Genomic DNA, 108,958 nt, shown 5'->3' on the forward strand with positions numbered 1-108,958 from the left:
TGGTGAGCGTTTCCCTGTCGATCTCGACGGCATCGCAGCCGTCGACGAGATCGATGCTGCGGCGGTGTTTCATCGGCGGTCAGGGGCGGGACGGTCGAAGGACGGCCGCCAGCCGCGCACCATGCCCCGGCTGATCGCGCCCTCGGCCAGCGCAAGCTGGCAGCGCAGGTGCCGGCAGTCCTGCAGCAGCGTGGCGATGGCGGCCCTGGCATCCTCGTCGTGCCAGGAAAGTACTGCCTCGACCTCCCAGCTCAGGTCTTCGTTTGCAGTCAGGTCGGTCTCGGTCCTGGGGGCCAATTGCGGACGCATGTTCTCATTCTCCTTGCAGAGCATTTCAGTTCCAGATTGTCGGGATGGCGGCCGCAGCGCCACGAATGTTCCTATTATGTTCTCATTTTGACGGGAGTCAAGGGCGCTCGTCCGGCTTGCCGCGGCAAGGGCGGAACGGGAGGGGATTTGCCGGTCGTGGTTTGCAGGCGGCGGGCGAAAGGGGCAGGATGGGTTGCGGCGAAAGACGGGGAGAGGCGGTGCGCGGATGCTGATCGGCACATGTCATTGCGGCAGGGCGGGCTGGACGCTGGAGGGCGATCCGGGCTCGATCACCGCGTGCAACTGCACGCTCTGCCGGCGCTACGGGACGCTCTGGGCCTATGATTACGAGGGCGAGCGCATCTCCATGCGCGGGGAGACCGCTTCCTATACGCGCAGCGGCCGGGAGACCTCGTCGCTGGAAATCCTGTTCTGCCCGACCTGCGCCTGCGTCGTGAGCTGGCGGGGGCTGAGGCTCGACAGGAACGGGCGCCGGCGCATGGCGGTCAATGTGCGGCTGGCGCCGCCGGACGAGGTCTGCGACCTGCCGATCGACCATTTCGACGGGCTGGAGACGTTCGACGACCTGCCCTCCAGGGGGCGGTGCGTGCGCGACCTCTGGTTCTGACCGGAAAACCCGCAAGGCGGGCGCCTGCGCGGCAGCGGAAAGGCGGCGCCTTTCGCGGGGCGGGCCTCAAGTATAATTCCTTTTATAGCCCGAAATTTCACCCGTTCGGGCTATTATATCATCTTTTATGCTGTGACGGCTGTAATAGTAAACCCGACATGTTTGCGATAAAGGTGGAATCCTGAAATTGAATTCAGGATGTATGTGAAAGGTTACTTTCGAGTTCCTTGCGTATCAAAGCCGAAGGGAAACCATGAGGATTTATTCCCTGTTCATCGCGTTTCAGCTCAGCCTGCTGATGTGGGGCGGCGCCTATATCAGCGCCCGGGAAATCTATCAGAGCCTGCATGCCTCCCGGCCGTTCGACATTTCCTCGATTCCGCAGGAGGTTCGCAGCGACCCGCAATGACGCCCGACCGCAACAAGCCGGTTCAGGTGCGGCGACCTGGACCGAAACCGCTCCACCATCGTCAAAATCCGAAAACACCGCCACTGTGAGATCGCTGAATTCCCTCCTGCTCGTCTATCTTGGTCCGCCGCTGTTTACGGCCGCGATGCTGCTCGTCTTCGTCTCGTGGTTCAGCCACGGGCCGGCCGATCCGGGCGCGGATTTGACGAGCGGCGTGCGAAAGGGCGGCAGGCTCGGCGGCCACAGCGAAATGTTCCGGTGATCGGGATGTCTTGCCGCGCTTGCCGGCGGCAAAATTGAGAAGGGCCACCAAGTGGGGCCCGGCGACCCTTCTCCTGCTGGTAGGTGCAGCATCCAGCGAGGGCAAAATACAAGCAGTAGCTGTTTTCGATAGTGACCGCGGTCACAAGCCGGCAATATTTTCTAGCGGAAGCTGAACCGGGCCGGTGCTGCTATCGCGTGAGCGAGCCGTTGCGCAGTTTTGCGCGAGAGGGTTTTGTCTGGCGCATGTCGTTGCCGCAAAACCGCTGCACACTTTTGCGCGACATGCTTTTGTCTGACGCATGTCGTTGTCGCAAAACCGTTTCACACTTTTGCGCGACATGCTTTTGTCTGACGCATGTCGTTGTCGCAAAACCGCTGCACACTTTTGCGCGACATGCTTTTGTTCGCGCATGTCGTTGTCGCAAAACCGCTGCACACTTTTGCGCGACATGCTTTTGTTCGCGCATGTCGTTGTCGCAAAACCGTTTCACACTTTTGCGCGACATGCGTTACGGACGCTCGGCCATGACGAGCAGGAGGAATGCGGCAAGGTCGCGCCAGCGGGCGAAACGAGGGGTCTTGCCGGCTTCGGCGTCCGGCTGCGGTTCGCCGATCCGGCTGATGCGGAATCCGGCGGCGATTATGGCGTTCAGGTAATCGCTCAAGGTGCGCGGAAAACGGGGGACGGCGAAGGGCCTGATCTCTTCGTCGGCCGGCCGGCTGCCGAAACGCCATTCTTCGGTGAAGCTCGTGCGGTCGAAATAGCGCGAGACGCAAAGGGCGGTCGCAAGGCCGGCCTCGTTCTTCTGCCAGGCGAGGCCCGGCGTGATGAAGCAGGGGTGCAGCACGCTGAAAGCGAGGAAACCGCCGGGACGCACGAGGCGATAGGCTTCCCGCATGGCGGCGCCGAAATCCGGGCCGTCCATCAGCGCCATGGTGGAGACGACGGCATCGAAAGACGCGTCGGGAAAGCCGGTATCGGTGCTGTAGGAGGCGACCTTGTAGGCTATGCCGAGAGGATGGGCTTCTTCGGCGGCCCGCGCATGGCCGATCATGCGCTCGGAAAGGTCGATGCCGGTCATGCGCGCGCCCATCTGCGCGAAACGGCGGGTATTGGTTCCTTCGCCGCAGCCGAAATCGATTACGTCGAGCCCGGCAAGCGGGGGCAGGAAATCGACGAAAGCGGGAAAGGTGAAGATCTCGCGATAGGTGTCGTAGCCCTGCCGCACGTCATGCGTCCACTGGTCGGCATTGCCGTTCCATCGCGCCGCCACGTCCTGCAACATTTCGTCGGTCATCCTTATTCCTCCGCTCCGATTCACGCAGCGGGAGGATAGGGCGCTTTGCCGCCGGCGCAATGGCGGGTTCGAACCAGGCTCCAGAAGCTTTCGGCAATGGCGCTCATGCGCGCCCGCGGGCGGACGAGCACGATCGCGACCTCGACGGCCCAATCGGCCGATCCCGCCGCGGCCAGCCTTCCGGCCGGCCCCATCTCGTCGGCCGCCAGGCTTTCCGGTATCCAGGCGATGCCCTTTCCCTCCACGGCGAGCGCTTTCAGCGCCATTGCCAGATGCGAGGTGAAGGCGGTCGCAAGGTGCAGTTCGCCCCTGCGGGCGGAGAGGGCCGACGACAGGATGCGGCCCATTCCGGACGTTTCCTCGAAGGCGAGATGCGGGACGGGGCGGCCGGCGGCCTGCGAGAGCGTGTGGAGGGGCTGGCCCTGCCTGTCCCTGCCGCTGACGGGGATCAGGCGGTCGCTCGCAAGCGCCACCTGCTCGAATCCGTTCCTGTCGAGACGGATGCTGCTGTCGCGGTGGTCGTGGCAGAGCAGGAACTGGGCGCGGCCTTCCGTCATGATGCGCTCGCACTCGTTCATATTGTCCGAGAGCAGGCGGATCGGCATCGTCGACGCCTCATGGCCGAGCGCCTGAATCCAGCCGGGGAAGAAGATGAAGGAGAGCGCGTGGGTGGCGGCGAAGGTGACGGTCGAGCCTGCCGTTCGCATCTGCGCGAGATCGCGGCCGACGCGCTCCAGCCGCGCGGTGATATCGTTGGCCGCCTCCAGCATGGCCTCGCCCGCCGGCGTCAGCTTCAGCCTGTGCGTCGAGCGGTCGACGAGTTCCAGGCCGCACCAGTCTTCCAGCGATTTGATGCGGCGCCCGAAGGCCGGCTGGGTGATGTGGCGCTTTTGCGCGGCCCTGGAAAAATTCAGCGTTTCGGCGAGAGCCTTGATATCGGCGAGCCAGGCGGTATCCACGATGGTCTGTTCCGTTTCCGTCATGCTTGAAGAGCATTGATTGAACGGCATTGTGGCCCGGATTTCAAGGCTGTTGGCGGCCATGAGCCGGAAATCGGCTGTGCCGATCCGGCACTGAAGGAACCCGGATCGGCATTGGACGGCAAGGGCGGGATTCGCCTAGAATCCTGCCATGTGAATGCAGCGGGAGACAGCAATGCGCATCATCGATATCCGCGAAGTGACGAAGCCGATCGCTTCGCCGATCCGCAACGCCTATATCGACTTCAGCAAGATGACGGCGAGCCTGGTGGCCGTCGTCACCGATGTCGTCAGGGACGGGCGGCGCGTGGTCGGCTACGGTTTCAATTCCAACGGCCGTTACGGGCAGGGCGGGCTCATCCGCGAGCGGTTCAGGGACCGCATTCTGGAAGCGGCGCCGGAAAGCCTTGTCAACGATGCCGGCACCAATCTCGACCCGCACAGGATCTGGGCGGCGATGATGAAAAACGAAAAGCCCGGCGGGCACGGCGAACGCTCGGTCGCCGTCGGCACGATCGACATGGCGGTGTGGGATGCGGTTGCCAAGATCGAGGGCAAGCCGCTCTTCCGGCTGCTGGCCGAGATGAAGGGCAGGGAGGCGAACCCGAAGGTCTTTGTCTATGCGGCCGGCGGCTACTACTATCCCGGCAAGGACAATAGCGCGCTGCGCAAGGAGATGCGCAGCTATCTCGACCGCGGTTATACGGTCGTCAAGATGAAGATCGGCGGGGCCTCGATCGAGGAGGATCGCGGCCGCATCGAATCCGTGCTGGCGGAGATCGGCTCGGCGGCGCAGCTTGCCGTCGATGCGAACGGCCGCTTCGATCTGGAGACGGGCATTGCCTATGCCAAGATGCTGCGCGACTACCCGCTCTTCTGGTACGAGGAAATCGGCGATCCGCTGGATTACGCGCTGCAGGCGGCGATCTCGGAATTCTACGACGCGCCGATGGCAACCGGCGAGAACCTGTTCTCGCATCAGGATGCGCGCAACCTGTTGCGCTATGGCGGCATGCACGCCGACCGCGACTACCTGCAATTCGACTGCGCGCTCTCCTACGGGCTTGTCGAATATCTGCGCACGCTCGATGTGCTGCGCCAGTTCGGCTGGTCGCCCGCCCGCTGCATTCCGCATGGCGGCCACCAGATGTCGCTCAACATCGCCGCCGGCCTCGGCCTCGGCGGCAACGAAAGCTATCCGGATCTCTTCCAGCCCTATGGCGGCTTTCCCGACGGCGTCGCGGTCATCGACGGGCACATCACCATGCCGGAACTGCCGGGCATCGGCTTCGAGGGCAAGTCCGACCTCATCAAGGTGATGCGAGAACTGGCGGAGTAACGGAGGCGATTGACGGGGCGCAAAATTGCGGTTAGCTCTTGCCCCATGAAAATCGCAATGGTTCTCGTCGTGGTGATATCGCGCATGGGCAGGACGGTGTAACCGTCCGGCATCAGCCACCCATGCGCCGAACACAAGGTCCCTGACGGGGCCTTTTTTTGTGCCCCGTCGCAACCCGATCACCCCATCAACGACGGAACAATTGCCATGACCGGCGATAAGGCCAACTATACCCGAAATTCCTCCAATCCTTCTTCTTCCACCGCTTTGATGAGCGGCGGCGAGATCGTTCTGCGGTCGCTCCGCGACAATGGCGTCGAGCACATTTTCGGCTATCCCGGCGCCGCCGTGCTGCCGATCTATGACGAGATCTTCCAGCAGGATCAGATCAAGCATCTGCTGGTGCGCCACGAGCAGGGGGCGGGACATGCCGCCGAAGGTTATGCGCGCTCGACCGGCAAGGTCGGCGTCATGCTGGTTACCTCCGGGCCGGGCGTCACCAACGCGGTGACGGCGCTGCAGGATGCGCTGATGGATTCCATTCCGCTCGTCTGCCTGACGGGGCAGGTGCCGACCACGCTGATCGGCACGGATGCGTTTCAGGAATGCGATACGGTCGGCATCACGCGGGCCTGCACCAAGCATAATTTCCTCGTCAGCCATATCGACGATCTGGCGAGGACGATCCATCTCGCCTTCAGGATCGCGACGTCCGGCCGGCCGGGGCCGGTTCTGGTCGATATGCCGAAGGACGTGCTGTTTGCGAGCGGGCTCTATGTCGGGCCTGAGACGGTTTGCCTGCCGGCGCGCTATCGGGCGGGGGCGGAGCGCAACCGCGAGGCGATCGCGGCCGCGGTTGCGCTGATGGCGCAGGCCAGGCGGCCGCTCCTCTATACCGGCGGCGGCATCATCAATTCCGGGCCGGAGGCCTCGCGCCTGCTGCGGGAACTGGCGGAGCTGACGGGCTTTCCCGTCACCTCGACGCTGATGGGGCTCGGCGCCTATCCGGCATCCGGGCCGAACTGGCTGAAGATGCCGGGCATGCACGGCTCCTGCGAGGCCAATATGGCGATGCACGATTGCGACGTGATGGTGGCGATCGGGGCGCGGTTCGACGACCGCGTGACCTCGCGCACCGACAGGTTCTCGCCGGGGTCGCGCAAGATCCATGTCGATATCGATCCGTCCTCGATCAACAAGAACGTGCCGGCCGATATCGGGATTGCGGGCGACGCGGCCGACGTGCTTGCCGGGATGATCGAGGCCTGGCGGGCGCTTGCAGAGCCGCCGCGGCGGGAGCGGCTGGAGGCGTGGTGGGCGCAGATCGAGGGCTGGCGGGCGCGACAATCCTTTGCCTACGAGATGCGCCGTGACGAGATCATGCCGCAATATGCGCTGGAGCGGCTGCATGCGCTGACGACGGGCCATGACCCTGTCGTCACGACCGATGTCGGCCAGCACCAGATGTGGGCGGCACAGCTCTTCGGCATCGAGGGGCCGAACCGGTGGCTGACCTCGGGCGGGCTCGGCACGATGGGATACGGGCTGCCGGCGGCGATCGGGGCGCAGATCGCCCATCCGGGGCGGCTCGTCCTCGGCATTGTCGGCGACGGCTCGGTGCAGATGACGCTGAAGGAGCTTTCGGCGGCGATGCAGCATCAGGCGCCGGTGAAGATCTTCATTCTCAACAATGCCCAGCTCGGCATGATCCGGCAATGGCAGCAGATCCTGCACGGCAACCGGCGGGACCGGTCCTATAGCGCCTCGCTGCCTGACTTCGTCAAGCTGGCGGAAGCCTATGGCGCGGTCGGCCTGCGCTGCGAGCGGCCGGACGAGCTGGATGACAAGATCCGGGAGATGATCGCCATCGACCGGCCCGTCCTCTTCGACTGCCGGGTGGCGGCGCTCGAAAACGTCTATCCGATGGTGCGCAGCGGCCGGCCGCATAATGACATGCTGTTTGGCGAGGATGTGCGCGCGGCGGAAGCGGAAGGCGAATTCGGCTTCGGCCAGGGGCTGGTCTGATCGCATCGGCGGATCGGCCGGTGCCTTCAGGCGCCGGCCGGTCAATCCCGGCCGATGGGGGCGCCGAGCGGGTAGAGATGGCGGTAGGGGCGGGCCTCGTCGAGGGCGCGGGCATAACTCGGGCGCTGCAGCAGACGGGCGCGATAGGCGCGGGCATGTTCGAAATGTTGCGCCATCGGATGCGCCCAGTCGGCATAGAGCAGGGCGGGGGCTGCCGAGCAGTCGGCAAGGCTGAAGCTCTCGCCCGCCGCCCAGCGGCGGCCCTTCATATGCCTGTCGAGAATGGCATAGGCGGTTTCCAGCGCCTGGCGCCAGCGGACATAACCGTCATCCGGCTCCATTTCCCGGCCGAGCGCGGCGTTGACCATGCGCTGCTGCGGATATTGGGTATAGTTGTCGAAGAACCGGTCCCACATGCGCACCCTGATGGCGGTTGGCCCATCGCGCGGGATGAGCGGCTGCTCGCCGGGATGCAGCATATCGATATATTCGATGATGCTGGTGGCTTCGAAGATGAAGTCGCCGCCATGTTCGAGGACCGGGAACCGCCGGATCGGCCATTTTGCCGCAAATTCCGAGGCGACCGGCTCGCTGCCGTCAAGAAGCTTTACCTCGAAGGGCAGGTTCTTCTCGTAAAAGGCGGTCTTCGCCTTCTGGCAATAGGAGGAGAGCGGGTGCAGGTAAAGGACGAAGGGCATTCCTGATCCTCATCTGGCGAGCACGACATGCATGGCCTGCTGCGTCGTTTCGTGGGATTTGACGGAAAAACCGAGCGCCGGCAGATCTATGCCTTCGAACATGGCTTCGCCCCGGCCGAGGACAACCGGGGAGATGGCGAAATGCATCTCGTCGATCAGGCCGGCCTTGAGATATTGGCGCACGGTGCTGACGCCGCCGCCGATCTTCACATCCTTGTCGCCGGCGGCACGCTTGGCCTTTTCCAGCGCTTCCTCGATGCCGCCGGTGACGAAATGGAAGGTCGTGCCGCCTTCCATGACGATGGGCGCGCGGGCGTAATGGGTGAGGATGAAAGTCGGCGCATGATAGGGCGGGTTCGGCCCCCACCAGCCCTTCCATTCCTCGTCAGGCCATTCGCCCCGGATCGGGCCGAACATGTTGCGGCCGAGGATGAAGGCGCCGAAGCCCGCCATGCCGGCCGCCCCATATCTGTCATCGGTATCGGTCGTGCCGTCGTCCTTGCCGATCATGGCGCGGAAGGTGCGGGTGGGGAAGAACCATTGATGCACCGCCATGCCGCCCTTGCCGAGCGGATTTTCAAGGCTCTGGTCGGGGCCGGCGCCGAAGCCATCAATGGAAAGGGAAAATGCAGCCACGCGTACACGGGTCATGTCAGCCTCCATCTGATTGCATTTTGAAATTGGTTGAAGCCTCTCACAACTGATCCTATAATGCAACTGGTTTTTCTGGCGGTTCTTCCTGCGGGGGCGGATATGGATATCGAAATACGGTCGGGCTGCCCGATCAACCTGACGATGGAGGTGCTGGGCGACCGGTGGAGCCTCGTCATCATCAGGGATATCATGTTCGGCAACCGCCGGCACTTTCGCGAGCTTCTGACGCAATCGGAGGAGGGGATCGCCTCCAATATTCTGGCCGCACGGCTGAAACGGCTGATGGGCTACGGGCTCATCACCAGGCTCGACGACCCCTCCCATAGCCAGAAGGCGATCTACAGCCTGACGGAAGCCTCCATCCAGCTCGTGCCGATGTTTGCGATGATCGGCGCCTGGGGGCGGCGGCATCTGCCTGTGAGCGAGGATCTGAGCATCCGCGCGGAACTCCTGGAAGAGGGCGGGCAGGCGCTGTGGGACGAGTTCATGGCCGACCTGCGGCGCATCCATCTCGACGATCCGATCGGCGGGGCGAACGGAACTGTCAAATCGCCGGTTCTGGCGCGGCTGACGGCGGCGTATCTCGCGGTGCGGGCGAGGATGGATGCGGCGGCAGGCTAATTCAGGCCACCACGGCCAAGCCCGGTGAAGCGCGCAGGCGGGCTATGTCGCGGGCCGGCGGTTCTCCAAAGTGGCGGCGATATTCGCGGCTGAACTGCGAAGGGCTTTCGTAACCCACAAGGAAGGCCGCAGTCGCGGTGTCGATATCCTGGGCCAGCATCAGGCTGCGCGCATCCTGCAGACGGAGCTGCTTCTGGAATTGCAGCGGCGTCATCGCCGTTACGGCGCGAAAATGCTCGTGCAGGCTCGACGGGCTCATCCCTGCTTCCGCGGCAAGCTGCTCAATGCTGAACCGTTCCCGGAAATTCTGCCCGATCCAGGCGATGGCGCGGCCGACCTGGGCCATGCGACCTTGGCTGGAGGTGATGTGGCGCATCCTGGCGCCGTCCGGGCCGGCAAGCAGGTGATAAAGAATCTCCTGCTCGGCAAGCGGCCCGAGCACCGGCAGCGCTGCCGGATCGTCGAGCAGGCGCAGCAGGCGCAGCGCCGCGTCGAGCAGACGGGCACCGGCGTCGGACACCGTCTTGCCGAGCGGCTGGCGGGGCGCTTCCGGCGGCGGCACGCGCAACGCCAGCTGCCCCAGCATGAGCGGATCGAAATCAAGGAACAGGCAGAGATAGGGCTTGTCAGGCGTCGCCTCGACAACCTGGCCGGTCGCCGGCAAGTCGTAGGTCACGATGCCGTAGCGGCCCGGTGCATATCTGAACGTGCGATCGCCCAGCGTGACCTCCTTCTGCCCCTGCGCGACGAGGCACATTTGCGGCCGGTAAACATTCGGCATCGGCATCGTCACCGTGGAGGATCGAGCAAGCGTCACCCGCTCGATGGGGGTGGCGTGGAAGCCATCCTTCGAGACGTGCCGGGCAATCACGGCAGCAATTTCGGTCAGTGTCTCCATGCGGCGACCATCGCATATGGGTGGACGGGCGGCAATGCGAAAGGCTGCATCTGGAGGATCGGGCATTAATTCCGGCGCATCAGGCTAACGGCTCGGCCTGGCTGCGCATCATCATGTCGGCACCGCCGGGTCACAGCACACCCGGCGGCAGAACAAGCAAGGAGCGATTATGACAATGGATAGTCTGAAGATCCCCCCGGTCGCACTGGGGACCTGGGCCTGGGGCGACAGCGGCAGGACCGGCGACGGCTATTTCGGCAGTCCCATGACACGGGCCGACCTGGAAGAGGTTGCCGACAAGGCGCATGCGGCCGGCTTCACCCTGTGGGACACCGCCATGGTGTACGGCATGGGCCGCTCGGAAACCGTGCTCGGGGAGGTGCTGAAGCGCTACGCCCGCAGCGACTACCAGCTCTCGACGAAGTTCACCCCGCAGGCTGCCGGAGCCGGCGACGATCCGGTGGCGGACATGCTGGAGCAGAGCCTGGCACGCCTCGGCACCGACTATATCGACCTCTACTGGATTCACAATCCGGCAGATGTGGCGCGGTGGACTCCTTGCCTGATCCCGTTGCTCAAGAGCGGGAAGGTCTTGCATGTCGGCGTCTCGAATCACAACCTGCGCGAAATCGAGCTGGCCGACCGGATTCTCGGAGAAGCCGGATTCCGGGTCGAGGCCGTGCAGAACCACTACAGTCTCGTCTATCGCGGCTCAGAGGATGCGGGCATCCTGGACTATTGCCGCAAACAGGGCATCCCCTTCTTCGCCTATATGGTGCTCGAACAGGGCGCCCTGAGCGGCAGATACAATCCGGAGAATGCGCTGCCGGAAGGCAGCAACCGGGCGGAGGCCTACAATGGCATGCTGCCCCGGCTGAAGGCGCTGACGGACAGGCTCGCCTCGATCGGCAGCAAGCACGGTGCGGCAGCTCCCGATGTCGCGACGGCCTGGGCCGTCGCCAAAGGCGCGACGCCGATCATCGGCATCACCAGGCCCGGCTACATCGATGGTCTGGTCCGGGCCGGCACCATGACGCTTGCCGGCAGCGATATTGCGGAACTGGAAGCCCTCGCTGACGCTGCCGGCGTGAACACCCGTGGCTGGTGGGAGCGGGAAATGTAAGCCTGAAGAGGGCGACGCTGCCGGAGCTTTGGCCGGCAGCGGCTCAGGCCGCAAGCGCGCTATAGTCCATCGCGTCGAGATCGGCGATCAGGCCGGGGCCGACGGGGTTCCAGCCGAGGATGCGGCGGGTCTTTTGGCTGGAGGCGGGGAAGTCGAGGCCGGCGAATATCGACATCCAGCCGAAATGTTCGGCGGCCTTTTCCGGCGCGACCGAGACGACGGGCAGGTTCAGGCCGCGGGCGAGGGCTTCGGCGATCTCGCGGGTGGCAATGCCTTCTTCGGCGACGGCATTGTAGCGGGCGCCGGGTTCGGCCCGCTCGATGGCAAGCCGGTAGAGCAGGGCGACATCGAGCAGGTGGCCGGCGGGGAAGCGGTTGCGGCCTTCGCCGACATAGGCGGATACGCCCTTTGCCCTTGCGATCTCGATCAGCGGCGAGACGAGGCCCTGCTTGAAGGTGTCGTGGACCTGGGGCAGGCGCATGACGGAGACGTTGATGCCGGCGTCGAGCAGCGCGTTGCCGGCGAGTTCCGAGGCGATGCGCGGGTTGGGATGTTCGAGATTGAAGACGTCTTCGCTTGCCAGTTCGCCGAAATGCGCATTGCCCATGCCGGTGCCGGAAGTGATGAGCAGCGGGCGGCTGGAGCCCTTCAGGGCCTCGCCCATGGCGGCGATGACGCGGCTGTCCTTCTGGCAATTTTCCGCGAAGCGGGAGAAATCATGGTCGAAGGCGGTGTGGATGACGGCATCGGCCTTTTCGACGCCGGCCCGCACGCTGTCGGGCTCCTCCAGCACGCCGCGGTGAACCTCGACGCCGGCTGCTTCGAGCGCCCTGGCGCCGGCATCCGAGCGGGTCATGCCGATGACATGATGGCCGGCCTTCAGGAGTTCCGGCACGATGGCCGAGCCGATGAAGCCGGTGGCGCCGGTGAGGAATATGCGCATAGGGTTTCTCCTTGTTGCTGATGACCCTGTTATTGCGCTATGCTTTATGCTGTTAAAGTAGTGACGTTATCCTATTATAATAGCTAACAGGCACGGCATGACGACCGACAGCAGCAACGCCCTTGGCACCTTCCTTCGCGACCGCCGCTCGCGCCTCGATCCGGCCGTGTTCGGCTTTTCCGGGCGGCGGCGCACGCCGGGGCTGCGGCGGGAGGAGGTGGCGCAGCGCGCCAATATCAGCCCGACCTGGTACACCTGGCTGGAGCAGGGGCGCGGCGGGGCGCCCTCGGCCGATGTGCTGAACCGGATCGCGAACGGGCTGATGCTGACCGAGCCGGAGCGCGAACATCTCTTCATCCTCGGCCTCGGCCGGCCGCCGGAGGTGCGCTACCGCGCCGTCGAGGGCATCAGCCCGCGCCTGCAGCGGCTTCTCGACACGCTGGAAGCAAGCCCGGCGCTGGTGCGCACGGCCGCCTGGGACATCGTGGCCTGGAACCGGGCGGCGACCGTCGTCATGACCGATTACGGCAAGCTCGCGCCTGACGACCGCAACGTCCTGCGGCTGCTCTTCTTCAATCCCGATGTGCGCAACATCCAGCACGACTGGGAGGCGATGGCGCGTTTCGTCGTCGGCGCCTTCCGGGCGGATGCGGCGCGGGCCGGCGCCACGTCGGAAGTGGCTGAACTGGTGGACGAGCTTTGCCGCTCCAGCGCCGAGTTCAAGCGCATCTGGGAGGAAAACGAGGTGATCGCCCATGGCGAGGGAACCAAGCGGCTGAGGCATCCCGATCTCGGCGATATCGAGCTGGAATATTCCGGCTTTGCCATCGACGGCAGGCCGGACCTCAACATGGTCGTCTACAATCCCGTCGATCCCGCCGTGGCCGAGCGCATCCGCCGGCTGGTGGCGCAGAGGAGCGGCAGCGTACCCGCCTGATGCGCCGTCAGGAGGGCCTGCGCAGGGTAAACACCGTCAGTTCCGAGGGCCTGCCGAGCCTCAGCGCAAAACCCGGCCAGAGCGCGGTGCCGTTGTTGACATAGAGCTGCATGCCGCCGACCTGGTAATGGCCGGAGACGAAGCCGCCGTTGGCGCGGGCCACCAGACGATCGAGGCCGAGCACCATGCCGCCGTGGGTGTGGCCCGAGAGCTGCAGGGCGACGCCCGCCTTGGCGGTTTCGGCCGCCATGCGCGGCTGGTGGTCGAGAAGGATGACCGGGGCTCTGGCGGGGGCGTCCTTCAGGGCCGCGGCAAGATCGGGATCGGGCATCGGCCTGCCGAAGGCCGAAAGATCGGTCACGCCGGCAATGACGATGCGGCCGGCCTCGCGCTCGATGACGGCGTGCGCGTTCATCAGCATGCGGATGCCGAGACTGGCGTCGTGCCGCATCCAGTCGTCGTAGCCGAAATAATATTCGTGATTGCCGGGGATGGCGAAGACGCCGTCGGGAGCCTGGAGCTTTGCCAGCGGGGCGACATCGGCGCGGCGCCTGTCGAGCCGGCCGTCGATGAAATCGCCGGTGACGACGATCAGGTCGGTTTTCAGGCCGTTGGCCTTCTGCACGAGGGTTTCGGCCCAGGAGGCCGGGAAGAGCCGGCTCAGATGCAGGTCGGTCAATTGCAGCAGGCGGTAGCCGTCGAAGGCTTCGGGAAGGTCGCGGATCGCGATCTCGACATTCTTGACGGGCGGGATGCGGATGGCGCCCGCGACGCCGAAGGCGGCAAGGCCGAGGGCCGCAAGCCCGATGGCATAGCGGATCTCTGCCGGCACGGCCAGAAACTGCCCCTGCACGAGGGTCAGCACAGCCAAGACGGCATCGAGCGCGATCTGGAAGACGGCGAGCAGCAGCGTCGCGCCGAAGAGGAAATTCAGCACGATGATGAGCGGGCGCGGATATTCGGGCGCGAAGACGGAACCCGAGGAGATGCGGTTGAGCAGCACCTGCTGGGAGGCGAGGAGAAGCAGGCCGGCAAGCAGCGCCTTGGCAGGCCAGATCCAGGGCAGGGGCAGGATGAACCTGACGAGCACGACCAGCCAGGGGAACCCGAGTATGAGATGAAACATCAATAGGCCTGTGATTATCGCCGGTTAGGGGCGGGAGCGGAGAAAGCGAATCCGGTTTTCGAAATGTGGTGTTTCCCGCCGCCGGCGCAAGGCGGCTTCGGGCAAAACTTGGCGCGGCCGCCGCATGGCCCTGTCCTTCTTCGTCGGGACGCTTCAATCCGGCCGGGAAAGGCTCTAGAGCATTTCCGGCGAAAACGGAGTCGCCTTCAATGCTCCAGCTTATTGTTTTCCCCGCAATTCCGGACGCAAAACCGGTTCCCACTTTTGCTGGAATTGTTCTAGTCTCGCCGCAGAGTCGATCGACAACATGAAAACAGGAGGGCACCGGCATGTCGGTGGAAAAAGTGGCTGTGATTACGGCGGGCGGCAGCGGCATGGGGGCCGAGAGCGCAAGACGCCTTGCGGCCGATGGCTACAAGGTCGCGATCCTGTCTTCCTCCGGCAAGGGCGAGGCGCTTGCCGGGGAACTCGGCGGCGTCGGCGTGACCGGCTCCAACCAGTCGAACGAGGACCTGAAGCGGCTGGTCGATGCGGCGATGGGCGCCTGGGGGCGCATCGACGTTCTCGTCAACAGCGCCGGCCACGGGCCGCGCGCGCCGCTCAACGAGATTACCGACGAGCAATGGCACAAGGGCATGGACGTCTACCTGATGAACGTCATCCGCGCGGTGCGGCTGGTGACGCCGATCATGCAGGCGCAGAAGAAGGGCGCGATCGTCAATATCTCGACGGCCTGGGTGTTCGAGCCATCGGCAATGTTCCCGACCTCGGCCGTCTTCCGCGCCGGGCTCGCCGCCTATACGAAGCTCTTTGCCGACACCTATGCGGCCGAGAATATCCGCATGAACAACGTGCTGCCGGGCTGGATCGACAGCCTGCCGGCAACCGAGGAGCGGCGCGACAGCGTGCCGATGCAGCGCTACGGCACGAGTGCGGAAGTGGCCGCGACGATCGCGTTTCTGGTGTCGGACGGGGCGGGCTACATTACCGGCCAGAGCCTGAAGGTGGATGGCGGGCTGATGCGGTCCGTTTGAGGCGGGGTGAAAACCCCTCCCACCTGTGGGGAAGGGTTTCTTACCGCCCGGCGTCACCTCTGCGATAGTCCATCGTCAGCTCGTCGAGCTTCGCCTTCACCTCGGGATCGAGCCCGTAATCGGCAGCCGCCAGCGTGTCGGCCAGCTGTTCCGTGCGGCTGGCGCCGAGGATGACCGAGGTGACGGCGGGGTTGGCGAGGATCCAGGCGACTGCGAGTTTGGGCAGGGGCTCGCCGATCTCTTCGGCGATGGCGCCGAGGCGGGTGATCGTGTCGAATTCGCGCTCGTGCCAGTAGCGCGCCTTGTACATGGCGCCGAAGGAGCCGACTTCGGCGGAGAAGCGGCCCTTGTCGGGAGATTGCGACTGGCGGTACTTGCCGGTCAGCAGGCCGCCGGCCAGCGGATTGAAGGGGATGACGGCCAGGTTTTCCTCCTGCGCGAGCGGCAGCAGGTCGCGCTCGATTTCGCGGAAGAGCAGGTTGTAGCGCGGCTGGGCCGAGACATAGCGGGCAAGCCGCAGCGTCTCCTGCCGGCCGATGGCGCGGGCGAGCCGGTAAGCCAGGAAATTCGACACGCCGATGTAGCGCGCCTTGCCGGAACGAACGATCGCATCCAGCGCCTCGGCGGTCTCGTCGAGCGGGGTTTCGGTATCGTCCGTGTGGACCTGGTAGAGATCGACATAATCGGTATCGAGGCGCTTCAGCGAGGCGTCGATCGCATCCATCAGGTGCTTGCGGGAGGTGCCGCGGTCCCATTGCTGCGGCCCCATCGGGAAGCCGGCCTTGGTGCCGACGATGAAATTGCTGCGCTTGCCCTTCAGCCAGCGGCCGGTGAATTCTTCCGCGCGGCCGACCTCCGTCAGATCGGCGCCGCCGGGATAGATATCGGCCGTATCGATGATGTTGACGCCGGCATCCGCGACCCGGTCGAGCATGCGGAAGGATTCCGCCTCGTCGGTCTGTTTGCCGAACGTGCCGGTGCCGATGATGAGGCGGGACACCGTCAGGCCGGTGCGGCCGAACTTCTTGTACTGCATGGGAACTCCTGGGGGCAAACCGCGTCAAGGGCGGCGGCGTTGAAATATAACGATCGCTATAATTGACGGTTTGCGGAGCCTGTCAAGTCTGTTATATAGCGGTCGCTATAGAAAATGTGCGATGGGGCAGGGCATGGCGCGACCTCGGGTTCTCGATATCGACAGGGCGATGGAGACGGCGACGAACTTCTTCTGGAAGAACGGCTACGAGCGCACCTCCGTCTCCGATCTCACGCAGGCGATGGGCATCACGCCGCCGAGCTTCTACTTCGCCTTCGGCAGCAAGGACGGGCTGTTTCTGAAGGTCTTCGAAAACTATCTGCGAACCCGCATGGGCCATGTCGAGGAGGCGCTGAAGGAGCCGACGGCGCGGGGCGTGGCCGAGCTGATGCTGACGCGCATGGCCGATCTCTATACGGGCGAGGGCCATCCGCCGGGCTGCCTTGCGGTCAATTGTTCGCTTGCCGGCGGCAGCGATCCGGGGCCGCTGCGCGAGGAGATGATGAAATATCGCGGCGGCCGGCGGGCAAGGCTGCGCGACCGGCTGCAGGCGGCGCGCAACGAGGGGGATCTGCCTGATGATGCCGATGTGGACGAGCTTGCGGGCTTCGTCATGAGCGTCGGCTGGGGCATGGCGCTCGACGCGCAGGGCGGGGCGAGCCGCGAGCAGCTTTACCGGACGGTGGCGCGGGCGATGAAGGCCTGGCCGGGATAGGCCGCATGGCTGGGCCATCCGCCTTCGGCCTTTGCGGCGGGGCCGCTTGAACTCTTCGGGTCCCGGCCTATTGTCTGGCAATGTGCGTTCCCATGCCCGCGCGACGATCAGGAAGGCCAGACGCCATGCGCAAGTTCACCGTGACCATCACGCGGGAGATCGAGGCCGATACGGCCGAGGAAGCCGCGCTTCTGCTCTATCAGGAACTCGCCAGGGAGGCGGCGCCGCTTCGCTATCTGGTGGCGGACGAGACGAAGCGGACGCGGACGGTGACGCTCGATCGGGACAAGGCGGACGAGTTTGCCGCCGTCGATCACACGGCCGATCCGGGGAACTGGTAGGCGCGGGGCCGGCGGCGGATATCCGGCGATGATCGGCGTTGGACTGCGGCGCGCGGCGGCCAGCGCGGCGCAGCCGATTGCTGAATCCCGCTCACAAGCCTTTCCCGTATTGCGCCGCTAATCCGGATAATCGGCCCGCGCTATATCCCGTCAGGCGTCTGGAGGCGCCTCCGTTTCCAACAGATTTGCAAGGGACAAGCCATTGAGAACATCAGGATTTGCCGCAACGGATGCGAACACGCCGTTGCAACCTTTCTCCTTCGATCGCCGCGCGTTGCGTCCGGAAGACGTGGCGATCGATATTCTCTATTGCGGGGTCTGCCACACGGACCTGCACATGGCCCGCAACGACTGGGGCTTTTCGGCCTATCCCGTCGTGCCGGGTCACGAGATCGTCGGGCGGGTGTCGGCCGTCGGCAGCGCCGTGTCGCGCTTCAGGGCGGGCGACAAGGTTGCCGTCGGCACGATCGTCGACAGCTGCATGGAATGCCCCAACTGCCGGCGCAACGAAGAGCAGATGTGCTACAAGGGCGTGACCGTCACCTATAACGGGCAGGACCGCATTACCGGCGAGACCACCTATGGCGGCTATTCCGACCATATCGTCGTGCGCGAGGAATTCGTTCTCAGCGTGCCTGACGGCCTGGATCTTGCGCGGGTCGGGCCGCTGCTCTGCGCCGGGATCACCACCTATTCGCCGCTGCGCACCTGGAATGTCGGCCCCGGCAGCCGGGTGGGCGTGATCGGGCTTGGCGGGCTCGGGCATCTGGCCGTGAAATTCGCCGCCGCGCTCGGGGCCGAGGTCACGGTGCTGACGCGCTCGCCGGGCAAGATCGGCACGGCGCGCGAACTCGGCGCCGACAAGGTGCTGCTGTCGACCGATGCGGCGCAGATGGAGGCGGCCGCCTTCGCCTTCGACCTGATTATCGATACCGTGCCCTACGAGCACGATCTCGGCCCCTATCTCAATACGCTCGATTCCGACGGCACGCTGGTCATTGCCGGTTCGCTGGTCGATACGCCGAAATTCTCCAACCTGCCGCTGATCATGGGGCGGCGGCGCATTGCCGGCACGCCGAGCGGCGGCATCCGGCAGACGCAGGAGATGCTGGATTTCTGCGGCCGCAAGAACATCCTGCCGGAATGCGAGACGATCGCCATGGGCGATATCGCCAAGGCATTCGAGCGGCTGGAGCGCGGCGACGTGCGCTACCGTTTCGTCATCGACATGGCGACGATGCCGGCCGCGCAGGCTGCCTGACGTTCCTGTTTTCGCATGTCGTTACCACAAAACCGCTGCACGCTTTTGTGCGACATGCGCTAGCGCCTGGGGATGGCGCGCAGCGCCTCGATGAAGACCGAAAGGGCCGGCGGCATCTGTCGCCGGCTCGGATAGTAGAGGGAATAGCCGGTGAAGGGCGTGCAGTAATCCTCCAGCACGCGGACCAGCCGGCCGCTCCTGATATGTTCGGCGGCGAATTCCTCGAAGACATAGACGAGGCCGGAGCCCGACAGCGCCGCCTCGACCATCATGTCGGAATCGTTGACCATGAAACTGCCCGATACTTTCACCTCGATATCGCGGCCGTTCTCCTCGAATTCCCAGGCATAGGGGCCGCCCATCGAGGCCATGTAATAGGTCACGCAATCGTGGCCGGCGAGATCGGCCGGGGTCAGCGGCACCGGATAGCGGGCGAAATAATCCGGCGAGCCGACGACGGCGGCGCGGATATCCGGGCCGATGCGCAGGCCGACCATATCCTTGTCGATACGCTCGCCGAAACGGATGCCGGCATCGAAGCGCGAGGCGACGATATCCTCGAACCGGTCGCCGACGATGAGTTCCACGCGGATATCCGGATAGGTACGGTGAAACTGCGGCAGGATGGGCATGACAAGCGATGTCGCGGCATGTTTGCCGGCGGTGATGCGCACGGTGCCGGAGGGCTTTTCCCTGAGACTGCCAAGCTCCTGCAGGCCGCGGTTGATCTCGGCAAAGGCGGGCTGGAGGGTGAGGAGCAGGCGCTCGCCGGCCTCTGTGGTCGCCACGCTGCGGGTGGTGCGGGCAAGAAGCCGCATGCCGAGCCGCTCCTCCAGCTGGCGCATCATGTGGCTGAGGCCCGAGGAGGAAATGCCGAGCCGGGCGGCGGCGCGGGTGAAGCTGCGCTCCTCGGCGACGATGACGAAGGCGGCGAGATCATCGAAATCGTGGCGTTTCATTATTGGCCCGGATTCAGAAGCGGAGCGGGATTGCTGGGACTTGCTCATCTATCTAGGGCGGCGGCGAGGGGGTGCGCAAGGCCGTGGAGCCTTGCGACACGGCGCTGAAATCCGGCAGCTGACGGGCGGGCGGCAGGTCTGCGGCCGGCGGCTATAGCGGCGCGGCCTCCGCCATCTCTTCGCGCTCCTGCAGGATGCGGTCGATCAGGCCCCATTCGAGGGCCTCTTCGGCCGTCAGGAAGCGGTCGCGGTCCATGGCGGTCTCGAACTCGTCATAGGATCGCCCGCAATGGTGCGCGTAGAGGCCGGTCATGCGCTGCTTGATCTTGCGGATCTCCTCGGCATGAATGAGAATGTCGGACGCCTGCCCCTGGAAGCCGCCGAGGGGCTGGTGGATGAGAATGCTGGCATTGGGCAGCGCCGCCCTTTCTCCCGGCTGGCCGGCCATCAGCAGGAACGAGCCCATGGAGCGGGCCGTTCCCATGCAGAGCGTGTGGACCGGCGCGCGGATGAAGCGCATCGTGTCGTACATGGCAAAACCGCTGGTGACGACGCCGCCCGGCGAGTTGATGTAGAGATTGATCGGCTTCTTCGGATTTTCGGCTTCGAGAAACAGAAGCTGGGCGCAGACGAGGGCGGAAACCGCATCGTTGATCTCGCCGTTCAGAAAGATGATCCGCTCGCGCAGGAGGCGGGAATAGATGTCGAAGGACCGTTCCCCTCTCGAGGACTGTTCTACGACCATGGGGACGAGCTGCATCGCTTCGCGCATCGGCGAACTCCTTTGTTGGACGCATGTCGGCACCGCAAAACCGCTTCACACTTTTGCGCGACATGCTTTGTTGGACGCATGTCGCCATCGCAAGACCGCTGCACGGTCCTGCGCGACATGCTTTTGTCTGACGCATGTCGTTGCCGCAAAACCGCTTTACACTTTTGCGCGACATGCTTTGGAAAATCGGTTCGGGCAGGCCTGCCGCGTCAGGCGGCGAGCATGAGCATCGGGCTGTTGCCGTTGGCGACGGTTTTTGCCAGCCGCTCGAAAGTCGCGCCGGTCAGCTCGTGGACGATCCGCAGGCTGGTTCCGCCCGAAGCGTTCGGGGCGATCGTGAAGGTGACGGTGCTTTCGAGATGGGGCGGGGCATCGTCGCGCAACCTGTAGCGGATTTCCCGGCCCGGCGTTTCGCAGACGGATTGCGGATCGGCAAGGGCTTCCTTCGGCAGCCATTTCTCGCGGAATTCCGCAATGCTGATCGCCCGCCAGACCTTTTCCGGCGGCGCATCCAGCTCATATTGCTGGACGATGCCGCTTTCCCGAGCCCGCGCCCTGGCCTTCACGTCGTTCATTGGTCCATATCCTTCAGCAAGAGCCTGAGAGCATCGATGCGGGCCGGCCAGTAGGCGCGGTATTTCGCCAGCCATTGGGCGATGAGGGCGAGGCCGTCCGGATCGACTTCGTAATTCACGAAACGGCCCTCCTTCTGTTCGCGCACCAGCCTTGCCTCCCGAAGCACGGCAAGATGCTGGGACATTGCCGGCTGGCTGATCTCCATGCCCTGGCGCAGCGCGCTGGCATTCATGCGGCCGGCCGCCAGCTTCTCGAAGATCGAGCGGCGGGTCGGGTCGGCGAGCGCGCGGAAAATCTCATGTTCCATCATGGACAACACATAAGCACGTACTTATGCGATTCGCAAGAGGCGTCGATGGTGCGCGAATGCCGCATTGAGCTTTGCCGCGGATGCCGCTATCAGGGGGGCGACGCCTGCGGGGATAGGGGAAAGATGCAAGGTCGGCTGGACAGGATCGAGCAATGGCTGGTGCGCGCTCTGTGCGCCATCGCGCTCGTTTTCGTCGGCTTTGCGCATCAGCTTCCCGCCGCCGCCGCGAACGACCTCAGCCCCGCCGCCCTTGCCCAATATGTGCTGCCCGACGGCACGCTGCCGACGCTCTGCGTGACCGTGACCGACGACAGCGGCAAGGAACACGGCAAGATCGCCCATCTCAATCCGTGCGAAGCCTGCCGCATCGGCGCTTCCGTGCTGCTGCCGCAGCCGGCCGACATTACCGGCGCGCCCATGGGCTTCGTGCTGACGGTAGAGCTGCCGCGCCGCGCGGAAGCCTTCCGTCGCGCGCTTTTCCCGCCGAATACCGGGCCGCGCGCCCCGCCTGCAAATCCGATCCTTGCCTGAACCCGCATTGCGGCCCAGGCCGTGATGCGTCCTGCAATCATGGCCGGGCCGCATTGATGCCGCCGGCCGGGGATCCGGATCCATTTCCATGTCTACAATCGCTGCCGCCGAGGCAGAAGACGCCGTATCGGGCGTTTCGCTCTATCGCGCCATCTGGCGCTGGCATTTCTTTGCCGGCCTGCTCGTCATTCCCTTCCTGCTGAACCTTGCCGTTACCGGCTCGCTCTACCTGTTCAAGGACGAGATCAACGATACGGTCTTTGCCTATCGCTATATCGTCGCGCCGGGCGGCGAGCGGCTTTCGCCGCAGAAGATCGCCGAGATCGCCGCGGCCGCCGTTCCCGGCTCGGTCGCGAGTTCCTACAAGGACCCGGCCGGCCGCGACCGCTCGGCCATCGTCACCGTCTCGACCGATGCCGGCGCGAGCCTGGTCTTCGTCAATCCCTATGACGGCGCGGTGCTGGACAAGGTGGGCACGACGGAGGAGTTCAACTATGTCGTCAAGCGCATCCACAGCCTGGCGCTTTTCGGCGAGACGGCGAACAAGCTGATCGAAATCACCGGCGGCTTCGCCATGGTGCTGGTCGTGACCGGCATCTATCTGTGGTGGCCGCGGCGGCAGGCCGGCGGGGTTGTCACGGTGCGCGGCAGGCCGTCGCGGCGGGTCTTCTGGCGGGACCTGCATGCGGTGACGGGCGCCTTTGCCGGCATCCTGATCTTCTTCCTGGCGATGACCGGCATGCCCTGGTCGGGCTATTGGGGCGCCAATGCCAATGCCTGGCTGACGAACCACGGCCTCGGCTATCCGGTGCAGCTGTGGGATGCCGTGCCGAAATCGCAGAAGGTGACGGAAGACATCCTGCCCAAGGCCGGCTGGATCGTCGAGAAGGCGCCGGTGCCGCTGTCGGAGATTGCCGCCGCGCAGTCGAAGAAGCCGATCGGGCTTGACCGGGCGGTGGAGATCGCGCGCGGCCTCGGCATGGCGCCGGGCTTCGATCTTGCCGTTCCCGGCAGCGAGACCGGCGTCTATACGGCGGCGATCTATCCCGACGACCTGAGCAACGAGCGCACCGTTCATATCGACCAGTATTCCGGCAGGCCGCTCGTCGATCTCTCCTTCGGCCAGTATCCGTTCCTCGGCCGGGCGATCGAATGGGGCATCAACGTGCATCAGGGGCAGGAATTCGGGCTCGTGAACCAGCTGCTGATGCTGGCGACCTGCCTTGCCATCATCCTTTCCTGCGTGACCGGCATCGTCATGTGGTGGAAGCGGCGGCCGGCGGGGCGGGTCGGCGTGCCGCCCATGCCGCCGCGGCGCTCGGTCTATTTCGGGCTGTGGACCATCGTGCTCGCCTTCGCCGTCGCCTTTCCGATGAGCGGCCTGATGATCCTGCTGATGATCGCCTTCGACCAGATGGTGATCCGCTTCGTGCCGCCGCTGAAGCGCGCCTTTGCCTGAGGAGGAGGGGATGATGAAGACGACGGTTTCTCTTCTTGCCGGTCTGCTGATCGCAACGGCGGCGGCCGCACAGGATACGATCCGCATCGACCATGCGGCCTCGCATTCCATGGTGCCGGGCGCCAGGGTCGGCGACGGCTATCTTGTCATCACCAATGGCGGCAGCGCGCCGGACCGGCTGGTTGGCGCACGTTCCGAGCGCGCCGGCAGCGTGCAGCTGCACCAGATGACGATGGCGAACGGCATCATGACCATGCGCGAGCTGAAGGGCGGGCTTGCCATTCCGGCCGGCCAGACGGTGACGCTCGAACCCAACTACCACCTGATGTTCCAGGACGTGGCAAAGCCCTTCAAACAGGGCGAGACGATCCGGGCGGTGCTGCGCTTCGAGAAGGCCGGCGAGATCGCGGTCGATTTTGCCGTCGGCCGGATTGCCGGGCCGCTCGACGATGTCGGCGGTACCGGTGCGGGCATGGATCACGGCAGCATGCCCGGCATGGATGGCATGGACATGGACGGGCCGCCGCCGCAGGAAGCGATCCCGGCGGTGCTGAAGACGATGTTCGAGCGGCCGGACAAGCCGCTGACCGTGCTGCCGGTGGTCGTGCGCAACGGCTTTGCGATTGCCGGCTGGCAGCAGGACGGGCGCGGCGGGCGGGCGCTTATGAAACAGGGCCATCACGGCTGGAGCCTCGTTCTGTGCAGCGGCGACGCCATCAGGCAGGCGGCGGCGCTGGAGAAGGCGGGGCTTTCGGCCGAGGATGCCGCGGCGCTCTCGGCCGATCTGGCGGCGGCGGAAGCAGGGCTCGATCCCGAAGTGCTGGCGCTGTTTGCGAGCTTCGAGGGCACCGTGACGATGGCGGCCGCCGCGGACGGGGCCGGCCAGGGCGGGCATGAGGGGCACGGCCAATGAGCGCGCGCACCCTTGCCGTTTCCGGCCTTGCCGCAAGTGCGGCCTTTGTCGGCGCGCTGGTTGCGCTCGTGCTGTCGCTCTATCTTTCTGAGCCGCGCACGGGGCCGTTCGACGCGCGGTTTTCGCTGGTCGACGACCGGGGCAACGCGGTCGACCAGTCGATCTTCAGGGGCCATCCGGCGCTCGTCTATTTCGGCTATACCCATTGCCCGCAAGCCTGCCCGACGACGCTTTACGAGGTGGCGGACTGGCTGGCGACGCTCGGCGAGCGGGGCCGGGCGCTGAGGGCCTATTTCTTCTCCATCGATCCGGAGCGCGACACGCAGGCGGTGATGCACGATTACGTCACCGCCTTTTCCAGCCGCATCACCGGCATTACCGGCACGCCGCAGGAGATGAAGAAGGTTTCCGACGGCTGGTTCATCCATGCGGAGAAACTGCCGGCCGAGGACGGCAACTATCACATGAGCCATACGGTCTCGCTGCTGCTGATCGGCGCCGACGGGCGGCTGAAAGGGCTGATCCCCTACGGGGCCGATCGCGACGAGGCGCTGAGGAAGATCCGCGACGTGCTCCTCGGCGAGGGGACGTGAGATGGTGAACGGGTTCGTCGCTCGCAGATGCCAGCCTTATGCGGCGCGTTCCTCGGGCCTGTCCCGAGGGATCTGCCGCGGGCCGATGCCGATCCTCGGGACGGGCCCGGCGATGACGTCGCGCAAAAGGGGAGGTTCCCGGAAAATGGCGGCACGATGCGGAATAAATCCGCTCCCCGACTGTCTAATCTCGAAAGGGCCATGCGCCGTCGCCTGTCCCACCCAAACGAAAGGCATGATCTGATGTCCAGACTGACCCGCATCCTCTCCGTCGCCGCCCTTGCAAGCATCGCCTTTGCCGGCCAGGCGCTTGCGCACGCGCATCTGCAGGGCTCCGAGCCAGCCGACAAGGCCGCCGTCGCCTCTCCCGGCGAACTCGACCTGACCTTCAGCGAAGCGCTCGACCTCAAATTCAGCGGTGTGACCGTGACCGGCCCGGATAAGGGCGAGGTCAAGCTCGGCGAGCCCATGCTGATGGAGGGCGACAAGGTGCTGATGGTGCCGGTATCCGGCAAGCTCGCGCCCGGCAGCTACAGCGTCGACTGGCACGTGCTTTCGGCCGACGGGCACAAGACCAACGGTTCGTTCAGCTTCACCGTAAAGCCCTGATGACACCGGATACGGCCAATATCGCCTGCCGTTTCGCCTTCGACGCGGCGAGCCTGTTCCTCTGGGGCAGCGCGGCCTATCTGTGGCTGCTCGTGCCCGAGGGGCTGCGCGGCAGCCTCTGGGCCAGGCTCGGGCCGTGGCGCATCGCGGCGGTGGCGCTTGCTGTCACCGCCACGCTGGCGCTGCTGCCGGTGCGCTGCGCCATGCTGGGCAACGGCTGGGCGGACGGGCTGGACCGGGCCATCATGGCGGCGGTGCTGACGGGGACTTCCATCGGCGCCGCCTGGGCCTGGCAGGCGGGATCTGCCGCTCTTCTCCTTGCGGTGACATTGCTGCCGTTACGGCAAAAGCCTGCCGCAACGGCAATTGCCGGCGCGCTCATGCTCTGCGGCCTGGCGCTGACCGGCCATGCGGCCATGAACGACGGCTGGCTGCGGCTGCTGCAGGGGGGCAACGACGTGCTGCATGTGCTTGCGGGCGGCGCCTGGGTCGGGGCGCTGGTTCCCGTCGCGCTCGTGCTTGCCCGGCTTGGCGATGCGGCGGTGGCGGGCGAGGCGCGCACGGCGCTGATCCGTTTTTCGGCGGCGGGGCATGTGGCCGTGGCGCTGGTCATTCTCTCCGGCGCGGCAAACGGCCTCCTCATCATCGGCGGGTTGCCGCTCGACTGGAGCGTTGCCTATCAGCGGCTGCTCTGCCTGAAGATGGCGCTCGCCCTGCTGATGGTGCTGATTGCGCTGTCCAACCGCTACGGGCTGGTGGCGCGCATCGGCCGCTCGCGCCGGGCCGCGAGCGCGCTTCTTGCCGGAACCGTGGCGGAGATCGTGCTTGCCCTCGGCATTGTCGCGCTCGTTGCCTGGTTCGGCACGCTGGAGCCGGTTGCCGGCTGAACGCGCCCCCACGGGCCGGTTCTAGAACCTATGTTTGGATTACCGGCGCGCAGGCGCGGCTGTACCTTTCGCGTGCCGTCACCAGAGAACGGAAACACGAGGTTCGAGCGCCGGTCTCACGACGGTATGCAGCGTCAGCGCATGACCGGACGGAGGGTGACAGGCTGGTGTCCACACAATAGAGGAGCGCATCATGTCGCAGTCAGAAACAAAAGCCCGTAGCACGGAGCCGCAACGGGCGCCTTCCGTCGTAGCCAGGCCCGGCGATCCGGTTCCGTCGCGTTATGCGCTTAATATCGGCGATATCGAGGTGATGGTGGTCAGCGACGGGGTGCTGCCGCTGCCGACCACCATGCTGGGGCACAATGTCGACGCCGCCGTGCGCGCCGGCTGGCTGGGCGACATGTTCCTGCCGCCCGACGCTTTCGACTGGTCGCTGAACGTGGTCGTGGTGCGCAGCGGCGCCCAGACCATTCTCGTCGATGCCGGGCTGGGCATCGACCCGGACCTGAACCTGCCGCGGGCCGGGCAGCTGATCAAGCGACTGGAGGCCGCAGGCATCGATCTCGGCTCCGTGACCGACGTCGTGCTGACCCATATGCATATGGATCATGTCGGCGGGCTGCTGGTCGAAGGGGTGAAGCAACGCCTGCGCAAGGACCTGCGGATCCACGTCGCGGCCGCCGAGGTCAAGTTCTGGGAAGCGCCCGATTTCTCCCATGTTGCCATGCCGCCGGGCTTCCCGGATGCGCTTCGGGCCGCCGCCAAGCGCTTCCGCGCGGAATATGAGGGCCAGCTGCGGACGTTCGACGAGGAGCACGAAGTGGCGCCGGGCGTCGTCGTCTCCCGCACCGGCGGACATACGCCCGGCCATAGCGTGGTCCGCGTGGCCTCCGGCGGCGACAAGCTGATGTTTGCCGGCGACGCCATATTCGCCGTCGGGTTCGAGCATCCCGACTGGTTCAACGGTTTCGAGCACGACCCGGAAGAGGCGGCCCGAGTCCGCGTCCGGCTTCTGCGCGAGCTGGCGGCGACGGGCGAACTGCTGGTGGCGACCCACCTGCCGTTTCCCTCCATCGGCCATGTGGCCGTCGACGGCGACGCCTTTCGCTGGGTGCCGATCTTCTGGGATTACTGACCGCTGTCGGGCCGCCGCAGCAGGCCGTCATGGCGGGGTGCGGCGCCTATGCTTCTCGACCTGCGAGGTCCGGCAAATGCCGGGCCTCGTTCCGCTTCGGGAATCCGTTGCGGTTTCCGGCCGATGCCGCAGCTCAGGCCCAGCGCTCGCAGAAGGCCTCGATATCGCTGGACTGAAACTCGGCAAGCCGCTCCATGATGGTCTCGAACGGCCAGTCCCACCAGGCGATGGCGGCAAGTTTTTCCGCAACCTTGCGCGAGAAGCGCTCGCGGATGAATTTGGCGGGAACGCCGCCGACGATCGTATAGGGTTCGACATCCCTGGTGACGACGGCACCGGCCGCCAGAACCGCGCCGTCCCCGACCGTGACGCCGGGCAGCACGATGACGCCGTGGCCGATCCAGACATCGTTGCCGATGACGGCGCGGGCGGCCTTCCGCCCGGCGAAGAAGGCATGGTCGCGCACGGCATCGGCCGAATAATATTCCGGGCAATAGGTGAAGCGGTGCATCGAGGGGCGGTCCATCGGGTGGTTGGGCGCGCCGATCCTGACTTCGGCGGCAATGGCGCAGAACCTGCCGACCGTCGCGTCGGCGAGAATGCAGCGCTGGCCGAGATAGGAATAATCCCCGAGGTCGACCGTGTGCAGGGCGGTATCTTGCAGGATCTCGCAGCATCTGCCGATGCTGGAATCGCGGATGCTGGCCGTCGGGTGGATGACGGTTTCGGCAATCTTGGGGCGGTTTGGCTGGGCGGACTTATCCATGGGCAATCTCCGGATTCCGGCCTGCCTAGCCGGGGAGGATGAAGGATATGTGACGCGGACTTGACCGCCGCAGCTTCGAAGGTTTCACCGGCTTTCGACACCCTTTGAGGCCAGCCAGTCGTGAAAGGCGGCCACTTCGGATCGGCGCAGGGTCTTGGCGGATGCGGCGGCGAAATAGGCCCATTTCACGGGCCAGCGGATCTCGGGCAGGAGATGGACGAGGCGGCCGCCTTCCAGTTCCCGCGCCACCAGCGCCTTCCTGACGAGGGCGATGCCGCGCGCGGCGATGGCGGCCTGAATGACGGCCGCGGTCGAGTTGATCTTCAGGCCGCCGTCTTCCGGCGGCTGGTTTGCCCCGGCGCGGGCGAGCCAGTCGCGCCATGCCGGGAAATCGCCGTCGGGGTGGGGCGTGCCGTCGTGGATCAGGGTCTGTTCGGACATCCAGCCGGCCGTTGCCGGGCGATCCCGCGGCAGCAGCGACCTGTTGCAGACCGCGATGATTTCCTCGCCCATCAGGAAGGTGGATTTCACGCCCTTCCAGTTGCCGAGGCCGCAGCGGATGCCGATATCGGCCTCGCCCTGCGCGAGATCGATGATCCGGTCCGAGACGTCGAGCCGGACGTCGATATTGGGGTGGCGGGCGGCAAAATCGTCGAGACGGCCAAGCACCCAGTTGGCAACCAGCGCCTGCGACGCGGTGACGACGACGACCGAGCGGGCCTTGCGGCCGCGCAGCTTGTTGAGGCCGGATTCCAGGAGATCGAGGCCCTGCGCGATATCCTCCAGCGCGTCGGAGGCTTCGTCGACCGGGGTCAGGCGTTCGGCGCCCGCGCGCGCCCGGCGAAAGAGCGGGTAGCCCACCCAGTCCTCCAGCGAGCGGACAAGCTGGCCGACGGCGGGCGGGGTGACGTCAAGCTCGCCTGCCGCGCCGACAAAGCTGCCGTGCCTGGCCGAAGCTTCGAGCGCCTGCAGGGATTTGAGCCTTGTAAGGTTCCTCATGCGCAACCCGTCTCCCGATCTTGCCTGACAAAGATTTTCTTTCTTTCCGGTATCGTCCGTTTGCCTGGCCCTTGCAACCGAAAACCTTCATCCGTGGTCTTCCGGAAAGAGGTGCGGATATGACATTTGACGGCAGGACAGCGCTGGTGACGGGCGGATCGAGCGGGATCGGCCTGGCGACGGCAAGGATGCTCAGGGACCAGGGCGCGCGGGTCGCGATCACGGGCCGGTCGGTGCAGCGGCTTGCTGCCGCCCGGCGCGAACTCGGCGAGGAGGTCCTGGCGATCCGGGCCGACGTATCGTCGCTCGCCGACCTGGCGAGGATGCGGGCCGCTCTCGAAGGCGCTTTTGCGCCGATCGACATCGTATTTGCCAATGCCGGCGTGGCGTTGGGCACGCCGCTCGCCACCGCCGACGAGGCGACCTACAATGCGATCATGGACACGAATGTGAAAGGCGTGTTCTTCACCGTGCAGGCGGTGCTGCCGCTCATGCGCGACGGCGGCTCGATCATCCTCAACACGTCCTGGCTCAACCAGGTCGGCACGCCCGGACGCGCCATCCTGTCCGCCTCGAAGGCGGCCGTGCGATCCTTCGCGAGGACCATGTCGGCAGAGCTGCTCGACCGGAGGATCAGGGTCAATGCCGTCAGCCCCGGCGCGATCGAAACGCCGATCCACCGCGGGAAAGGCCAGACGGAGGAAGACTTCAGGGCCTATGCGGCGCGGGTCGGCAGCCAGGTGCCGGCCGGGCGCATGGGCCGGCCCGAGGAGGTGGCGGCCGCCGTGCTCTTCCTCGCAAGCGATGCTTCCGCCTACATGCTGGGCGCGGAAATCGTCATCGACGGCGGCAGATCGGAGCTGTGAGATGTTGATCAACGGAGACTTCAGCCGGCGTGCGCTTGTCCATGCCGAGCGCATCGACTGGATAGCGAGCCCCGCCAGGGGCGTGGACCGGCGCATGCTGTTTCGCATCGGCGCGGAGAAGGCGCGCGCCACATCGATCGTGCGTTATGCCGCCGGCAGCCGTTTTGCCCGTCACGAACATCCGGGCGGCGAGGAGTTCCTGGTTCTCGACGGCACGTTCCAGGACGAGAGCGGCGACTTTCCGGCAGGAAGCTACGTGCGCAATCCTCCCGGAACCGGCCATGCGCCGGGCAGCGACGGCGGCTGCGTCATCTTTGTGAAACTGTGGCAGTTCAGGCAGGGCGACGGCGAGAGGATCGTAAGGCTTCCGGGAGAGGGAGGGTCTTGGCGCCTTCGCCCCGGCGCGGCGTCATCGAAAGTGCTGTTTGACGGAGACGGCGAGCGCGTGCTGCTGGAGGACTGGCAGGCCGGCGGGACGGTCGAAGTGGAAAATCCCGACGGCCTCGAACTGCTGGTCCTGTCCGGCGATTTCACGGAGAGCGGCGATGTGCTCGACCGGTGGACATGGCTGCGCCTGCCGGCCGGCCAACCGCTTCATGCGACGGCCGGAGAGGGCGGCGCCCGCGTCTGGATGAAGGCCGGCAAGCTGCTGCACGACGATGTCTGCCCCTTCGAGAGCGCGGCGGAGGCGGAGGAGAAATCCCGATGAAGTTCCATGAGGTTGTCGTCGTCGGTGCGGGGCTTGCGGGCCTCTACGCGGCAAGGGGCCTGCACGCTGCCGGGATCGACGTCCTCGTCATCGAGGCGCGCGAGCGCATCGGCGGGCGTATCCTGACGGCGGACGGCTCGGGACTGCCGAGCGAGGACGGTTTCGATCTCGGCCCGTCCTGGTACTGGCCGCAGATGCAGCCGGCCATGGCCGAGCTGGTATCGGAAGCCGGTCTTGCCGCCTTTGCGCAAAACAGCGAGGGCGACGTCGTCTTCGAGCGGATGTCGCGGGAGAGGCCGCAGCGATACCGGCCGACGGCGCAGGAGCAGCAATCCATGCGGATCTCCGGCGGGACGGCCGCCGGCCTGCGCGCCATTGCCCGCGAGCTGCCGCCGGAGCGGGTGCTGCTGGGGCGCGGGGCGACAGCGATGGAACTGACGGAGCGCGGCGTGCGGATCACCATCCGGGGCGGGGAGGCGGCGCAGCAGGCGATCGAGGCCGGCCATGTCATCGCCGCCCTGCCGCCGCGACTGCTGGAGGCTTCCGTATCCTTCACGCCGGCGCAGGACAGCGCGACCGCGAAGCGCTGGCGGGATACGCCGACCTGGATGGCGCCGCACGCCAAGTTCTTCGCGATCTACGATCAGCCGTTCTGGCGGCGTGCCGGTCTTTCCGGGACCGCCCAGAGCATGGTCGGGCCGATGGTGGAAATCCACGATGCCACGACGGCTTCCGGCAAGGCGGCCCTGTTCGGCTTTCTCGGCGTGGCGGCGCAGCAGCGCGCCGAAATCGGCGAGGAGGCGTTGAAGGCCGCCTGCCTTGCGCAGCTCGAACGCTTGTTCGGGGCTGCGGCTCGACATGCGCGGGCGACTCTGCTCAAGGATTGGGCGGCCGATCCGCTGACCGCGACACGGCAGGACCTCGTGGCCGCCGGCCATCCCGTCGTCCGGGACGGGGCCTGGGTGACGGGGCCGTGGCGGCAGCGCCTTAGCCTGGCCGGCAGCGAAACGAGCGATTCCGAGCCCGGCTACCTGTCGGGTGCGGTGACGGCGGCCAGGCGGGCGATCGCCGACTATCTTTCGCAACAGGTCAGGACTTCCGAATGACAGCCGAATATTCCTTCCGCCAGCCGGTCCTCGACGACGCGGCGCGGTGCTTCGAGATCGAAACCTCCGCCTATGAAGGGGAGGAGGCCGCGACCCTGGACAAGATCCGGACCCGGATCGCGGAATATCCGCAGGGCTTTCTTCTGCTTGAGGCGGGCGGGAGGATCGCAGGCTTCATCAACAGCGGCTGCGCCCACGATGTCGTCATGTCGGACGAGGCGTTCAAGGAACTGGTCGGGCACGATCCGCAGGCCCTGAATGTCGTCATCATGTCGGTCGTGGTCGATCCGGCCGAACAGGGCAAGGGATATGCGAAACTGCTGATGAACCGCTTCGTCGCGCAGATGAAGGACATGGGCAAGGCGCGCATCCATCTCATGTGCAAGGGGCAGCACGTGCCGCTCTACGAGAAGATGGGCTATCGCTATGTCAGGCCTTCCGCATCGGAACACGGCGGCATGGCCTGGCACGAGATGGTGATGGACCTCTAGCAGGCTGCCGCCGCAAGCGCGGCGTTCACCAGTTCCCGCATCGCCGGCAGCGGATGCCGCTCGGGAACACGCGCCTCCAGATCCACATACGAAAACAATGATCCCGTCCGATCGTCCCCACCGCGCATCCAAATCAATCCCTTCTCTTGCTGCCCGAAGGGAATCATGTCTTCAGGCCAAAAGCCGGGGGGGCAGCAGCCTTCTAGTGCAGTTTTAAACCTACGAGAAATATTGATGACAAGAATTCTTACAGCGATGGATGTGGCAGAGAAAGTTTATGGTGAATGGAAAGAGACATCCATACATTGAGAATTGATAGAGAGACTTGTGAACTCGCCATCGCGGACCTGGCACGAGGTCGCACGCTCAGCCCGGATTGCTCGGCAGATAAAGTTTTGGATACGGTGCGAAGAGCGATCGCATCAGGCGGTGCCAATTTTTTGCGCTTGAGAGCATTGCCGACAGCGGCCGGCGGAGCAAAAGCGCCGGCCTAAGCCGTCTACGGGTATTGTCGGCATGTCTTCCGGAATTTTCGTATCGTGGATCCGTCCTCCCATTTGGTCCGTGCATTTCTCGTCGCAAATATCCGCCACTTAACTTCCAATCTGCCGGCTATTGACTTCCAAATAGCCGAATACGACAGTCCCGATCAGCGGAGATTCGGAGTGCTGAATGTTTGGTCGGTTTGTAGAGCGGCGGGCAGATGAGGCGCTGTCCGACACGCCCGTCGTTTTGATAATTGGACCACGCCGGGCAGGCAAAACAACGCTCGTCAAAAAGATGGGCACTTCGGAGCGCGCCTACATAACGCTCGACGATCAGACGGTACTGGAAGCCGCCAGGAATGATCCAGTCGGTTTTATCCGAGGTCTCGATCAAGCCATCATCGATGAGGTGCAGCGAGCACCGGACCTTCTATTGGCTATCAAGAAGTCTGTTGATGAAGACTACCGTCCCGGTCGGTTTCTCCTGACCGGTTCGGCCAATGTGCTGACGCTGCCGAAAGTCGCTGATAGCTTGGCAGGACGCATGGAAACTATTCAAATGCTTCCTTTGGCAAGGGCCGAGATCGCCGGGAATTCCCCGAGCTTTCTTGAAGGATTGTTTGAAGGAAAGCTGAAAAATCAGCCGAATGCAGTTGTTGGCGACGATCTGGTTCAGTTGGTTTTGCTCGGCGGGTTCCCCGAAGCTCTTAGCCGCGAGAGTGAGCGCCGGCGCCAGGATTGGGCGCGATCTTATCTCACCTCGATCCTGACACGCGACTTGCGGGATATTGCTGACGTCGAGAAATTGACTGAGCTTCCGAAGTTTGTTCGGCTGCTAGCGGAACATTCCGGGCAGCTGGTCAACTATTCCCAGTTCGGGGCCAGCATCAATGTGAGCCATAAGACCGGCCAGCGATATGTGGGCCTGTTGGAGCAGGTATTCCTGATAACAACTGTGCAGCCGTGGTTTACCAATGCCCTGAAGAGGATGGTGAAGACACCGAAGCTGCATTTCGTCGATTCAGGGCTACTCGGCACGATCCGCGGGCTAACGTTCGATCGGGTTAAGGCCGATCGCGCGATGTTCGGAGCATTGCTGGAAAGCTTTGTTTTTTCGGAAGTCCGGAAGCTCATGACGGCGTCAGACCTTAGGGTCGCTGCCCATCATTTTCGTGATCGAGACGGTCGGGAGGTGGACGTCGTCTTGGAGCGTGACGACGGGATGATCGTCGGCATCGAGGTCAAGGCCAGTGCCACGGTCAAGACTGGCGATTTTTCTGGTTTGAAGGCTTTGGCGGAAGCTGCCGGCGATCGTTTTGCTTATGGCGTGGTCCTGTATGACAGCGCCGACATTGTTCCTTTCGGCGATCGATTGGCGGCTGCACCGCTGTCCTGTTTGTGGGGTTGATATGAGAATTATAGACAGCACCTCGCAATTGCTGGGAGCGGTTCAGTAATTGTTCAGCTCTAGAGCATTTCCGGCGAAAACGGAGTCGCCTTCGATGCTCTAGCTTATTGTTTTTGCTGCAATTCCTGACGCAAGACCGGTTCCCGCCCTTGCTGGAATCGCTTTAAGGCCGCGCCGCGGCGCCGGCAGGGCGGCTCAGGCGACGAGGGCGGAGCTTCCGGCTTCGAAGACCGACTGGTCCTCCAGGATGTTGGCCGTCAGCATCGCCCCTTCCAGCGCGGCGAGAACCCTGATCGCAGCTTCCCGTTCCAGCCCGCCTTGCCGCAGCGTCTCGATGCCAAGCTCGAAGAAACGCTTCACCTCGGCCCTGATTTCCTCGGCAAGTTCGTGAGACGCGGCGGCCAGGGCGCCGCAGAGGCACATGCGCCCGTCGTGCTGCAGGGCCTCGCGAAAGACGCGGCGCCACGCCTCCACGACATCGGTCCCTTCTGCGACCTGCGCATTCACGGCCTCGACGAGACGGTCGGTGTAACGGCGCGCGACGGCGGCGGCGAGCTTTTCCTTGGCGGGGAAATGGTAGTGGACGGAGGATGCCTTCACGCCGACATCGGCGGCGATATCGCGGAAACTGAAGCCGTGATAGCCGGCGCCGCGAATTCGCTCTTCGGCGGCATCCAGGATTGCCGTGACGGTATCGGTCATGATCCTTCCTCTCTATCTAATGTTAGATAGGTCTTGCCATTCAAAAACGCAATCCCTATGTTCCCTCAATCTATCTAACGTTAGATAGACAAAAGGAGATCGAACATGCGTTTTGAAGGTAAGGTCGTTGCGGTGACAGGCGGAGGCTCCGGCATCGGAAAGGAAGCGGCAGCCCGCTTCGTCGCCGAGGGAGCGAAGGTCGCGATCAACGGGCGCGACCGGGCAAAGCTGGAGGCGGCGGCCAGGGAGATCGATCCGGGCGGCAGGAACGTCGTCGTCTCGGCCGGCGATATTGCCAGCCCGCAGACCGGGGCCGCTCTGGTCGAGGCGGCGGTGAAACATTTCGGCGGTCTGGATATTCTCGTCAACAATGCCGGGGTCTTCAACCCCAAGCCGTTCATCGAGCTGACGGAGGCCGATTACGACTGGTATCTGGATACGATCCTCAAGGGCAAGTTCTTCACCGCGCAGGCGGCTGCCAAGGCGATGAAGGACAAGGGCGGCGCAATCGTCCAGACCGGCTCGATGTGGGCGATCCAGGCAATCGGGGCAACGCCGTCGGCGGCCTATTCGGCGGCCAATGCAGGCGTCCATGCCATGGTGCGCAACCTGGCGATCGAACTTGCGCCCTACAATATCCGCATCAACGCGGTCGCGCCGGCCGTCGTCGAAACGCCCGTCTACAACACCTTCCTCTCCGACGAGCAGGTGCGGGACGTTCTCCCGACCTTCAACGCCTTCCACCCGCTCGGCCGCAACGGCCAGCCGCGCGATGTCGCCGAAGCGATCCTCTTCCTGGCATCCGAACAGGCCTCGTGGATCACCGGCACGATCCTTCCCGTCGATGGCGGCGTGACCGCCGGCCGCCAGTAGGGGGCGGCATGAAAACCATGCAGGACTGGAACGCCTGCCGCGACGCGCTGCTGGCGGGCTGAGGCCGGCGGGCCGGCGGGACCACCACGTCCCGCCGGCCGTTTTCGGGAGCGGGTGTTCTGGAGGCGGGAGGGCGTGCTTCGGGCCTGGAGCCGTCAAGCGCCCTGTGCGTTGGCGCCTGGCGCCATGCCATCGCCTCTCGTGCTCACCAGAACCAGCGGCACCGCGACCGCGTAAAGCGCGATCACCGAAAGCCAGATGCCGCCCGGCCAGTTTTCCCGCACCACGAAATAGAGCGAGGAGAAGCCGAGCGGAGCGATGACGGAGGCGAGGCTGATGGTGGAGGCGATGAGGCCCTGCAGCTCGCCCTGCCGGCCGGCTTCCACCTTTTTCGTGGCAAGCGCCTGGAAGGCGGGGTTGCCGATGCCGACAAGGGTGAAGACCGGCATGATGGCGAAGATCATCCAGCCCCGGTTCGCGAAGGCCATGACGAGGAGGGCGAGGCAGGCAGAAGCGATGCCTGTCAGCACCGACCAGCGCTCGCCGAGCAGGCGGGTGGCGGGGCCGGGCAGGAGGGCCTGGCAGAGGGTCTGGCAGATGCCGAAGGCGCCGAGCGACAGGCCGATCCGCAGGCCGTTCCAGCCGAACGTATCGAAGCCCCAGAGCGCCCAGCAGGTGCCGTAGGATTCGCCGGCGGCGCTGAAGACGAAATAGACGAGTACGACGGGCAGGAGCGCCTTCATCGAGACGAGCCGCTTGAAGGGGCCGAGCGGATTGAGGGCGGAAAGTTCGATCCTCCGGCGGGAGGGCGCGCGGGATTCGGGAAGGAGGAAGAGGGCGAGCAGCAGGTTGGCGCCGTTCAGCACGGCCGCGGCGATGAAGGGCAGGCGCAGCCAGTGATCGCCGAGCAGGCCGCCGAGGACGGGGCCGACGATGAAGCCGGCGCCGAACATGGCGTTGAACAGGCCGAAGCGGCGGGCGCGCCGATCTTCCGGCGAAATATCGGTGATATAGGCCGCGGCGACCGACATGTTGGCGCTGGTGAGGCCGGCGATGGCGCGGCCGGCGAGCAGCAGCGGGAGGGAGGGCGCAAAGGCCATGATCGCATAATTGACGGCGGCACCGGCAAGCGAAAGCAGCAGGACCGGGCGCCGGCCGATACTGTCGCTCAGTGCCCCGAGCACGGGCGCGAAGACGAATTGCATGGCGGCATAGAGCGCCGTCATGATGCCGACGGCAAAGGCGATATCCGGCGTGCGCATCACCTCCTGAAGAAGGCGCGGCAGGATGGGAAAGATCAGCCCGATGCCGACGGCATCGAGGCAGATGGCGGTGAAGATGACGAGCAGGGGCTTGTTGACGGCAGGAGCCATTGGCTTCTCCTTAACTGGGAGGGGGCGGACGGGGCAAAGCCATCCCGTTCGCGGCCGGTGCGCAGGCAGCCCGGTTCCGCGATGGCGATGTCGGTTTTGATATCGGGTATTAATATGTACTGAGTACAGAAATAGGCGGACGGAGGCCGCCTGTCAATATCGATGTACTCAGTACATGAATCCTGCTATTGAGAGCGCCATGTCGAAGCCGTCAGACGAAACAGCCGCGAAGGAAACGTCCCTGCATGCCGCTCCTTCGGAAGCGGAAGGCCCGGATTCGGGGCTGCTCGACAGGCGCGCCCGCAAGCGCCTCGCCACACGGCGCGCCATTGCGCTTGCCGCCGACCGGCTGTTTTTCGAGCGGGGTTTCGAGAATGTGACGGTGGACGAAATCGCGGCCGCCGCCGATGTCGGGCGCATGACGGTGTTCAACCATTTTCCGCGCAAGGAAGACATGTTCTTCGACCGCGACGAGGAGGCGCGCGAGAGGCTGCGCGCGGCGCTGCGGCAGCGCGATGCCGGGGTTTCGCCGATCGAGGCGCTGCGGCTGCTGGCCCATCGGCTGGCTGGCGAGCCGGCGCCTTACCTGCAGTTTTCGCCGGCGAGCCAGGGTTTCATCGAGACGGTGGAAAACAGCGAGACGCTGAAGGCGAGGGCTCGCGCGATCCGCGACGAGATTGCCGGCGAACTGGCGGCGGCCCTTGCCGGAAGCGCCGGCCGGCCGGCGGACGATCCCCTTGCGAAACTTGCCGGCGCCATGCTGCTTGCCACCTGGAGCGTCGCCTTCATCGAGGCGCACCGGACTTTCCGGCAGGAGCGGGATGGCGAGAAGGCGAAGGCCGCCTTTCTCGCGCTTGTCGATCAGGGCAGCCTCGGCGTGACGGCGGCGATGGCGGGCACGGCTTACGCGTGACCGTGCCGGAATCAAAAGGGCGCTCGACCCTTGCGGGGAGCGCCCTTTACCTGTGAACTCGAACGCGGCTCGACCAACGTCGATACCAAGCGCAAGTCCGTTTTCAGGTGAAGCCGCGATATGATGTGTGCCGGGCCGGATTGCAAGAGGCGGGGGCGGAGATTCTTCCATATTCTTGCATCCGTGCCCGCAATCGGCGGTCGGGCTCAGGGCCAGAGGCTTTCGCGCAGCCAGCCGGGCTTTTCCCGCCTGTACAGGAGCCGGTGATGCAGCCGGTTTTCGGCGCCCTGCCAGAACTCCACCTCATGCGGCATGACGATGAAGAGCTGCCAGTTCGGCGCGACGAGATCGGGCTCGGCTTCGAGGCGCCGGGCCTGTGTGGCGATTGCCGCATGGAGGTCGGGGCGCGCGCAGAGCGGCTGGCTCTGCGGGCCGGCAAGGGCTGCGGCGCGTGCGGCCGGCGAGCGGGCGCGGAAATCGTATGATCGACGATGTTCAGAAAACGCACATGGCTGGCGGTTTAGCCGCAGCAGGCGGCGGCCGGGGCGCAGCAGGGGGCCGGCTCGCTCCGTTGCGTGAGCCACCGGTCGCGCGGCTTGCAGCTGGCAGCGCGCGGCGCAAGCTCGACATGGACGGCACCGCCGCGCAATGTCGGCATCGATGCGCAATAAAGCTGCATCGGGCGCACGCCGTCGCTGACTTCGAATGTAAGTTTGGCGGTATCGTCCAGCTGCACATGCTCGGTCACCTTGCGGATGATCGCATGGAACTTGCCGGCCGGCATATGGGTGCGGTCGTCCTCGTCGATATCCCAAAGCTGAATGAAGATTTCGCTCCAGGCCTCCGGGTTGGCGCCGCAGTCCAGCGCCGAAAACTGCCCGGCCTTGACTTCGGTGACGTGATAGCCGGGGCGAACCGGGTTGCCGTCATAATAAAACACCAGCGGCGAATCCTTGGCGCCGGAAAGAATGCTCATCAATTCGCCGAGGGCGATATCTTCCTTCTGCATTTTGCTGTTGTCGATTGCGTTCATCTGAGTTATTCCTCGCTTCAATGATTCAAGGATTATTGAAATATGGACGAACGTCAAGCCCTCGCTTCATTCGGAGCGCTTTCTCAGGAAACCCGCCTGCAGGTCGTGCGAATGCTTGTCGTCGCCGGCCCTGACGGCATGGCCGCCGGTACCATCGCCGAAAAGCTGGAGGTCTCTCCGTCGAACGTATCCTTCCACCTGAAGGAACTGGATCGCGCCGGCCTTATCAGCCAGCAGCGCGAATCCCGGTCGATCATCTACACCGCCAATTTCGAGGCGCTGCGCGGCCTCGTGCTCTTCCTGATGGAAGATTGCTGCTCCGGTCATCCGGAAATCTGCGCGCCGGCCGCGGAGGTCGCGGCCTGCTGCGCCCCTGAAATGGAGGAGAAACTGCAATGACCACCGATCGCGTTTACAACGTGCTCTTTCTCTGCACCGGCAATTCTGCCCGGTCGATCCTCGCGGAATCGATCCTGAACACGGAAGGCAAGGGCCGCTTTAAAGCCTATTCCGCCGGCAGCCAGCCGAAGGGCGAGGTCAATCCGCACGCGTTGAAAGAGCTTGCGGCACTCGGCTATCCGACCGAGGGTTTCCGCTCGAAAAGCTGGGATGAATTCGCGCTTCCCGGCGCACCGGAAATGGATTTCATCTTTACCGTCTGCGACAGCGCTGCCGGCGAAGCCTGCCCGGTCTGGATCGGCCATCCGATGACGGCCCATTGGGGCATCGAAGACCCCGCCGCCGTCATCGGCAGCGAAGTGGAAATCGGCCGCGCTTTCGCACAAGCGGCCCGGTTCCTCAAAAACCGCATCATGTCCTTCATCAGTCTGCCGATCACGTCGATCGACAAGCTGGCGCTCGAAGCGCATCTTCGCCAGATCGGCACGATGGAGGGCGCCAGCATCAAGCAGCCCAAGGCAAGCTGATGGATTTCGACCTTCATCAACAGGCCGTGGAAGGCCATGACGAGGGCTTGCGCGCAGCGCTTGCCGGCGCCGGCCTTCCAGTCGATGACCTTGCAGATGCCGGCCGCAGCTTCTACCGCTTCTCGCGCGATGGCGAGACGGTCGGTTTCGGCGGGCTGGAACTATACGGCGAGGCCGCCCTTCTGCGCTCCATCGTCGTTCTCTCCGATCGGCGGGGTTTCGGCTTCGGCCATGCCATTACATCGGGCCTGCTCGATCAGGCGCACCGAAAGGGTGCGGGCGCCGCCTATCTGCTGACGGAATCTGCCGCCCCTTTCTTTCTGTCGCTCGGCTTTCGCCCTGTTGCCCGCGAGGAAGCGCCGGCCGAAATCCGGATGACGCGGCAGGCAGCAAGTCTTTGCCCGGCTTCTGCCGCCCTGATGGTGCGGAGCCTGCCGGCATGAGCGCTGAATTCCCAATGTCGCGCCGCGTCGTGGCCGAAGCATTCGGCACATTGCTTTTGGTCGCAACCGTCGTCGGTTCCGGCATCATGGCCGACAAGCTGACGGACGATACCGCGCTCGCCCTGCTCGGCAACACGGTGGCGACGGGCGCCATGCTGGTCGTGCTGATTACCACGCTCGGCCCGATATCGGGCGCGCATTTCAATCCCGTCGTCTCGATGGTCTTTGCCGTCAGGCGGCAATTGCCCGGCTCTTGTTTGGCGCCCTACATTGCCGCGCAGATCATCGGCGGCACTGCCGGCACTGTACTTGCCCACGGCATGTTCGCTGTTCCCTTGCTGCAGGCTTCGGAAACAGTGCGATCGGGCGGGGCGCAATGGCTGTCGGAAGTGACGGCGACCTTTGGCCTCGTCTTCGTCATCCTCTCCGGTATCCGCTTCCGCGCCGATGCCGTCGCGTGGCTCGTCGGCCTCTATATCACCGCTGCCTACTGGTTCACCGCGTCAACGTCATTTGCCAATCCCGCCGTGGCGATTGCCCGCTCGCTCACCAATACATTTTCCGGCATCCGGCCGGCTGATCTGCCGGGCTTCATCATCGCCGAAATCATCGGTGCCCTGCTGGCGGCGATGCTGGCCGGCTGGCTGCTGATGGAAGCCCGCAATCCCGAAACTCTCACAGAAACGGAAACCGCCCCATGAACGTGACGATCTATCACAACCCCGGTTGCGGCACCTCGCGCAACGCGCTGGCGATGATCCGCAACGCCGGCATCGAGCCCGAGGTCGTCGAATACCTGAAGAACCCGCCGTCGCGCGAACAGCTGGCGAAGATGATCGCCGATGCCGGGCTGACGGTGCGCGGCGCGATCCGGGAAAAGGGCACGCCCTATGCTGAACTCGGCCTCGACAATCCCGATCTCTCCGACGAAGAGCTGCTGGAGGCGATGCTGAAGGACCCGATCCTGATCAACCGGCCGTTCGTCGTCACGCCGATGGGCACGCGCCTTGCGCGGCCTTCCGAGGTCGTGCTCGATATCCTGCCGGATACGCATAAAGGCCCGTTCGCCAAGGAAGACGGCGAACAGGTTCTGGACAGCGACGGCAAGCGCCTTGTCTGAGCGCATTCCGCTTGCGGCCGTCGCCGCGCTCGGGCTCACCCAGGTCATCGGTTACGGCACGCTCTATTACAGTTTCAGCATTCTCGCGCCGGCCATGGCGCGGGACCTGAACTGGCCGTCGGAATGGATATTCGGGGCGCTGTCGCTCGCCCTGCTGATCGGCGGCCTGGCCGCCCCGGCGATGGGAAAATGGATCGATCGCTTCGGCGCCGGCCGGGTGATGGCGGCGGGCTCGGCAATCGCATCGGCAGCGCTTGCCGCCTGTGCGCTCTCGTCGGGCAAGATCGCCTTGGTCGTCGCCCTGATCGCCATCGAGACGGCATCCAATCTGGTGCAATATGGCGCGGCCTTCGCCCTGCTGGTCCAGATCCGGCCGAAGGTGGCACAGCGCAGCATCACCTATCTGACGCTGATCGCCGGCTTTGCCTCCACGATCTTCTGGCCGGTCACCACGGCGCTGCACGCGCATATGCCGTGGCAATCCGTCTACCTCTGCTTTGCCGCCCTCAACCTCTGTGTCTGCCTGCCCATCCATGCATGGCTGGCCTTCAATGCCTGCAGGAGCCGAAAGGAGGCTTCCGGCGGCGCGGCCAGGCATGTCGAGCCCGGCCTTGCGCCGTCGATCCGCACGCCCGCCTTCGCGCTGATGGTCACAGGCTTTGCGCTGGAAAGCTTCGTCAACGCCGCGCTGCTGGTGCATATGGTGCCGGTACTGTCGGGACTCGGGCTCGGCGCAATGGCGGTGATGGTCGGCACGCTCTTCGGCCCCTCGCAGGTCTTGAGCCGCTTTGCCAACATGATTTTCGGCGGCGGCCTTTCGCAACTGACACTGGCGCTCGTTTCGGCCGCGCTTCTGCCGTCCGCGCTGGTCGTCCTGATTGCCACCGCGCCGGCAGTGCCGGGCGCCCTGGTCTTCGCCGTCGTGTTCGGTCTCGGCTCGGGCTTGAGCAGCATCGTGCAGGGGACCTTGCCGCTGGCGCTCTTCGGCAGCGAAGGCTACGGGAAACGGCAGGGTCAGATATTGGCGATCCGGCTTGTCGTCACATCGACGGCCCCCTTTGTCCTGGCTTTCCTGATGGCAGGGATCGGCGTGCAGTGGTCGCTGGCCGTCGCTGCGGGCGTGGGGGTCGCCGGCGCCCTTGCCTTCATCGCGATCGGCCGGCTGGCGGGGATGCGCGATCGGCCGCGTGGCGCCCTCGGCCGTGCCGAGACCTGACCGGCAGAGGCCTTCGGCATCAACAGCGGCCGGCGCCGGGCTGCCGCTTTTGTGAGCGGCGAAAGCCCGGTTCTGCCGCTATGTTTTGGCATGGGGCGCGATGGCCTGCTATTGTCGCCTGCCATGCGCCGACCGGCCATCCGGGCCGGCATCCGACCGACGGGACCATTGCATGACCGAACGGACCGCAACTGTTCCACCCGTGCGCCGATGGATCGGCTTTCTGGCCATGTGCCTCGGCATGTTCATGGCCATTCTCGACGTCCAGGTCGTGGCGACCTCGCTGCCGACCATCCAGTCGGCGCTCGATATCCATCCGGACCAGATGAGCTGGGTGCAGACCGCCTATCTGATCGCCGAGGTGGTGGCGATACCGCTGACGGGGTTCTTCACCCGGCTCCTGACGATGCGCTGGCTGTTTGCGGCCTCGCTGTCGCTGTTCGTGATCGCCTCGGCCGGCTGTGCGGCGAGCGATACGTTCGGCGGGCTGGTCTTCTTTCGGGTCGTGCAGGGTTTTTCCGGCGGCACGCTGATCCCTTCGGTGTTTTCGGCCGTCTTCATCCTGTTTGCCGACGAGCGGCAGGCGCTGGCGACGACGATTGCCGGCGTTCTTGCGGTTCTGGCACCCACGATCGGGCCGGTCGTCGGCGGCTGGCTGACGGAGACCTATTCCTGGCACTGGCTGTTCCTGATCAACATCCTGCCGGGCATCGTGGCCGCGCTCGTCGCCATGCGCGCGCTGCCGCGCGAGGACCTCGACATGGCCGAGCTGCGGCATCTCGACGTCCTTTCGCTGATCCTGATGGCGGCGAGCCTTTCGGCGCTGGAACTCGGGCTGAAGGAGGCGCCGACGAGCGGCTGGACCTCGCTCTACGTTTCCGGCCTCATCGGCCTTTCGGTGGTTTCGGGATGGGTCTTTGCGTGGCGCACGCTCGGCAGGCGCATGCCGGTGGTCGAGCTCGGCAATTTCGGCGACCGGAATTTTCTGGCGGGCTCGGCCATGAGCTTCATTCTCGGCATCGGCCTGTTCGGCTCGGTCTATCTCATGCCGGTCTTTCTTGCCTTCGTGCGCGGGCATAACGCGCTCGAAATCGGCATGACGATGCTGGTGACGGGCATTGCCCAGCTGATAACGGCGCCGATTGCGGTGGCGCTTGAAAAACGCATGGATGCGCGGCTGCTCTCCGCGCTCGGTTTTGCGCTCTTTGCCGTCGGCATCGGCATGAGCGCCTTTCAGGACCCGCAGACCGATTTCGACGCGATGTTCTGGCCGCAGGTCGTGCGCGGCGTCGCCATCATGTTCTGCCTGCTGCCGCCGACGCGGCTCGCCCTCGGCACGCTGCCGCCGGAGCGCATTCCCGATGCCAGCGGCCTGTTCAACCTGATGCGCAATCTCGGCGGCGCGATCGGCATCGCGCTGATCGACACGATCGTCTACACCCGCTCAGGCCCGCTCGGCGACGGCATCTGGGACCGGCTGCAGGCGGGGGACGCGGATGTCGCGGCCTTCGTCGGCGCGCCGCTTGCGGCGATTGCCGGGCACAGGGGAGCGTTCGATGCCGACACGGCCTCCATGCTCGACCCGCTGGTGCAGACGGCTGCGACCGTTCAGGCGCTCAACGAGGCGTGGATGGTGGTCGCGGTCCTGACGGCCGGCGCGCTGCTGTGGGTGCCGTTCGCGCGGAAGGTGGCGGTGGCGGCGGGGTGAGAGAAGACCGTCATTTGGCTGGTTAGTCGATGCTGATCGACGCCGAGGTATTTCCGCCGGGCCTCAAGCTCACACATTGTTTCAATGTTACTCGACAACCAACGCTGCAAAGCAACCGAAGTAGAGTTTGATCTTGCGCGGGGTATGGGGGCTGTGACAAATCCCCGAAGCGACGCGCTCGAAAACTTCCGTTCTTACCGGTTGTCGTGGCACGAATATTCCTTGCCGTACGCCGTTATCCAAGGCCGCGGCTTCTTCCAGTCGAGCTCTCCGATACATTATCCAGGATCGGTGCCGGATAAAGTCGTGATCACCAACATCCAAGATGCAGGTCCCATCGCAGAGATTGTTCGTCCATGATGTGACCGAGACGATAAGCTGCAATCCCCGGGCGCAAGGATCGGTGCACACGATGTGCAGATGTTTGAGCTCGGCGTTATTCGTCGGCCCGGACGGAATAAGAAGCGTGCCTGCCCGAGCGACCAATCAGCGTACCCTTGCAGCCTCGAAAGCGCGATCAATCGCTTTCAACGTGTTCGACGTCTCCACAAATTCCTCTGCGTTATCCACGCCGACTGCATTCAGGATACGTTGCAATGGGATTATCACAGATCCACCATCAGGATCCTCCCATTCCGGCACGTTGCGCGGATCGTGTGTCCAGTCAACCAGTTGCCACTGGGTCATAGCGCCGAACCGTTCCCAGACGGCGTCCACACATTCCAGGTCTGCTTCACTCAATTCATCAAGATCCTCGACACTGATGTTGTTGTTCACCAGCGCAATTCCATGGTTCGCTCGATCCTCGAGAAAATCGGACCAACCGCAATCGTCTTGATACTCGCCTTGAATATGTCTGTAGGTGGTAGAGTTCACTGGTCCATGCGGCATGGAGTAGCGATTCTCGTCCAATATGGGAAAGCCGAACCTTCTGATGCTTTCGCGATCGACTAAGTAAACGAGCTTTACCACCTTAAGGACGTTAAGAGACCGGCCGCCTGACTTAAGGATAAGTGACGCAATCAACTGCGCGGCTTTTCTTGGCTCGTAGCTCATAATTTCCTCATCGCGCAAAACGCGTATTGCGGCGAACTTTTACTCGAAACCGAGTAGAACACAATATTGCGGGTACAATATGAAACGTTGAGATTAAAACTTGCTTGTTATCTTTCGTGAGCCTTTCGCGGGGCTGGCCAATCCAGGGGCACCAGAAGCGGCAAGCGTTGCCGTCTGGCCGGCAAGGTCGGCGCGCAGCCGGTTGAGCTGGTCGAGGCTTGCCGTGGTTTGTGCCGGCGCCAGCGTGCCGAGGCCGACGAGAAGGGTTTCGAGGAAGGCGAGCGTGGCGCTGTGCATGCTGAAGGCGTCGGCGCGGCCCCTGGGCACGGTGACGATGCGGGTGACGCGCGCCTCCAGCGCCTCGCGCAGGCTGTCGGTGACGAGCACGGTTTCGGCGCCGATGCCCCTGCAATGGTCGAGCAGAACCGAAAGCTCGGTATAGACGCGGCCATAGGCCATGACGACGACGAGGCTGGCCGATTTCAACTGCAGCAGGTCGTCGGCGAAGAGCAGGCCGGTTCTGGTCAGCGGCCGCGCGGCAAAGCCCAGCCTGCGCAGCTGGATGCAGAAATAATCCGCCATCGAAGCGGAGGGGCCGATGCCGAAGACGGCGATCTCGCCGGCTCCGGCCAGCGCCTGCACGATGGCCCGGTAGTTTTCGGCATCGATGCTGTCGCGAAGCGTGGCGATCGCTTCGGCCTGGGCGGCCAGCGTCTTTTCCAGGGCAAGCTCCAGGCTGCCGGCGTTTTCGGCTGCCGTCCGCGACATCCTGCCCGCCGGCGTCGGGCCGGCATCGAATTCCCCGGCAATCGCCCGGCGCAGGCCGTCCAGCCCGTCAAAACCCAGCGCGCGGGCCGTGCGGATGATCGTGGCGTCGCTGGTGCCGGTCGACTGGGCGAGCTCGATTGCGGACTGAACGAGCACCTGATGCCGGTTGTCGGCGAAATAGCGGGCGACGCGATGTTCTGTGCGGCTGAGACCGGGGCTCTTTTCGGTCACGAGGTCGGCGAAGTGCGACGACATTTCACGGTTTCCTGTGTTGACTTGTTGTGTTTACTACACGATTAATCCAGATGTTGTCATCACAACGGAGACACGAAATGGACGGCGTTACCTGGAATGTCGCCGCATCGGCCATCGGCGCGGCCTTCCTGGCTTCCGTCGTGGAAGTCGTCGAAGCCTTCACGATCATCCTTGCGGTCGGCACGCTGCGCGGCTGGCGCCCGGCTGCGGCCGGCACGGCGGCGGGCCTGGCGGTGCTTGCCCTTGTCGTCACCGCGCTCGGGCCGCTGCTCGACCGGGTGCCGCTGCATGCGCTGCAGCTCGTCATCGGCGTGCTGCTGCTGCTGTTCGGGCTCGGCTGGCTGCGCAAGGCGATCCTGCGCTCGGCGGGCGTCATTGCGCTGCATGACGAGATCGCCGCCTTCGCCAGGGAGCGCCTGAGCCTCGAAGAGGCGGCCCGGCGCCATGCGGCTTCGGCCAACTGGCTTGCCGGCATGGCGGCCTTCAAGGCGATGCTGCTGGAAGGGCTCGAAGTCATCTTCATCGTCATTGCCGTCGGTTCCGGCCGGGGGCTGGTGGGGGCGGCCTCCATCGGGGCGGCGGCAGCCTGCGTGCTCGTGCTGCTGATCGGCGCGGCCCTCCACAAGCCGCTTTCGCGCGTGCCCGAGAATATACTGAAATTCGCCGTCGCGATCATGCTTTCGAGCTTCGGCGTGTTCTGGACGGGCGAGGGGCTCGGCATCGACTGGGCCGGCGAAGACCTGATGCTCTTCGTCTTTGCCGCGCTCTTCCTGCTCACCGGGCTTGCGATGGCGCAGATCCTCGCTGTCAGGCCGAAGGGGCGCACGCAATGACCGTCCTTTCGGATGTCCTGAAAGAACTGTTTGGCATGTTCGTTTCCGATGCGCGGCTGAGCGTGGCGGTGCTGGCGCTGGTCGGCCTTGTCGCGCTCTGGCTGAAGGCCGCGCCCGGCATCGATCCCCAGATACCCGGTGTTGCGCTGCTTCTGGGCTGCATCGCAATCATCGTCACCATCACCAGCCTGCATGCGAGGCGAATGAAATGAAGCGTTCGGCAGTGTTGACCGGGCTGAAACGAAGCGGCGCCGGCCTTGGCGTCGCGCTTCTGCTGGCCGGCGCCTTTCTCGGCTACCGGCAGCTTTCGGGCAATTTCCACCCGGTCGTTCCCGGCGTCGTCTACCGCTCGGCCCAGCCTTCGGCCGACCAGCTTACCGCCTATGTGCGCGAGCACGGCATCCGCTCGATCATCGACCTGCGCGGCGCGCCGAAGCCGGGCTCGCCCCGCTACGAGGCCGAATATGTGACGGCGCAGAAGCTCGACGTCGTCCATTACGAATTCCGCATGTCGGCCAGTACCGAACTCAACCGGCAGGAGGCGGCGCAGCTGATCGACCTGATGCGCCGCGCCGAAAAACCCGTGCTCATCCATTGCCAGGCTGGCGCCGACCGCAGCGGGCTCGCTTCGGCCCTCTATCTGGCGGCCATTGCCGACAAGGGCGAGGAGGCGGCAGAAAGGCAGATATCCTTCTGGTACGGCCATATTTCCCTGCCGGTCTCGGCCGCCTTTGCGATGGACCGGACATGGGAAAAGCTGGAGCCGTGGCTGGGTTTTCCCAGTTCGTGACGGTCAGGGCGGCCGGCCGATCTAGCGGTGAATGTTAGTCGATCCCGCGGTCGATGTTAATCGATCCGCCTCAGATCCCGCGCGAAACGCTGCCAGTTGCCGACATATTTCCTGGCGGATTCGGTGATCCCTGCGGCGGCCGCCTCGTCGAGCACGCGGATCGCCTTGGCGGGGGCGCCGACGATCAGGGAATTGTCGGGGAATTCCTTGCCTTCGGTGACGAGCGCATTGGCGCCGACGAGGCAATTGTTGCCGATCCTTGCGCCGTTGAGGATGGTGGCGCCCATGCCGACGAGCGAATTGTTGCCGATCGTGCAGCCGTGAATGATGGCGTGGTGGCCGATGGTGCAGTTTTCGCCGATCGTGGCGGGAAAGCCGGGGTCGGTGTGGACCATGACGCCTTCCTGCAGGTTGGTGGCCCTGCCGATGACAACGGGTTCGTTGTCGCCGCGCAGCACGGCGCCGAACCAGATGCCGACCTCTTCGGCAAGTTCGACACGGCCGATCACATGCGCGTCGGGAGCGATCCAGAAAGTGCCTGATGGCGGCAGTTTCGGCCGCAGGCCGCCGAGCGCATAGAGTGCCATTCTCGCCTCCTCAGACCACCTTGAGCGACAGCGTCGAAATGCCGTCCACGCCGCAGGAGATGCTGTCGCCTCTCGTAATGGCGGCGACGCCGGCCGGGGTGCCGGTCATGATGACATCGCCCGGCGCGAGCACGAAGAGTTTCGAAAGCTCCGCAATGATTTCCGGCACTTTCCAGATCATCTGGTTCAAGTCGCCATCCTGCTTTTTGACGCCATTGACCTCCAGCCAGACGCGGCCGGCGGCGGGGTGGCCGATGCGGCTCGCCGGGACGATGGGCGAGACGGGCGCGGAATGTTCGAAGGCCTTGGCGATTTCCCACGGGCGGCCGAGCTTCTTGGCTTCGGCCTGCAGGTCGCGGCGGGTGAAATCGATGCCGACGCCGTAGCCATAGATGCAGTCGAGCGCCTTTTCGGCCGCAATATCGGCGCCGCCGGCCTTCAGCGCCAGCACGCATTCGACCTCGAAATGCACGTCCGACGACAGCGGCGGATAGGGGAAATCCCGCCCGGAAAACAGGTTGTCGGCATTCTTCTGGAAGAAGAAGGGCGGCTCGCGGTTCGGGTCATGGCCCATTTCGATGGCGTGGTCGGCATAGTTGCGGCCGACGCAATAGACGCGGCGCACCGGAAAGGCCTCGGCGCTGCCTTCGACGGGCAGGAGAACGGGCTGCGGCAGCGGGATGACGGTGGCGGGAAGGGACATGGCGGGGCTTCTTGGCTGATTGATCTGGCGAGTCTGGTTTCCATCCTAGACGCAAAAGGAGGCGGGGGGAAAGTGCGCCGTCCCTCCGTTCGGTACGATCGGGCGGCACACCGCCGCGCGTCAAGGGGCGGCTTTGTCCTGCGCCAGGGCCGCGCGCATGAGGGCATAATAGGGGGCGAGTTCCGGGATGGCCTTCGGCAGGGCCTCGAAGGCCGGGTCGGAGATCGTCAGCCGGCCGGCATATCTGGCTTCCAGGAAGGCGTTGTGGTCCGGCAGGGCGGCGCGGTGCGAGCCGTAGAGCACGGTGAAGACGGGCGAGGGCACGGTGCGGCCCTTGACGACGATGCGGTCGAGTTCGACCACGGCGTAACGCTCGGAGACGAGCCGGGCGGTCTCTTCGCCGAGGAGGAGGGCGACGCCGTAATTCTTCGAGGCGCCTTCGAGGCGGGAGGCGAGGTTGACGCTGTCGCCGAGGCAGGAATAGTCGAAGCGGCGGGTGGAGCCCATGTTGCCGACGATGCATTCGCCCGTGTTGATGCCGACGCCCATTTTCAGGACATGCAGCGGCCGGCCCGAGGCGGCGGCCTCGCGCTCCAGCTCGCGGTTCAGCGTGCCGATCGCATCCTGCATGGCGATGGAGGCCTTGACCGCATGCAGCGCGTGATCGGGGTCGTCGAGCGGCGCGTTCCAGAAGGCCATGATGCAATCGCCCATATATTTGTCGATCGTGCCGCCGTGATCCATGACCACGTCGGAAAGCGGCGTCAGCAGCCGGTTGATGAGCGTCGTCAGCTGCTCGGGATCGTCCTTCATCGTTTCGGCGATGGTGGTGAAGCCGCGCACGTCCGAAAACAGGACGGTGAGCATGCGCCGCTCGCCGCCGAGCTTCAGCTGCGAGGGATCGTTGGAGAGGCGGCGCACGAGATCGGGCGAGATATATTGGGCGAAGGCGCGGGTGATCTGGCGTTTCTGGTGGCGTTCCTGGGCATAGTCGAAGGCCGCCTGGCCGAAGGCGACGGCGACGAAGGCGACCGTCGGCCCGAGCGGCGAGACGAAGACGTGGCTGACGCGAATGCCGGCATAACTTGCCGCGGCAAAGGCGGCGACGGCCGCGGCAGTGGCGACCAGCGTGCGCCAGCTCGTGGCCTTCCACACGGTGGCGGCGGCGAGGACGACGGCGACGAGGATCGAAAGCGCCACGGCCGGCAGGCCGGCTTCCGTAATGGCAAGGCCGTGGACGATATTGTCGTAGATGGTGGCCTGCACCTCCACGCCCGAGATCAGCTTGCCGGTATGGACGGTATAGGGCGTGGCATAGGCATCGACGCCGCCCTGATCGATCTCCGGCGCGTTCTGCAGGCTCAGGCCCACCAGCACGACGCGATCCTTGAACATGTCGGGCGGCAGGAAATTCTTCGGGTCGAGCGCCTGATAGTAGGAGACGGTCGGGTAGGAGCGGGCCGGGCCGAAGGACTGGATGAGGGCGCCTGCCGGCGGATGCTGCGGCTTGTGGCCGGCCGCGCGCGCCAGCTCCATGGCAAAACCGTCGTCATAGGCCGGGACGTTGCGGAAGATGCCGTCGCCGTTCAGCGTGATGGAGGCGATGCCGGTGCGCGCGCCGGCCTCGCTCATCTGCGGCAGCGGCGTGGTGCGCACCAGCTGGTCGGCCTGCGGCGTCTTGATCAGCGTTTCGTCGCCGGCAAGCACGATATCCGGGCCGACGGCGGCGGTGATCGCCTCGTCGTTTTCGGCCGTGGAAGGCTCGGCCATGATGATGTCGAGCGCGATCGCTTTGGCGCCGGCGGCGCGCAACTGCTTGACCAGCTCGGCATGGAGGCTGCGCGGCCAGGGCCATTGCGCGTTGATATCGGCCAGCGCCGGCTCGTCGATCGCCACGATGATCGGCCCGCCCTCCGGCGGCGTGGGGTCGTCGACGGTGGAGAGGTAGTCGAAGGTGCGCAGCTCCGTCAGCGTCCAGGCCGGCAGGCGCGAGAGGAAGGAAATGGTAATCAGCGTGACCAGCGCCAGCACGAGAAGGCGGATGCCGCGGCTGGAAAAGGGCCAGCCCGGCAGGCGCGGCCCTTCGCGGCGCGTATCGATGGCGCGCTCTGCCTGAAGCCGTTGCAGGGCGGCCGGGCGCGCCATCGTCAGAAACGGATCTTCAGGCTGCCCTTGAAGGCGCGGCCCCAGCCGGGCGTGCCGGTCGCGACTTCGAAATCTTCGTCGAGAAGATTGTAGGCGGCGGCTTCGAGGGCGATGCGCTTGTCGAAGGGCTCCCAGATCATGCTGGCATCGAGGGTCCAATAGTCGTCGAGCCTGGTGCCGATCGGATCGCCGGCGCGCTCGCCGATATAGTTGGCGGCGACGGTGGCCTTGACCTTGGCCTCGTTGACCCAGGTGAGCGCGATCTGGCCGGAATTCTTCGGGATATAGGGCAGGTCGTCGCCATAGGTGATGGTCGTCGGGTCCTTGTTTTCGGAATCCGTATAGGCGTAGGTCGCCGAGAGGCCGAAACCGTTGCCGAGCGCGACGTTTGCGGTGACGGCGGCGCGGTCGATGCTGCCGCGCGTGTAGTCCTGGCTGTCATCCGAGGGAAGGCCCGTCAACGGCAGGCCGATCGAGAAGTCGTGCAGTTCCTGATGCTGGTATTCGACCGAGGTGAAGAAGCGGTCGGTCCATTCCGCATCCCACTGGAAGGCTGCCGTATCGGCATAGCCTTCGAAACCGACCGAAAACTGGTTTGCCTGAATGCCGAGGATGCCGATCGGGGCAAGCGTGGGAACGCCCACTTCCAGGCCCTGCCGCATGAAGGCGGCGCGCAGCCAATGATTCTCGATGGGCGCCCAGGCGAGGCCGAAGCGCGGCTCCAGCCGGCTGACATCGAGGCCTTCGGCTTCCATGCGCGTGGCGAACAGCGCATATTCGCCCTTCAGCATTGGGGTGATGTCATGCAGCACATCGACGTAGGCGCGGCCGATATCGATCGTGTTGCTGGAGGAATTCGGCCCGTCCGTCGTCTCGGGGACAAGCGGAAAGCGAGGCACGAGTTCGTGGAGACGGAAAAATGTGGTCGTGCTCGCATCGATCCAACCACCCTCGACGCCGTAGCGCCAGGTAAGCGGCCCGCTGCCGATGGAATGGCTGAGAGCGCCGATATAGGTTTGCGAGGACGTGTCCTCGGTAGCGTCGATGAACGGGATGATATCGGGATCCGGCAAGGGCAGCGCCGGAGCGTCATCCACCTGAAGCGATGTGGACTGTCGCGATTTGGTCTCCGAATAGAGGAGTGCACCGTTCAATATGTTTTCGTAGCCGAACGTATGGCTCCAGCCGAGGCCAGCATTGGTCACGGTGCTCTCGTCGCGCCGGTAGGTGAATTCCGGCGTGACCGTCGTCGCCACCGGAAAGCCGAAAAGATTGAGGAAATCCGTCAGCGACGTACCCTGCGACTGGGCATCCAGCGTCGCGTCCTTCTTGTTGTGATTGACGAAGGCCACCACACGGTCGTCAGGTGTGACGGTTGCCGTCAGGTAGCCGTTGGCGTTCAGCAGGTTTCTCTCCGTCTGGAAACCGCCGAAATCGCGATAGTCGCCATCGAGGGCCAGCTCTTCCCAGGTCAGGTTGCCGAAGAAGCTGACCGGGATCGTCTCGTTCGAGAAGCCCTGGATCTCCGCTTCGCCGGTGCGGCGCGTGTGGCCGTCGACGCTGTTGATGCCGCCGCCGAACGAGCCTTCGAGAAAGGGCGTGCGCAGGATCGTCGCCGAGCGCGAGCGGCCGGACAGCATGTGCGGATCGAGCAGCAGGCCCTGGAAGAGCGAGGAGAAGCTAGACGTATCGGCCGTGTACTGGACCACGTTTTCATCGCTGAACGTCGTCGCGTTGACGTAGGGGAAGATGCTGCCCTTGATCGCCTGGTCGGTATAACCCGAGCCTTCGAACGGGTTGAAGACGACATCGCCGTAATAGCGGCCCCAGGCATCCAGCCCCTGCAGGCGGAAGGCGTTGTTCAGCGTCGAACCGGCGTCCTGATTGGCGCCGAGCACGCTGTAATCGCCACCGCGGGCGCGTGAGCGGCGCAGGAACTCCTGGGCGTTCCTGATGGCGCCATCGGCATTGTAATCGTCGATATCCACGGCGGTTTGAAACGCGGAGATGACAGGGTCGTTCTTGTCCAGCCGGTCGGCATTCTCGATCGCCTGCTCGAAGGGAAGGCGGTCGCCCTTTTCGTAATGGGCGGCTGCGAGCATGAGCTGCGATTGCGAATGGGCCGGATTGGCCGTGCTGGCCGCAAGCAGGTCTTCCAGCGCCTTGTCGCGCTCGCCGGTCTGCAGATAGTAGCGGCCGCGGGCCAGCAGCGCGACGTCGAAGGAAGGATCGACTTCGAGGGCCGTGTCGATCTCGCGCTTGGCTTCCTTCATGCGCGACTGGTCGAGATAGAGGATCGCCAGATTGGCGTGCGGGACGGGGTCCTGCGGATCAAGCTCGATCGCTTTCAGGAAAGCCTTTTCCGCTTCGCCATTGGCATCGCGGGCGCTCTGCAGCAGGCCCATTGTATTGAGCGATCCCGATGCGCCGGGCGCAAGCTCTATCGCGCGGTCGAGATCGGCAAGCGCGTCCTTCATGTCGCCCTCATAGCTTGCCCGATAGGCGGCGCGGGCGGCGAGCGCCGTCGGGTGATCGGGGTCGAGCGCCAGCGAGCGATTGACCGCTTCTTTCATCTGCTCGCGGTCATCGACCAGCAGCGCCAGCTGGGCGCGCATGGCGGGCAAGGTCGCATCGTCGGGGTAACGCTTTTCCGCTTTCGTGATGATATCGAGGGCGGCGCGCGGGTTTTGCAGGAAGCCTGCCGTATAGGCCTGCATGATCGCGCCATAGGGGCCGACGGTGTCTGCCGGCGGCTGTTCGACATGGGCGGGGTCGGCTAGCGAGCGGGCGAAGTAACCGCCGTATTGGGCCATGTTGCGGCGCTGCGGGTCGAGATGCGGCAGCGCTTTCTGGAAGAGCCGGGCGGCGTCGCCGTAGCGCTTTTCGGAACCGGCGATGGTGGCGTCGATCAGGTCCACACGCGCCTGCTGGGCTGTTGTCAGTTTGCGGCCGCGAATATTCTGCAACGTTGCAGCTGCAACCTGGCGTCCGTCGAAGGCGCTCTGGATTTCGGCGAGCGTCAGCCAGTCTTCCGTGCTGCGGCGTTCCGGCGGCAGGGCGAGCAGCCGGCGGCGCTCGGATGCCATGCGGTTTGCCGGCAGCGGCGTGGTCGGCATCAGGCCGAAACCGTCGCGCAGATTGAGATAGAAGAGCATCTGCTCGCGGTCGTCAGGGTTGACGCTGATGAGCTTCTGCGGCGCCTGGCCGATGGTGGCGACGGCCCCTTCGCCCTGGTTGACATCGACGCTGCCCTGCGCGTTGGAGAGCGAGACGCGGCCTTCGAGCACGATCATCGAGGTCTTGGCGCCGTCGACCGTCATCGTCCAGTCCGTGCCGCGGATGGCGGCTGCGGCGGCGGGCGTTTCGACCGTCAGGCCCTGGCCGCCGCGCTGGGCGCGCGCCCAGATCGTGCCGGACTGCAGGTTGAGGACCGTGTCGCCGGTCGCGGACATCTTCTTGACCTGCAGGGCGGAGTTGCGGCCGAGGCGGATCTGCGTGTGGTCGGAAAAGAGGATGGCGAGCTGGCCGGTGGCGTTGGTGCGCAGCACGTCGCCATCCAGCAGGTCCTGGTTGAGATCGACGACGCGCCAGTTGCTGACATCGACGAAACGCACTTCCTCGCCAGTCTTGCGGGCAATGACGGAACCTGCAACCGGGGTCGGGCGCTGAACAGGCTCGGCTGCAACCGGTAGTGCGAGTATAAAAGATGTGAGCGCCAGAGATGTACCCGCGCACAGATAAGATTTAAGCCCCGACATTCCAGACACCCCCGCATCTTTTTCCCCTTTGGCCAAGCGCAGTGTAAAAGTCAAGCTGGATGCACACGTGTTCTTGCTTTAAGGCCCAAGTGTAATATTGGGGAAACACTATTTCAGCAGGGGGTATTTTAGTGAGTGAATTCGAAAGTTATGCGGAACTGCCTTCCGCTTCTCCATCGGGCGAGGACATTGGCGCGGAGTATTTCGACCATATCAAGAAAATCAACGACGTATTCTACGACCAGATCAAGATATCGGACCAGAAGGCCGCCTATATCTTTACCTTCATGCTCGCCTTTCTTGTCAGCTCCAGCGAGGTGAGGGCGGTCTTCACCTTCGCGCGCTACGCGCAGGGCACGCCGCAGGCCATTCTCTTTTCCGGGCTGCTGGCGGCAGCCTCGGTGTTTTCGATTCTTTCGGCCATTCTCGTGGTGCTGCCGCGCCGGCTCGACCGGTCCACATCCATGTTCTGGGGCGCGTGGCCGAAGCATCGCGAGACGTTTTTCGAGGCGGCCGTTCGCCGCGACGAGCGCTATCTCTTCGACCAATATGTGGAGAATGCCGATATTCTCTCGCTTATCGCGCGCAGCAAATACCGCTTCGTGACGATCGCCTTTCGCGGGCTGATGGTGACGGTCGTGGCTTACGTGCTGCTGCTCGTGGCGGCGTGAGGGGCGGGACGCCGCCGCATGTGCGGTCAGCCCTTGGCGAAATCCGCCGCGGTGAGGGGAACGGGCCGGTAGCCGTTGACATCGGCAATGTCGTATTGGCGGGCGAGTTCGGCCGCGACCAGGACCTGCCCGGATTTCGACATCAGCGCCGGATCGCGCCAGAGGCCGGCGATGACATGGCCGATGAAGCGGGGCGATTCGGAATTGGAGAGGTCGAAATAGCCGGCATTCTGCATGACGGCTTCGGTGCGCACGAGGCCGGGATAGAGCGCGACGGCGGCGACATCGTGCGGGCGCAGGTCATGGGCGAAATCGGCGGCCATCTTGTCGGCGGCGGCCTTGGCCATGCCGTAGATCGCGTTGCCGTCGTAAAATTGCGCCGCCCAGAAGGAAATGTTGACGATCAGGCCGCGCCTTGCCGAAACCATCACCGGCGCCAGAGCGCGCGAGGTCAGGAAGGCCGCGCGCAGCGCCGTGCCCATCATGGCCTCCCAGCGCCAGACGGGCTGTTCCCAGAAGGGCCGGGGCCAGGTGAAATCGCCGTCCTCGACCATGTTTTCATAGCCGGGCCAGGCATTGTTCACCAGAATGTCCAGCCTGTTGCCGGCCTTGACCGTTTCGGCGACACGCGCGGTTTCGGCATCGTCGCTGTGGTCGCAGGGGTGGACGACAAGCCGGCCGGGCAGTGCTGCGGCCTCCTGCTCCAGCCCCTCCAGCGAGCCCCGGCTGGCGCCTTCCAGCCCGGCCTGCGCTTCCGAACGCGTCCTGCCGGTCACATGCACCGTGGCGCCCTCGGCAAGCAGGGCGAGCGCAATGCCGCGGCCGACACCGCGGCTTGCGCCTGTCACCAAAGCGACGACATCTTTCATGCTGGTTGCCTCCCCCATAAAGGCCGCCCCCAGCGGCCGGCGAGCCTGGCTTCAGGCCGCGGCAGGGAAAGTAGAGCGCCGCCTCCCGCTTGTGAAGGGCGGCGGGCGTTCGACGTGCCGACGATCGGGCGCGCGAACCGCCATTGCCGCTCTCCCGGCCCGCTTCGTCAGAGGGCGAGAGCCATGGCGACGCGCCTTTCGGGCTCGAGGCCCTTGTCCGCCTCGGACGTGAGGATCGCCTGCAGGCGCGGGGCGCAATCCCGCCTTTCGAGGAGGCGGAAGCCGAGCGACGCATAGAAAGGCGCGTTGAAGGGGGCGAAACGATCCGTCGTCAGCGTCGCCTCGGCGAGCTTTCTGCGGCGGCCCTCGTCCAGCAGCGTCAGCATGAGGCGCCGGCCGAGGCCCTTTCTCTGCCAGCGCGGATGCACGTCCATCTCGCCGATATGGAGCGCGCCGTCTTCGACTGAGGCGCCGGCATAACCGACGGGGGCGCCGGCCGCATCGCAGGCGGCGTAGAGGAGCGCGTGGTCGAGATAGCGTTGCAGCTCTTCATCCGTGCTGGCCGCCGGATCGCCGCTGACGGCGCCTGCGGCGCGCAGCGTTTCGAAGGAGGCAAGCTCAATGGCGCGCAGCGCGGCGAAATCGTCTTTCGTGCCGCGCCTGATCGAAATGCCCGTATCGCCCGGTTGCGCCATTGCGCGCGCCCGGCTTCAGGCGCTGACGGCCTGCGCGGCGCCGGAGAAATCGACGGCGGCGAAGGCTGCGGCGATCACGTCCGGGCCGGCATTCGGCTTTGCGGCGTCGGTGGAGAGGATCTGGCGGTAGCGGCGCGCGCCCGGCAGGCCGGTGAAGAGGCCGACCATGTGGCGGGCAATATGCTGCAGGCGGCCGCCGGCGGCGATATGGCCGGCGGCATAGGCCATCATGCGGTCGCGCAGCCCGTTCCAGTCCGGCTCGGATGCCGGGGCGCCGTAGAAGCGGTGATCGACCTCGGCGAGGATCGCCGCATTCTGATAGGCGGCGCGGCCGAGCATGACGCCATCGACATGGGCGAGGTGGGCCTCTGCCTCGTCGAGCGTCTGCACGCCGCCGTTGATGCCGATGAAGACATCGGGGAAACGCGCCTTCATGCGGTAGACGATCTCGTAATCGAGCGGCGGGATCTCGCGGTTTTCCTTGGGGCTGAGGCCCTTCAGCCAGGCCTTGCGGGCGTGGATCCAGAGCGCGTCGGCGCCGGCATCGAGCACGCGGGCCATCAGCGCGGGCAGGGCCGTTTCCGGGTCCTGCTCGTCGACGCCGATGCGGCATTTGACGGTGACGGGAACGGTGGCGACCTTCTTCATGGCGGCCACGCAGTCCGCCACCGTGTCCGGCGTCAGCATCAGGCAGGCGCCGAAGGTGCCCGACTGGACGCGATCGGAGGGGCAGCCGACATTGAGGTTGATCTCGTCGTAACCGTAGGGTTGCGCAATGCGCACGGCCTCGGCAAGCTTGGCCGGATCGGAACCGCCGAGCTGCAGGGCGACGGGGTGTTCCTCGCCGTTAAAGGAGAGCAGGCGCTGGCGCGGGCCGTGGATGATGGCGTCGGCGACGACCATTTCCGTATAGAGCACGGCGTTGCGGCTGATCTGGCGGTGGAAATAGCGGCAATGGGTATCGGTCCAGTCGATCATCGGCGCGACCGCAAAGACCGGCGCCTTGAAATAGCGCTGGTCTGCCTCTGTCGCTGCCGTCTTTGCCGTGGTCATGATCTCAAATCTTCTTTCGTCCGGTCCCGTCGTCTCATGTCGTGGCCGAGGCCCGATCCTGCAAGGCCCGATCCTGCAAGGCCCGGCGGGACGAGGGCTTATACATGAGGCCCGGCGAGAAAGCGAGACGGGCTCGCGCGGGCGGCGGCTCCTGCCTGCCGGGGCGATCTCGCGCCCTTGACCCGCAGGCGCTTTTGCCCGATGGCAGCGGCGGACGATCCCGGGCATTCTGCGGCCGGGCGCGAAGGAGTATCCGCTTCATGGCCGAGGACGGCGCAGGCATCAAGGCGTTGCTGGCAATGCCCCGGCGCGACAACAGCGCCTATCTGGAAACGCTGCGGCTGGTGAAGGATGCCTTCGCCGAGGCCGAGGCGGAATTCGACGGCAAGGTGATCGCCACGACGGACAGCGCCCGCGACGAGGCCGGCAACATCGTCATCATGACGGTGATCCGGCCGGCATAGAAGAAACGGCTGCCCGGACGATGCCGGAACCGAACCAAAATCCTTCTGCCGCGTTTCTGCCGCAAATAGGAGGATTTCGATGGACAAGCTGCTTCTGATCGCCACGCTGTGCGGCCTCATGTCTTTCGCCATGATCTGGCTGCAGACGAAAGAATAGTTTTATCGCGCCAGAGACCTGGCGCTTTTTCACTTCGCCGGCGGCAGCGTTCTTTTCGCGCCGGATCTCCCCACGTGCATCGCCCAGAAACGACCGCTCTTGACTTCGCCGAAAATGAGAACAAAATAAGAACAAATAAACGTTCTCATGTTCTGATGGAGAGTTCGATGGCAGCCAGCCCGAGTTATTCAGGAGCAGCAGACAAGGCCATGGCCTTTGACGCGCAGCTGCGCGCAGACCGCGAGCGCCACGAGGCGCGCCGGCGGGAAGAACAGCGCCGTATCGAGGCGATGCGGCCGATCAACAAACATGTGCTGAAGGTGTTCGGCGGGCAGCAGCTGGCGCTGAAGCTGGATAGCTGACGGGCCGACAGGGCCGCGGCAACTGCCGGGCGGGCGCAACCGGTTTGCCGCCCGGCACATGAGGGGCGGGGCGCGCGTTCCACCGATTTTTTTTACCGTCTATCCTGACGGTCGTGGACAGCCTGAAAGTTCACACCTAGAGCAATTCCAGCAAAAGTGGGAACCGGTTTTGCGCCCGGAATTGCGGGGAAAACAATAAGCTAGAGCATTGAAGGCGACTCCGTTTTCGCCGGAAATGCTCTAGAAGAATTGCAATCGTTCGGGGTGTATGCGTGAGAAAAAGCGTTTAGATTGCGACTGCTGTCGCGGTTGCCATATATTGGGGGTAGGTTTCGTGAAAAGATTATTGTCGCTGCTGGCTGCCGTCTCGTTTCTCGCATCCGGCGCAATCGCGCAGGATGCCGAGGAAGATACTCTGGATACGGTCATCCGGTTGACCGGACGGGTAGACCCTTATCTGCAGGCCATCTATCAGGATCACAGGGATGTCGCACTGTACGTCTATCAGCAATCGTCGCGTCAGAAATCGCCCGAACAGAGGAAAACCATTGCGGCGGTCATCGCCACCTATGGCACTCCCGCCCTTACGCGCGCGGGCGACAGCGCCATCATCGCCGTCATGAACGAGACGGCCGCGCTTGCCGAGATCGTGGCCGACAAATATCCCGAGGGTTGCGAGTATTTTTTCACCGGCAATATGCCGGATTGGTATTCCATTGTCGAAGTCCGCAACGGTCGCATGGATGACCGGCGTGCGAAAGCCAATGCCTATCACGACGGGAAATTGCGCAGCCCGGTACCCTTGATGTCCGACGACGCCGCATACGCCCTCATGACGCAATATCTGGGGATAACGTCGGAGGACCTGCGAAAGGCGCTAGCAGCGCCCAATGGCGTGAGCGACGAAGACATGTGCTCGATCGCAAAGAAACTCTATAACGTCGGCGCTGTGCCGACGAATCTGCAGGGCGATTGGGGCAGGACATTGCTCTCGCTCGGTCCTGTTCCGGAGAGGCAAAGGCCTGCCGCGGCTGCGAAGGCCGCATCGGGCGCGGCCGCCCAGCAAGCGCAGGCCGACGGCTTCGAACAGGAGATGCGGATTCTCGCCGGCATCAATCCCTTTGTTCATGCGATCTTCATGGATCACGAGGATGAAGCGCGGCAGTTGTTTGCCTCAAGAGATAAGGTCGATCCGCGCCAACAGACGGCTGCGATCGTGGCGAAATACGGCAATGCCGCCTTGGCGCGGGCAAGCGATGCCGCGGCGATCGACGTCCAGATGAAGATGGCTGCGCTCGTCGAGGCTGTTGCGCGCTACTATCCGCAGGGCTGCAAGGATCTTGTCGCTATGCAGTCGCCGAAGGCACAGGCCATTCCGCAGGTCAAGGAGCGCGTGTGGCAATATCTGGAAAGCAAGCGCCTGGCCTATGAGGACGGGAAGGCGCGCGCGCCTCAGACCGTCAGGCTGACCGCCGAGGACATCGTGCAGATCGCCACGCAGCGTCTGGGTGTGACCCTGGAGGAGATGCGCAAGGTTTCGAACCCCGCCCAGCTTAGCGATGAAGAGGCCTGCTCGATAACGATGAAGCTGAACAGGATCGATCTCATACCGGAGGCGCAGCGCGGCATGTGGGCGAGAGCCGCCATGGGGGGCAGTTGAGGCGGCCCGGGTTTTACGGGTTGTCTGCGCAGGCGGGCGCTGCAGGCTGTCAACGCGGCCGCGTGCCGGTCCTGCCGGCCGGGTGCGGGCGTTCCACCGAAAGCTGAAAGGTTTTTACGGTCCCGTTCGGGTTGTCGTACTGCAAACGGGTGATGCGCGCCGCATAGAGATCGATAAGGATTTCCCCGCAATCGAAGATTGAGGGGGGAGTTTATGCAGACATACGTGAATTCTATTGGAAAGACCGGACTGGCGGCCTGTGCCGCCATGCTGGTTTTTGTCGCCGGGGCTGCTGCGCAGGAGGGCAAGGAGGAGGTCGACATAGAGATCGACAAGATGTCGATCCCGATCCACACCAAGGATCCGGCGAGCGGAACGTGGCGAATTCCGACCATCCTGACATCGGGCACATGCAACGGAAACGGCACCAACGTTATCGTGCCGCAAAGCGCAAAGCCCGTGAACATCGTGATGTGCCGCATCACGAAGTCTCCGGGCGGAGAGACCCGGGAGTTTCTCAACCGGACCATTCCTGGCGGCGACGGCTTCTTCACCGTTGGCTGCTCGCGCGACGGGGCCAATATCTACGGCTACGAGGTTCACTGGTGGGATACGGATACCAACTATTTCCCGAAGCCGATTACCGAGGGATCGACGGCCCTGACCTGGTCCTCGCACGTTCTGGAAAACGGCAACCAGTTCAAGGCGGTGATGGTCGAGGTCGCAAAGCCCAACGGGCAGATGGAGACCATCAGGATCGATCCGAAGGATGCCGAGCCGGTGCCGAAAAGCTGGTCGATCATGAAGGCCTGGTACAGCTACCCTTACGAGCCGACCATGTGCAATGACGGCAGGGGATGAGTTGGAGGCAAGACCTGCTCCCGCCTGAAGGGAGCAGGCATATTGCCGGAATGCGCGCAGCTTGCGCAGGATCGGCCGCTTTGGCGGAGCCCTGGCGGAAGGGCGCGAAACGAAGGCAGCGGCGACAGGCGAAGGCGCCGGCTGCGACAGGACCGGATATCCGCTCGGTATTATCGCGCTTTCATTGTTGCGCGGAAACGATCCGGTACGCCTCGGCCCGCTGCTTCTGGCGCAGCGCCTTGACCGCCAGAAGGGCGGCCAGCGCGAGCCCGGCCAGCGTCAGCCCGCCCAGCACCACCAGATTGGGCTGCGCCGGCAGAACCGCACCCGTTCCCGCGCCGCCCGAGGCCGAGACCGCAATCGCCGCGCCGGCCTTGCGCAGCGTGCCGGCCGTCTTTTCCGCCTTGCCGGCCTCGTCCGCCAGCGCGGCCTTCACATCCGTTCCCGGCCGGGCGCGCAGCGCCATCGCCACGGCCTTGGCCTCGACCTTCGCCACGCGCGCCGACCAGCCCTTGCCGTAGGTCTTCCAGATCGCGAGGCTGCGCATGAAGCTCAGGCGTTTTGCACAAAGGGCCTTGATCTCCCCGACGCCGGCGCCTGCCGCCTTCGCGCGGGTGGCCGGGCCGAATTTGCCGTCGGCCGGGGTGCCGATCACGGTCTGGGCGTCGCGCAGCGCCCGGACGGGGCCGGAATTGACGGCGTAGTCGAAGACGGCGAGGTCGAAGCCCGAGGGCAGGGTGTCGCCGCCGGTTTCGTCCCAGTATCTGGCCTTGTAGATCGGCCTGACGTCGTCAAGCGTCAGGTTGGCGATGTCGAGTGCGGGGAAGGCGGCGGCGGAGATGCCGTATTTCGTGCCTTTCAGCGCGCCCTTGCCGACTTTGCCGCCGGTCCAGTTGCCGGGGTCGGTGCGCTCCAGCGAGAGGCCGCCTTCGGAGGCGAGGGTGATTGCGAGGCATTCGGGGAAATTGGCGCTGGTCATGCCGCGGTCCTTTGTCGATGGCGTGGCGGCCAGTTTTCGGCGGCAAAGGTTGTGGCCGTGGCATGGCGGGCCTGGGGACAATCAGAACACGTCGGCATAGGTCGCGGCGGCAGCCGCGCTGTCCTTCAGCACCACGCCCTGGGCCACCATGCCCTCGGAAAGGCGCACCAGATGCACGTTGGGCATGGATTTCAGGCGCTGGGAGAAGGTGTTGACGGGCGGCAGGAAGCTTTCGCGGTAGCCCTGGTCGATTGCCCAGCGGCGGAAATCCTCGAAGAGTTTTGCCGTGCGCAGCCAGCCGCCGGCCGGCCTTTCCGGGGCGGGCTCGACGCGGATATCGAACCATTCGTTGACCGGGTCGAGCAGCAGCCAGGCGTTCAGCGCCTCCCTGGAGCTTTCGGGAATGGTGTAGCCGCCGTTGCGCTTCAGCCGCTGGGCGCCGGATACGGCAAGGCCGAGCAGCAGTTCCAGCTCCTCTCTGGCGATGCGCTCGGCAATATCGGGGATGACCTCGTTTTCGGGAATGCTGCGGTTGAACTGGACGACGACGAGGCGGCGGCGCAGGCCCCGGTCTATGCCGCCGTTGAAGCGCGGCAGGGTGTTGGTGGTGAAGCAGTGCAGCGCCCGGGGAACGAAGCTTTCGACATCCTTGTAGAGGCTGCGGCCCTCGATCGGGTTGCCGGTCACGGCCGCCTTGAACTCCTCGCCGGCAATGGCGCCGGCGCTCAGCTCGTCGGCGACGTTTGCCGCCTTGCCGGCGAGATTGATGATGCGCTTCTCGTCGCTGAAGAAGGCCGGCGAGATGGAGGAGACGGCGCCTTCCGGCAGCAGCGCGCGAAAGAGCGCGGCGATGGTGGATTTGCCGTTGCTGGCGCTTTCGCCGAGCAGGATGAAGGCCTTCGGCTGGCGCAGGCGCGTGGCAAGGCCGAAGGCGGCCGCGCCCAGCATTTCGGCCACGAGATTGATCTTGTCCCTGGCGTCGGGATCGTCCTGGAAGGCGCCGTAGAGCAGTCTGCGCAGCAGCGAGCCCTCGGGCGGGCGGCTTTCGGTGTGCAGGTTGTATTCGGCCGATATGGTGAAGCGGAAGCGGTCGGCCGGGTCGTGCGGGCGGCAGATCACCCGGCCGAACTCGTCAAGCGTGATCGTGCAGTTCAGCGCGTTGACGCCGATGGCGGGATTGCTGAAGAAGCCGGCATCGGCAACACGCGTGCCGAGTTCGTTGACGATGCCGTCGATCATGTGGCGGCCGAGCTTCAGCGGCTTTTCCTTGGGGCCGATGCCGATCGCGTCGAAAGCATGCACGGCAAGGCGGATCTTCTGCTCGGGAATGGGCCGCCAGGCGGAGGGGCCATAGGCCCAGAACTTGCCGTCGGCGCGCACGATCCGCCCGCCGCAGGCTTTCTCCAGATGTTCGTTGAAGATGCGCGCCAGCCAGACTTCGGAGCCGAAGGGCTGGTTCGGAAACCATTCCGGCATGAGGTCGATGCCGTCGGCGCCTGCCGGCGGCGCGTCCGGCGCGGGCGTCTCCTTCTGCGGCGGGGCCGGCGGCGGCGCGGCCGGGGCGGGGCCGTGGTCGCGCATGGTGGCGCGCATGAAGGCATCGAGCTGCGGGCGGGTCCAGCCGCAATCGACCGCATCGGCGCTGTCCCAGCCGCGGCGGGGCAGGCGGCCGGCCTGCCAGTCGGCATGGGTGAATTGCGCGAGATCGGAGGCGGCGCCCGCTTCCGCAAGGCCCGTCAGCCGCACATGGGCGCCAAGCGAGGCCAGGATGGCGGCGATCTCTTGCGCCGCCGAAAGGCCGGGCGGATCGAAATCCGGCCAGATCACCACGTCGCGGCCGGAGAGCGGCGACCAGTCCGTGTGCTTGACGCCCTGCGTGCCGCCGGCCCAGGAGAGCACCGTGCGGCGGCTTCTGGCCGCCAGCCGGTCGCGGCATTTTTCGCCCTCGACGACGATGACCTGCTGCGTCCTGCCGAGCGTTTCCAGCCCGTAGAGCGGGCGCGGCTTGGGAAAGGGGTAGCGGCACCAGGTCTCCTTGCCGTCGGGCAGGCGGGCATACATGACCATCGGCGTTTCCTTGGACCCGCCGGAGAGATCGTGGCGCAGCACGTAGCCGGTCAGGGCGCCGTCGGCCTGGCGGTAGGGAAAGACCATGGAGGGCGAAAACGCGCCCCATTCGCTGCGGTCGCCCCGGCGCTTGGGATTGTAGAGGCGGATGCGGGCGCCGGCCTGGATCGGCTCTTGCGGCAGGGCCAGAAGCGTGATGCCCTCGTAGGGATCGCGGGCCTGGGGCGCGCGCGGGGCGATATTCGGCCGGTCGCCGCCGCCGCCGAGAAGAAGGATGGCTTCGGCAAGATCGACGCCCTTGATCTGGCAGACGAAATCCAGGACGTCGCCGCCGGCGCCGCAGCCGAAGCAATGGAAGCGCTCGATGCCGTCCTGCCCGGCGAAGATGGTGAAGGAGGGCGTATCCTCGGTGTGGAAGGGGCAGAGGGCGACATGTTCATGCCCGCTCTTCTGCAGCCGGCAGCCGAAACGTGCGGCTGTTTCCGGCAGCGACACATCGCGGCGAAGCCGTTCGACGTCTGAAGGCATGTTGCGGCTCTTGCAAGGAATGGTGTCGGGATCGCAGCACGGCCGGCGCGGAAGGGGCGGCGGCCATGGGGGGTTCCGCGCCTGCGGCGCCTAGCGCGCGGCGGAATCGGGAAACTTGCCTTCCAGCACCAGCCGGTAGCCGCGGCGATAGCCGACATTGGCAATGCCGATGCCGGAGCCTTCCAGCTTCTGGCGCAGGTGGCAAAGGGCCACCTTGAAGGCGAGATACATCCTGTCCGGCGAGGGGCCGCCATCGGGATCGTCGATATACATGGCGGTGAAGATGCGCTCGGTGACGACGGGCAGGCCCTTGCCCTTCCAGACGGTGGTGAAGATGCGGCCCTCCATCGGCGTCAGGCCGTAGTGATCGATGACGATTTCGGGCTGGGGCGCGCTCACGGGCTGCCTGCAGCAGGGGCAGAGCAGCGGCTTGCTGACGGCGAGCGGGGCGGGCGCGGCTGCCGCACCGGGGCGGGAGGTAATGGTCTGCATGTCAATCCTCGCTGGATCTGAAATTGCGGTGACGTTGCGAACTGGTTTGCCGGCGCGGCCGATGCCTATTGGCGGGCCGTCACCATGGCGCGGATGCGGTCTTCGAAGAGGGCAAGGCGGCGCAGCCGGTTGGAAAGCTGCAGCAGGTCGTCCAGCGTTTGGCCGTCGATGACGAGCATCGCCTCGCCGGCGGCCGCCCCGCCATGCATGACGCAGCGCCCGATCAGCGTGTCGAGCAGGTCCGATTGCGCCAGCATGGACAGCGGCTCCCTACGCATCGTCGGCCTCCGGCAGCATGTCCGCGGGGGCGAGCGCGATGCCGCGGCGCCTTGCGGCCTGCAGCAGCGCCAGCTGGTCGCGGCCGTTGATCCGGCCGCGCTCGTCCCTCAGCGCCCGGCAGATCCTGGAGCGGTGGCGCTTGAGCTCGGCCGCCAGCCCGGACGGCGTCAGCGCGAATCTGGCGGCGACTTTCTGCCAGGGCGTTTTGGCCTCAGCCATGCCGATCTTCCCCCGTGTCATGCTCTCTTGTCGTTGGTGTGGAGATTATGTTGTCGAAATCGCAACGTCAATCCAAAATAGGAAAAAATACCTATCTTTTCCCCGTCGCTGCCGGGAGAGTCGTTTTCCGGCGGAAGGGCGGGCTGCGTTGCAACTTCAGGAGACCAACCATGTCAAAGGTTGAGGCGAAAAAGCCCGGTGCGGTTGCTTGCGTCTCGTTGCGTTTTTTGCAACAAATAAGCAACGCCGCATATGCGCGGACAGGGGATGGGGAAAGGCGATGGCTGAGATCGACGGCGACTGGTTTCACCGCCAGCTTGACGAGAGGGGGCAATCGCTGCGCGCGCTCGCCCGCCATCTCGGCAAGGATGCCTCCGCCGTTTCCCGCACCTTTTCGGGCCGGCGGCGCATGACGATGGAGGAGGCGGGCGCGATCGCCGCCTTCCTCGGCGTGGCCGTGACCGAGGTCATGCACCATGCGGGGATCGCCGGGCATGGCGGTGCGCCGGGCGAGGGCGCGGGGGCGACGATCCTGCTTTCGGCGACGATCGGCGAGGATGGCGCGCTTGGCGCGCTTTGCGCGCCGCAGCCGCTGCCGCAGCCGGTGCTCGACAGGGCGCGGCTGGCGCTTGCCGGCAGGCGCGAGCGCCCGATCGCCGCCGCCCAGGTGCGCGCTCGCGCCGGCGCGCTCAGCATGTGGGACGATACGGTGCTGCTCTTCGCACCCGCCGAAGGCATCGAGCCCGGCGCGATCGGCGCGCTGTCGATCTGCGGCCTCCCCGACGGCCGCCAGCTGCTTGCCAGGCTCGACCGCGCCCGCAAGACGGGCGAGGCGAGCCTGGTCTTGCCGGACGGCGGGATCGCCGATGTGGTGCTCATGACGGCGGCGCCGGTGCTGCTGGTGTTGCCGTGAGGGTGGGGATGGCCTGCGCGATGCGCTTGACCGGCCGCTCATGAACGTTCCGGTCCAAAATTTTCGCAGCTAATCCAGAAAACGCTAATCTGCGTATCAAGCGCCTGATATCATGGCCGGGCGCCGGTTGCGGATCGTCTTCGCGCCGGGGCGGCGGCGGTTTTACGGGTGCGTGGAAGAAAACTGCATGGATTTCGATACTGAGGGCTCGGGTCGGGCAAGGGCAGGCGGGGACGCCGGCGGTCATTACCGCGTTCTCTTCGATTCCATCGACGAGGGCGCCTGCATCATCGAGCGGCTGCCCTCGGGGCAGGACGGGCGGTGCGACTATCTCTATGTTGCCATGAACCGGGCCATGCAGGCGATGTTTTCCATCGCCGATCTCAGCGGCCGGACGATCCGCGAAGCCTTTCCGGACGTTGGGGAAGACTGGTTCGACATTTGCGACCGGGTGCTGGCGACAGGCGAGTCCGAACGGTTCCAGCGGGAATCGGCGGCGCGGGCCATGATGCTGGAAATGTTCGTCACCCGGCTTTCCGAGGAGCCGCCGCGCCTGCTCGCCGTCATGCAGAACATCACCACGCGGCGGCGCGCGGAAGAGGCGCTGCGGCGCAGCGAGGAGCGGATGCGGGCGCTGATCAACGCCAGTTCCGACGTGATCTTCCGCATGAGCCCGGACTGGCAGGAGATGCGCCGGCTCGACGGGCACGGGCATCCGGCCGACGAGGCGGGGCCGGCGGAGCGCTGGATGGAGGAATATATCTTTCCCGAGGACCGCCAGCAGGTGCGCATGGCGATTGCGCACGCCATCCGCGAGCGGCGGCCGCTGGAGCTGGAACATCGCGTGCGGCGCGGCGACGGCAAGGCGGGCTGGACCTTTACCCGCGCCGTTCCGATCTTCGATGCCGGCGGCACGATCGTCGAATGGTTCGGCATGGCCGCCGACGTGACCGAGCGGGCAAGCGCGCGCGAGCGCCAGAAGCTGCTCAACCACGAACTCGGCCACCGGCTGAAAAACGTTCTCAGCCTCGTGCAATCGATCGCCAACCAGACCTTCCGCCAGACCGGCAACCTTGCGGAAGCCGCCGAAATCTACAATGCCCGCCTCGTCTCGCTCGGCCGCGCCACCGACATATTGACGGAGACCGCCTGGGCCGATGCCGGCCTGCACAGCCTGGTGCAGGCGGGCCTCGTCTCCGTCGGCGATTTCAGCGAGCGCATCCGCATTTCCGGCCCCGATCTCGACCTTGCGCCGCAGCAGGCGCTGATGCTGACGCTGACGCTGCACGAGCTTGCGACCAACAGCCTGAAATACGGGGCGCTGAGCCGGCAGGCCGGCGTCGTGCGGCTCGGCTGGAGCGTGGAGCGCGAGGCCGGCCAGCGGCGGTTCGTGCTGGAATGGAAGGAGCGCGGCGGGCCCGAGACCGGCGCGCCGGCGCGCGAAGGTTTCGGATCGCGCATGATCGGCAGGCTGCTGCCGGCGGCGTTTCAGGGCAGGGCGGAGATCAGCTACGGGGCGGAGGGCTTCGAGTTTCGGCTGGAGGCGCCGCTCGGCGAAGGGGTGAAGGTGCGGGAGTGAGCGGCGGCGGAGGCGGCGGATGTCCGCTTCGGCCGTCCTCCTGGTTCAAGGCCGGGTCTTCCGGCAGGAGAGGAAGCGCGCATGTGCGGACGGGTCTTCGTCAAAAGCGATTTCGAAACCTTGCTGCGGAACTTTTCGTTTGCGAGGCGGGCAGACAGCCTCAATCTCGGCAACCAGTTTCCCCGCTACAACGGCGCGCCGTCGCTGGATTATCCCGTCATCGTCAAGGAGGAGGACCGCGCCGGCAAGGTCGGCCCGGTCTTCGTCTCGGCCAGATGGGGCCTGATCCCCGGCTGGGCAAAGCCGCCGTTTCGCCCGATGGTCAACGCCCGCGCCGATACGCTGAGCAGCAAGGCCACTTTCCGCGCCGCCTACCGCTCGCGCCGCTGCCTCGTTCCGATCGACGGCTATTTCGAATGGAAGGGGCTGGACCCGGCGGGCAAGAACAAGCTGCCATACGCCATCGCCATGAAATCGCGCGAGCCCTTCGCGCTTGCCGGCATCTGGGAGATGTGGCGAAACCCCGAAACCGACGAGCGCATCCGCACCTTCGCGATCGTCACCTGCGAGGCCAACGCGATGATGGCGGAAATCCACGACCGCATGCCGGTCATCCTGCATCGCAAGGATTACGACAGATGGCTCTCCGACGAGCCCGACCCGGCCGATCTGATGGTGCCCTATCCTTCCGAGGAAATGGTGATGTGGCCGGTGCGGCCGGGCAAATCGGGGGTGGGAAGCTACAAGAACAATTCGCCTGACATTCTCGACGAGGTCGATCCGGATGCGGAGCCGAGTTTGATTTAGGGGGGCGGGAGTGGATGCTTGCCCGGCGGCGCTTGGGGAATGATTTGCGAAAGAGAAGGCGCGGTGTACATTTGCGGAGGCCTACTCCAGCCTCAATGTCGATCTCGCATCGCAACAAGTGCTATGATGCCGCATGAGTTCGTACGAGCAGCCTGAAATACGGGGCGGAGCCGGCAGGCCGGCGTGGTGCGGCTCGGCTGGAGCGTGGAGCGCGAGGCCGGCCAGCGGCGGTTCGTGCTGGAATGGAAGGAGCGCGGCGGGCCTGAGACCGGCGCGCCGGCGCGCGAAGGTTTCGGATCGCGCATGATCGGCAGGCTGCTGCCGGCGGCGTTTCAGGGCAGGGCGGAGATCAGCTACGGGGCGGAGGGCTTCGAGTTTCGGCTGGAGGCGCCGCTCGGCGAAGGGGTGAAGGTGCGGGAGTGAATGGCTGTCGATATGGAGCGACAAGCTTCGTGTGAGCCTGAGCGTTCAGACTGTGCATAAGTTCGCCTAAGCTTATCTGGCGAAATTGAGTGGTCGCCATTCTGAATGAGATGCTAAGATCGGGGCTGGATTCTAAATCTACGGACTGGTAAGGCCGTCGCAAATACCTTATATGTTCACTCTTTGTTCTGATGAGTGTTCACCGCTATGGAGGTCTTGGATGCTTGTATATCGGCGTACAGACTTGTTTTCGTCACCGGCTCAAACGCTGGTCAATACGGTAAACTGCGTCGGGATCATGGGCAAAGGGATCGCGAAGGAATTCAAGAATCGCGAGCCTGAGATGTTCCGAGCCTACCAGAAGATATGCGACGAAAAGCTCTTGGAGCCCGGCAAATTGTGGCTTTGGCGGGGCAAGGACTATCTCACCCTGAATTTCCCGACAAAGATACATTGGCGAAATCCTTCTCGTATCGAGTGGATAGAGATGGGCCTGCAAAAGTTCGTAGCAACCTATCAGGCGGTCGGTATCAGAGAGATCTCGTTCCCGCGGCTTGGTTGCGGCAATGGCGGACTGGATTGGGCGGATGTCCGACCTCTCATGGAAAAGTATTTGTCCGAGCTTCCGATAGATATCTACATTCACGATTTTACCAAGGATATCGGATTGCCCGAACATCTTGAGCATGTCGCCGAGCAGATCAAATCCGGTAGACACAAGCCGCTTTCTTTTGACGCGTTTTGGTTGGATCTCAATCGGGCAGTTGATCTTTCTGAAAACGTGCTGGTCGATATTGTGACGAGAAAGCCGATCCGTGCGCGCATCAAGGAAGACGGCCTCGAACTTGAGATCGACCACAATTCTTGGGTCCTTCAACGCGACGACCTGCGTGCGGTTTGGTTGACGCTACAGAAGGGTCTCCTCACGAAGGATAGGGTTGCGTCTGTCGACGCCGAGGGGGGAATGCCGTTGCTGTCGCTGGTAAGTTTGCTCCCACAGGTGCGGCCTATCGAAATACTTCGCGCGGATGGAGATGAGGCCGAACTGGCTGTAGAACTTGCGCCTTCGAGTCGCGGAAGCGCGATAGTGCCGCCTCCATCTGCTCAGACCGAGATGTCATGGCACTAAGCGTCGGTTTCGCTCGCGCTCATATAACGGGCTGGCAGCAAACTTTATCGCTGCAATATTATCGATACAGGAGCAATTGGCCACGGTATTTGTTTCATCATAGTCCGCTGCAAAATGCGGTGTCGATTTTGCGGTCCGGGCAATTGTGCTCGCGCAACGATCCTACCAACCCGCATCCAATCGATGTTGCTGCGGCGGGCGTCATAGACGCTAGTCACGCTGCCCATGATTTTGTCAGGATTTACTTTCGCCCCTGCACACCGACGCAATACCATATCGAGGGGATAAGAAAACCCGGAGAGGGCCGATACGGCGATGCGTCACACGCTCCCGTGCTGGTCATGTTTGTCCTTGATGCAGAAGCTATTCTCACCCGCGCAGGCACGCAATTTAGCGATAGGAATATGCAAATACCCGGGACGGTGTACAACCCAACCGAAGCGCATTTTTCTACTATCCCGTTTGAAAAAGTTTATCACATAGGCGGTATTGGCGGCGATCATTCGATCGTCCAGCATCGATGCGCGGAAGTTCTTGCGGTGTCGCCGTTGCGGCTCGATGAAGCCTTGCAATGGGTATATTGCCGTTCTGAAGCGGAGCGGGAGCTGCTTCTCTTTGAACTACGCGGAGCGCCTGTAAATTGGGCTGACCGGATAAAGGTTTCGGATGACCTCAAGGTTTTTCAGAGAGAATATACTTTTGTTGAAGAGGTCCGCCTCAGCTCCGACGGGGTGATATTCCAATTGAACCCGAGATTGGATGGCAGGAATGTCTCAATAGATCTTCGTATCACAGCGATGAATGGTAGAGTTGTCGCCTCTTTGGTCAATTCTGACTTCGCTCCCCGGCCCCCAACCGTTCTGCAATGGCGTCATCCGTGTGTCCTTACACCCGGGTTGTACCATGTTCAAATTTCTCTGGAGGGGCATTTGGCCTACAAGAATATATTAGAGTTGAACGATCCCTTGATGTGACGCTCGACATTTCGACAACCACCGTTGCATCCCCACCAATTGCCGACGCCACACCACCCATTCGCATGGATCTGTCCGACGGCAATCCATGGCCGCAAACGCATGCGCCGGGCACGACACGCGCACCCGGCACAATCGTCTTGGCCCGGCGCCTCAGGCCGCAGGTGTCGCCACGGCCGGTGCTGCCGACAGTGCGGTGCGCAGCCTTGCTTCCTGCTCGGGCGAGAGCGAGGTGCGCAGGAGGGTGGCGTGTTCGCCCTTGAATTCGGCCAGCACCTTTTCCGGCTGCACCTTGCGGATCAGCAGGAAGAGGGCGGAGCTGTTGATGGGGATGGTGTCGGCGAGTTTCTGGATGAGGTCGTCGTCGATGCCGTAATCGGTCATCGAGCCGGCAAGCGCGCCCGAGCCGGCGCCGACGGCGCCGCCGACGACCATGCCGGCGAGCGGGTTGAGGAAGAGGAGGCCGACGAGCGAGCCCCAGATCGCCCCCGAGAGGCCGCCGCTTGCGGCACCCGCCGCCGTCAGGTTGACGCTCTGCTTGAGGCGCACCTTGCCCTGCGCATCGCGCACGGCGATGACGGCGTCTTCGAGATCGACCAGATATTCCTTTTCAAGCTGGACCAGCCGGTTCAGCACGGCATCCGCCCTGTCGGCGGTATCGAAACCAAGCACTACGAATTCTGACATCGCTTTCCCTCCAGTTGGATTTCTACAGATGCGGCAGATAGGCGCCGGCGGCGCGCTGTCCATACGGCGGCCGTCGTTTGCCGGCGCGGCCAGGGCCGGTGCCGCGATGGGAGGGCGAAGAAGGAGCGGCTGTTGGTCATTGGTCATTGGCCAGTGGTCAGCGGTCAGTAGAACGGGCGCACTTCCACCGGCGCGCGGCAGGCCAGCGCGGCCTTGCGGCCCCAGGCGAGCGCTTCCTGCCTATCGGCGCATTCCAGCACCCAGAAACCGCCGATATGTTCCTTGGTCTCCAGATAGGGGCCGTCGGTGACGAGCAGCCCGCCGTCCGGCTGCCTGCGCACGGAGATCGCCTTGCCGACCGGCTGCAGGCCGCCGACGAAGATGCGGATTCCGGCGGCGACCATGTCTTCGTTCAGCGCGTCGATGGCGCGGTGCATCGCCTCGTCCTCCCGGCTGGCGTCGTAATCGTCGGCGTGGTGGATGGCGACCAGGTAATGCGGCATGGGTTCCTCCTGTTGCGAATGGCGGGCTTGCCTTCATTCTACAGACGAACGGGCCGGGCGGAATTCGACCGGGCGCAGGATATTTTGGCTCCTGCCGGCGGATCGGCTATAGGGGCAGGTGCCGGCCTCAACCCGGCTGCGGCGCCCTGGCGCGGCAAACCCCTTGCGGAGGTGCTTTCATGCCGCTTCTCGATGCGAACCTTGCCTTTCCCGTCACCCATCCGGACGGGCGGGTTTCGAAGACGACGATGTACCTGAAGAACGTCATCGACCATCCGCGCATGGAGATCGGCGACTACAGCTATTTCACCCATTACGGAAGGCTGGAGGACACGGCCGAGATCCTGGCGCCCTATCTCTGGCCGGAGAGCCGCGAAAAGCTCGTCATCGGCAAGTTCGTGCAGATCGCGCGCGGCGCCTATTTCATGACCAGTTCGGGCAACCACCCGATGGGCGGCATCACCACCTATCCGTTCCGCATCTTCAAGCCGGAAACCTTCGGCTACAAGGACCTGCCGGTGAAGGATACGGTGGTGGAGCACGATGTCTGGATCGGCCACGGCGCCGTCGTCATGCCGGGGGTGACGATCGGCGCCGGCGCCATCGTGGCTGCCGCCTCGGTCGTCACGCGCGACGTGCCGCCCTATGCGGTGGTCGGCGGAAACCCGGCCGGCATCATCCGCATGCGCTATCCGGTCGAGGTCATCGGCGAAATCCTGGCGCTTGCCTGGTGGGACTGGCCGATCGACAAGATCGAGGCCAATCTGGCGGCGCTGGAAAGCGGCGACCTGGCGGCGCTGAAACGGGCCTGAGCCGGGGGCGGGCGGCGGCGCCCTTCCAATTGGCCGGGACGGCGCTATCCTGCGGCGCAGCAGCCTATTGCAAATCCTTCGATATGATGAGATCAGGTCGAACCATGCTTATGTCCGACCGGGCGCCACCGGCCGAGAGTGGCCGCACCAGCAACCGTCCCCAGCCTCGGCGCGACAGCGGGACGCGCGCATGCTGATGCGCGATCCCTCCCGCCGGCGCCTTTTGCTTGCCGCCGCCGCCTGCCTTGCCGGTCTTGCCGTGACCTGGCTGACATCCTCGCCGCTCGGGCTGCTCGGCCCGGTGGCGGCCGTCTTTCTCCGGGCGCGCGGGCGGGCCGTCAGGCTGATCTGCGCCGTTCTGGCCGTGGCTGTCCTTGCCGCGCTGCTGGCGGCGCTCGATGCCGGGTGGCGCGAGCCTGCGCTTGCATGGGCGGCGTTTTTTGCGCTGTCGCTGTCCGTCGGCCCGCTGGTTTCGATGGGCGCGCCCGACCGGGCCGAAGGCGATGCGGTGCGGGCGGCGAAAGCCGTGGAGCAGGTCACGGGCGTCGGCTGGGCCACGGATGCCGCCGGCGCCTTCCTTTACGTCACGCCCGACGTGCTGGCCTTTCTCGGGCTGACCCTTGCGGATTTCAACCGGCCGCTGGCGGACGGCGAATTCGGATGGAAGCGGGCCATCCATGCCGACGATTACGAGGGGGCGGCCGCGCTCTGGCGCCGCTGCCTGCAGACGGGCGAATATTACAGCATGGACAACCGCATGCTGCGGCAATCCGGCGGCTACGGCTGGACGCGAACCACCGGGCAGCCGCTGCGCGACGACAGCGGCGCGATCACCGGCTGGTACGGCACGGTCATCGATGTCGACAGCGGCAGGGACGGCGCCGTTGCGTCCGGCAGCGAATTCGCCTCCGGCCTGCCGCCGATGGCGGAGGTTCATCCGCACGACCGGGCGACGGTGGAGCAGGCGCGGGCGCGCGCCTTCTTCCACGGCATTCCCCAGGTCAGCAGCTACCGCAAGCTTCAGGCCGACGGCAGCTACCGCTGGGTGGAATTCCGCGTGGAGCCGCAATACGGGGCCAGCGTCGATATCGACCCGGCGGTGGCGCGGCAGGACGCGCGCTGGACGACGGCCAGTTCGCTTGGCGAGACCGGCGAGGCGGTGCGCACGGCGCTTGCCATCGAAAACCTCTATGGCGGCGCCTGGGCGATGGATGCGGCCGGCCAGTTCACCTACGCGACGCCGACGGCGCAGACCTCGATCGCCATGGTGCTGGAGGACCTGAACCTGCTTCTCGACGGCCGGCCCTTCGTCGAGGGCGGGCGGCAGGGCTGGCAGCGGGGCGTGCATCCCGACGACGCGGAGGAGGCCGGCGAGACGCTGCGCCATGCGCTGAGGACCGGCGAGCACTGGAATTTCGAATACCGGGTGCTGCGCGCCAACGGCGCCTATGTCTGGCACCGGGCGGCGGCGCGGCCGACGCGCGACGGGCAGGGGCGCATCACCGGCTGGTACGGCGTCACCGTCGATATCGACGCCTACAAGCGCACCGAAGCGGCGCTGCGCGAACGCGAGCGGCAGCTGCAGCAGATGATCGACACGGTGCCGGCGCTGATCTGGAGCACGACGGCCGAGGGGCGGCCGACCTATATCAACAAGCGCTTTACCGAGGTGACGGGCGCCGGCCTCGAAGACATGATCGCGCCAGACGGGACGCCCTCGCTCGGCGTCGTGCATCCGGATGACCGGCAAGCGGCCATCCGGGCGGCGCGCCATGCCTTTGCGACCGGGGAACCCTATTTCCAGCGATACCGGCAGATCCGCGCCGACGGCAGCTACCGCTGGACGGAAACGCGGGCCGAACCGCTGCGCGACGAGGCCGGCACGATCCTGCGGTGGTACGGCGTCAGTTCCGATGTCCACGATCTCGTCACCACGCAGGAGGCGCTGCGCGAGCGGGAGCGCTTCCTGCGCGAACTGGTCGAAACGCTGCCGGCGATGATCGATTGCGCCACGCCGGACGGCGAGCCGATCTTCCGCAGCCAGAGACTGCGGGATTTCCTGGGCTACGATCTCGAAGCGCTGGACGGGACGGGCAAATCCCGCCTTGCCGGCACGCTGGATGCCGGGGTCCACCCCGACGACCTTGCCGGCGTGAAGGAGAAATACGCCCATTCGCTGAAGACCGGCGAACCCTATGCCCGCCGCCATCGGCTGCGGCGCTACGACGGCGAATATCGCTGGGTGGAAACGCGCGCCGCGCCCATGCGCGACGAGCAGGGGGCGATCGTGCAATGGAACGTCGTCTGCCTCGACATAGACGGCGAGGTGCGGGTGCAGGAAAAGCTGCTTGCGGCGCAGGAAAGCCTTGCCCGCGCCAGCCAGGCGGCGAGCCTTGCCGAGCTTTCGGCCTCCATCGCCCACGAGGTCAACCAGCCGCTGTCCGCGGTGATGAGTTCTTCGGACGCCTGCCGGCGCTGGCTGATGACGGACCCGCCGAATATCGAGCGGGCGCAGAAGACGCTGGAGCGCATCATCGTCAGCGCCCATTCGGCAAGCGATGTCGTGACCCGCGTGCGCGCGCTCTTCAAGCAGGCCGAGGACAAGCGCGATTGCGTCACCCTTGGCCGCGTCGTCGCCGAGGCGCGCGACCTGCTGGCCGAAGAGGCGGCGCGGCACGGCCTGCGCATCGATCTCGCCGGCGAGGATATGGTGCTCGCCGCGCCCTTCGACCGGGTGCAGATCCAGCAGGTCGTCATCAACCTCATGCGCAACGGCATGGACGCGATGGCCGACCTTGCCGGCGGCCGGCTGCTCGAAGTGCGCCAGAGCCGGGCGGACGGCATGGCGCGCGTCGAGGTCAGCGACCGGGGCGCCGGCATCGCATTTCCCGACAAGATCTTCGAGCCGTTCTTTTCCACCAAGGAACAGGGCATGGGCATGGGGCTTGCCATCTGCCGCTCGATCGTCGAGGCGCATGGCGGGCAGCTCTGGGCGGAGGCGAACGAGCCGCGCGGGGCGAGGTTTATCTTTACCCTGCCGGACGCGGCGGCCTGACCCTCTCGACCCGGTCGGGCGATCATGGGGCGCATGCCGAGAGGTCCGGGACCGCCGAAGCGCCGGTCAGGTCGCTCGGCGGCCGGCGACCTGCCCGGTGCGGCAGGGCATCGGCACGCGGTCTCGATATGCGCGGCGCCCTGTGTGGCGCCGTGTGCGGCGCCATGTGTGGTGCAAGCGGGCCTGGCCTTACTTCTTCTTCTCGGCGGTTGCGGTGCCGGCCATTTTGACCTGCGCGCCGGGCGCGGGTGTGGCGGGCGCGGGCGTGCGGTCCTTCTTCGGCTTGCGGGCCTCCTTGTTGCTGCGCAATTGCCCCTTGGCCATGGTGTCCTCCTCGATGTCGTGACGCGAACGGGTCGGTGCGGCGCGTCTTTCGCGCTGCGGCGAGGGCTTGCGGCCGGAAGCGGCCGCGCCCCTGAAACGGCGCCGACGCAACAAGCCTGCGCCCATTCCCGGTCCGGCGCAACGGATTTTCGCGGCTGATGCCCCGGCAGGCAGCCAAACCCTGGTGATATTGCATCGATGGCGAAAGCCGGTAGTTTGCAGGCGGTTTTTCAAGGAAAGAAGACGACCGATGACGACAGCTGTTTTGACGACCTATGTTCTTGTCGTGCTCGGCCTGATGGTCATTCCGGGGCCGGCGACGCTGCTCGTGCTGGCGCGCTCGGTCAGCGGCGGCCGGCAGGCCGGCATTGCGACCGGGCTCGGCATTGCGGCGGGCGACCTCATCCATTCCACCATGGCGACCTTCGGCCTTTCGGCCCTGCTTGCCACCTCGGCGCTCGCCTTCGAGATCGTCAAATATGTCGGCGTCGCCTATCTCGTCTATCTCGGCTACCGCGCCTTCGTCGAAAAGTCCGGCAATCTCGATGTCGGCACGGCGGCGCCGATCAGCCCGGCAAGGGCCTTCCGCCAGGGCGTGTTCACGGAAATCCTGAACCCGAAGACGGCGCTGTTTTTCCTCGCCTTCCTGCCGCAGTTCATCCATCCCGAAAGCGGGTCGGTGATCGGCCAGTTCGCGCTGCTCGGCGTCATCTTCGTGGCGCTCAGCATCTGCGTGACCTCGGCGCTTGCCTTCGGCGCCGGCTCGGTGCGCGGCTGGCTGGCGAAGAACCGGACGATCGGCCGCTGGCAGGGCAAGGTGGTCGGCTCGATCTATATGGCGCTCGGCGTGCGGCTGGCCTTCCAGCAGCAATAGGCCGGCCGGAATGTTTCTCGCCAGCCTGGCGATGTATGTGACGCCGCCGCCGCTCGGGCAGGCCACGCAGGAGCTGTGGTCCTTTCTGCGCGCGCATCTGGCGGATGCCGGGCTTGCCGGGCTGCCGGAGCGCCTCGATACGGGTATCGCGCATGACGAGGCCTGGCTGCGCCCGGACCTCATCCTGTCGCAAACCTGCGGCTATCCCTATGTGAAGACCTTGCGGGGCAGGGTGCGGCTTGTGGCGACGCCGGTCTATTCGCATCCGGGCTGCGACGGGCCGCTGATGCGCAGCTTCGTCATCGTCAGCAGGGACAGCGGCGCGCGATCGCTGGCGGATCTGCGCGGCACGATTGCCGCCATCAACAGTCCCGACAGCAATTCCGGCAGCAATCTCTTTCGGGCGGCGATCGCGCCGCTTGCCGAAAACGGCCGCTTCTTTGCCGGCGTCGTCGAGACCGGCAGCCATGGGGCGAGCATCGATGCGGTCTCCGCGGGGCGGGCCGGCTGCGCGGCGATCGACTGCATCACCTTCGGCAATATCCGGCGTTTCGATCCGCAGCGGCTCGGCGGCGTGCGCGTCCTTGCCGAGACGGCCTGCGGGCCGGGCCTGCCCTTCATCACCGCGGCGGGCGCATCGGACGAGCGGGTGGCGCTGCTGCGGCAGGCGCTTGCCGCCGCCATTGCCGCGCCGGCGCTCGCCGGGGCGCGCGACACGCTGGGCCTTGTCCGCTTCGACGTGCTTTCTGATGGTGATTACGAACCGCTCGCCAGGCTTGCCGAAGAGGCGATTGCCGCCGGCTACGGCGAGTTCGGAGCCTGGACGTGAAGGCTCATTCCGTTTCACGTCTGGACATGGACGCTCCACGCGTTTAGGAAATGCCCCGCTAACCGGTCGCAGCCCACCCGGTTCAACAAAACAAGGGATCCTGACATGAAAGTACTTGTCGTCTGCTCCGGCGGACTCGACTCCGTTTCGCTTGCCTATGCGATGGCGGCGCAACACCGGCTCATCGGCCTCATTTCCTTCAATTACGGCCAGCGGCACGTCAAGGAGCTGGAATTTGCCGCGCTCTGCGCCCGCAGGCTGAACGTGCCGCACGATATCATCGACATTTCCGGTGTCGGCAAACACCTGACCGGCTCGGCGCTGACGGACGACATCCAGGTGCCGGACGGCCACTATGCCGAGGAGACGATGAAGGCGACGGTGGTGCCGAACCGCAACGCCATCATGCTGTCGATCGCCTTCGGGCTTGCCGCCGCGCGCCAGGCCGATGCCGTGGCGATTGCCGTGCATGGCGGCGACCATTTCATCTATCCCGACTGCCGGCCGGGCTTCATCGCGGCCTTCGGGACGATGCAGCGCCATGCGCTCGACGGTTATGCCGACGTGACGCTGCTTGCGCCCTATGTCAACGCGACCAAGGCCGACATCGTCGCCGACGGTTTCCGGCACCGGACGCCGTTCGGCGAGACCTGGTCCTGCTACAAGGGCGGCAGCGCCCATTGCGGGCGGTGCGGAACATGCGTCGAGCGCCGCGAGGCCTTCCATCTCGCCGGTGTCGCGGACCCGACCGTCTACGAGGACCCGGATTTCTGGGCGGCCGCCACGGCCGGCTTCAGGGACGGCGGCTTCAAGGCAGAGGAGGTGAAGTGATGTACCGCATCACCAAGGAATTCCACTTCTCCGCCTCCCACCAGCTTTCGCATCTTCCCGAAGGGCATCAGTGCGCGCGCCTGCACGGGCACAACTATATCGTCGTCGTCGAGCTTGCCGCGGCCGAACTCAACGCGGACGGGTTCGTGCGCGACTATCACGAGCTTGCGCCGCTCAAGCGCTATATCGACGACAATTTCGACCACCGGCACCTGAACGAGGCGCTCGGCCACGACAGGGTGACGTCGGAATGGCTCGCCCGGCATTTCTACGACTGGTGCAAGCAGCGCATGCCGGAAACGTCCGCCGTCAGGGTCAGCGAGACGCCGAAGACCTGGGCGGAGTACCGGCCGTGAGCGGCGCGCAGATGCGCGAGCAGAAGATCCGCGTCAGCGAAATCTTCGGGCCGACGATCCAGGGCGAGGGGCCGCTTTGCGGGCTTCCGACCGTCTTCGTGCGCACCGGCGGCTGCGACTATCGCTGTTCGTGGTGCGACACGCTGCATGCCGTCGACAGCGCCTATCGCGACGAATGGGCGCCGATGGCGGCGGACGAGATCTGGGCGAAGGTGGAGGCGCTGTCGGGGCGCCGTCCGCTGACGGTTTCGCTGTCCGGCGGCAACCCGGCCATCCAGCCGCTCGCGCCGCTGATCGGGCGGGGCAAGCGCGACGGCTACCGGTTTGCGCTGGAAACGCAGGGCTCCATCGCGCAGGACTGGTTCTCGGCGCTCGACCATCTCATCCTCAGCCCGAAACCGCCCTCGAGCGGCATGGGCTTCGATGAGGCGGCGTTGAGAGACTGCGTGAAGGCGGCCGGCGACGGCCCTGAAATCGCAATGAAAATCGTCATCTTCGACGAGGGCGATTATGCCTTTGCCAAGTCCGTCGCCCGGTCGTTCGAGACGCTGCCGGTCTTCCTGCAGCCCGGCAACCATACGCCGCCGGTCAACGACGACGACAGGATCGATCTCGACGGCATCCTGAACCGCATGCGCTGGCTGGTCGACAGGGTCACGTCGGACCGCTGGTTCGGCGCCCGGGTCCTGCCGCAGCTGCATGTGCTCATGTGGGGAAACATGCGCGGGGTGTGAGGAGCGGGCCTGGCCTGCCGGCGAAGCGGCCGGTCAACGGCATCATGCATTCGGAGGGTGGGCGCAGCCGATAGGCGAGCTTGGCGGCGTCTTTTGCCTTGGGTATTTTGTGGGCGGGTTCTTTCGGGATGGGGCCGGAGGGGAGCGCCGTGGACAGGGAGACAGCCGCCAGAAACGGCGAGGAAGCCTACAGGCTGCTCGCGGCCGGCCGATACGAGCAGGCGCTGGCGATCTATCTCGAACTTGCGCAGAACGGCTACGGGCCGGTCTCCGCCCAGCTCGGCTATATCTACGATCACATGCGGCCGCGCGATGTGGAAAGGGCCAAGCACCACTATGCCGCCGCCGTGGAGCAGGGCGACGTCTACGCCATGTATGCGCTGGGCGGGCTGACGGCGGCGGAGGGCAACCTGGCCGGCGCCGTCTTCTACTACGACCGGGCGGTCAAGGCCGGCGATACGCAGTGCTACTACCCGCTCTACCTGGCCCTGAAGAAGCTCGGGGCGATCCGGGAGGCCAAAGCCGCCCTCGATGCGGCGGCGGCGCATGGCAACCCTTTCGCGATCCGCGACCAGAGCCTGCGCCGGCTTTCCGGCAAGGAGGGGTTGGCCAACGTCTTTTACGGGGCGGCGCAATATATCCGCAACCTTCCGGCGCTGACCCGGGCCGCGCGGGAGACCTACCCGGAGCGCGGCCGGCGCGGTTGAGCGGAGGCTGGCGCGGGCATCCTGCGCGCGCCTCGGGATATGGCGTGGGATCGGCAACCTCCGGCGTCATCCCCGGGCTTGTCCCGGGATCTGCCAGGCTTTCGATCAGTCGGCAACGGTGACGCAGGAACGGCTGTCGGCCCTTCGCGCAGGATCGTCCTCGATCCCGTGCTCCGTATCGACTGAAGCGGATCCTCGGGACAAGCCCGAGGATGACGGAGAGCGGGACATGACGGAAGGCGGGGCGGCGAAGAATGAAGGGTGCTCCGCGGCCCTACAGCTTGTGGACGAAGTAGGTTTCCGCAATCTCTATCGGGGACATGGCGTTTCTCCTTCAGCCGAACTTGACGAGGTTCAGCGCCGGCAGCGGCCCGCCGGGAAACTGCGTCAGGCTGCCGCCGACGGCAAGCGGGCCGAGATCGATGCCGGCAAAGCCCAGGCGGGCGATGAGGGCGCCGACCTCCGCCTTCGCCGCGACATCGTCTCCCGAATAGAAGAGCACGCGGCTGCCGCCTTCGGCCCTCGGATCGCCCGAGACGAGGTTCGCGAAGAGGTGGTTGAAGGCCTTCACCAGCCGGGCGCCGGGAACGAGACCGGCGACGATTTCGCTGGACAGGCGGCCGTTCAGCTCGGCCGGCTTGAAGAGCGGCGCCTCGATCGGGTTGTTGGCGTCGATGACGATGCGGCCGGCCCAGTCCGGCAGGCCGGACAGAGCCGCCGGCAGTTTCGACCAGGGCACGGCGATAAGGACGAGATCGGCGGCGGCCGCCTGCTCGATCGTGCCGGCCCTGATATGGGGGGCGAGCTCGGCCGCCAGCCCGGACAGGGTCTGCGGGCCGCGGCTGTTGGCGATGGTGGCGGATAGGCCGTTGCGGGCAAGCGCGCGGGCGAAGGCTGCGCCGATATTGCCGGCGCCGACGATGCCGATGGACGACATGGGGACGATCCTTCCGTTGCGGGAAATCAAACGGTGAAGCCGCCGTCGGCGAGCAGGCCGGCGCCGTTGACGAAGCTGGCCTCGGGGCTGGCGAGCCAGGCGACGAGGGCGGCGATTTCGTGATCCTTGCCATAGCGGCCGAGCGGGATGCCGGGACCGACGATTGCCGAGACCGGGCCGCCGTCCGGGTTCATGTCGGTATCGGTGGGGCCGGGATGCACGGTGTTGACCGTGATGCCCTTCGGCCCGAGATCGCGGGCGAGCGCGCGGCTGAAGCCCGTTATGGCGGCCTTGGTCAGCGTATAGAGCGAGATGGTGGGGAAGCCGCCATATTGTACGACGCTGGAGGCGATCTGGATGATGCGGCCGCCGGATTTCATGCGGCGGGCGGCCTCCTGGCTGGCGACGAAGACGCCCGTCACGTTGACGGCGATCATGCGCTCGTAATCGGCAAAGCCGATCTCCTCGATCGGGCCGTTGATGGCGATGCCGGCATTGTTGACGAGGATATCGAGCGCGCCGAAGGTCTCTTCGGTCCTGGCGACGGCGGCTCGCACCGCTTCCGGATTGCCGGCATCGGCCTCAATGGCGATGGCGCGGCCGCCGGACGCTTCGATCTCGGCCACGACATCGGCGGCTTTTTGCGGCGAGGCGCTGTATGTCAGCGCTACATTGGCGCCATCGGCGGCGAGACGTTTTGCGATCGCCGCGCCGATCGAGCGCGAGCCGCCGGTGACAAGGGCGGTCTTTCCGGTGAGGGGTCTGGACATTGGCGAAAACTCCGTTCTGCTGGTTTCGATGGAGCCAATATCGCGCTGTCATTCCTCTTTGATTAGAGGGAAGTAAGTGGTATCACTTTCAATATTTCCTTGAAGGTGGTGACATGGAAAGCTTGGCGAACCTGGAATCCTTCGTGCGCAGCGCCGAGCTTGGCGGCTTTTCGGCGGCCGCCCGCCGCCTCGGCCTGACGCCGGCGGCCGTCAGCCGCAACGTGGCGGCGCTGGAGGCGAGCCTTAAGCTCAGGCTCTTTCACCGCAGCACGCGCAGCCTGGCGCTGACGGAGGCGGGCGAGCGTTTTCTCCTCTCCGTGCGCGATCATCTGGAGGGCTTGCAGGGGGCGATCGCCGAGATTTCCAGCGAGCAGGCGGAGCCGGCCGGCGTGCTGAAGGTCAGTCTGCCGCCCACTTTCGGTATCGGCCATATCCTGCCGATGCTGCCCGAATTCATGAAGCGCTATCCGCTGGTGCGGCCGGAATGGATATTCGAGAACCGGCCGGCCGATCTCGTTGCCGAAGGCTACGACGCGGCTGTCGGCGGCGGCTTCGACCTTGCCCCGGGTATGGTGGCGCGCACGCTGGCGCCGGCCCATCTGGTGGCGGTGGCCTCGCCCGCCTATATGGCGGGCCGGGTACCGCCGGCCGATCCGGCGGGGCTTTCAGCTTTCGACGGCATCGTCATGAAATCGTTGCGTACCGGGCGCGTCACGCAACGTCAGATGCGCAACGCCGCCGGCGAGGAGCGGCCGGCCGACCTGCAGGCGAAGATCGTCGTCAACGACCCGGCGGCGATGCGGGGTGCTGCCCTTCTCGGCCTCGGGGTGACGCTGCTTGCCAAGCCCGATGCGCTGCCTCATCTCGACAGCGGCGAGCTGATCCGTCTCGTGCCGTCCTGGTATGTCGATGCGGGGCCGATCTCGATCTACTACGCCAGCCGTGCGCTGCTGCCCTTGAAGACGCGGGCGTTCATCGATTTCGTCACCGAAAGCTTCCAGCGTCAGCGGCTGGCCGAGCGTTTCGCCGGCAGCCTGGGGTGAGGCTCTCCGTCCGGCCGCCTGCGAATTTGCAGAGGAGCAGGCGCCGGCGATCCGCTGGGAGGGCGAGGGGGGAGGCGGCCCTTGACGGGCGCGCCCGGCTTGCCCTCAATGCCCGGTCAGCACCAGCGTCTGGACCGGCAGCAATATGGCCTGCATGCGCAGGATCATGGCGTGGACGACGCCGACCGTGTCGATGACGTGCAGGCCGATCGACCGGAACAGGCCGATATCGGGGTCGGCCAGCGCATCGTGGTTGTTGGTATAGGCGTTGGCGATGCAGCTGCTGCCGGGCGGCACGTCGTCCAGACCGCCGGGGTAGAGGGGCTGCAGGAAGACCGTCAGCGTGCCGGGGCTTGCGAGCTGCGCGACGTCGAGCAGCTGGTCGGTCGGGCGCAGCTGGCCGGCGGCGATCACGTCCTGCACCTCGGTGACGACAAGCGGGATGATGGTGAAGGGCTTGCCGACGCAGGTGGCCTCGGCCACCATGCCGGGCTTCATCACCTGCGCCTCGATCTGGCCGAAGCCGGCGATCAGCGTGCCGCGGCCGGCCTCGGCCGGCACCAGGATGCCGGCCGGGCGCAGCATGGTGTTCAGCACATCGCCCTTGCGCAGCGTGAACTGCTGGACGGTGCCGGAAACGCCGGCCCTGACCAGCGTCTTGTCGAGCTCGACCTGGGCGGCGGCAAGGGCTGCCTCGGCGCTCGCCTTCTGCGCCGGCAGGAGAATGTTGAGCTTGGTCTGCAGCGTTTCCTTGTTGGCATAGGCGGCGCTGACCATGCCGCGCTGGCTTTCGACCGTGTTGGTCAGCCGGTCGACCTCGCGGCGGGCCACCGCGTCGTTCTTCAGAAGCTGGGTCTTCATCTGCAATTCGTCGATCGAGACCTGCAGCGCGCCTTCCGCCTGCCGGATCTGGCCGTCGGCGCTGGCAAGCTCGCTCTCGGCCACCTTGGTCTGGGCCTCGACCTCGGCGATCTGCTTGCGGGCCACGTCGAGGGCCGCCTTCTGGGCGGAATCGTCGAGCCGGAAGAGCGGCGCGCCGGCCTCCACCTTCTGGTTGATGCCGACATAGACCTCGTCCACGCGGCCGATGGTTTCCGGCAGGATGGTGACGGTGCGGAAGACGGCGGTCACGCTCTTCGTCGAGGGGTGGAAATAGAAGATCATCGTGATCAGCGAGATGGTGAGGATGAGGCAGGCCGAGATGCCCCAGCGCAGCTCGTACCACATGCTGTAGAGCGTGATCTCGCGGCCGATGCGCTTGTCCTGCACGTAGCGCCGGTAGAGATAATCGGGAAGGATGGTCAGCATCGAGCAGAGCATGAGTTCGAGCATGGTCAGATACCTTCTCCGCGCGGCCCGCTCTTGACGGCCGGCTGGACCGCCTGCGGGCCGGGATGCGACGTGGCCGGACGCGGCGGCTGCGGGTGGACGGCGGCCGCCGGCACCGGCGCGATCGGGGCGCCCGCGACCGGTGCATGAGTGGGCGGGGTATGAGTGACCGGCGCATGGCCGGGCGGCGCATGAGTGGCCGGGGCATGAGTGGCCGACCTGTTGGCGGGTGGCGTATTGGCCGCCGGGATATGGGCTGCCGGGATATGGGCCGCCGGGGCATGGGCCGCCGGAGGATGGGCGGCGGGCGTGCCTGCGGGCGGGGCGGCGATGTCAGGTTCGCCGGCCGTGGTGCCGGGGGCGGCTGCCGTGCCGGCGGGCTGGCCCGGCTCGGGGGCGCCGCTGGCAAGCCGGGCGACGGAGCGAGCGATCGAATAGAGCGGCGTGGCGAAATCGGGAATGCGCACGAGCGCCAGCAGCAGGCCGATGATCCAGTAGATATGGTTATGGGTGAAGAGCGAGATCAGCGCCAGCACGGCGACGATTTCCAGCTGCCCCTTGTTGGCCCGATGGGCGATGCGCTCGGGAACGGCGTGGAGTTGGAAGTAGAAATTGCCGATGGCGAGAACGATGACCAGCAGCATCACGATGACGATGACGAACAGGATGTCGGTTTCGCCCGGCGCGGTGATGAAACCCGGCACATGGCTGGTCAGCGCGGCGTGAGTGGGCTGCGTCGCCGCCTCGTCGGCCGCCGCTGCCGCCCCCGCGGCAAGGGCCGCCGCACCCGCTGCGCCCGCCGCCATCCACCGGCGGCTGCCCCGCCTCATCGTCCTGCCGTCCTGCCCCATGCCCGCGCTCCCCCGATGGCATTTTAGTCTGGGCTTAAGTTTATGCTCTTTATCTGCGGCACGATAGTAGGCAACGATACGTAAGGTAAATGCGGGGGCGGGGCGCGCTTTGCGCGAGTGCAAGACCCGTCGGCAATATCGACGGGTCCTTTGGCGGCCTTGCCCGGTCCGGGCTGACGGCGGCGGGGCCGTCAGTTCGACTTGCCGGCGTCGACTTCCTTATAGGCGGCGTCGAGGAAGCTGGTGTCGATCCACTTGCCGTAATCGACCGAGCCCTTGAGCAGCTTGGCGTCTGCCATGAACTGCTCTTCGCTCTTCAGCGAATCCAACGCTTTGGGCGTGATCTTCGGGTCCTGGTAGAAGACATTGTCCTTGTAGGTTTCGCGCACCGATTTTTCGGAGGACTTGGTTTCGTCGACGAAGATCTTGATCGTCTCTTCCGGATGGGCGTCGGCCCAGCGGGCGGTCTCGATATCGACCTTCAGCAGGCGCTTGACGAGATCGGGATATTTGCGGACGAACGCGCCATTGGCGGAGATGAGGAAGGGGGCGGACCATTCCGGATGCGAGGAGGCATCGAGGATGACGCGGGCCTGGCCGGTCTCGACCAGCTTGGCGGCGACATCGCCGCTTTCGACGACGGCATCGACATCGCCGCGCACCAGCGCCGGGCCGGAGGCATCGAAGGCGAGGTTGAGCGATTCCACGTCACTGAGCGACAGGCCGACGGATTTCAGCGCCTTGGCGAAGGTGGAATGGCGCACCGTGCCGGCGAGATAGGCGACCTTCTTGCCCTTGAGATCGGCGAGCGACCTGATCGGGGAATCCGCCTTCACGATGATTGCCGAGCCGTTGGCCTTCACGAAGCTCGAAAGGCCGATCGCCTTGACGTCGGCGCCGGCGGCCGCGACGCGCAGGGCCGGGTTGTTGCCGGTATAGATGAACTCGACGGCGCCGGTCGCAAGCGCGGTCGTGGCTTCCGAGCCGCCGTTGGTGAAGGCGATGAACTCCACCTTGATGCCGTCCTTTTCGAATTCCCTGGCGAGCGAGCCGCTATGGCGTTCGAGGATGAATTTCAGGTGGCCCGGCGCCGTGCTGCCGATGCGGATGATTTCGGGCTTGTCTTCGGCCAGGGCTGGCGCGCAAAGCGCCGCGCTGGCGAGGGCGAGGGCCGCAAGGCCCGACAGGAGCGTGCGGCGCAGGAGGAATGGGTTGAGGCTTGTCATGTCGTGTTCCCTTCAGAAACGTGGAATTCAGGTGTGGGAGATTTCGGAACTGCCCTTCCAGGCGGTGGCCCAGCGCTCGAACCAGACGAGCAGGTAGTTCACGATGAGGCCGATCGCGGTCATGGTGACGATGCCGGCATACATGTCGGCCGTTTCCATCATCAGCTGCGATTGCTGGATCAGAAATCCGAGGCCGGATTTGGCGGCCAGCATTTCGGCGCCGATGACGGCGAAGATCGAGGATTTGACGGCAAGGCGCATGCCCGAGACGATCGACGGGATGCTCGCCGGCAGGATGACCTTGCGGAACATGTCGAGGTCCGACGTGCCCATGGAGCGGGCGGCCTTGAGCAGCAGCGGATCGACCGACTTGACGCCCGAGATCGTGTTGATGAGCAGGAAGAAGATCGAGGAATAGAAGCAGATGGCGATCTTCGAGGCCTCGCCGATGCCGAGCAGCAGGATGAAGACCGGCAGCAGGGCGAATTGCGAGGTGTTGCGCAGCGTCTGCACCAAGAGGTCGGAGACCTTTTCGAACAGCGTGTAGCGCCCCATGAGGAAGCCGAGCGGCACGGCGACCACGACGGCGAGCAGGAAGCCGATGGCGGCGCGCTCGAGGCTGATGCCGATATTGGCCGACAGCGTGCCGTCGAGCAGCATGGCGTACCAGGCTTCCAGCACTTCGCTGAGCGGCGGGAAGAAGATGCGGTTCAGCCAGCCGAGGCGCGGGGCGATTTCCCAGAGCGCCAGGAAGGCCGCCATCAGCGGCAGGCCATAGGTGAAGGCGCCGAATTCGAGGCGGCGTCTTGCGCGCGCGGGCTTTTCCTTGCGGGAAGCGAGGCTGGCGCCGAAGGCGGGTTTATCGGTAACATAGGCCATGGGCGGTCCTCCCTTCAGTGGGCATAGGCGGGCGAGAGCGCCCAGTCTTTCTGCGCCTTGTTCACTTCGTCGCGCAGCGCCTCCCAGACGCGGCCGCGATGGGCGTTGAACTCGGCGCTGGCTCTGATGTCGCCGTCGCGCGGGCGCGGCAGGTCGATCTCGATGATTTCCTTCACCGTGCCGGGGCGCGCCGTCATGACGACGATGCGGTCGGCGAGGTAGATCGCCTCGTCGATCGAGTGGGTGACGAAGACGACGGTCGTGTTGATCTTTTCCCAGATGCGCAGAAGCTCGGTCTGCAGGATCTCGCGGGTCTGGGCGTCGAGCGCTGCGAAGGGCTCGTCCATGAGCAGGACTTCCGGGTCGGTCGCGAGCGCGCGCGCAATCGCCACGCGCTGCTGCATGCCGCCGGAGAGCTGGTTGGGGAAACGATCCTCGAAGCCCGAGAGGCCGAAGAGGGAGAGGAAGTAGCGCGCCTTTTCGGTGCGCTCGCGCTTGGGCGTGCCGCGGACTTCAAGCGCGTATTCGATATTGGCGAGCGCGGTGCGCCAGGGAAACAGCGCATATTGCTGGAAGACATAACCGGTCTTCGGGTCCGGCCTGACGATGCGCTTGCCGTCGATGCTGACGGCGCCGTCGGAGGCTTCGGTCAGCCCGCCGATAATGTCGAGCAGCACGGACTTGCCGCTGCCGCTCGGGCCGACCAGGGTGATGAACTCGCCCTTGCGGATGGAAAGATCGACGCCGTTCAAGACCGTGACGCGGTCGGAGGGGCGCCCGTCGATCGTAACCGTCTGGCCGGGCTTCAGCTGGAAGGTCTTTCTGATATCGGTGACGGTGATGCGGTCCATGGGCTTCTCCAATTCAGACTTGCGCGACGCGGATGCGGTGGGTCGGATCGAATTGCGATCCGCCGGGCTTGCCGCGTTTCCAGCCAAGCGCGCGGGAATAGCTGCCGAAGAGATTGCGCTCTTCCACTTCCGCTTCGGTGATGGCGAGCGGGCCGTCGGCGCGCTCGGCGACATAGAGCGCGTCGGTCGGACAGTAGATCTCGCAGAGGAAGCAGGTCTGGCAGTCATCCTGGCGGGCAATGACCGGCACGCCGTCGGTCGCGTCGAAGACATTGGCGGGGCAGACCTTCACGCAGATATCGCATTCCACGCAGCGGCTTTCGGAGACGAGTTCGATCATGACGCGATCTCCCGGCGGGCTTCGGGCTGCGCCTCGACGACGATCTCGTCGACGCCGCGCACGGTGATGGAATGGGCGAAGGCCGGATCGCTGCCCTTGAAATCCGAGCGACGGTGCATGCCGCGGCTTTCCTTGCGGGCGAGTGCCGCGGCAAGCGACCAGCGGCCGTGGGCGGCAATGGCGGCCGCCTCACGCGCCTTCAGCCTGTCGAGGCCGGCGCCGGAGAGATGGCTTCTGACATCGGCCCAGAGGGCATCGAGCTTGTCCCGGCTCGCCTGCAGGCGGCTGCCCTCGCGGAAATAGTTCTTCTCTAGCGGCGTGACTTCGGCGCGCACGCTGTCGATGACATCCTTCGGCGTCAGCGAGGATTTTGTCGTGCCGCCGGGGCGCAGGCCCGCCTGGCCGAGCGGGCTGGAATTGGCGCGGAAGGCCTTGTCGCCGCGGCGCTTGCTGTGGGCGGCCGCACCCTGGCCGGACCACCAGCCGCTGGCGATCGCCCAGGAGGAATTGGGTCCGCCGCCGCCTGACGTGGCGCCCGCGAGCGGCTCGCGGCTTGCGGCATCGCCGGCGACATAGAGGCCGGGCACGTCGGTGGCGCAATCCGACGTGGCGATGCGGATGCCGCCGGTGCCGCGCACCGTGCCTTCGGCGCGGAAGGTGACGCGGAACATTTGGCTGAAGGGATCGATCGGCGTGCGGTCATAGGGCACGAAACAGTTCGGCTGGCCGCGGCGCAGCCAGTCCTGCAGGGCGGGTTCGGCCTGATCGAGCACGGCATAGACCGGGGCTTCGATCATGGCTCTGGCGATTTCCCTTTCGCGCTCGCCGATGCCGTTCTGCAGGTGGTTGCCGTCGCTGTCGAGGATCGGGGTGCCATCCTCGCGGAAGAAGGAGGCCCAGCGGAAGGGCAGGCCCTTGTTGAGCGAGGAGCCGTAGGGGGCGAGCGTATATTTGCCGGTGAATTCCATGCCGGAGAGGCCGGCGCCGGCTTCCGCCGCCATCAGGTGGCCGTCGCCGGTCAGCGCCGCAGCACCCAGGATGCGCTCATGGAAGGCGCAGCCGCCCGTTGCCAGCACCACGGCGCCGGCCTCCACGCGCCAGTCGCACTCGCGCTGGCGGTCGATGCCGGCAGCCCCGGTGACGGCCTCGCCATCGAAATAAAGTTCGAGGGCAGGGTGGTGATCGAGAACGGTGATGCCGGCCTTCAGCACCCGGCGGCGCATGAAGGCCATGTAATCGGGGCCGCGCAGGTTGGCGATATAGAGCTTGCCATCCTCGTCATCGGGGAAGGGGTAGCCCCATTCGGCAAGCTTGACGAGGTTCTCATAGGCCTGGTCGACCGTGCGCAGCATCCAGCGCTGGTCGGCGAGATTGGCAGTGCGCTGCCAGCGGCGCTCGACGATCTGGGCGCGGTTTTCGCCCGGCGGCACCAGCCATGTGCCGGTGTTGGACGGAGCCGTCGCGCCGCTCGTGCCGAGATAACCCTTGTCGGCGAGGATGACGCGGGCGCCGTTCTGCGCCGCTGCGAGAGCGGCCCAGGCGCCGGCCGGCCCGCCGCCAAGGACGAGCACGTCCGTCTGCAGATGCAACGGGCCGCTGCCCGCCAGGTCCTTACGCTTCAGCGACATCGGAAAATCTCTAGGTGATGGTAAAAGAGCACGGCAGCAGGAGGGATGCCGTGCCAAGTGATGCGAAATAGCGCGGCAGCCGAAGGGCTGCTGCGCGACCGCATCAGGCAGCGTTTGAGAACCAGGAGGGTTCGTTGCCTGCGGTCCATTTGATGTTGCAGCCGATCGAGGGGGTCTGTTCCGGCGCGGGTTTCGCGCCGGCAAGCACGGCGTCAGCGGCAGCGCGCAGATCCTTGCCGGTGACAGGCTTGCCGTTGCCGGGGCGGGCATCGTCGAACTGGCCGTGATAGGCGAGCCTGCTGGCGCCATCGAAGAGGAAAAGGTCAGGCGTGCAGGCCGCGCCATAGGCCTTTGCGACGGACTGCGCCTCGTCCTTCAGATAGGGGAAAGTGTAGCCGATCGCCTCGGCTTCCTGGCCGACGGCCGCAAGGCTTTCTTCCGGATGCGCCTCGGCATCGTTGCTGTTGATGGCGATGACGCGCAGGCCCTTGGCCTCATAGTCCCGGGCGAAGGCGGCGAGTTCGGTGCGGATCAGCTGCACGAAGGGGCACCGGTTGGAAATGAAGGCCACGAGCAGGGCCGGCGTGCCGTCGAAATCGGAGAGCTTGTGCAGCACGCCCTTCGCATCCGGCAGAATGAAGTCCGCGGCACGGGTGCCGAGCTCGATGGGATTGGAACTGGTCTTGGGCATCATAACCTCCTGATGGCTTCAAATTATATAATCTATAAATTTTATGAAGTTTAAACCGGAGGATATTTGCTTCGGAGAGCCTTTGGGGAAATAGGTTTCTGCCGCTTGGGGCAATTGTGGAAGATTTTTGAGCGGGAGGCGGAGTGGTGGAGGCAGGCGCGGGGCGAACGCAGAGGAGTCGGAATCTCCTCGGCTCAAGAATGAGGACAGGCACAAGGGGTCTCTTCGTAAATGGTCGCAGACTTCTCTTTCAGCCCGCCGACAGCATTACCGTCCGGCACCCTCCAGCCTGTGGCGCATCCAGATGTTCGGCTCCTCGTAGAGCCCGATATCGGCTTCGCGGTCCGCCATCAGCGGCGCCAGCCCGCCTTCCACATGATAGGGGCCGGAGACGGGAAAGCGCAGGCCGGTCCAGACGGTCCACTGTTCCAGCGACGCGCTGACGCGCATCGAACGCGGGGCGATCTTCACGGGGCGGGCGCCGAGCTGCCAGTGTTTGCGCATCCAGGGATCGAAGGGCGCGCCGTCCGGCGTGGTCCAGCCGATATAATCCGCAAAGGATGCCAGCGGATAGGCGGATTTCCTGGTGGGGCGCACGGGGGCGACGAGGGCATCAAGGCCGGCGTCTGCCGCGTGCTTCTTCATGTTCTCGATCAGGCGCTCGGCGAGATCGGAGCCGCGCACCTTCGGTGTTACGACGACGGCGAGCGCGCAAAGGGCATTCGGCCTTTGCCCCGATGCGGCGCCTTCGACGCCGCGGGCGAGAACCGCATCCCATCCATCGTCGGGCAGGGTGGTTTCGTCGTCGATATCGGGCCAGTGGAAGGGAACGCTGTTCGACGTGGCAAGGACGCGTTCGGCGCCATGCCCGTCCGGGCCGAGGACGAGGAACTGGTGGCGGCGCAGCGCGCCCGAAAACAGGCTGTCCCAGTGGCTGGCGATCGCCGCGTCGCCGCCGATGAACTTCGGCCTGACGGCCGCGCCCAGTTCGTCGAAAGCGGGGATGAGGTCCGGCCGCTCCTCGGCGCAGACAAGGGCGATCTCGTTGAAGGCTTCCTTCGTCATGGGCAAACATTCCCGAATCCATCGATGCGAACAGACGCAATCGGCCTCAAGAGAGCGTTGTGCGCAACCTTTTGTTCGATTGCCGAACGCAGGGTCCGCCCAGGACTTATACGCCGCCCGGAGGCCGGGACAAATGGGCTGTGACCGTCATTTCGCCCGCGGACGGAACCGGTCTGGCGTAAGCGCCGGCATTTCGCTTCCGAACCGGCCTGGCTCCGTCGCGGTGACGACGGCAAGGCCGGCCAAAGGCTGGGCTACCCGCCATTCGACGGCAGCATTCACGAGAACCCGCAGGCTGCCGAGGCGCGAAGGGAATTTTCCGGCATTACGGGTATAATCGGTGTTGCGCTCCGACGCTGTCCCAATGCAATCGGTCGTTCCGGCGACAGTTTCGAGCAATAATGGATTTTGGATTGTTCAAACCTTGGAAGTGCGGAGCCGGCCTGCTCGCACGGCCTCTGCCAGGCGCTTTTTCATTTCCAGGAAGAAATCTTTGGGAACGTTTCCGTAGTCACAGCGAGAGGGATCGTTTGGCAATGGCTTGATACGGTCCGAAGGCCACTCAAATCGGTTGACCTCGCTCAGTCGAACGTAATTGATATCCTCATCCAAACCCATTGCTTTGCAGACATCTTCGGGTATCTGCAACGATTGCTCTTCTTCCCCGATATCCGGGTACGAATGTGTAATCGGAACAACCGTGACCATACCTGTCTGACTTGAGGCCAGGACGATGGCACACGGGCGTTCTTTCTTGAAGCGGTCGTTGTGCCAGGTGTCATCGAACCGGATCACCAGACCCGGAGCAGGGTCCGGCAGTTTCACCTGGAGAGCACGCCATATTCCGCGTTCTCAATCTCAGTGAGTAGCTCGTCATCGATCTCGCTTACATGAAGCACCTGCACCTCACGTCGCTTGAGACGGTAAAAATGTTCAAGCTCGTCTGCGCTGATGTAGGCGCCCACGACTCGGTTATGCGACGTGACTTCAATCACTCCGGCCTTATGCACCGCTTCGCGAATTCGTCCAAAGTGACGAGAGAAATCCGATGCGGGGATTCGAAGCACTCCCATAACCTATCTCCTTCATTGAAGCGCAAATTACGTATTTTACTTTGCACGACGGTTCCCAGGCTGCCGGATATGTGGGGCAGGGGCCATCGAACCGCAACAAGGCTTATGGCAAGCGCTCCATAATGCCGGAATTTTTGGGGCGCGGCACGGCGAGCCGGTCAGGGCCGGCAGCTTGGCTGCCTTGCGCCGAAGGCGGGCGTTCTCGCCTCTTTCGAAAGAGGTGTCAGGAGAGCGCCTGGCTCCGGCCGAAGGCGTTTCGCAAGGTCACCGGAGGAATTCGGCCCCCAACCCAGCGCTCTCCTGACGGGAGGATGATGGCAGGCAATGGTTGAGGCGGTGTCCTGCTATTCGCAACGCAATTCCGGACGCAAAGCCGCTGCACACTTTTGCTGGAATTGCCTATCTTTTCAGCCGCCGCGCCAGCAGCGCGCCGGCATCGCCGATGACGATGGCGGGGATCAGGACCAGCGCCATGTCGTTGATGCGCGGCGGCACGTCGATGACGACGAGGGAAAGGCCGAACCAGGGATTGAGGATCTGCACCAGGTAGATCGCCGCCCACCAGAGGCCGAAGGGGATGACGATGAGAAGGCGGCCGAGGCGGGTGGCGCTCCAGCGGTCGGCGGCTTCGGCAACAGCGATATCGCGGGCGGCCTCGATGCCCTTGATTGCCTCGTCGGCGGCGAGCCTCTCGCTGTCGGTCTCGGCGGCCAGTTTCGCCTGATAGGCCGAGAGCAGCGGGGCGGTGAATTTCTCGACGACGCCGCCGAGAAGAAGGTCGGCCAGCCACTTCATTTCGCCCATCCGCAGCGGTGGGCGAGATAGTACCAGCCTTCGGCGATGGCGGCGAGGAGGGCGCCCGACGCCACCTGAAGCGCCATGGCGACATCGGGATCGCGCGCGATCATCTCGCCGAGATCGGGCGCGATCAGCCCGCGGGTGACGAGGATGGCGGCGAGGTAACGCAGGAGAATGCGGATGAAGACGAGGGTCATGTCTGCTGCCCGTGATGGTGATGGAGGGCGGCAGGATGGCCTCTGGATGGTTGGCGGGGTGTAGTCGGGACAAGTGCGGAACTGGCCGGCACATGCCACCAGTCTCCGTTTCGGCGCAAGTGCGCCATCGCGCAAGCTCATCGACGGTTCGGGCTTGGGAAGCGTGTCGCCGTTGGTGCCGCCTGGTGGCGCGCGCGAAGGAGATATCAGTGCCCTGAGTCCTGACCGCCTATTTCTTCCTCGCCCATGCTGTCGTTTGGGGTCGTGGCGGCGGTGGTGCCTTGGCCAGTTCCTCGACAAAGAGCGCAAGCGGCCGGATATTCTCGTTCTGGCTGGCCTCCTCAAGACATGACATGTACCTTTCGCGTCGATCGACAGGCACTACCGTCCACGGCAGTCCGGCTTCAGCCAGCAGCGCATTCATGAGAAAGCGACCGGAGCGTCCGTTTCCGTCCGGAAAGGGATGAATGTAGGTGAAGAGAAAAGGGGCGACGATAGCCTTGGCCCGTGGGTCGGGTTCATCCTCAATGCATTCGAACAGGGCGTCCATTGCATCCGCTATCGCATGTGGTGGCAGGGGCACATGGGAAGAACCTCGCAGATACACGTTGTGACTCCTGTACCCCGCGAGCTTGTGGGCCTCTATGATGCCAGCCTGCACCGATGGTTGGAACATCGCTCTGAACCAGTCCTGATGACGACGAGACAGAAGAGGCCCCGATGGTTCTCCCTCAAGGATCGACCGGATATCCTTTCCCACCTCTTCGAACGCGAGGCGATAGCCCTTGGCAGCCAAGGCGTTCCGGGCATCGGCATCTCCCGCATGTTCCTCGGGATTCCAGGCACCCGACTGAACCCTCTCAATCAGTTCTTCCGACACCTGATAGCCTTCGATCGAAAGCGAGTTTAGAGCATCCGCGACATATCGCTCTTCGATCTCCTCCATGTAGGCGTCGATATCGTTGAACCGCGTGCCTTCCATATCGATGCTATCCAGAGCATCCCGACTCATTTTCGCCCACAGGTTCTTGATGCGGGTGGCCGCAGGTGTCGCTGCTCTTCGTTCATCGAGCAGAGCGTGGCCGCTGTCATCGAACGGGTCGTCTTCACGTACGAGATATCCGGCCGCGCTCATCGTCGACAGGATGTTATCGGCATCGCGGCTCCTTCCAAGATGGCGCAGGGCACCGGCTATCCTTCCGGCCATGGTGCTTCTTGCGCCGGAAAGGAGAACGCGAAGCAGCGATGCGGAACCGCGAATGGAACCAATGACGGCGATCATGTCGGTCGGTCTTGTGGTCCAGCTATTCTTTGCGCTGTTGATGATTGCCTCTTCCTTGGCGAGCACTCGGACGCCATTGTGAACGACGGATTGATCGACTTGCGGAACCCGCAACAAGAAAAGGGACGTGCCGCCCGGCATTGGAAGAACCTGATTGTTGGCTGCGGGACTGCGAACGACAATCTGAGGCACAACGGACCAGTTTTCGGCCCACAAAGTCACCGAGGTTTCCGGCGAGAAGCACCAGTCGCTTCCAAAGCGATCGTCCAGATAGCACCGTACGAATTCCCAGTAGACAGTGCTCCACTCGGAGTCGATCCGGCGCCTGTCGGAAGGTCGGGAATTAACTGCGAGCCAGCCGCGCATTATCTCTTCCACAAATCCCGCATTGGCGAGACGCTCGCGATGAACCCTGCTCAATCGGTCGCTCTTCAGAACCGATCGAGTCCCTTGTTCGGTTGCCCCTCGAAGCTCCCGAAGCGATGAGGCAAGTCGCTCGTTTGGCGGGCGTCCTGACATTTCATAAATCCTGAAGATGCGACGACGGCACTAATCCAGTGTCTTGCTTCAACACTAATTAGGTGTATTTATATCGCACTAATTTGCTGCATTCGCAACGCACTAATCAGATGCTGGCGTCACGCAAGGCGCAATAACCGCGTACCGATTGAAGCTATGTTGCCGAAGACCGATCTCTTCCTGCTTTTTCGGCCGCAGGAGATCCGGTGGCACTTGCTACCTCATTGCGGACAGTTGCGCAGGCGGAATGGCGATTGGCTTTGCGGGGCGGCGCTTGAGGCCGTCGCCTTCGCGCTCGCGCGCGCCTTTCGATTGCGGGTGCCGCTCAAAGAAACCGCGCCAGCGCGCCCGAGGCGATCGCCTTGATCAGCAGGCCGGCCAGCGGCGTCAGCACGATGGCGATGACGGCCCAGAGGGCCTTGCCGATGCGGTTTGCGAGTTTTTCGACGCTGCCTTCGATGCGCACCAGGGCGGCGTTGATATGCGGCTGCTGGGCTTCCAGCGAAACGACGCGTTCCTTCAAGTCGCTGATCCTGCCGAGGAGTTTGTCGAGTTCGTTGCGGGTGGTTTCATCCATGATGCCGATCCTTTTCGGCATCATGGATAAGGCGGGGATGGTTGAGGGCGAAAATCACGCTCCTGCGATCTGCGCAAGGCCGGCGGCCACCTTGCGCGGGATCTCGCCTGCGGGGGATTGCGCCGTGAGGCCGCTGGCGGCGAGGATGGCGTCAATATGCTCCTCGCCGATGCCGAGATCGCCGCGCGGCGGGCGGACGGCCCTTGCCAGCGCGGCCGGCCCGCCGCCGGCGGGCGGGCTTTTCGCGTCGCGGATTGCGGGCAGGCAGGCCATGACGGAATAGGCGGTCTGCCGCGCCAGCAGCGCGGCGTCGCCATCGCCATCGCCGGTGCCGGTGCCGGTGCCGATTGCGGCGGCAAACACCGCGTCCACCATGGCGAGCGCCGTCAGATCCATGGCAAGCGAAGCGCCCTGCCGCGCGGCGCGCGCCGCATCCGCATTGCCGTCACCGGCGGCGGCCTCGAATTTGCCGGCAAGGTGGGCGGTGAGCGCCTTGAAGAGCCGCAGGGTTTCGCTTCTTTCGGCCCGTCGCGGGCGCAGGCCCGATGTCGCCTGCCGGATGCCGGCATCGGCATCGGCAATGGCGCGCGCCTGGTCGGCGCCGGGCTGGCGCTCTGCCTTGTCGTGACAGGCGAGCCACAGGGGCATTTCGACGAGAAAGAATTGCAGCGTTTCGCCAAGCCAGAGCGCTGTCGTCTCCCATGCCGTGCCGCGATCGCCGAGAATGCTGCGCCGGCCGATTTCGGGCGAGCGGTCGGCGAGCCTTCCCGGAAGCTCGGGATCGAAGCCGCTGCGCAGCCCGGCCAGGAAATCGGCCCGGCCGGCGGCGGCGATCATGTCGGTGAGCGGATAGCGGCTGCAGAGCGTTGCGGCGAGTTCCTGCGCCAGGCTTGCCGCGACGGCGTTGTCTTTCGCCAGCCGGGCCGAGCGGCCGACGAGGCCGGCAGCCGTGAGCGCACCGGCGCCGATATCGTTCATCCAGCCCTTCAGGATGGAGCCTTCGAAGAGGCGACCGGCGCGCGCCATGGCGTCCTTCAGCTCCTCGTGCTCCAGCAGGCGCCGCGCATTGGCCAGCGGCTCGCAGAGTTCCAGGTCATGGATGAAATGGTTGACGTGGCGGTGCAGCACGGCAATGTCCGCCGCAAGCGGGCGGCCGGCGCGGGAGCGGCCGTGGCCGGCTGCCGTCGCGGATTTGACGCAGCGGCCGCGGAGCAGCGCCTGCGAAAGCTCCTCCGCCGTTTCGACGCCGTCATAGGCCAGCGGATAATAGCCGCCCCTCAGCGCCTTGCCGGCGATGGTGACGGGGGTCGGCGCCACCCATTGCGGCGTTATACCGGTGAGGCGCTTTTCGCGGGCGGCGATATCGGGCTCGAAGCTTGCCAGATAATCCCAGACGGATTGCACGAAGGCGGCGTCGCGCGCATCGAGGAGGCCAAGCACGGCATCGAGACCGGCTTCGTCGAATGCGCCCTCGATGCGGGCATCCGTCAGGCGGCGGCGGTTCACCTCGTTGCCGGTATTGAGCGCAATGGCGATCGCTTCCCATTTCGACAGGGACTGGCCGAGGGCCGGCAGGTAGCGGGGCTCGTCCATCTGGCGGCGCTCCTGCGGCGAATAGACATCGTAGAGCGCCTGCAGATCGGCGCCGGCCTTCTGCCTGCGCTGCGCCAGCCTTTCCGCGGCGGCCGCAAACGGCGCCTTGAACGCCTGCCAGGCGAAGCCGGCGTCCATATCCGTGAGGGCGGCATCGGCCGCGCGGGCGCGGTGGAAGGGGCGCAGCGCCTCGTCGGTTGCCGGTTTGCGGCTTTTCAGGCCGCGCACCAGGCTGGAAACGGTCTCAGCGAGATCGGCCTTGCGATCGGCATCGACGAGTTTTCCGGCGCGCCGGGCGGCATGCTGGATATTGCCAAGGGCGGCGGCGACGGCGCGCAGGCGTTCGAGCGTGATCTCCTTGTAGGACTGGCGGCCGGAGCCGATCAGCACGCTGTCGGGAATGGCGAGCTCGTTTTCCCGGCCCTCGTCCTTCATGGCCTGCATATAGTCTCTGAGCGCCGCGCGCGGATCGCCCCGGCCCTGCGCCGCGTCTTTCCGCTCGCCGGCGAGGCCGTAGCGGTCGAGCAGGGCATCGACGGCGCCGGCATAATCGATGCGGCCGCCGTCGCGAAGGACGGCCTGCGCGAGGCTTTCGCGGGCGGGGCCGCCTGCGAGGCTTGCCGCCTTGGCCTCGATCTTTTCCACCTCGCCGGCGATTTCGAGGCTTTCGGCATAGGTCGCGTGGTTGAGAAGCTGCCGGCGCCTGGCGGTGATCAGCTTGCCGATGCGCTCGTCTTCCCCGGCCCGCAGGGAAACCTCTCCATCGCCGGTGCCGGGCTTGCGGCTTGCCCTTTCGCGCCACGCCGCATCCTCGCCCAGTTCCTCGCCAAGCCGCACGGCCTCGATGCCGGTGCGCCGGCCGGCGGCGAGGAAACGCGCGCCGTCCATGGCGTCGGCCACTTCCATGCCGGCGGTGGCCGAGCGCGCATAGGCCTTGGCTTCGGCCGCCGTCAGCCCGTCGCCCGAGCCGGCAACCTCGATGAGGGCCGCAAGCTCGGCCGCCAGCCACTCGGCCCGCCGGTCGTTATGCAGGGCGGCGATCGCCCGCTCTTCGGCCGAGCCGTCGATCAGCATGTCGCTGTGGCGCTCCAGCATCACGCGCTCGACTTCAAAGGCAATCGCATCGGCGCGGGCAGGCGCCAGCGTCATGGCCGCCACCAGCTCGTCGCCGGAGCCGAGGCCGAAGAGATCGGCGACGATATCGGGGTCCAGCCCGCCGCGATCGGCATGGAGCGGCTGCCTGCCGCGGGGCAGGGCATCGAGAATGCCGGCGCCGTAGCGCGTCTCCAGCGCTGCCCTGTCGAAGCGGATGTCGCCGGACGGGGCGGGTGTTTGCGCATCCAGCCAGCGCCCGTTCGCCATCCATTCGATGGCGCGGTAGAGGCCGGTGGCGTCGATTTCCTTTTCGACCTCGCGCCGCACGGCCGCCTTTTCCGCCTTGTAGGCTGTCTCGTCCTCGCGCCGCACAGGCTCCATCATCTGCCGCAGCAGGCGGGATTTGGCTTCTTGAGCGGCCAGCGCGCGCAGTTTCAGCAGGCGGTCGTAGCGCGGCTGTGCGAGACCGGCGGCCTCGGCGCTGGCAAAGACGGGCTCTTCGCCGCCGAGATCGGCCTGCGCCATGTCGATCGCGGTGTCGCAGGCCAGCAGGCGGAAGAAGATGGCGGCGACGTCGGGGGCGAGGGGGAAGTCGAGGGCGACGAGGCGGCGGTAGATCGAGGTCAGCCAGTCGCGGAACTGCTCGAAGACGCCACGCATCTGCGGCGAGGGTGCCGTGGCTTCGATGAGGTAGGTTTCGGCGGCCTGCGCAAAGCGCGAGTGCATGGCGGCGTCGATGGCCGCGTCTTTGAGGGGATTGCCGGTGGAACCGTGGTCGAGGGTGGCGAGCACGTCCTTGGCGGTGATCTTGATGTCGGATGCGGTACGGGTGGCATCGGCTGCGATGGCACGGGCGTTTTCGCGCCACCAGTTTTGAAGATGGGTAAGGCTTTCGGTTGCAGGGTGAACGCCGCGCGTCGACATATCCTGCATGATGTCGAGGAAATGGCGGCTTGCTCCAGACAGGATGTCCGAGAGGGCGGATTTGCGGAAGATATCGAGAATGGTCTCACCGCCGGGCGGAATACGGATCGTGTTGTCGCGTGGTGCGAGATACCGATCGAAAAGGCGCAGCGAGGGGGCGGGTGAGGAAGTATCGTTTTCCCTTTCCGGGTTCGCGCTCTGAGCCTGTGTACTAGCGGACTTCATGTCTTCGGAACGATCAATAGAGTTTTTCAAGATAAATCCCTCGGGAAGCCGCTTGCCGGTCAAGACAGCGGATAGCGATTCAGATATTCGTTGAGGCTGAGGCCATCTGCTGCTGCCATTGTGGAATAGAGAGCAGGGTATGTGATGGCGTAACGGCTCGCGGTCTCCTCGGGATATCCAGCAGAATGGGCTTGCGAGGCGAGGTGGCGGTAGACGCGCTTTTCGGCGGCATTATTGGCTAGAGCATATGCAAGAATGCGGTTCGCCTGCCGATCGGCACCTCGTTGGCGAGTGCTGCCCTGCTTGCGAAGCTGCGTTGCCTCTGCCGCGGTTTGAGCGCCGGGCTGAAAGCGCATGTTGTCCATCAGGAACGCATCATGCTTTGAGCCAGCGAAATAGGTGGCGTAGGTGGGCATTGGTATGCGGACATCTGCGCCACTCGCTTTTGCGATAGCCAGATCGTGGCGTGTCATGCCTCGGCTCTCGGCCAACTCGTAAGGGTCGATGCCGGCTGCCGTGAAGTGATCAACGAAAGCATCGGCCGGCACCGAGGGCATGCTGACCAGCGTTCCCCGTGTAGCTGTCGCAACAAAGTCGTGGAAGGTATCGTTTGAACGTGCGCGAGTTTTCGAAGCCTGCGCATAGCGGGAGATTTCGCCGATCGTTTGTCGGGCCAGTTGAACGCCGTCGGGCTGGAGCGCGGAGACCGGGATACCCTTTAGGTCCGGGCCGTGCTTATTCAGGAGCATATCAAGGAGTGTCTTGAGTACCCCAAGAACCCCACCCGCTCTAGCAGTGCCTCCCACTTTGTCGAGCGCCTCCTGGTTCTCGTCATTCAGGTTGAACCGTTTGATCAGGTTCTGCAGCGTTTGCTGGAGTGCCTGCGCGGAGCCTTCCTGAACTGCTTGCTTTAGAAACTCTTGCAGTATGGGATTCTTGGTTACACGCTCGATGATAGGTCCCGCGATCTTACCGGCCGGGATCTTGTCGCTGAAGGCGGTCATACTGTAGAGCATGGCCGCAACCATTTGCTCTTCCTCGGTCTTTCCTGCTTTTCTAGCTGCTGCGGCACCGTCTCCAGCGCCTCGCAGCATTTCCACCGCAAGGCCTGCTCCGGGGCCTAGCGCGCCAGTGGCCGCAATGCCGGCCAAATTGGAGCCGATCATTTCTCCGACCTGGCGACCGAAACTGTTTTCATATCCGGGCGCCGCAGGAAAAAGTGTCTCGCCATAATCCCCAAGCTCTGCACCATAGGTCTGCATGCCTTTGAAGAAGTCCGAGAACATAGGGCTCATACGCTCTCTGGCCTGATCGGGGGTTATTTTTCCCTCCAGGACGCCCCCCAAGATCGCGTTTGCCGTTCGCGGATGCATGAAAAGTGAGTGCTCTTGTATTTGCTTTTTCAAGAGAGCGAGTCCATCCGGCTTTAGGTTGCGCGCGTTGGCAATTCCATCGACCAACGCTTGTTCTTCTGCCGATAGGGGACTGCTGAGAAGCTGGCCAACGCCTTCGAGGAGGCGGCCTGCTTCGGTAACGGCAGTGCTTGCCGTGCCCTTCAAAACTTCGGCGCCGTTCTGGCGGACTACTTCGAGCCCTTCGCGAACCTGTTCTTCAGTCGGTCCTCCCCCAAGCTGTGCCCTTGCATCTTCTGGGGTCGCGCTTCCGTCGAGGATGCCTGACAAAACCGACATGGCAATGGTCGGGTTGAACCAGGTCTGCTTCCAGAGCTTCTCGCGCAACTGACGAAGCTCAGGTTCGGAGCGGAGAGAGCCAGCACGGATGACTTCTTCAATCAGGGCGTCTCTTTCCGGTTCCTCGGCGTCGCCGAGCAGCCATGCCGTGCCATCCAGGATGCGATCTGTGGCGGTGACGGCTCCGTGAGCGACGCCCTGGCTGAAATTTACTATTCTCCCCCATGCTTTTTCGGGTGTTGCCAAGCTGTCTTTGGACGTCAGCATTGTTCTGACTTCGTCCGGCGTCGTCTTTCTTGCGCGCACGGCGTCCAAAGCGATCTTACCTGTGCCGGCGTCGAACCAGGGCTGTAGCCGAATTTCCTCTTCCAGTGCCGGGATCTGATCAGCAGGCGCGTATGCGCTCTTGAGGATCTTGTTGATAAGTTCCTCTCTTCTTTTCTCACTCTCGGCGATGTCTTGCTCTGGCACTAGGGCCGCATCGCTGGCCTCGAGAGGGGTCGGCTGTGGAGCTAGAACAATACCCGTGTCGGTATTTGTCTTGGATTGCGTCAATCCGGGAGCAAACGCTACTGGCTGCGCGACTGGAGGGACGGCTTGTTCTTTTGCGGAAGCAGGCCCCGAGGTGGACGTAGTGCTTTCGGTCCCTACTTCGATAGGCCTGCTTTCCGCCGCATAAGGTGTATTTGCAAGATTGGCGGGTACGACAGGTGGGGCGATTGGTCCCTTAGAGAAGGTTGCCTTAAGCGACGACGGCACGGGAATCGGTGGTGACGAAACCGTCGGTGAGGCCGGTTGCTCGGATGCCTTTGTCAGCAATTTTTCGAGAGACGAGAGGTTGTGAAGATCATCCTCTGCGAGTGGCGTTGCTGTAGCGTTTTCACTTAGCCAGCGTGCCAGACGCGGCGAACTGGAAAGGATTGCCTTGTTGCGCGCGTCATCAGTCTGCTTCTGAAAAAAATCAGGATGCTCGGCAACCAACTGCGGCGGCGGAACGGGTTTTCCCGTGGTTGCCGAAAACTCCCGCGCGAGATTAAGGTTGTTTGCAACCTCGTCTGGATTTTCATCCGAGGATTGAATATAGCTGGCGGCGGCAGCGGCCTGCTGCCGTCGTTTCAGGTCGTCGTAAGGTTGCATGTTATCCATGTCTGTCTCCCGTTCGGCCGAGAGACAGGGGTAGGTGCGCAAGAGTTGTTTTATAAATCGGGGGAGGAATGCCGATGGCAGACGGGACGAATGTGCGCGGGGCGCCGGCCGGCGGCAAAGGTGGCACCGGAGCGGCAATCGCGATCCTGGCGGCGGTCGCGCTGGTCTGCGCTGTGGCGCGCCGTATCGCTGCGGCAACGGCCTATCCGGCGGCGGAGGGAGGGCGCCTTGTCGGCGAGATAGCCGGCGGAGCCCTGCCGTCGTTCGTCGTGGGCCTGATCGTTTTCTTCATCGTTCGCCTGGTCCGGCGCAAAAACGGTGATCGCTTTGCCGGCGTGCTGTCCGGCCTGATCGTCGTGCTCGTGCTTGCGGGCCTTGGTTATGTGGGCGAGCTCAACCATCTGAACGAATTTCAATAAAGACCTGATGCGCCATCGCGGCAGAGGCGGGACACGGGGTGGCGCGCGCTTGACGGGGGGAGCCGGTGACGTGCGGCGGGCAAGGCGCCTGCCGCTCCGTTGACGGAGTTCAGAAAGCCTCGCGGCTGTCGCTTCTCGGATCGCCGTCGATCTGGTGCGGCCGGTAGAGATCGCCGCGCGCGGTGCGGCGCCAGGGGCGGGCGAGATTGGCCGGGTCGGTTTCGATTTCGGCGATTGCTATCCCTGGCGAACCGTCATTCGGGCAACGGGCCGCCCATTGGCCCCTGGGACCGGCGATGCCGCAGGGCGTGACGACGCTTTGCGGCGCATGGGTGGCGTAGCTCACCCAGAATGTGTTGCTGGCCGCAAGCCCGAGTACCTCGGCTGCGAAGGGAGGTGCGGCCGAAGGGACTTCTCCCGATGTCGAGAACAGCACGCAATCCACGTCCAGCCGCTCATATTCGGTGAAGATCTCATGGTAATGCGACTCCATGCCGGCCGCGCAGCCGAAGCGCATGCCCTCCACCTCGAAGGTGACGGGAATCCTGCCCGGCGAATACAGGAAGGAAAATTTCGTGTGGGAGAGAAGGCGCTCGTCATAACGCGTCACCAGCTCGCCCCGGTCGGAGAGGATATAGAGGCTGTTATGCGGCCGGTGCGGCGGGGTGAGCCGATGAGGTGCGCCGAAGACCGTCCAGATGTTCAGCTCCCTTGCGCATGAGCGTATCGCATCCAGCTCTTCGCGAAGAACCTCCCACCGATAGCGGCTCCAATCGGCCGCGCCGATCTCGGCCGGGCCGGTTTCGGAGAGGATCCGCTTGTTGGGAAAGCAGATCGTGCCCTCACAGAAGTGGATGAGGCGGGCACCGGCATCGCGCGCCTCGCGCATGAGGCGGCGCATTTCCGCGCCGTTGGCGCGGAAGGCATCGGCATCGCGCGGGTCGAGGCATACCGTGGTCTGAGCGACGGCGAGCCGGAGCGACTTGCCGGCGGGCTCGCCCGCTTGCGGTTCGGGCCGGGGCTGGCGGATATGGCTGAGGGCCGAGGTGTAGGATTCGCCGGTCTTTGCGGCGCGGGCGCGCACCCGGCGCTTGAAGTTTCCGTTTCGGGTCATTGTCTGGCCTTTCCGTCACGGACGTCTGTTCCCCGGCAACCACGCCCGCACGAACGGACCTTGGTTGATGGACCCGAGACGGAAGTCCCTTTGCCTCCGCTTGAGAGACCCTGCCGGGGAGGATCGCTGGAGGTTGGGCGCAGGCCACGCCTGGACGTGAAGATGTCGATGCCGGCGCGATTCGTCAATCTGCGGGCGCGGCGGGTGGCCGCCGCGCCTGCCGCCTCACGTTGGGCGATGTTTCTTACGCTGCGGCAATGCCGTCGAGTTGCGCCATCGCATCGTCCGGCAGCTCGATATCGGCGACGGCGAGGTTTTCCCTGAGATGGCCGCGCGAGGATGTGCCGGGGATCAGCAAGATATTCGGGGCGCGTTTCAGCAGCCAGGCGAGCGCGACCTGCAGCGGCGTGGCGCCCAGGCGGGCGGCGACATCCGAAAGCGTCGAGGATTGCAGCGGCGAGAAGCCGCCGAGCGGGAAGAAGGGCACATAGGCCGTGCCTTCCGCGGCGAGCTTGTCGATCAGCGCGTCGTCGCCGCGGTTGGCGAGGTTATACTGGTTCTGAACGCAGACGATCTGCGTGATCCTGCGGCCGTCGTCCACCTGTTTTGCCGTCGCGTTGGAGAGGCCGATATGTTTGACCAGGCCCTGCTGCTGCAGCTCGGCCAGAACCGTCAGCGGCGCTTCGAGCGCGCCTTCGGCCGGGCCGTGCACATCGAACATGGCGCGCAGGTTCACCACCTCGATCACGTCGAGGCCGAGGTTTTTCAGGTTGCTGTGGATGGCGGCGGTCAGCTCTTCCCTGGAAAAGGCCGGGTTCCAGGAGGCGTCGGCGCCGCGCAGAGCGCCGACCTTGGTGACGATCGTAAGATCGTCGGGATAGGGATGCAGCGCTTCCCTGATGATCTCGTTGGTCACGTATGGGCCGTAGAAATCGCTGGTATCGATATGGTCGACGCCGCTTTCGACCGCTTCGCGCAGCACGGCGATCGCCTCGGCCCGATCGCGCGGCGGGCCGAAGACGCCCTTGCCGGCAAGCTGCATGGCGCCGTAGCCAAGGCGCTTGACCGTGCGGTCGCCGAGCCTGAATGTTCCCGATTTTTCGACAGTGGACATGAAATCTCTTCTCCGGTTGAGGGCGGGAGAGCAGATAGGCCGGTATCATTGCCGCGACAACGGGCTATAATGCGGACGGGCTGTCCTGGTTTAAGGACAATGGCAGGGGCCGGAACATGAAGCAGGGTGTGCCTGATATCGGCGACGTCGCCGCCTTTCTCGCCGTCGCGCGGGCCGGCGGCTTCCGCGAGGCGGAGCGGGCGGGGCATATGAGCTCTTCGGCGCTGAGCGAGGCGGTGCGCCGGCTGGAGGCGGAGCTTGGCGTCCGGCTGCTGAACCGGACGACGCGCAGCGTGGTGCCGACGGAGGCCGGGCGCGGGCTGCTGGAGCGGCTGGGGCCGGCCTTCGGCGAGATCGATGCGGCGCTCGACCATGCGAAGGATTTCCGTGACCGGCCGGCGGGCCGGCTGAAGCTCAACGTGCCGGTCAGCGCGGCGCGGCTGGTGCTGCCGGCCCTCGTGCCGGCCTTTCTCAGGGCCTATCCGGAGATCCGGCTCGAGATCGTCACCGAGGAGAATTTCGTCGATATCCTGGCGGCCGGCTGCGATGCCGGCATCCGCTACGACGAGCGGCTGGAGCAGGACATGATCGCCGTGCCGATCGGCCCGCGCATCCAGCGTTACGCCGGCGGCGCTTCGCCCGCCTATCTGGCGCAACGCGGGCGGCCGCAGCATCCGCGCGACCTGCTGGGGCACGCCTGTATCCGCGGGCGTTTTGCCGGGCGCGCCATGCCTGTCTGGGAGTTCGAGCGCAACGGCGAGGTGGTGCGGGTCGATCCGCCGGGGCCGCTGATCGTCGAGAACGGCGGCGGCACGGATCTCGCCGTTGCGGCGGCCGTTGCCGGAACGGGCGTGGTCTTCACCTTCGAGGACTGGCTGAAACCCTATTTCGGCAGCGGCGCGCTGGAGCCGGTGCTGGAGGACTGGTGGGAGAGCTTTTCCGGCCCCTTCCTCTATTATCCCGGCCGTCGCCTGGTGCCGGCGCCGCTGCGCGCCTTCATCGATTTCATAAAGGCGATGCCGCGGCAGGCGTGAAAGGAGATCACCGGCCCGCAACGTGGTAGAGTGGGGCGGGCGATGCATTCGCCGCATCGCCATCACCATCATCAACACCATCGTCGTGACGATGGGAGGGGGAAGATCATGAGCGACGCAAGCAGCAAGGCCGGCAACGGCACAAGCGAGATGAAGCTGGAGATCATCGTCGTGCCCGTTTCGGATGTCGACCGGGCCAAGGCCTTCTATGGCGGGCTCGGCTGGCGCCTCGATGC

General features: G+C 64.9%; 117 protein-coding genes and 1 pseudogene (2 of these 118 running past the window's edge). 59 read left to right on the forward strand and 59 right to left on the reverse strand.

The window, feature by feature from the left end:
• On the reverse strand, positions 1-73 hold the 5' end (the start) of the coding sequence (locus tag ACFPWW_RS26420; RefSeq protein ID WP_112571425.1) for a hypothetical protein. The gene continues 194 nt to the left of window position 1, outside the view; only the first 73 of its 267 coding nucleotides appear in the window; it begins with the start codon at positions 71-73; the stop codon falls past the left edge of the window.
• Complete coding sequence (locus tag ACFPWW_RS26425) at positions 70-309, reverse strand: hypothetical protein (RefSeq protein ID WP_112571557.1); 240 nt, start codon at positions 307-309, stop codon at positions 70-72. Before ACFPWW_RS26425 ends, ACFPWW_RS26420 begins: the two co-directional genes overlap by 4 nt.
• 226 nt (positions 310-535) lie before the next feature.
• Between ACFPWW_RS26425 and ACFPWW_RS26430 the strand changes: the two genes are divergently transcribed.
• The 3 genes from ACFPWW_RS26430 to ACFPWW_RS26440 all read left to right on the forward strand — a co-directional run bounded on the left by ACFPWW_RS26430 (position 536) and on the right by ACFPWW_RS26440 (position 1,608).
• The gene (locus tag ACFPWW_RS26430) at positions 536-937 is read left to right on the forward strand and encodes a GFA family protein (protein WP_112571427.1); all 402 of its coding nucleotides are present in this window, start codon (positions 536-538) and stop codon (positions 935-937) included.
• A 253-nt stretch (positions 938-1,190) separates the two neighbouring features.
• Positions 1,191-1,346, forward strand: a complete 156-nt coding sequence (locus ACFPWW_RS26435) for a hypothetical protein (protein ID WP_377314010.1) — start codon at positions 1,191-1,193, stop codon at positions 1,344-1,346.
• An 85-nt stretch (positions 1,347-1,431) separates the two neighbouring features.
• A complete protein-coding gene (locus tag ACFPWW_RS26440; protein WP_162703055.1) occupies positions 1,432-1,608 on the forward strand; it encodes a hypothetical protein in 177 nt (58 codons plus the stop codon).
• 511 nt (positions 1,609-2,119) lie between these two features.
• Here ACFPWW_RS26440 and ACFPWW_RS26445 read toward each other — a convergent pair.
• Positions 2,120-2,908, reverse strand: a complete 789-nt coding sequence (locus tag ACFPWW_RS26445) for a class I SAM-dependent methyltransferase (protein ID WP_112757869.1) — start codon at positions 2,906-2,908, stop codon at positions 2,120-2,122.
• Between the two features lie 20 nt (positions 2,909-2,928).
• Positions 2,929-3,867 (reverse strand): LysR substrate-binding domain-containing protein, encoded by a 939-nt coding sequence (locus ACFPWW_RS26450; RefSeq protein WP_112759516.1) that lies wholly within the window; start codon positions 3,865-3,867, stop codon positions 2,929-2,931.
• Between the two features lie 196 nt (positions 3,868-4,063).
• Between ACFPWW_RS26450 and ACFPWW_RS26455 the strand changes: the two genes are divergently transcribed.
• Together ACFPWW_RS26455 and ACFPWW_RS26460 are read left to right on the forward strand one after the other, a co-directional pair.
• A complete protein-coding gene (locus tag ACFPWW_RS26455) occupies positions 4,064-5,227 on the forward strand; it encodes a mandelate racemase/muconate lactonizing enzyme family protein (protein ID WP_112759512.1) in 1,164 nt (387 codons plus the stop codon).
• Positions 5,228-5,434: 207 nt separating this feature from the next.
• On the forward strand, positions 5,435-7,252 hold the full coding sequence (locus ACFPWW_RS26460; RefSeq protein ID WP_377314012.1) for an acetolactate synthase 3 large subunit: 1,818 nt from the start codon (positions 5,435-5,437) through the stop codon (positions 7,250-7,252).
• A gap of 41 nt (positions 7,253-7,293) precedes the next feature.
• Here ACFPWW_RS26460 and ACFPWW_RS26465 read toward each other — a convergent pair whose 3' ends face one another.
• Both ACFPWW_RS26465 and ACFPWW_RS26470 read right to left on the reverse strand, forming a co-directional pair.
• On the reverse strand, positions 7,294-7,950 hold the full coding sequence (locus tag ACFPWW_RS26465; protein ID WP_377314014.1) for a glutathione S-transferase family protein: 657 nt from the start codon (positions 7,948-7,950) through the stop codon (positions 7,294-7,296).
• Between the two features lie 9 nt (positions 7,951-7,959).
• Complete coding sequence (locus ACFPWW_RS26470; protein WP_377314016.1) at positions 7,960-8,601, reverse strand: dihydrofolate reductase family protein; 642 nt, start codon at positions 8,599-8,601, stop codon at positions 7,960-7,962.
• A 102-nt stretch (positions 8,602-8,703) separates the two neighbouring features.
• Here ACFPWW_RS26470 and ACFPWW_RS26475 point away from each other — a divergent pair, with 102 nt between their 5' ends.
• The gene (locus tag ACFPWW_RS26475) at positions 8,704-9,225 is read left to right on the forward strand and encodes a winged helix-turn-helix transcriptional regulator (protein WP_377314018.1); all 522 of its coding nucleotides are present in this window, start codon (positions 8,704-8,706) and stop codon (positions 9,223-9,225) included.
• 1 nt (position 9,226) lies between these two features.
• Here the strand turns inward: ACFPWW_RS26475 and ACFPWW_RS26480 are convergent, their stop codons facing one another.
• Positions 9,227-10,123, reverse strand: coding sequence for an AraC family transcriptional regulator (locus tag ACFPWW_RS26480; protein ID WP_112571439.1), 897 nt, complete (start codon positions 10,121-10,123; stop codon positions 9,227-9,229).
• A gap of 169 nt (positions 10,124-10,292) precedes the next feature.
• Here ACFPWW_RS26480 and ACFPWW_RS26485 point away from each other — a divergent pair, with 169 nt between their 5' ends.
• The gene (locus ACFPWW_RS26485; protein WP_377314020.1) at positions 10,293-11,246 is read left to right on the forward strand and encodes an aldo/keto reductase; all 954 of its coding nucleotides are present in this window, start codon (positions 10,293-10,295) and stop codon (positions 11,244-11,246) included.
• Positions 11,247-11,289: 43 nt separating this feature from the next.
• Here the strand turns inward: ACFPWW_RS26485 and ACFPWW_RS26490 are convergent, their stop codons facing one another.
• The gene (locus ACFPWW_RS26490) at positions 11,290-12,189 is read right to left on the reverse strand and encodes an SDR family oxidoreductase (RefSeq protein WP_377314022.1); all 900 of its coding nucleotides are present in this window, start codon (positions 12,187-12,189) and stop codon (positions 11,290-11,292) included.
• Positions 12,190-12,286: 97 nt separating this feature from the next.
• Here ACFPWW_RS26490 and ACFPWW_RS26495 point away from each other — a divergent pair, with 97 nt between their 5' ends.
• A complete protein-coding gene (locus tag ACFPWW_RS26495; RefSeq protein ID WP_112571445.1) occupies positions 12,287-13,126 on the forward strand; it encodes a helix-turn-helix transcriptional regulator in 840 nt (279 codons plus the stop codon).
• A 7-nt stretch (positions 13,127-13,133) separates the two neighbouring features.
• On the opposite strand, the gene ACFPWW_RS26500 is transcribed toward ACFPWW_RS26495, so the two are convergent.
• Positions 13,134-14,252, reverse strand: a complete 1,119-nt coding sequence (locus ACFPWW_RS26500; RefSeq protein WP_377314024.1) for a metallophosphoesterase — start codon at positions 14,250-14,252, stop codon at positions 13,134-13,136.
• A gap of 329 nt (positions 14,253-14,581) precedes the next feature.
• Here ACFPWW_RS26500 and ACFPWW_RS26505 point away from each other — a divergent pair, with 329 nt between their 5' ends.
• Positions 14,582-15,286 carry an SDR family oxidoreductase gene (locus tag ACFPWW_RS26505; RefSeq protein WP_112571449.1) on the forward strand — a complete coding sequence of 235 codons (705 nt, stop codon included), beginning with the start codon at positions 14,582-14,584 and terminating at the stop codon, positions 15,284-15,286.
• A gap of 40 nt (positions 15,287-15,326) precedes the next feature.
• Here the strand turns inward: ACFPWW_RS26505 and ACFPWW_RS26510 are convergent, their stop codons facing one another.
• Positions 15,327-16,322, reverse strand: a complete 996-nt coding sequence (locus tag ACFPWW_RS26510; RefSeq protein WP_377314026.1) for an aldo/keto reductase — start codon at positions 16,320-16,322, stop codon at positions 15,327-15,329.
• Between the two features lie 133 nt (positions 16,323-16,455).
• Here ACFPWW_RS26510 and ACFPWW_RS26515 point away from each other — a divergent pair, with 133 nt between their 5' ends.
• From ACFPWW_RS26515 to ACFPWW_RS26525, 3 genes are all read left to right on the forward strand, one after another.
• Entirely contained in the window at positions 16,456-17,037 is a 582-nt protein-coding gene (locus tag ACFPWW_RS26515; protein ID WP_377314028.1) for a TetR/AcrR family transcriptional regulator, read from the forward strand.
• Between the two features lie 125 nt (positions 17,038-17,162).
• Positions 17,163-17,378 (forward strand): hypothetical protein, encoded by a 216-nt coding sequence (locus tag ACFPWW_RS26520; RefSeq protein ID WP_112571455.1) that lies wholly within the window; start codon positions 17,163-17,165, stop codon positions 17,376-17,378.
• A 202-nt stretch (positions 17,379-17,580) separates the two neighbouring features.
• Entirely contained in the window at positions 17,581-18,639 is a 1,059-nt protein-coding gene (locus tag ACFPWW_RS26525) for an NAD(P)-dependent alcohol dehydrogenase (RefSeq protein ID WP_112571457.1), read from the forward strand.
• 59 nt (positions 18,640-18,698) lie between these two features.
• Here the strand turns inward: ACFPWW_RS26525 and ACFPWW_RS26530 are convergent, their stop codons facing one another.
• The 4 genes from ACFPWW_RS26530 to ACFPWW_RS26545 all read right to left on the reverse strand — a co-directional run bounded on the left by ACFPWW_RS26530 (position 18,699) and on the right by ACFPWW_RS26545 (position 21,256).
• Positions 18,699-19,598, reverse strand: a complete 900-nt coding sequence (locus ACFPWW_RS26530; protein ID WP_112759499.1) for a LysR family transcriptional regulator — start codon at positions 19,596-19,598, stop codon at positions 18,699-18,701.
• Between the two features lie 151 nt (positions 19,599-19,749).
• A complete protein-coding gene (locus tag ACFPWW_RS26535) occupies positions 19,750-20,370 on the reverse strand; it encodes an ATP-dependent Clp protease proteolytic subunit (RefSeq protein ID WP_112759498.1) in 621 nt (206 codons plus the stop codon).
• A 209-nt stretch (positions 20,371-20,579) separates the two neighbouring features.
• Entirely contained in the window at positions 20,580-20,945 is a 366-nt protein-coding gene (locus ACFPWW_RS26540) for an SRPBCC family protein (protein WP_112571463.1), read from the reverse strand.
• Positions 20,942-21,256, reverse strand: a complete 315-nt coding sequence (locus ACFPWW_RS26545; RefSeq protein WP_112571465.1) for an ArsR/SmtB family transcription factor — start codon at positions 21,254-21,256, stop codon at positions 20,942-20,944. The genes ACFPWW_RS26540 and ACFPWW_RS26545 overlap by 4 nt, the downstream gene beginning before the upstream one ends.
• A gap of 123 nt (positions 21,257-21,379) precedes the next feature.
• Here ACFPWW_RS26545 and ACFPWW_RS26550 point away from each other — a divergent pair, with 123 nt between their 5' ends.
• The 7 genes from ACFPWW_RS26550 to ACFPWW_RS26580 all read left to right on the forward strand — a co-directional run bounded on the left by ACFPWW_RS26550 (position 21,380) and on the right by ACFPWW_RS26580 (position 27,386).
• Positions 21,380-21,787, forward strand: coding sequence for a hypothetical protein (locus ACFPWW_RS26550; protein ID WP_112702877.1), 408 nt, complete (start codon positions 21,380-21,382; stop codon positions 21,785-21,787).
• Between the two features lie 88 nt (positions 21,788-21,875).
• On the forward strand, positions 21,876-23,246 hold the full coding sequence (locus tag ACFPWW_RS26555; protein WP_377314031.1) for a PepSY-associated TM helix domain-containing protein: 1,371 nt from the start codon (positions 21,876-21,878) through the stop codon (positions 23,244-23,246).
• Positions 23,247-23,256: 10 nt separating this feature from the next.
• Complete coding sequence (locus ACFPWW_RS26560) at positions 23,257-24,159, forward strand: copper uptake system-associated protein (protein WP_377314033.1); 903 nt, start codon at positions 23,257-23,259, stop codon at positions 24,157-24,159.
• A complete protein-coding gene (locus ACFPWW_RS26565; protein WP_377314035.1) occupies positions 24,156-24,752 on the forward strand; it encodes an SCO family protein in 597 nt (198 codons plus the stop codon). Before ACFPWW_RS26560 ends, ACFPWW_RS26565 begins: the two co-directional genes overlap by 4 nt.
• 243 nt (positions 24,753-24,995) lie before the next feature.
• Positions 24,996-25,361 (forward strand): copper homeostasis periplasmic binding protein CopC, encoded by a 366-nt coding sequence (copC, locus tag ACFPWW_RS26570; RefSeq protein ID WP_112571475.1) that lies wholly within the window; start codon positions 24,996-24,998, stop codon positions 25,359-25,361.
• Entirely contained in the window at positions 25,361-26,248 is an 888-nt protein-coding gene (gene copD / locus ACFPWW_RS26575; protein ID WP_377314037.1) for a copper homeostasis membrane protein CopD, read from the forward strand. Before copC ends, copD begins: the two co-directional genes overlap by 1 nt.
• Before the next feature lie 193 nt (positions 26,249-26,441).
• A complete protein-coding gene (locus tag ACFPWW_RS26580; protein WP_112571479.1) occupies positions 26,442-27,386 on the forward strand; it encodes an MBL fold metallo-hydrolase in 945 nt (314 codons plus the stop codon).
• A gap of 133 nt (positions 27,387-27,519) precedes the next feature.
• Here the strand turns inward: ACFPWW_RS26580 and ACFPWW_RS26585 are convergent, their stop codons facing one another.
• On the reverse strand, positions 27,520-28,152 hold the full coding sequence (locus ACFPWW_RS26585; RefSeq protein WP_377314039.1) for a DapH/DapD/GlmU-related protein: 633 nt from the start codon (positions 28,150-28,152) through the stop codon (positions 27,520-27,522).
• A gap of 84 nt (positions 28,153-28,236) precedes the next feature.
• Positions 28,237-29,151 carry a LysR substrate-binding domain-containing protein gene (locus tag ACFPWW_RS26590; RefSeq protein ID WP_377314041.1) on the reverse strand — a complete coding sequence of 305 codons (915 nt, stop codon included), beginning with the start codon at positions 29,149-29,151 and terminating at the stop codon, positions 28,237-28,239.
• Between the two features lie 119 nt (positions 29,152-29,270).
• Here ACFPWW_RS26590 and ACFPWW_RS26595 point away from each other — a divergent pair, with 119 nt between their 5' ends.
• Genes ACFPWW_RS26595 through ACFPWW_RS26610 form a run of 4 tightly spaced genes read left to right on the forward strand, consistent with a single transcriptional unit; the run spans position 29,271 to position 32,323 of the window.
• Complete coding sequence (locus ACFPWW_RS26595) at positions 29,271-30,017, forward strand: SDR family oxidoreductase (protein WP_377314043.1); 747 nt, start codon at positions 29,271-29,273, stop codon at positions 30,015-30,017.
• A 1-nt stretch (position 30,018) separates the two neighbouring features.
• Positions 30,019-30,726 carry a cupin domain-containing protein gene (locus tag ACFPWW_RS26600; protein WP_377314045.1) on the forward strand — a complete coding sequence of 236 codons (708 nt, stop codon included), beginning with the start codon at positions 30,019-30,021 and terminating at the stop codon, positions 30,724-30,726.
• Positions 30,723-31,832, forward strand: coding sequence for a flavin monoamine oxidase family protein (locus ACFPWW_RS26605; protein ID WP_377314047.1), 1,110 nt, complete (start codon positions 30,723-30,725; stop codon positions 31,830-31,832). The genes ACFPWW_RS26600 and ACFPWW_RS26605 overlap by 4 nt, the downstream gene beginning before the upstream one ends.
• Positions 31,829-32,323, forward strand: a complete 495-nt coding sequence (locus ACFPWW_RS26610) for a GNAT family N-acetyltransferase (protein WP_377314049.1) — start codon at positions 31,829-31,831, stop codon at positions 32,321-32,323. Before ACFPWW_RS26605 ends, ACFPWW_RS26610 begins: the two co-directional genes overlap by 4 nt.
• An 8-nt stretch (positions 32,324-32,331) precedes the next feature.
• Here the strand turns inward: ACFPWW_RS26610 and ACFPWW_RS26615 are convergent.
• A pseudogene (locus tag ACFPWW_RS26615) lies at positions 32,332-32,451 on the reverse strand (IS5/IS1182 family transposase); the annotation flags it as partial.
• 544 nt (positions 32,452-32,995) lie between these two features.
• Here ACFPWW_RS26615 and ACFPWW_RS26620 point away from each other — a divergent pair.
• Positions 32,996-34,216 (forward strand): ATP-binding protein, encoded by a 1,221-nt coding sequence (locus ACFPWW_RS26620; protein WP_377314051.1) that lies wholly within the window; start codon positions 32,996-32,998, stop codon positions 34,214-34,216.
• A gap of 195 nt (positions 34,217-34,411) precedes the next feature.
• Here the strand turns inward: ACFPWW_RS26620 and ACFPWW_RS26625 are convergent, their stop codons facing one another.
• On the reverse strand, positions 34,412-34,918 hold the full coding sequence (locus ACFPWW_RS26625) for a TetR/AcrR family transcriptional regulator (RefSeq protein WP_377314053.1): 507 nt from the start codon (positions 34,916-34,918) through the stop codon (positions 34,412-34,414).
• 105 nt (positions 34,919-35,023) lie between these two features.
• Between ACFPWW_RS26625 and ACFPWW_RS26630 the strand changes: the two genes are divergently transcribed.
• Complete coding sequence (locus tag ACFPWW_RS26630; RefSeq protein WP_112759438.1) at positions 35,024-35,791, forward strand: SDR family NAD(P)-dependent oxidoreductase; 768 nt, start codon at positions 35,024-35,026, stop codon at positions 35,789-35,791.
• 155 nt (positions 35,792-35,946) lie between these two features.
• On the opposite strand, the gene ACFPWW_RS26635 is transcribed toward ACFPWW_RS26630, so the two are convergent.
• Entirely contained in the window at positions 35,947-37,164 is a 1,218-nt protein-coding gene (locus tag ACFPWW_RS26635; RefSeq protein ID WP_377314055.1) for a TCR/Tet family MFS transporter, read from the reverse strand.
• A gap of 199 nt (positions 37,165-37,363) precedes the next feature.
• Between ACFPWW_RS26635 and ACFPWW_RS26640 the strand changes: the two genes are divergently transcribed.
• Positions 37,364-38,077 carry a TetR/AcrR family transcriptional regulator gene (locus ACFPWW_RS26640; RefSeq protein WP_112759436.1) on the forward strand — a complete coding sequence of 238 codons (714 nt, stop codon included), beginning with the start codon at positions 37,364-37,366 and terminating at the stop codon, positions 38,075-38,077.
• A gap of 206 nt (positions 38,078-38,283) precedes the next feature.
• On the opposite strand, the gene ACFPWW_RS26645 is transcribed toward ACFPWW_RS26640, so the two are convergent.
• Both ACFPWW_RS26645 and ACFPWW_RS26650 read right to left on the reverse strand, forming a co-directional pair.
• The gene (locus ACFPWW_RS26645; protein ID WP_377314057.1) at positions 38,284-38,661 is read right to left on the reverse strand and encodes a pyridoxine 5'-phosphate oxidase C-terminal domain-containing protein; all 378 of its coding nucleotides are present in this window, start codon (positions 38,659-38,661) and stop codon (positions 38,284-38,286) included.
• Complete coding sequence (locus ACFPWW_RS26650; protein WP_112759435.1) at positions 38,598-39,110, reverse strand: DUF6428 family protein; 513 nt, start codon at positions 39,108-39,110, stop codon at positions 38,598-38,600. Before ACFPWW_RS26650 ends, ACFPWW_RS26645 begins: the two co-directional genes overlap by 64 nt.
• 42 nt (positions 39,111-39,152) lie before the next feature.
• On the opposite strand from ACFPWW_RS26650, the gene ACFPWW_RS26655 reads away from it, so the two are divergent.
• The 7 genes from ACFPWW_RS26655 (at position 39,153) to ACFPWW_RS26685 (ending at position 44,523) form a co-directional block, all read left to right on the forward strand.
• Positions 39,153-39,509: an ArsR/SmtB family transcription factor gene (locus tag ACFPWW_RS26655; protein ID WP_112759434.1), complete on the forward strand. Its 357-nt coding sequence runs from the start codon at positions 39,153-39,155 to the stop codon at positions 39,507-39,509.
• A complete protein-coding gene (locus tag ACFPWW_RS26660) occupies positions 39,506-40,036 on the forward strand; it encodes an arsenate reductase ArsC (RefSeq protein ID WP_112759433.1) in 531 nt (176 codons plus the stop codon). Before ACFPWW_RS26655 ends, ACFPWW_RS26660 begins: the two co-directional genes overlap by 4 nt.
• On the forward strand, positions 40,036-40,479 hold the full coding sequence (arsN2, locus tag ACFPWW_RS26665; protein WP_112759432.1) for an arsenic resistance N-acetyltransferase ArsN2: 444 nt from the start codon (positions 40,036-40,038) through the stop codon (positions 40,477-40,479). Before ACFPWW_RS26660 ends, arsN2 begins: the two co-directional genes overlap by 1 nt.
• Positions 40,476-41,180, forward strand: coding sequence for an aquaporin (locus ACFPWW_RS26670; protein WP_377314060.1), 705 nt, complete (start codon positions 40,476-40,478; stop codon positions 41,178-41,180). The genes arsN2 and ACFPWW_RS26670 overlap by 4 nt, the downstream gene beginning before the upstream one ends.
• Positions 41,177-41,599 carry an arsenate reductase (glutaredoxin) gene (arsC, locus tag ACFPWW_RS26675; RefSeq protein ID WP_377314062.1) on the forward strand — a complete coding sequence of 141 codons (423 nt, stop codon included), beginning with the start codon at positions 41,177-41,179 and terminating at the stop codon, positions 41,597-41,599. Before ACFPWW_RS26670 ends, arsC begins: the two co-directional genes overlap by 4 nt.
• A complete protein-coding gene (gene arsK / locus ACFPWW_RS26680; protein WP_377314064.1) occupies positions 41,592-42,815 on the forward strand; it encodes an arsenite efflux MFS transporter ArsK in 1,224 nt (407 codons plus the stop codon). The genes arsC and arsK overlap by 8 nt, the downstream gene beginning before the upstream one ends.
• 172 nt (positions 42,816-42,987) lie before the next feature.
• The gene (locus ACFPWW_RS26685) at positions 42,988-44,523 is read left to right on the forward strand and encodes a DHA2 family efflux MFS transporter permease subunit (RefSeq protein ID WP_377314066.1); all 1,536 of its coding nucleotides are present in this window, start codon (positions 42,988-42,990) and stop codon (positions 44,521-44,523) included.
• 486 nt (positions 44,524-45,009) lie between these two features.
• Here the strand turns inward: ACFPWW_RS26685 and ACFPWW_RS26690 are convergent, their stop codons facing one another.
• On the reverse strand, positions 45,010-45,579 hold the full coding sequence (locus ACFPWW_RS26690) for a Panacea domain-containing protein (RefSeq protein WP_377314068.1): 570 nt from the start codon (positions 45,577-45,579) through the stop codon (positions 45,010-45,012).
• A 93-nt stretch (positions 45,580-45,672) separates the two neighbouring features.
• Positions 45,673-46,602 carry a MurR/RpiR family transcriptional regulator gene (locus tag ACFPWW_RS26695; protein WP_377314070.1) on the reverse strand — a complete coding sequence of 310 codons (930 nt, stop codon included), beginning with the start codon at positions 46,600-46,602 and terminating at the stop codon, positions 45,673-45,675.
• A gap of 77 nt (positions 46,603-46,679) precedes the next feature.
• On the opposite strand from ACFPWW_RS26695, the gene ACFPWW_RS26700 reads away from it, so the two are divergent.
• The 3 genes from ACFPWW_RS26700 to ACFPWW_RS26710 are packed head-to-tail and all read left to right on the forward strand — an operon-like array spanning position 46,680 to position 48,225.
• The gene (locus ACFPWW_RS26700; protein ID WP_112759426.1) at positions 46,680-47,435 is read left to right on the forward strand and encodes a COG4280 domain-containing protein; all 756 of its coding nucleotides are present in this window, start codon (positions 46,680-46,682) and stop codon (positions 47,433-47,435) included.
• Positions 47,432-47,647 (forward strand): hypothetical protein, encoded by a 216-nt coding sequence (locus ACFPWW_RS26705; protein WP_112757831.1) that lies wholly within the window; start codon positions 47,432-47,434, stop codon positions 47,645-47,647. Before ACFPWW_RS26700 ends, ACFPWW_RS26705 begins: the two co-directional genes overlap by 4 nt.
• On the forward strand, positions 47,644-48,225 hold the full coding sequence (locus ACFPWW_RS26710; protein ID WP_377314072.1) for a tyrosine-protein phosphatase: 582 nt from the start codon (positions 47,644-47,646) through the stop codon (positions 48,223-48,225). Before ACFPWW_RS26705 ends, ACFPWW_RS26710 begins: the two co-directional genes overlap by 4 nt.
• Before the next feature lie 56 nt (positions 48,226-48,281).
• On the opposite strand, the gene ACFPWW_RS26715 is transcribed toward ACFPWW_RS26710, so the two are convergent.
• The 4 genes from ACFPWW_RS26715 to ACFPWW_RS26730 all read right to left on the reverse strand — a co-directional run bounded on the left by ACFPWW_RS26715 (position 48,282) and on the right by ACFPWW_RS26730 (position 55,418).
• Entirely contained in the window at positions 48,282-48,812 is a 531-nt protein-coding gene (locus ACFPWW_RS26715) for a gamma carbonic anhydrase family protein (protein WP_377314074.1), read from the reverse strand.
• A 10-nt stretch (positions 48,813-48,822) separates the two neighbouring features.
• Positions 48,823-49,515: a fumarylacetoacetate hydrolase family protein gene (locus tag ACFPWW_RS26720; protein WP_112757828.1), complete on the reverse strand. Its 693-nt coding sequence runs from the start codon at positions 49,513-49,515 to the stop codon at positions 48,823-48,825.
• A gap of 120 nt (positions 49,516-49,635) precedes the next feature.
• A complete protein-coding gene (locus tag ACFPWW_RS26725) occupies positions 49,636-51,660 on the reverse strand; it encodes a CHASE2 domain-containing protein (protein WP_377314076.1) in 2,025 nt (674 codons plus the stop codon).
• A gap of 2 nt (positions 51,661-51,662) precedes the next feature.
• On the reverse strand, positions 51,663-55,418 hold the full coding sequence (locus ACFPWW_RS26730; protein ID WP_377314078.1) for a FecR domain-containing protein: 3,756 nt from the start codon (positions 55,416-55,418) through the stop codon (positions 51,663-51,665).
• Positions 55,419-55,549: 131 nt separating this feature from the next.
• Between ACFPWW_RS26730 and ACFPWW_RS26735 the strand changes: the two genes are divergently transcribed.
• A complete protein-coding gene (locus tag ACFPWW_RS26735) occupies positions 55,550-56,089 on the forward strand; it encodes a Pycsar system effector family protein (RefSeq protein ID WP_377314080.1) in 540 nt (179 codons plus the stop codon).
• Positions 56,090-56,115: 26 nt separating this feature from the next.
• On the opposite strand, the gene ACFPWW_RS26740 is transcribed toward ACFPWW_RS26735, so the two are convergent.
• From ACFPWW_RS26740 to dusA, 3 genes are all read right to left on the reverse strand, one after another.
• A complete protein-coding gene (locus tag ACFPWW_RS26740) occupies positions 56,116-56,958 on the reverse strand; it encodes an SDR family NAD(P)-dependent oxidoreductase (RefSeq protein ID WP_377314082.1) in 843 nt (280 codons plus the stop codon).
• A gap of 167 nt (positions 56,959-57,125) precedes the next feature.
• The gene (locus ACFPWW_RS26745) at positions 57,126-57,653 is read right to left on the reverse strand and encodes a GNAT family N-acetyltransferase (protein WP_377314084.1); all 528 of its coding nucleotides are present in this window, start codon (positions 57,651-57,653) and stop codon (positions 57,126-57,128) included.
• A gap of 15 nt (positions 57,654-57,668) precedes the next feature.
• A complete protein-coding gene (gene dusA, locus ACFPWW_RS26750) occupies positions 57,669-58,706 on the reverse strand; it encodes a tRNA dihydrouridine(20/20a) synthase DusA (protein WP_377314086.1) in 1,038 nt (345 codons plus the stop codon).
• 260 nt (positions 58,707-58,966) lie between these two features.
• On the opposite strand from dusA, the gene ACFPWW_RS26755 reads away from it, so the two are divergent.
• The 4 genes from ACFPWW_RS26755 (at position 58,967) to ACFPWW_RS26770 (ending at position 62,210) form a co-directional block, all read left to right on the forward strand.
• Complete coding sequence (locus tag ACFPWW_RS26755; RefSeq protein ID WP_112571537.1) at positions 58,967-59,170, forward strand: hypothetical protein; 204 nt, start codon at positions 58,967-58,969, stop codon at positions 59,168-59,170.
• A 324-nt stretch (positions 59,171-59,494) separates the two neighbouring features.
• Positions 59,495-59,689: a hypothetical protein gene (locus ACFPWW_RS26760; protein ID WP_377314088.1), complete on the forward strand. Its 195-nt coding sequence runs from the start codon at positions 59,495-59,497 to the stop codon at positions 59,687-59,689.
• 268 nt (positions 59,690-59,957) lie between these two features.
• Entirely contained in the window at positions 59,958-61,349 is a 1,392-nt protein-coding gene (locus ACFPWW_RS26765) for a hypothetical protein (protein WP_377314090.1), read from the forward strand.
• A gap of 225 nt (positions 61,350-61,574) precedes the next feature.
• Positions 61,575-62,210 carry a hypothetical protein gene (locus ACFPWW_RS26770; protein ID WP_377314092.1) on the forward strand — a complete coding sequence of 212 codons (636 nt, stop codon included), beginning with the start codon at positions 61,575-61,577 and terminating at the stop codon, positions 62,208-62,210.
• Between the two features lie 181 nt (positions 62,211-62,391).
• Here ACFPWW_RS26770 and ACFPWW_RS26775 read toward each other — a convergent pair whose 3' ends face one another.
• The 5 genes from ACFPWW_RS26775 to ACFPWW_RS26795 all read right to left on the reverse strand — a co-directional run bounded on the left by ACFPWW_RS26775 (position 62,392) and on the right by ACFPWW_RS26795 (position 66,774).
• Positions 62,392-63,189, reverse strand: a complete 798-nt coding sequence (locus ACFPWW_RS26775) for a glycoside hydrolase family 108 protein (RefSeq protein ID WP_377314094.1) — start codon at positions 63,187-63,189, stop codon at positions 62,392-62,394.
• A gap of 81 nt (positions 63,190-63,270) precedes the next feature.
• Positions 63,271-65,784, reverse strand: a complete 2,514-nt coding sequence (locus ACFPWW_RS26780) for a CHC2 zinc finger domain-containing protein (RefSeq protein WP_377314096.1) — start codon at positions 65,782-65,784, stop codon at positions 63,271-63,273.
• 90 nt (positions 65,785-65,874) lie between these two features.
• Entirely contained in the window at positions 65,875-66,276 is a 402-nt protein-coding gene (locus ACFPWW_RS26785; protein ID WP_112759414.1) for a hypothetical protein, read from the reverse strand.
• Between the two features lie 65 nt (positions 66,277-66,341).
• Positions 66,342-66,554: a hypothetical protein gene (locus ACFPWW_RS26790; RefSeq protein ID WP_112759413.1), complete on the reverse strand. Its 213-nt coding sequence runs from the start codon at positions 66,552-66,554 to the stop codon at positions 66,342-66,344.
• Positions 66,547-66,774, reverse strand: coding sequence for a hypothetical protein (locus ACFPWW_RS26795; RefSeq protein ID WP_377314098.1), 228 nt, complete (start codon positions 66,772-66,774; stop codon positions 66,547-66,549). The genes ACFPWW_RS26790 and ACFPWW_RS26795 overlap by 8 nt, the downstream gene beginning before the upstream one ends.
• A gap of 280 nt (positions 66,775-67,054) precedes the next feature.
• Between ACFPWW_RS26795 and ACFPWW_RS26800 the strand changes: the two genes are divergently transcribed.
• The 6 genes from ACFPWW_RS26800 to ACFPWW_RS26825 all read left to right on the forward strand — a co-directional run bounded on the left by ACFPWW_RS26800 (position 67,055) and on the right by ACFPWW_RS26825 (position 72,599).
• Positions 67,055-67,687, forward strand: a complete 633-nt coding sequence (locus ACFPWW_RS26800; RefSeq protein ID WP_377314100.1) for a helix-turn-helix domain-containing protein — start codon at positions 67,055-67,057, stop codon at positions 67,685-67,687.
• 187 nt (positions 67,688-67,874) lie between these two features.
• Positions 67,875-69,266 carry an HWE histidine kinase domain-containing protein gene (locus ACFPWW_RS26805; RefSeq protein WP_162706890.1) on the forward strand — a complete coding sequence of 464 codons (1,392 nt, stop codon included), beginning with the start codon at positions 67,875-67,877 and terminating at the stop codon, positions 69,264-69,266.
• A gap of 81 nt (positions 69,267-69,347) precedes the next feature.
• Positions 69,348-70,073, forward strand: coding sequence for an SOS response-associated peptidase (locus ACFPWW_RS26810; protein WP_113413682.1), 726 nt, complete (start codon positions 69,348-69,350; stop codon positions 70,071-70,073).
• A 183-nt stretch (positions 70,074-70,256) separates the two neighbouring features.
• A complete protein-coding gene (locus ACFPWW_RS26815) occupies positions 70,257-70,496 on the forward strand; it encodes a hypothetical protein (RefSeq protein ID WP_377314102.1) in 240 nt (79 codons plus the stop codon).
• A gap of 220 nt (positions 70,497-70,716) precedes the next feature.
• Positions 70,717-71,625 carry a macro domain-containing protein gene (locus ACFPWW_RS26820; protein WP_377314104.1) on the forward strand — a complete coding sequence of 303 codons (909 nt, stop codon included), beginning with the start codon at positions 70,717-70,719 and terminating at the stop codon, positions 71,623-71,625.
• Positions 71,616-72,599 (forward strand): DarT ssDNA thymidine ADP-ribosyltransferase family protein, encoded by a 984-nt coding sequence (locus ACFPWW_RS26825; RefSeq protein WP_377314106.1) that lies wholly within the window; start codon positions 71,616-71,618, stop codon positions 72,597-72,599. Before ACFPWW_RS26820 ends, ACFPWW_RS26825 begins: the two co-directional genes overlap by 10 nt.
• Before the next feature lie 153 nt (positions 72,600-72,752).
• On the opposite strand, the gene ACFPWW_RS26830 is transcribed toward ACFPWW_RS26825, so the two are convergent.
• A complete protein-coding gene (locus ACFPWW_RS26830; RefSeq protein ID WP_377314108.1) occupies positions 72,753-73,286 on the reverse strand; it encodes a DUF1269 domain-containing protein in 534 nt (177 codons plus the stop codon).
• A gap of 164 nt (positions 73,287-73,450) precedes the next feature.
• On the reverse strand, positions 73,451-73,789 hold the full coding sequence (locus tag ACFPWW_RS26835; protein WP_377314110.1) for a YciI family protein: 339 nt from the start codon (positions 73,787-73,789) through the stop codon (positions 73,451-73,453).
• A gap of 179 nt (positions 73,790-73,968) precedes the next feature.
• On the opposite strand from ACFPWW_RS26835, the gene ACFPWW_RS26840 reads away from it, so the two are divergent.
• Positions 73,969-74,601, forward strand: a complete 633-nt coding sequence (locus tag ACFPWW_RS26840) for a CatB-related O-acetyltransferase (protein WP_112706256.1) — start codon at positions 73,969-73,971, stop codon at positions 74,599-74,601.
• 190 nt (positions 74,602-74,791) lie between these two features.
• Positions 74,792-77,656: a PAS domain-containing protein gene (locus tag ACFPWW_RS26845; protein WP_377314112.1), complete on the forward strand. Its 2,865-nt coding sequence runs from the start codon at positions 74,792-74,794 to the stop codon at positions 77,654-77,656.
• Positions 77,657-77,845: 189 nt separating this feature from the next.
• On the opposite strand, the gene ACFPWW_RS26850 is transcribed toward ACFPWW_RS26845, so the two are convergent.
• Entirely contained in the window at positions 77,846-77,980 is a 135-nt protein-coding gene (locus tag ACFPWW_RS26850) for a hypothetical protein (protein WP_377314114.1), read from the reverse strand.
• A gap of 250 nt (positions 77,981-78,230) precedes the next feature.
• Here ACFPWW_RS26850 and ACFPWW_RS26855 point away from each other — a divergent pair, with 250 nt between their 5' ends.
• From ACFPWW_RS26855 to ACFPWW_RS26880, 6 genes are all read left to right on the forward strand, one after another.
• The gene (locus ACFPWW_RS26855) at positions 78,231-78,854 is read left to right on the forward strand and encodes a LysE family translocator (RefSeq protein WP_377314116.1); all 624 of its coding nucleotides are present in this window, start codon (positions 78,231-78,233) and stop codon (positions 78,852-78,854) included.
• A gap of 10 nt (positions 78,855-78,864) precedes the next feature.
• The gene (locus ACFPWW_RS26860; RefSeq protein WP_377314118.1) at positions 78,865-79,683 is read left to right on the forward strand and encodes a phosphate/phosphite/phosphonate ABC transporter substrate-binding protein; all 819 of its coding nucleotides are present in this window, start codon (positions 78,865-78,867) and stop codon (positions 79,681-79,683) included.
• Between the two features lie 105 nt (positions 79,684-79,788).
• Positions 79,789-80,514, forward strand: a complete 726-nt coding sequence (gene queC / locus ACFPWW_RS26865) for a 7-cyano-7-deazaguanine synthase QueC (protein WP_112706253.1) — start codon at positions 79,789-79,791, stop codon at positions 80,512-80,514.
• Positions 80,514-80,870 carry a 6-carboxytetrahydropterin synthase QueD gene (queD, locus tag ACFPWW_RS26870; protein ID WP_377314120.1) on the forward strand — a complete coding sequence of 119 codons (357 nt, stop codon included), beginning with the start codon at positions 80,514-80,516 and terminating at the stop codon, positions 80,868-80,870. Before queC ends, queD begins: the two co-directional genes overlap by 1 nt.
• 11 nt (positions 80,871-80,881) lie before the next feature.
• On the forward strand, positions 80,882-81,604 hold the full coding sequence (queE, locus tag ACFPWW_RS26875) for a 7-carboxy-7-deazaguanine synthase QueE (protein ID WP_377314193.1): 723 nt from the start codon (positions 80,882-80,884) through the stop codon (positions 81,602-81,604).
• A 149-nt stretch (positions 81,605-81,753) separates the two neighbouring features.
• The gene (locus ACFPWW_RS26880) at positions 81,754-82,311 is read left to right on the forward strand and encodes a tetratricopeptide repeat protein (protein WP_112566671.1); all 558 of its coding nucleotides are present in this window, start codon (positions 81,754-81,756) and stop codon (positions 82,309-82,311) included.
• A gap of 334 nt (positions 82,312-82,645) precedes the next feature.
• Here ACFPWW_RS26880 and ACFPWW_RS26885 read toward each other — a convergent pair whose 3' ends face one another.
• Together ACFPWW_RS26885 and ACFPWW_RS26890 are read right to left on the reverse strand one after the other, a co-directional pair.
• Entirely contained in the window at positions 82,646-83,248 is a 603-nt protein-coding gene (locus ACFPWW_RS26885; protein ID WP_112706249.1) for an NADPH-dependent F420 reductase, read from the reverse strand.
• Between the two features lie 26 nt (positions 83,249-83,274).
• Complete coding sequence (locus ACFPWW_RS26890; protein ID WP_112566665.1) at positions 83,275-84,018, reverse strand: 3-oxoacyl-ACP reductase family protein; 744 nt, start codon at positions 84,016-84,018, stop codon at positions 83,275-83,277.
• Between the two features lie 113 nt (positions 84,019-84,131).
• Here ACFPWW_RS26890 and ACFPWW_RS26895 point away from each other — a divergent pair, with 113 nt between their 5' ends.
• Positions 84,132-85,061: a LysR family transcriptional regulator gene (locus ACFPWW_RS26895; protein ID WP_112706248.1), complete on the forward strand. Its 930-nt coding sequence runs from the start codon at positions 84,132-84,134 to the stop codon at positions 85,059-85,061.
• A 105-nt stretch (positions 85,062-85,166) separates the two neighbouring features.
• Here the strand turns inward: ACFPWW_RS26895 and ACFPWW_RS26900 are convergent, their stop codons facing one another.
• The 17 genes from ACFPWW_RS26900 to ACFPWW_RS26980 form a co-directional block, all read right to left on the reverse strand.
• Positions 85,167-86,393, reverse strand: coding sequence for an HlyD family secretion protein (locus tag ACFPWW_RS26900; protein WP_112566659.1), 1,227 nt, complete (start codon positions 86,391-86,393; stop codon positions 85,167-85,169).
• A 2-nt stretch (positions 86,394-86,395) separates the two neighbouring features.
• A complete protein-coding gene (locus ACFPWW_RS26905) occupies positions 86,396-87,241 on the reverse strand; it encodes a hypothetical protein (RefSeq protein ID WP_377314123.1) in 846 nt (281 codons plus the stop codon).
• A gap of 191 nt (positions 87,242-87,432) precedes the next feature.
• Positions 87,433-88,467, reverse strand: coding sequence for an aliphatic sulfonate ABC transporter substrate-binding protein (locus ACFPWW_RS26910; protein ID WP_377314125.1), 1,035 nt, complete (start codon positions 88,465-88,467; stop codon positions 87,433-87,435).
• A 27-nt stretch (positions 88,468-88,494) separates the two neighbouring features.
• Entirely contained in the window at positions 88,495-89,346 is an 852-nt protein-coding gene (locus ACFPWW_RS26915; protein WP_377314127.1) for an ABC transporter permease, read from the reverse strand.
• Positions 89,347-89,360: 14 nt separating this feature from the next.
• The gene (locus ACFPWW_RS26920; protein WP_377314129.1) at positions 89,361-90,197 is read right to left on the reverse strand and encodes an ABC transporter ATP-binding protein; all 837 of its coding nucleotides are present in this window, start codon (positions 90,195-90,197) and stop codon (positions 89,361-89,363) included.
• Between the two features lie 13 nt (positions 90,198-90,210).
• Positions 90,211-90,537, reverse strand: a complete 327-nt coding sequence (locus tag ACFPWW_RS26925) for a 4Fe-4S binding protein (protein WP_377314131.1) — start codon at positions 90,535-90,537, stop codon at positions 90,211-90,213.
• Positions 90,534-92,165 carry an FAD-dependent oxidoreductase gene (locus tag ACFPWW_RS26930; RefSeq protein ID WP_377314133.1) on the reverse strand — a complete coding sequence of 544 codons (1,632 nt, stop codon included), beginning with the start codon at positions 92,163-92,165 and terminating at the stop codon, positions 90,534-90,536. The genes ACFPWW_RS26925 and ACFPWW_RS26930 overlap by 4 nt, the downstream gene beginning before the upstream one ends.
• Positions 92,166-92,268: 103 nt before the next feature.
• Entirely contained in the window at positions 92,269-92,856 is a 588-nt protein-coding gene (locus ACFPWW_RS26935) for a thioredoxin family protein (protein WP_377314195.1), read from the reverse strand.
• A 267-nt stretch (positions 92,857-93,123) separates the two neighbouring features.
• Positions 93,124-93,921, reverse strand: coding sequence for a hypothetical protein (locus ACFPWW_RS26940; RefSeq protein ID WP_377314135.1), 798 nt, complete (start codon positions 93,919-93,921; stop codon positions 93,124-93,126).
• Between the two features lie 417 nt (positions 93,922-94,338).
• Entirely contained in the window at positions 94,339-94,746 is a 408-nt protein-coding gene (locus ACFPWW_RS26945) for a hypothetical protein (protein WP_377314137.1), read from the reverse strand.
• Positions 94,743-94,994, reverse strand: coding sequence for a hypothetical protein (locus tag ACFPWW_RS26950; RefSeq protein WP_377314139.1), 252 nt, complete (start codon positions 94,992-94,994; stop codon positions 94,743-94,745). The genes ACFPWW_RS26945 and ACFPWW_RS26950 overlap by 4 nt, the downstream gene beginning before the upstream one ends.
• A 399-nt stretch (positions 94,995-95,393) precedes the next feature.
• Positions 95,394-95,789: a hypothetical protein gene (locus tag ACFPWW_RS26955; RefSeq protein ID WP_377314141.1), complete on the reverse strand. Its 396-nt coding sequence runs from the start codon at positions 95,787-95,789 to the stop codon at positions 95,394-95,396.
• Positions 95,786-95,989: a hypothetical protein gene (locus tag ACFPWW_RS26960; protein WP_112566635.1), complete on the reverse strand. Its 204-nt coding sequence runs from the start codon at positions 95,987-95,989 to the stop codon at positions 95,786-95,788. The genes ACFPWW_RS26955 and ACFPWW_RS26960 overlap by 4 nt, the downstream gene beginning before the upstream one ends.
• A gap of 229 nt (positions 95,990-96,218) precedes the next feature.
• Entirely contained in the window at positions 96,219-97,637 is a 1,419-nt protein-coding gene (locus ACFPWW_RS26965; protein ID WP_377314143.1) for a Fic family protein, read from the reverse strand.
• A gap of 478 nt (positions 97,638-98,115) precedes the next feature.
• On the reverse strand, positions 98,116-98,367 hold the full coding sequence (locus ACFPWW_RS26970) for a hypothetical protein (RefSeq protein ID WP_377314145.1): 252 nt from the start codon (positions 98,365-98,367) through the stop codon (positions 98,116-98,118).
• Between the two features lie 54 nt (positions 98,368-98,421).
• Positions 98,422-102,204, reverse strand: coding sequence for a hypothetical protein (locus ACFPWW_RS26975; protein ID WP_377314147.1), 3,783 nt, complete (start codon positions 102,202-102,204; stop codon positions 98,422-98,424).
• A gap of 59 nt (positions 102,205-102,263) precedes the next feature.
• Entirely contained in the window at positions 102,264-105,041 is a 2,778-nt protein-coding gene (locus ACFPWW_RS26980; RefSeq protein ID WP_377314149.1) for a hypothetical protein, read from the reverse strand.
• A gap of 74 nt (positions 105,042-105,115) precedes the next feature.
• Here ACFPWW_RS26980 and ACFPWW_RS26985 point away from each other — a divergent pair, with 74 nt between their 5' ends.
• Positions 105,116-105,460 (forward strand): hypothetical protein, encoded by a 345-nt coding sequence (locus tag ACFPWW_RS26985; RefSeq protein ID WP_377314151.1) that lies wholly within the window; start codon positions 105,116-105,118, stop codon positions 105,458-105,460.
• Between the two features lie 109 nt (positions 105,461-105,569).
• Here ACFPWW_RS26985 and ACFPWW_RS26990 read toward each other — a convergent pair whose 3' ends face one another.
• Together ACFPWW_RS26990 and ACFPWW_RS26995 are read right to left on the reverse strand one after the other, a co-directional pair.
• Positions 105,570-106,574 (reverse strand): carbon-nitrogen hydrolase family protein, encoded by a 1,005-nt coding sequence (locus ACFPWW_RS26990; RefSeq protein ID WP_377314153.1) that lies wholly within the window; start codon positions 106,572-106,574, stop codon positions 105,570-105,572.
• Positions 106,575-106,818: 244 nt separating this feature from the next.
• Positions 106,819-107,688, reverse strand: a complete 870-nt coding sequence (locus tag ACFPWW_RS26995; RefSeq protein WP_112706239.1) for an aldo/keto reductase family oxidoreductase — start codon at positions 107,686-107,688, stop codon at positions 106,819-106,821.
• Between the two features lie 116 nt (positions 107,689-107,804).
• Between ACFPWW_RS26995 and ACFPWW_RS27000 the strand changes: the two genes are divergently transcribed.
• Together ACFPWW_RS27000 and ACFPWW_RS27005 are read left to right on the forward strand one after the other, a co-directional pair.
• Entirely contained in the window at positions 107,805-108,722 is a 918-nt protein-coding gene (locus ACFPWW_RS27000) for a LysR family transcriptional regulator (protein ID WP_377314155.1), read from the forward strand.
• A 108-nt stretch (positions 108,723-108,830) separates the two neighbouring features.
• Positions 108,831-108,958: the start of a VOC family protein gene (locus tag ACFPWW_RS27005; RefSeq protein WP_112566612.1), read on the forward strand. The gene runs 544 nt beyond the window's last position; the window shows 128 of its 672 coding nt (coding positions 1-128); the start codon lies at positions 108,831-108,833; its stop codon lies off the right edge, out of view.

The organism is Rhizobium sp. GCM10022189 (assembly GCF_042656325.1).
In the GTDB taxonomy this organism is placed as follows: domain Bacteria; phylum Pseudomonadota; class Alphaproteobacteria; order Rhizobiales; family Rhizobiaceae; genus Rhizobium.

Coding starts and splice junctions, on each gene's coding strand:
- ACFPWW_RS26425 (WP_112571557.1), bottom strand. CDS start 309: ATGCGTCCGCAATTGGCCCCCAGGACCGAGACCGACCTGACTGCAAAC.
- ACFPWW_RS26430 (WP_112571427.1), top strand. CDS start 536: ATGCTGATCGGCACATGTCATTGCGGCAGGGCGGGCTGGACGCTGGAG.
- ACFPWW_RS26435 (WP_377314010.1), top strand. CDS start 1,191: ATGAGGATTTATTCCCTGTTCATCGCGTTTCAGCTCAGCCTGCTGATG.
- ACFPWW_RS26445 (WP_112757869.1), bottom strand. CDS start 2,908: ATGACCGACGAAATGTTGCAGGACGTGGCGGCGCGATGGAACGGCAAT.
- ACFPWW_RS26455 (WP_112759512.1), top strand. CDS start 4,064: ATGCGCATCATCGATATCCGCGAAGTGACGAAGCCGATCGCTTCGCCG.
- ACFPWW_RS26460 (WP_377314012.1), top strand. CDS start 5,435: ATGACCGGCGATAAGGCCAACTATACCCGAAATTCCTCCAATCCTTCT.
- ACFPWW_RS26465 (WP_377314014.1), bottom strand. CDS start 7,950: ATGCCCTTCGTCCTTTACCTGCACCCGCTCTCCTCCTATTGCCAGAAG.
- ACFPWW_RS26470 (WP_377314016.1), bottom strand. CDS start 8,601: ATGACCCGTGTACGCGTGGCTGCATTTTCCCTTTCCATTGATGGCTTC.
- ACFPWW_RS26475 (WP_377314018.1), top strand. CDS start 8,704: ATGGATATCGAAATACGGTCGGGCTGCCCGATCAACCTGACGATGGAG.
- ACFPWW_RS26480 (WP_112571439.1), bottom strand. CDS start 10,123: ATGGAGACACTGACCGAAATTGCTGCCGTGATTGCCCGGCACGTCTCG.
- ACFPWW_RS26485 (WP_377314020.1), top strand. CDS start 10,293: ATGACAATGGATAGTCTGAAGATCCCCCCGGTCGCACTGGGGACCTGG.
- ACFPWW_RS26490 (WP_377314022.1), bottom strand. CDS start 12,189: ATGCGCATATTCCTCACCGGCGCCACCGGCTTCATCGGCTCGGCCATC.
- ACFPWW_RS26495 (WP_112571445.1), top strand. CDS start 12,287: ATGACGACCGACAGCAGCAACGCCCTTGGCACCTTCCTTCGCGACCGC.
- ACFPWW_RS26500 (WP_377314024.1), bottom strand. CDS start 14,252: ATGTTTCATCTCATACTCGGGTTCCCCTGGCTGGTCGTGCTCGTCAGG.
- ACFPWW_RS26505 (WP_112571449.1), top strand. CDS start 14,582: ATGTCGGTGGAAAAAGTGGCTGTGATTACGGCGGGCGGCAGCGGCATG.
- ACFPWW_RS26510 (WP_377314026.1), bottom strand. CDS start 16,322: ATGCAGTACAAGAAGTTCGGCCGCACCGGCCTGACGGTGTCCCGCCTC.
- ACFPWW_RS26515 (WP_377314028.1), top strand. CDS start 16,456: ATGGCGCGACCTCGGGTTCTCGATATCGACAGGGCGATGGAGACGGCG.
- ACFPWW_RS26520 (WP_112571455.1), top strand. CDS start 17,163: ATGCGCAAGTTCACCGTGACCATCACGCGGGAGATCGAGGCCGATACG.
- ACFPWW_RS26530 (WP_112759499.1), bottom strand. CDS start 19,598: ATGAAACGCCACGATTTCGATGATCTCGCCGCCTTCGTCATCGTCGCC.
- ACFPWW_RS26535 (WP_112759498.1), bottom strand. CDS start 20,370: ATGCGCGAAGCGATGCAGCTCGTCCCCATGGTCGTAGAACAGTCCTCG.
- ACFPWW_RS26540 (WP_112571463.1), bottom strand. CDS start 20,945: ATGAACGACGTGAAGGCCAGGGCGCGGGCTCGGGAAAGCGGCATCGTC.
- ACFPWW_RS26545 (WP_112571465.1), bottom strand. CDS start 21,256: ATGATGGAACATGAGATTTTCCGCGCGCTCGCCGACCCGACCCGCCGC.
- ACFPWW_RS26550 (WP_112702877.1), top strand. CDS start 21,380: ATGCAAGGTCGGCTGGACAGGATCGAGCAATGGCTGGTGCGCGCTCTG.
- ACFPWW_RS26555 (WP_377314031.1), top strand. CDS start 21,876: ATGTCTACAATCGCTGCCGCCGAGGCAGAAGACGCCGTATCGGGCGTT.
- ACFPWW_RS26560 (WP_377314033.1), top strand. CDS start 23,257: ATGATGAAGACGACGGTTTCTCTTCTTGCCGGTCTGCTGATCGCAACG.
- ACFPWW_RS26565 (WP_377314035.1), top strand. CDS start 24,156: ATGAGCGCGCGCACCCTTGCCGTTTCCGGCCTTGCCGCAAGTGCGGCC.
- copC (WP_112571475.1), top strand. CDS start 24,996: ATGTCCAGACTGACCCGCATCCTCTCCGTCGCCGCCCTTGCAAGCATC.
- copD (WP_377314037.1), top strand. CDS start 25,361: ATGACACCGGATACGGCCAATATCGCCTGCCGTTTCGCCTTCGACGCG.
- ACFPWW_RS26580 (WP_112571479.1), top strand. CDS start 26,442: ATGTCGCAGTCAGAAACAAAAGCCCGTAGCACGGAGCCGCAACGGGCG.
- ACFPWW_RS26585 (WP_377314039.1), bottom strand. CDS start 28,152: ATGGATAAGTCCGCCCAGCCAAACCGCCCCAAGATTGCCGAAACCGTC.
- ACFPWW_RS26590 (WP_377314041.1), bottom strand. CDS start 29,151: ATGAGGAACCTTACAAGGCTCAAATCCCTGCAGGCGCTCGAAGCTTCG.
- ACFPWW_RS26595 (WP_377314043.1), top strand. CDS start 29,271: ATGACATTTGACGGCAGGACAGCGCTGGTGACGGGCGGATCGAGCGGG.
- ACFPWW_RS26600 (WP_377314045.1), top strand. CDS start 30,019: ATGTTGATCAACGGAGACTTCAGCCGGCGTGCGCTTGTCCATGCCGAG.
- ACFPWW_RS26605 (WP_377314047.1), top strand. CDS start 30,723: ATGAAGTTCCATGAGGTTGTCGTCGTCGGTGCGGGGCTTGCGGGCCTC.
- ACFPWW_RS26610 (WP_377314049.1), top strand. CDS start 31,829: ATGACAGCCGAATATTCCTTCCGCCAGCCGGTCCTCGACGACGCGGCG.
- ACFPWW_RS26620 (WP_377314051.1), top strand. CDS start 32,996: ATGTTTGGTCGGTTTGTAGAGCGGCGGGCAGATGAGGCGCTGTCCGAC.
- ACFPWW_RS26625 (WP_377314053.1), bottom strand. CDS start 34,918: ATGACCGATACCGTCACGGCAATCCTGGATGCCGCCGAAGAGCGAATT.
- ACFPWW_RS26630 (WP_112759438.1), top strand. CDS start 35,024: ATGCGTTTTGAAGGTAAGGTCGTTGCGGTGACAGGCGGAGGCTCCGGC.
- ACFPWW_RS26635 (WP_377314055.1), bottom strand. CDS start 37,164: ATGGCTCCTGCCGTCAACAAGCCCCTGCTCGTCATCTTCACCGCCATC.
- ACFPWW_RS26640 (WP_112759436.1), top strand. CDS start 37,364: ATGTCGAAGCCGTCAGACGAAACAGCCGCGAAGGAAACGTCCCTGCAT.
- ACFPWW_RS26650 (WP_112759435.1), bottom strand. CDS start 39,110: ATGAACGCAATCGACAACAGCAAAATGCAGAAGGAAGATATCGCCCTC.
- ACFPWW_RS26655 (WP_112759434.1), top strand. CDS start 39,153: ATGGACGAACGTCAAGCCCTCGCTTCATTCGGAGCGCTTTCTCAGGAA.
- ACFPWW_RS26660 (WP_112759433.1), top strand. CDS start 39,506: ATGACCACCGATCGCGTTTACAACGTGCTCTTTCTCTGCACCGGCAAT.
- arsN2 (WP_112759432.1), top strand. CDS start 40,036: ATGGATTTCGACCTTCATCAACAGGCCGTGGAAGGCCATGACGAGGGC.
- ACFPWW_RS26670 (WP_377314060.1), top strand. CDS start 40,476: ATGAGCGCTGAATTCCCAATGTCGCGCCGCGTCGTGGCCGAAGCATTC.
- arsC (WP_377314062.1), top strand. CDS start 41,177: ATGAACGTGACGATCTATCACAACCCCGGTTGCGGCACCTCGCGCAAC.
- ACFPWW_RS26685 (WP_377314066.1), top strand. CDS start 42,988: ATGACCGAACGGACCGCAACTGTTCCACCCGTGCGCCGATGGATCGGC.
- ACFPWW_RS26690 (WP_377314068.1), bottom strand. CDS start 45,579: ATGAGCTACGAGCCAAGAAAAGCCGCGCAGTTGATTGCGTCACTTATC.
- ACFPWW_RS26695 (WP_377314070.1), bottom strand. CDS start 46,602: ATGTCGTCGCACTTCGCCGACCTCGTGACCGAAAAGAGCCCCGGTCTC.
- ACFPWW_RS26700 (WP_112759426.1), top strand. CDS start 46,680: ATGGACGGCGTTACCTGGAATGTCGCCGCATCGGCCATCGGCGCGGCC.
- ACFPWW_RS26705 (WP_112757831.1), top strand. CDS start 47,432: ATGACCGTCCTTTCGGATGTCCTGAAAGAACTGTTTGGCATGTTCGTT.
- ACFPWW_RS26710 (WP_377314072.1), top strand. CDS start 47,644: ATGAAGCGTTCGGCAGTGTTGACCGGGCTGAAACGAAGCGGCGCCGGC.
- ACFPWW_RS26715 (WP_377314074.1), bottom strand. CDS start 48,812: ATGGCACTCTATGCGCTCGGCGGCCTGCGGCCGAAACTGCCGCCATCA.
- ACFPWW_RS26720 (WP_112757828.1), bottom strand. CDS start 49,515: ATGTCCCTTCCCGCCACCGTCATCCCGCTGCCGCAGCCCGTTCTCCTG.
- ACFPWW_RS26725 (WP_377314076.1), bottom strand. CDS start 51,660: ATGGCGCGCCCGGCCGCCCTGCAACGGCTTCAGGCAGAGCGCGCCATC.
- ACFPWW_RS26730 (WP_377314078.1), bottom strand. CDS start 55,418: ATGTCGGGGCTTAAATCTTATCTGTGCGCGGGTACATCTCTGGCGCTC.
- ACFPWW_RS26740 (WP_377314082.1), bottom strand. CDS start 56,958: ATGAAAGATGTCGTCGCTTTGGTGACAGGCGCAAGCCGCGGTGTCGGC.
- ACFPWW_RS26745 (WP_377314084.1), bottom strand. CDS start 57,653: ATGGCGCAACCGGGCGATACGGGCATTTCGATCAGGCGCGGCACGAAA.
- dusA (WP_377314086.1), bottom strand. CDS start 58,706: ATGACCACGGCAAAGACGGCAGCGACAGAGGCAGACCAGCGCTATTTC.
- ACFPWW_RS26755 (WP_112571537.1), top strand. CDS start 58,967: ATGGCCGAGGACGGCGCAGGCATCAAGGCGTTGCTGGCAATGCCCCGG.
- ACFPWW_RS26760 (WP_377314088.1), top strand. CDS start 59,495: ATGGCAGCCAGCCCGAGTTATTCAGGAGCAGCAGACAAGGCCATGGCC.
- ACFPWW_RS26765 (WP_377314090.1), top strand. CDS start 59,958: ATGCGTGAGAAAAAGCGTTTAGATTGCGACTGCTGTCGCGGTTGCCAT.
- ACFPWW_RS26775 (WP_377314094.1), bottom strand. CDS start 63,189: ATGACCAGCGCCAATTTCCCCGAATGCCTCGCAATCACCCTCGCCTCC.
- ACFPWW_RS26780 (WP_377314096.1), bottom strand. CDS start 65,784: ATGCCTTCAGACGTCGAACGGCTTCGCCGCGATGTGTCGCTGCCGGAA.
- ACFPWW_RS26785 (WP_112759414.1), bottom strand. CDS start 66,276: ATGCAGACCATTACCTCCCGCCCCGGTGCGGCAGCCGCGCCCGCCCCG.
- ACFPWW_RS26790 (WP_112759413.1), bottom strand. CDS start 66,554: ATGCGTAGGGAGCCGCTGTCCATGCTGGCGCAATCGGACCTGCTCGAC.
- ACFPWW_RS26795 (WP_377314098.1), bottom strand. CDS start 66,774: ATGGCTGAGGCCAAAACGCCCTGGCAGAAAGTCGCCGCCAGATTCGCG.
- ACFPWW_RS26800 (WP_377314100.1), top strand. CDS start 67,055: ATGGCTGAGATCGACGGCGACTGGTTTCACCGCCAGCTTGACGAGAGG.
- ACFPWW_RS26805 (WP_162706890.1), top strand. CDS start 67,875: ATGGATTTCGATACTGAGGGCTCGGGTCGGGCAAGGGCAGGCGGGGAC.
- ACFPWW_RS26810 (WP_113413682.1), top strand. CDS start 69,348: ATGTGCGGACGGGTCTTCGTCAAAAGCGATTTCGAAACCTTGCTGCGG.
- ACFPWW_RS26820 (WP_377314104.1), top strand. CDS start 70,717: ATGCTTGTATATCGGCGTACAGACTTGTTTTCGTCACCGGCTCAAACG.
- ACFPWW_RS26825 (WP_377314106.1), top strand. CDS start 71,616: ATGGCACTAAGCGTCGGTTTCGCTCGCGCTCATATAACGGGCTGGCAG.
- ACFPWW_RS26830 (WP_377314108.1), bottom strand. CDS start 73,286: ATGTCAGAATTCGTAGTGCTTGGTTTCGATACCGCCGACAGGGCGGAT.
- ACFPWW_RS26835 (WP_377314110.1), bottom strand. CDS start 73,789: ATGCCGCATTACCTGGTCGCCATCCACCACGCCGACGATTACGACGCC.
- ACFPWW_RS26840 (WP_112706256.1), top strand. CDS start 73,969: ATGCCGCTTCTCGATGCGAACCTTGCCTTTCCCGTCACCCATCCGGAC.
- ACFPWW_RS26845 (WP_377314112.1), top strand. CDS start 74,792: ATGCTGATGCGCGATCCCTCCCGCCGGCGCCTTTTGCTTGCCGCCGCC.
- ACFPWW_RS26850 (WP_377314114.1), bottom strand. CDS start 77,980: ATGGCCAAGGGGCAATTGCGCAGCAACAAGGAGGCCCGCAAGCCGAAG.
- ACFPWW_RS26855 (WP_377314116.1), top strand. CDS start 78,231: ATGACGACAGCTGTTTTGACGACCTATGTTCTTGTCGTGCTCGGCCTG.
- ACFPWW_RS26860 (WP_377314118.1), top strand. CDS start 78,865: ATGTTTCTCGCCAGCCTGGCGATGTATGTGACGCCGCCGCCGCTCGGG.
- queC (WP_112706253.1), top strand. CDS start 79,789: ATGAAAGTACTTGTCGTCTGCTCCGGCGGACTCGACTCCGTTTCGCTT.
- queD (WP_377314120.1), top strand. CDS start 80,514: ATGTACCGCATCACCAAGGAATTCCACTTCTCCGCCTCCCACCAGCTT.
- queE (WP_377314193.1), top strand. CDS start 80,882: ATGCGCGAGCAGAAGATCCGCGTCAGCGAAATCTTCGGGCCGACGATC.
- ACFPWW_RS26885 (WP_112706249.1), bottom strand. CDS start 83,248: ATGTCGTCCATCGGCATCGTCGGCGCCGGCAATATCGGCGCAGCCTTC.
- ACFPWW_RS26890 (WP_112566665.1), bottom strand. CDS start 84,018: ATGTCCAGACCCCTCACCGGAAAGACCGCCCTTGTCACCGGCGGCTCG.
- ACFPWW_RS26895 (WP_112706248.1), top strand. CDS start 84,132: ATGGAAAGCTTGGCGAACCTGGAATCCTTCGTGCGCAGCGCCGAGCTT.
- ACFPWW_RS26900 (WP_112566659.1), bottom strand. CDS start 86,393: ATGCTCGAACTCATGCTCTGCTCGATGCTGACCATCCTTCCCGATTAT.
- ACFPWW_RS26905 (WP_377314123.1), bottom strand. CDS start 87,241: ATGGGGCAGGACGGCAGGACGATGAGGCGGGGCAGCCGCCGGTGGATG.
- ACFPWW_RS26910 (WP_377314125.1), bottom strand. CDS start 88,467: ATGACAAGCCTCAACCCATTCCTCCTGCGCCGCACGCTCCTGTCGGGC.
- ACFPWW_RS26915 (WP_377314127.1), bottom strand. CDS start 89,346: ATGGCCTATGTTACCGATAAACCCGCCTTCGGCGCCAGCCTCGCTTCC.
- ACFPWW_RS26920 (WP_377314129.1), bottom strand. CDS start 90,197: ATGGACCGCATCACCGTCACCGATATCAGAAAGACCTTCCAGCTGAAG.
- ACFPWW_RS26925 (WP_377314131.1), bottom strand. CDS start 90,537: ATGATCGAACTCGTCTCCGAAAGCCGCTGCGTGGAATGCGATATCTGC.
- ACFPWW_RS26930 (WP_377314133.1), bottom strand. CDS start 92,165: ATGTCGCTGAAGCGTAAGGACCTGGCGGGCAGCGGCCCGTTGCATCTG.
- ACFPWW_RS26935 (WP_377314195.1), bottom strand. CDS start 92,856: ATGCCCAAGACCAGTTCCAATCCCATCGAGCTCGGCACCCGTGCCGCG.
- ACFPWW_RS26940 (WP_377314135.1), bottom strand. CDS start 93,921: ATGACGAAGGAAGCCTTCAACGAGATCGCCCTTGTCTGCGCCGAGGAG.
- ACFPWW_RS26950 (WP_377314139.1), bottom strand. CDS start 94,994: ATGGGAGTGCTTCGAATCCCCGCATCGGATTTCTCTCGTCACTTTGGA.
- ACFPWW_RS26955 (WP_377314141.1), bottom strand. CDS start 95,789: ATGAAGTGGCTGGCCGACCTTCTTCTCGGCGGCGTCGTCGAGAAATTC.
- ACFPWW_RS26960 (WP_112566635.1), bottom strand. CDS start 95,989: ATGACCCTCGTCTTCATCCGCATTCTCCTGCGTTACCTCGCCGCCATC.
- ACFPWW_RS26965 (WP_377314143.1), bottom strand. CDS start 97,637: ATGCGCGGCTGGCTCGCAGTTAATTCCCGACCTTCCGACAGGCGCCGG.
- ACFPWW_RS26970 (WP_377314145.1), bottom strand. CDS start 98,367: ATGGATGAAACCACCCGCAACGAACTCGACAAACTCCTCGGCAGGATC.
- ACFPWW_RS26975 (WP_377314147.1), bottom strand. CDS start 102,204: ATGAAGTCCGCTAGTACACAGGCTCAGAGCGCGAACCCGGAAAGGGAA.
- ACFPWW_RS26980 (WP_377314149.1), bottom strand. CDS start 105,041: ATGGATAACATGCAACCTTACGACGACCTGAAACGACGGCAGCAGGCC.
- ACFPWW_RS26985 (WP_377314151.1), top strand. CDS start 105,116: ATGGCAGACGGGACGAATGTGCGCGGGGCGCCGGCCGGCGGCAAAGGT.
- ACFPWW_RS26990 (WP_377314153.1), bottom strand. CDS start 106,574: ATGACCCGAAACGGAAACTTCAAGCGCCGGGTGCGCGCCCGCGCCGCA.
- ACFPWW_RS26995 (WP_112706239.1), bottom strand. CDS start 107,688: ATGTCCACTGTCGAAAAATCGGGAACATTCAGGCTCGGCGACCGCACG.
- ACFPWW_RS27000 (WP_377314155.1), top strand. CDS start 107,805: ATGAAGCAGGGTGTGCCTGATATCGGCGACGTCGCCGCCTTTCTCGCC.